The following is a 114544-nucleotide window of genomic DNA, read 5'->3' on the forward strand; positions in this document are numbered from 1 at the left end:
GTCGGCCTGATGCCGGACAGCATCCGGCTGATGCTGACCGAGGGGCCGGACCCGGCGGCCGAGCTGGAGCTGGCCCGCAGCGTCGGCTTCGACGCCGGCGATCTGGCGCGCAAGCCGAGCGAGCTGTCGATGGGCGACCTGCGCAAGCTGGAGCTGGCCCGTACGCTCGCCACGGCGCCGCAGATCATCCTGCTCGACGAGGTCTTCGCCGGCCTGACTGTCGGCGAGATCGGGCAGATTTCGGAACTGCTCGCCCGCAAGCGCGCGGAAGGCATGACCTTCATCATCGTCAGCCACGACCTGCGCTCGCTGGAACCCCTGATCGACCGCGCCGTCGTCATGACCTTCGGCCAGGTGATCGCGGCGGGCACGTTCCACGACGTGATGAGCGACGAGAAGGTGCGCGCGGCCTATCTCGGCCACTGACGCAATCGGGAGACCCGTTCGGCGATGGCACTTCTGGAGATCGAAAGCCTGAGCGCCTATTACGGAATGGCGCGGTCCCTGAACGACGTCTCGCTGTCGGTGAACGAGGGCGAGATCGTCGCCATCATCGGGCCGAACGGCGCCGGCAAGTCGACGCTGTTCGATTCGATCATGGGCATGACCAGGACGACCGGCTCGATCCGGCTGAACGGCGTCGAGCTGACGGCGATGCAGCCCGCCGACATCGTCCGGCTCGGCGTCGGCTACGCGCCCGAGCGCGCCCACCTGTTCCCGTACATGAGCGTGCGCGACAACCTGCTCGTCGGCGCCTACACCGCCCGCGGCGACATCGACGGCAATCTCGCGCTGGTGCACGGCCTGTTCCCGGTTCTGCTGGAGCGCCGCGACCAGGAAACCTCCACCCAGAGCGGCGGCGAGCGCCAGATGTGCTCTCTCGGCCGCGCCCTGATGACGAGCCCGAAGGTCCTGCTGGTCGACGAACCGACGATCGGCCTGGCGCCGAAGATCTGCAACGACATCGCCGCCGCTCTGCGCAAGCTCAACCGGGAGACCGGCCTGACCATCGTCATCACCGAGCAGAACGTGAACTTCGCGATGACCCTGGCCGGCTATCTGCACGTTCTGGAAACCGGCGAGATCCGCACCCGCGGCACCGTCGCCGAGCTTCAGTCGGACGAGGAGCTCAACAGGGCCTATTTCGGCCAATAGGGGCTGTGCCGGACGACGAGCTTCCATTTCCGCCCGGTTTGCGCGTGGGACTGCCGCCTGGAAACACGACTTGCCGCGCCCGCGTAACCCGGGATTTGATGCCCGAAGGGCGGTCTCCCGCACGACAAAAACAGCAATAGAAGCCGCGATCTACGGTAACCGGGAGCGTCGGCGGACTAAACGGCGCCAGGTCGACGAGGCCCGAATTGCACGTGATGCGGACGCCAATGTCCGCGATAGCGGGCGCTCTGGCGATTTCCTCTGGCCACGATTGACAGAGGCGAGGCCGGCTGTAATAGTCCTAACAATAGAACGTTATTACAATCGTGAGACGCGGGATTTGAACCCTCTCCAGCTCCCGAATTACGACTATATCATAGTCGGGGCCGGCTCCGCCGGTTGCGTGCTGGCAAACCGGTTGTCCGCAGACCCGGAAAACCGGGTATTGCTCCTGGAAGCAGGGGGAAGCGACCGCAATTTCTGGCTGAAGCTTCCTGTCGGCTACTTTCGGTCCATCAACGACAAGCGTTTTTCCCGTCATTTCAAGACCGAGGCGCAAGGCGGAACGGCCTGCCGGGAAATCAACTGGCCCAGAGGTCGTGTGATCGGCGGGTCGAGTTCCATCAACGGCCTGATTTTCATTCGCGGCCAACACCACGACTTCGACCGCTGGGAGGAAATGGGTGCCACGGGGTGGAGCTACCGCGAGGTCTTGCCGCATTTCCGCAGTCTCGAGACCTTCGGCGGCGAACCCAGCCAACTCCGCGGCGCCTACGGCGAAATGCCGGTTTCCGTCCTGCGCAACAATCATCCGTTTTGTTCGGCCTGGGTCGAGGCGGCCAATCAATACGGGATGCCGCGCAACAACGACTTCAACGGTGAAACCACCGAGGGAGCAGGGTCCTATCAGCTGTCGATCGGAAAACGCTGGCGCGCGAGTGCCGCACGCGCGTTTCTGCAGCCTGTCCTGGACCGCCCCAATCTCACTTTGATGAGCCGTGTGCTGGTTTCGAGGGTCCTGATCGAAGAAGGAAGCGGCGGGACGACGCCGCGGGCGGTCGGTGTCGAATGGCACGAGGATGGTCGCAAGGCAGAAGCGTTTGCCGCGCGCGAAGTCATCCTGTGCGCGGGCGCGATTCAGTCGCCGCAATTGCTGCAGCTGTCCGGAATCGGGCCGGATGACGTGCTGGAGAAAGCCGGCGTCCGGCAAATCGTTTCCAGTCCCGGCGTCGGTGGAAATCTCCAGGACCATTATCAGATGCGAACCATCGTTCGCATGAAGAAGCCGATCTCGTTGAACGACGACGTGCGCAATCCCTTCAGGCTGGCGCGGATGGGCATCGACTGGCTTCTGTACGGGCGCGGGCCTCTCACAATCGGCGCCGGCCAGGTCGGAGGTGCCACATCGACCAAATACGCCGATCCTGGCCGCCCGGATGTCCAGTTCAACGTAATGCCGCTCTCGGTGGACAAGCCGGGCGATCCGCTTCACCGCTATTCCGGGTTCACGGCCGCGGTCTGGCAATGTCATCCGGAATCGCGTGGTCGTGTGGATATCGTGTCCGACGATCCGGCAGCCGCCCCCCGCATCGTGACGAATTACCTGTCCACCGAACGCGACTGCGCGACGCTGGTCGAAGGCGTGAAGATCCTGCGGGAAATCTACCGCCAGCCGGCGTTCAGGGACCTGTGGGACGAGGAAATCGTCCCCGGCCCGTCGGCGAAAAGCGACGAGGAAATTCTCGACGCGGCCCGCAGGGGCGGCGGCACCGTCTACCATCCGGTGGGGACCTGTCGCATCGGTAGCGACGAGGCCGCCGTCGTCGATCCCGATCTGCGCGTCCGGGGCGTGGCGGGCCTTCGGGTCGTCGATGCCTCGGTCATGCCCCGCATCACATCCGCCAACACCAATGCGCCGACGCTCATGATCGCGGAGAAGGCCTCGTCGATCATCCGGGAGCAGGCAAAGCATCACGGGCAACAGGCCCGTGGCGGCCGACGGTCCCGCAACACCGGGAAATCGACATGACCGTCTAACTGAATTTCACCGCTGGTTCGAAAAACAAACGGGAGGACTGACAATGCTTAAAGTAATCCGAAACCTGCTCTGCGCGAGCGTCGCGAGCGCAAGCCTGGCATTCGGCGCATATGCGGCTGACGAACCCAATCCGATCGACTGGACGTCGGCGCCGGAAGTCGACGGCCAGCAGATCATGAAGCTGGGGCATTCCGTCAACATGGTCTGGTCGTCGCACACCGCGACGCTCAAGCGCTTTGCCGAACTCGTCCAGATCTACACCAACAACGAGATCAAGGCGGAGATCTTCCCGGGCGCGCAGCTTGGCGGCGAGCGCGAAATGATGCAGCAGGCGCGCCAGGGCGTCCTGCAGGTGACATTGCCGGCAACCAACAATGCCGCGGCACTGGCACCGACGCTGAACGTGTTCATCCTGCCGTATCTGGCGACGTCCACCGATGAGGTGAACTGCCTTCAGGACAAGATCACGCCGTTGATCGTCGACAAGGTTATCGAGGAGGCGGGAACGCGTATCGTCGGTTGGGAAAACTCCGGTTGGCGCGCCTTCTTCTACAAGTCCGACGACCCGATCGAGAAACCCTCCGATCTGGCGAACCTCAAGATGCGCGTCCCGCCGAACCCCATCATGATCGCCTCCTACGAGGCATGGGGCGGCAATCCGACTCCGCTCGCGTGGAACGAACTCTACAACGCCCTGCAGCAGGGTGTCGTGGAAGGCGGCGACAATCCGGTAACCGACGTGATCGGCATGAAGTTTCATGAGGTCATCAACCGGATGACCAAGTTCCACTACACCATCCTGACCCATCCCATCATGGTGTCGGAGCGCTGGTTCCAGTCGCTGTCGCCCGAACACCAGGAAGCCGTCCTGCGCGCCGGCAGGGAGGCCACCGACTACATTCGCTGGTGGCAGCCGATCGATGAGGCGAACTGGTGGCAGCAGGCCGAGGACGCCGGTGTGACCATCACCGAGATCGAGGACGAATCCGAGTGGATCGAAAAGGCCCGCGCCATCTGGCCGGACTACTACGACTCGCTCGGCGAGAACGGTGAGGAACTGGCACAGACGGCACTCAAGCTGGTCGAAGAGTGCAAGGCCGAAATGTAGTCTGAACCGGAATGGACCGGCATCTCCGCATGCCGGTCCATTCGACCCGGACCGAACACGGAAGACAGACCGTGCGCCACTTCGCCATCCGACTTATCTATGCCGCCGCGGCGTTGTTTCTGGCCCTCATGGTGAGCTCCCTGATGCTGCAGATCGTGGCACGGGAATTCAAGCTGCCAGTCGACTGGACAGAAGAGATGTCCCGCTTCGCGTTTATCTCAATGGTGTTTCTTGCAAGCGCCTACGCGACAATTAAGCGAAGGCATCTCAGGGTCAGCGTATTTTCGGACTTCATCGCGAGGCGGATCGGCAATCGAGCGGTCGCGGCCTTTCATCTGACCATCCTGTTCGGCTTCGATTCCGTCATGGTCTGGTACAGCGGCTACAATTTCGTCGATGGCCTTCAGTTCGCCAATATCTCTCCGGCGCTGGGCTTCAACCAGAACATCCTGTTCGCGGCCATGTGCCTCGGTTTCGGGGCGTCGGCGCTGGTCAATCTGACCGATCTGGTGGCGGTCCTGACTGGACGCGGCGACGGAACGCTCGACGGCGGCCGTCCGAAGGAGCGGCACGCATGAGCGACGTTACCCTTGCCCTTGCCGTTCTCTTCCCGGTCCTGCTTCTGCTGGGCGTGCCGATCTATGCCGCGCTCGGCATAACCGGACTGGTGGTCACGTGGCTGACCAACGTGCCGCTGGTTTTTGCCACACAGTCCATCCTCAACGGTCTCGACAATTTTCCGCTGCTGGCGATTCCGGCGTTCATCCTCGCCGGAAACCTGATGGAATCGGGCGGCATCACGAACGATATCATCCGCATCTTCCGCCGCTCCTTCGGTCACGTTCCCGGGTCGCTCGGTATCGTCACCATCCTGTCTTGCATGTTCTTTGCCGCGATCTCGGGATCGGGGCCGGGAACGGTGGCGGCAATCGGCGCGATCATGATTCCGGCGATGATCCGGCAGGGCTATCCGGCCCCGTACTCCGCAGCCGTCTCGGCCACGGGCGGAACGCTTGGCGTGCTCATCCCGCCGTCCAACCCGATGATCATCTACGCGATCATCGCGAACGTCTCGGTCACCGATCTTTTTGCCGCCGGCATGTTGCCGGGCCTGATCGTCGGGCTAACGCTTGCCGCAGTTGCCTATTTTGCCGCACGCCGGTCCGGTGCCGTCGTCACCCAAGTGCAGGGCGAACAGGAACAGGACTCCGTCGCCAGCCTGATGTGGCAGGGCAAGTGGGCCCTGGCGATGCCGCCCATCGTGCTCGGGGGCATCTACACCGGCCTGTTCACGCCGGTCGAGGCCTCGGTGGTCGCCGTTGCCTACGCGCTCGTGATCTCTTTGGTCGTCTATCGCACCATGACCTGGGAAGGCTTCAATCGCGCTTTCGAGGGCGCGGTGCTCATGGGCGGCGCACTGATGATCGTCGTCGCGTGCTCGACCCTGTTCGCGCGCACCATCACGCTTGAACGCATTCCGCAGGAACTGGTCGAGCTGTTTTCCCTGGTATCGTCTGAACCGCTGGTGATCCTGCTTCTGATCAACATCTTGTTGCTCATCATCGGAACGTTCATGGAGACGATATCGGCAATCATCATCCTGGCGCCGATCCTGGTTCCGCTGGTTCGCAATTTCGGTATCGACCCGGTCCACTTCGGGATCATCCTGATCATCAATATCGAGATCGCGTTCCTGACTCCGCCACTCGGCGTCAATCTCTTCGTCGGCTCCCAGATAGCCGGCGTGTCGATCGAAAAGGTCTTCCGCGCAATTCTCCCGTTCATCGTAGCTTTGATCGGCCTGCTGGCGCTCATCACCCTGGTGCCGGGACTTAGCCTGCTGATTCCTTCGCTTCTGCGGTGATGGCCCCCGAAAAGGAACAACTATGCCCTACGAAACTCTTGAACTGCTGATCGACGGCGAATGGACGTCGGGCACGTCCGGCAAATCGGAAACCGTGACGAACCCGGCAACCGAAGAAAGCCTCGGTGAACTGCCGCTGGCCTCGATTGCCGACCTGGACCGGGCGCTGGACGCCAGCGCGCGCGGGTTCGAGGTCTGGAGCAGGACGCCGGCGATCAAGCGTCAGCAGATCATGGAACAAGCCGCCCGATTGCTGGAAGAGCGGTCGGACGACATTGCCCGCAACCTGACGATGGATATGGGAAAACCGCTGGCCGAAGCGAAGCTCGAACTGACCTTCGCCATCGACGTGCTGCGCTGGTATGGCGAGGAGGGCAAGCGCATGTATGGCCGCCTGGTGCCGGCCCGCATGCCCGGCCTGCGCCAGATGGTAATGCGCGAGCCGGTTGGACCGACGCTGGCGTTCGTCGCGTGGAATTTCCCGGCCAATAATGTCATGCGCAAGGTCGCGGGCGCCCTGGGCGCCGGCTGCTCCATGATCATCAAGCCTTCTGAGGAGACCCCGTCGACCGCCATCGCGATCGGCCGGGCCCTGCAGGATGCGGGTCTGCCGGATGGCGTCCTGAACATCGTGTTCGGCGATCCCGCGGAAGTGTCCAGCCATCTCATCGCTTCACCCGTGGCGAAGAAGGTCTCCTTCACCGGGTCGGTCGAGGTCGGCAAGCACCTGCAGAAACTGGCCGCCGATACACTGAAGCGCTGCACGCTGGAACTTGGCGGCCATGCACCGGTTCTGGTGTTCGATGATGCCGATGTGCAGCGTGCCGCGAAGATGTGCGCCGCCGGCAAGTTCCGGAACGCCGGCCAGGTTTGCATCAGTCCGACGCGCTTCCTGGTTCAGGAGGATGCTGTCGAGGAATTCACCCAGGTCATGGTGCGGGAAGCCGAGGCGCTGAAGGTCGGCAACGGCCTCGATGAAGACACGACGATGGGGCCGCTGATCGGCGAGCGGCGGCTGCCGGTCATGGAAGGTTTTGTGGCGGACGCGGTAGAGCACGGCGCAAGCGTTCTGACCGGCGGCGCGCGCCTGGGCAATCAGGGGCATTTCTTCGCCCCCACGGTGCTTGGGAACGTCACCGACGAGGCGCGGATCATGAACGACGAGCCCTTCGGTCCGATCGCACCGATTTCGTCGTTCAAATCGCTGGACGAGGGCATCGAGCGCGCCAACCGTCTGCCCTTCGGGCTTGCGGCATATGCCTTCGCGGGAAGCGAGCGGACGATCTCGGCGTTGGGCGCGCGCATGGAAGCCGGCATGGTGGGTATCAACTCGCTGGTGGTGTCGACGCCCGAGACGCCGTTCGGCGGCATCGAGGATTCCGGCTACGGCTCGGAAGGTGGGATCGAGGGGCTCGAAGTCTTCACCCGCGTGCGGCTCGTAACCGAGACGACGGTTTGATGAACAAGGGGGAATTCAGGCGCGTCCTCGTCGTCGATGCGGCGGACAATGTCGGAACCGTGATCGATGACAGGACGGATCTGCTCGCCCATTCCGGCGGCCCGGTCGAAGCGGGCGTCCCCTATGGCCACAAGATCGCGCTGCAGGACATCGGGTGCGGCGGGGCGGTCATAAAGTACGGCGTCACGATCGGCACCGCCACAAAGCCGATCTCGGCCGGTGCGCATGTTCACGTCCACAATGTTTCGGAGCCGGATGAATGAGCACCCTCGAGGGTTATATGCGCCCCGACGGGCGTGTGGGTTTGCGCAACCACGCTCTGGTTCTGTCCACCGTCGCGCTTGCCAATCGCTGGGCGGAACTGACCGCGGCCGGTCACGAGGATGCCCTTCTCGTGACGGGCGAAACGATACGCGGCGGCCGTGGCGGGGACATGCCGGCGCAGCAGGAGCTTCTCGATGCTCTGGTGCGCCATCCCAATACGGGCTGCGCGCTCGTCCTGACCCAGGATCCGGTTTCCGCAGAAACACTGCGCAATTCGTTTGCCGGACTGGGCAAGCCCGTCGAAGTTCTCGCGCTGCTCGACCAGGACGGAATGGAGCGCGCCGTGCACCGCTCGCGTGAGGCGCTCGGCAAACTCATCTCCGCCGGCGGGGCCGAGCGGCAGCCGATCGGATTGGAGCATCTCAGCATAGCGCTGGAATGCGGGGGGTCGGATCCGACCAGCGCGCTTGCATCCAACGCCGCAATCGGCCGCTTCGTCGACCGTGTCATAGACGCGGGCGGAACAGCCGTCATCTCCGAAACCGTCGAATTCATCGGCGCTGAGGAAATCGTCGGCAAGCGAACGCCGGACCCCGAACTGCGCCGGCGTATTCTCGATTTCATCAGGACCCGGGAGGTCTGGCATTCCGAAGATGGACAGGACTATCGGGGCGTCAATCCGACAGCTGAGAACATTGCCGGCGGTCTGACCACGCTGGTGGAAAAATCGCTTGGCGCGGTCGCCAAGAGCGGGACACGGGACTTCATCGGTGCCCTGGGTTTCGGCGAGCAGCCGAACCGTTCCGGGCTTCACTTCATGGATACCCCGTTTTTCACACCGCTCTCGCTGACCGGAATGGTGCAGGGCGGATGCAACATGGTGCTTTTTGGGATCGGCCAGTTCAATCCGTCGGCCAATCCCCTGGTGCCGACGATCAAAGTCTGCGGCAACGAGAAAACCGTCGAGAAATGGCGGGATGCGATCGACATCGATGCATCGGCGCTGCTGACCGGCGCGCTGGATCTCGATGGCCTTGCCGACACGATCCAATCGACGATTGCCGATTGCTCGCGCGGGGCGCCATGCGCGGCGGAGCGCTGGGGGGAAGGGCAAATCTTCTTTCCTCGCGAAAGCGCACCGCTATAGTGACATGACCGGGCAGTTTTGTTGCGCCGCCAAAATCCCGCGGCGCTTAATACTTGAGCGCCGGAGTGGTTGGCCTATGGCTTACTTGCGGCGCCCGAGGACCGTGGGCCTTTTTCGTGGGCTGCCGCAACGTTGCGTCACGACTTTCCTAACCTGTTGATCCAGGGACAGCGTCAACCGGGTGAAAACCGAAACGAAAGAACTGAAGGACTTGCTGGTGCGTTCCGGAGCGGCGCCGCTCTACGTGCAGGTTGCCGACCTGCTGCGCGATCGCCTGGAAAAGGGAGAGTGGAAGGACGGCGACTATTTGCCGTCGCTCGAACGCCTGATGGACGAGTTCGCCGTCAGCCGCGTGACCATGCGCTATGCCATCAAGAAGCTGAGCGCCGACGGCCTGCTCTCCGCCGAACGCGGCCGCGGCACCGTCGTGACGGCTTTGGGCAAGCAGCGTCCGCTCCGGGTCGAAGGGAGCCTGGCCGATCTTATTCAGACATACCGCGGCGACCGCCCGGAGGTTTACAATCTGGAAGAGGGGTTCGCGCTGCCCCCCGTTTCGGGCGAAGAATGCCTGCTCGCGGACAGGTATTTCCACATCAGGCGCGTTCATTTGCGCGACGAGGTCCGCTACTGCATCATCTCCATTTACATTGAACAGCATGTATTCGAGCGCGAAGAACAGAAGTTCCGCGATGGCCTCGCCCTGCCGGTATTGGCGGAGATGGATGGGCTTGTCATCGCCACGGCCCGCCAGAGCGTAACGCTCGGCAAGTGCGGAGCGGTCGAGGCGGATCTGCTGGACTATCCCAGGGGCGATCCGGTGGCCAATGTCCGGCGCATACTCACCGGAGAGGACGGGTTGGCGATCTACGTCGCTGACGTGATCTATCGCGGCGACTGCATTCGCTTCGACATGGACCTGAAACCATGAGGCGTTTCTCCGTCTCGAGGATCGAGACGCATGCCTTCCGTGTTCCGCTTTCCGTTCCGGTCGAAACATCCTTCGGAATCATGCGCGACAGGCCCGCCGTCTTCCTGCGTATCGAGGATGACCAGGGCGTTTTCGGCTGGGGCGAGATCTTTGCCAACTGGCCGTCGGCGGGGGCGGAACACCGGGCCAGGCTGGCGTTGGAAGACATTGCACCGCTTTTGTTGGGAAAGGACGCACGAGATCCGCGGCATGTGTTCCGGGAACTGACGCGCAAAACGCGGATACGGGCCCTGCAGTGTGGCGAATTCGGCCCCTTCTCGCAGGCCATTGCAGGCATCGACACGGCGCTTTGGGATCTGAACGCCCGCGCGGACGGCCAGCCCCTGCGTAGATTGCTGAACCCCGGAGCGGCCGACATCATTCCCGTTTACGCCAGCGGCATCGACAGCCGCAAGGCACAGGCCGGCATTGCCGAAGCACGGCAGGCAGGACACAAGGCCTTCAAGCTCAAGGTCGGTTTCGACGAACGCGACGCCAGCCGTGTCGAACAGCAGGTTAAAGGGCTCGGGACGCAGGAGGCGCTCTTTCTTGATGCCAATCAGGCCTGGTCGCTGGACGAGGCCGCGGATTTTCTGTCGCAGATCGAGGGCAGCGCCATCGGATGGCTCGAGGAGCCGATCGCCGCGGATGCCGGGGAAGCGGTGTGGAGGCGCCTGTCGGAGGTTTCGACGATACCGCTCGCCGGCGGTGAGAATGTTGCGGGCGCGTCGAATTTCCAATCGCTCATCGAAAGTCGAATTCTAGGCTTTATCCAGCCAGACGTCGCCAAGTGGGGTGGTGTGAGCGGTTGTTTCGAGGTGGCGCGGCAGGTTGTCGATGCCGGGTTGACCTATTGCCCGCACTTTCTCGGCGGCGGGATCGGATTGCTGGCATCCGCCGAGCTCCTTGCCGCGTCCGGAGGACCGGGATTGCTGGAGGTCGACGTCAATCCGAACCCGCTGCGGGACGCTTTTGCCGTTCCGGCGATCGTGCAGGGGAGCATGACGCTTGCCGACGGACCCGGCCTTTCCGTGGATGCACTGCCGGAGAGTCTCGACCCGTACCGAACGTTTCATGGGGAAATCGCACAGTGCTCGTGACGGATTGACCGCGACACTCGGCGATATCCGCACCCGCGGCACCGTCGCCGAGCGTTCGTCGGACGAGGAGCTCTGCAGGGCCTATTCCGGCCAAAAGGTGCTGTGCCCGACGACGGGCTTCCATTTCCGCCCGGTTTGCGCGTAGAACGGCCTTCATCGAACCGAATGGCGGGCGCGCTGACGCTGGCGGCCGGCCGCATGACGACCATATTGGCAGCATGAACAGCGTGAGCCACAGGTTCTCCGTCGCGCCGATGATGGACTGGACGGACTTCGCGAAAAACATCACAAAATCGATCACTAAAGGGTTTGATATTCGCGAAGTTGTACTCTCGTTGTACCTTTGACGCTGGTATTGCCGAGTCCGATGGAACTGCGGGGCAGTGCTGGCGAATTACCATTGCGCGAGCGGGGATAGTGGTCATGCCGGGTTCAGGGAGCAACCAATGTCAAGCCGATGTTGTGGGATTATTTGGTGCGAAACGCGCGAGCCTCGGACAATGCGATCTCGCGTCGTTTGTCGAGGTACAAGGTTAGGTCCCGCAGGTGCACGCCCCTCGCGCTTTTCTGGCTTCTTTCAGCCCTGGTAAGCGGTAAGTCGATTTCTCCGGTGCTCACCTTGCGCAGAAACTTGGCGATCGTCAGATGAGAAAAGTAGTCCCTGTATACGATCTCAGCCGGGACGATTACTCGTCCTTCATACTGTGCCATGAGTAAGAATAATGTGTTCAACTTTGTGGCCCGCCTACGATCACCGGTGCGATGATCAACTTCGAAACGGGGAAGTTCAATTGGTGCAAACGGCACCATGAGGATATGGCGGGCGGTTATTGTGATTTGCGGCAAGGAATAGCGGGTGCGCTCGTAGCGCAAATAGGTGCTTCGTAGCTGCCGGAGGGCACCCCGGTTCAGAATATGTTAACCGAGGGGTTCGACGTCCTTTTTGCTCCCGTCACCCAATTTGATGCTTCTTCAAATCCAAATCGATTGTGGTGTTAGGCGCTCGCTCGAACGATCAATTCACAGGGTAAACTCTGGACGGTTCCTTCGGCATACCCGTTCTCGGCCTTCGTATCGATCATGCGCAGCGCCGCGTCGACCATAAAGTCGACCGGCTGTCGGATAGTGGTCAGCTGATATGAATTCCAGCGAGCCATGGGAATGTCATCGAACCCGCAAACCGCGATGTCCGTCGGAACTGATATCCGGTGTTCGCGGGCTGCATCGAGGGCTGCGAGGGCCATGATATCGTTACAGCAAAACAAAGCGTCAGGTCGCTTGCTATTGGCGAGCAACCGATGGACGGCGTCATAAGCGGCATGATAGCTGAAGGCTCCCGAGACCTCATAATGCACGGCGTGTCCCAACTCGTCGAGCGCGTCAAAAAATCCGCGCGTGCGCTCGCGATTTGTCGAGGTATCGGGCAGGCCGCTTACAAAACCAATTCTTTTGCTGCCGCGGTTGACCAATAGCCGGGCGGCCTCGCGCCCGCCCGCATAATTGTCGCAGGTGACAGCGTTCAGGCGCATATCTGGTTGCGTTCGATTGAAGAGAACTACGCGAATGCCGTGCCGGCGGCAGGCATCGGCCATGTTCGATGTGAGCAGCGCCGAGGTGACGATCACTGCCTTGGGACGTGCGGTCAGGATCTGCGGAGTGATGGTATCGATGTTAGCATCGTCCGGAGCGGCATAGACCAGCAATTGCCGCCCGCTCGATTGCAGTTTTCGGGCCAGCCGTTCGAGCACCATCGGATAAAATGGGTTGGAGAGATCTCCGGCAACCAGCGTAACCGTTCCAGCCGAGATCGCCTCTCCCGTCCGGCGCGCCGGGCTGGAATAACCCAGCCGATCCGCAATTGTCAGGATACGTTGTCGTTTCGCTTCATCGATCGAGCCATGCGGGCTGAACGCGCGGGAAACGGCAGAAATTGAGACGCCGGCAGCGTGCGCAACCTGTTTGGCGGTCGGCTTTGTCATGAAAAAATTTCAATCCATTGATGAAAACTTTCATATTCGTTTAGCATCCCTTGGAACCTGAGAAAAGGAAGCTTGAGATGGCCATCACCTATCTGAAATCGGGCAAGCCGGAAGCGGAACGCTCCGAAGACGATTTGAAAACCCGTCAGGTCGTTGTATCGACTCTTCAGGACATCGAGGCCCGCGGCGATGTTGCCGTGCGCGAACTCTCGGAAAAATTCGATAAGTTCGGTCCGCCCTCCTTCAAGCTCTCCGCGAGCGAGATCGAAGCGTTGATGAATCGCGTTTCGGCGCGTGACATGGAGGATATCAAGTTCGCCCAGGCCCAGGTGCGCAACTTCGCCCAGGCGCAGCGCGACTCGATGCTCGATATCGAAATTGAAACCATGCCCGGTGTCATACTGGGCCACAAGAACATCCCGGTTCAGTCGGTGGGCTGCTATGTGCCCGGCGGCAAGTTCCCGATGGTCGCCTCCGCGCATATGTCGGTTGCCACGGCCTCTGTGGCGAAAGTACCGCGCATCATCGCGGCGACCCCGCCGTTCAAGGGCGAACCGAACCCGGCCGTGATCGCCGCCATGCATCTTGGCGGCGCGCATGAGATCTATGTGATGGGTGGCATTCAGGCCATCGGTGCGATGGCGCTTGGCACCCAGACGATCGAACCGGTGCACATGCTTGTGGGACCGGGCAATGCCTTTGTGGCCGAAGCCAAGCGCCAGCTTTTCGGACGGGTCGGCATCGATTTGTTCGCCGGACCGACCGAAACCATGGTGATCGCCGACGAGACCGTCGACGCGGAAATCTGCGCCACCGATCTGCTTGGCCAGGCGGAGCATGGCTATAACTCGCCCGCCGTTTTGCTTACCAACTCGAAAAAGCTGGCCGAGGAAACCCTGGCTGAAATCGAGCGGATTTTGAAAATCCTGCCGACGGCGGACACCGCGTCCAAGAGCTGGGAAGATTATGGTGAGGTGATCGTGTGCGATACCTATGAGGAAATGCTTTCAGTGGCCGACGACGTTGCATCGGAACATGTGCAGGTAATGACCGACCGCGACGACTGGTTCCTTGAAAACATGACCTGCTATGGAGCCCTGTTTCTCGGTCCGCGCACCAATGTGGCCAATGGTGACAAGGTGATCGGCACCAATCACACCCTGCCCACCAAAAAAGCGGGGTGCTATACCGGCGGTCTGTGGGTGGGAAAATATCTCAAGACCCACAGTTATCAGAAGATCACCACGGATGAGGCCGCGGCAAAAATCGGCGCATATTGCTCGCGGCTTTGCATGCTCGAAGGCTTTGTCGGGCACGCCGAGCAGGCCAACGTCCGGGTGCGGCGGTATGGCGGCAATAACGTGCCTTTCGGAGCGGCCGCCGAATGAGCGCCTCCCCGTCGTTCAGGCTGGATGGTAAACGTGCACTCGTAACCGGAGCGGGCCGTGGCATCGGCAAGACTATAGCCGAGGCAATGGCCGAGGCCGGCGCCGAAGTGGTCTTGTGCGCCCGGACGGAAACCGAGATCGCGCAGGTTGCAGCCGCGCTGTCGGCCAACGGCCACAAGGCGCGCGCATTGCCATGCGACGTGACGAATGTGACGGGCTTTGCTGCGCTGATCGCTGAGCAAGCGCCGTTCGATGTGCTCGTCAACAATGCCGGCACCAACCGGCCAAAGCCGCAAAGCGAGGTCAGCGAAGACGATTATGATACGGTGATGGATCTCAATGTCCGCGCCGTTTATTTCGTCGCCAAAATAGTTGCCAACCAGATGATGGCGGCAGGCAATGGCGGCTCGATCATGACTATTTCCTCGCAAATGGGGCATGTGGGCGCGGCCAATCGCACCATCTATTGCGCATCGAAATGGGCGATCGAGGGCTTCACCAAGGCGCTTGCATGCGAGCTTGGTCCGCACAATATCCGCGTCAACACCATCTGTCCCACCTTTATCGAAACACCGATGACCAAGCCTTTCTTCGAGGACAAGGCATTCAAGGATTCGGTGCTGTCCAAGATCAAGTTGGGCCGTATCGGCCGAGTGTCCGATGTGACCGGCGCCGCAGTCTTCCTTGCCTCGGATGCCTCGGCCCTGATGACCGGCAGCGCGTTGATGCTGGACGGCGGATGGACTGCTGACTGATATCGAAACTACGTTCGGCGATAATTTGATCGAGACGTAGCTGTGTGCTGCGTGTTTTCGACGACCGCATCTGATCAGACCAGCTAAAGCGCTTCGGAAAACGCCACGTGAAAGACCGGAATGACGTCACGCAGCCAGTTCTCAAATGCTAACACCTGAGGTTTTCCACGAAAACCGGGCGCTTTGACCAGATAATAGGAGGTCACCTGAACCTCAATATCGTCGTTTTCGAATGGCTTGACCAACGCACCGCTGGCGAGTTCCTCAGCAACCAGCAGCTCGCTTTCCAGAACCACGCCCATGCCTTGCACGGCCGCGTCGATGGCTATGGTGGACCGGTCCAGCCAGATTTCGTTCGCCGGTCTCAGATCACCATGGCCGATCCGCCTGAAATAGTTTGACCAGCTTAGCGCGTTGACCGAATGAATGAGGGTTGCCTTTTCCAGATCGGCGATGGACCCAAGCCCGACGGATTGTACGAGATCGGGGCTGCAATAGGGCTGCAGTTTCTCGACGACGAGCGGCTCGACATAACGCTGTGCCCCGGCGGGTTGGCCATATGTGATTGCGATGTCGAAGCGTTCGCTTTCAAGGTCGTTGCAATCGGACAGCGTCGACAGGCGAACCTTCGCGCCGGGATTTGCCCCAAGAAATAAGGGCAGGCGCGGCTGCAGCCATTTCGCCGCAAAGCTGGGGCCTGACGCGATGACCAGATGCCCCGACTGTGACTGCGGCGCCACAAGTTCGGTGGCCACCCCAATCATCTCGAAGGCTTGTTCGAGCTCTTCGGCATACACGCGCCCGGCACTGGTCAAGGTTGCACGTCCCGCATGGCGCAAAAACAGTTTGACGCCCAGGAAGTCTTCCAACTGCTGGATTTGATGGCTAATGGCCGACGTCGTGACCCCAAGCTCCTTGGCGCCTCCACCAAAATTGCCGTTCCGGGAGGCCGCTTCAAATGCAAGAAGTGCTTTGAGCGGCGGCAGTCTTAATCGTGTGCGGCCGGCTGTTGAGTTCATCTAATCAGCTGTTGAACCTTTTCAACTGGCGTCTGTTTCAGCCCTTTTATACTACTATCTCCCAGAGCGAAGCAACGACGCCGAATGCCGGACGCGCTTCGTGCCAGACAAACCAATTTGCGACTTAGCGGACGCTCCGATGCCCAGAGGCTCGGCGCTGAAAGCGATGTCGCGCGCCTGAAGCAAGGGAGCGGTCAATGACGAATACGCGGGTCGAAGCCTATCAGGAATTTCTCGTGAGATATGGCGGCGACGTATTCCCCAACCTCTTCTCATCGGCCAGGGGCACTGTCGTTAAAGATGTTGAGGGTACGGAATATCTCGATTTCACTTCGGGGCAGATGTGCGCCACCATCGGGCACAATCATCCCGCCATAGTAGAGGCGGTACAGCGTGCTGGCGAAAAAGCTTACCATTTCTTCTCGGGCATGATCCCCGAAGTCGTGGCACAGCTGGCAAAAGTCGTCGGCGAAGAATGGATGCCTGGTGACCTTACCCGCTCGATCTTCATAAACACCGGGTCCGAGGCGACCGAAGTCGCCTTGCGCATGGCCAAGATGTATACCGATGGTTACGAGGTACTGACGCTCGGCGGATCGTGGCATGGCATCACGGGCGGGGCAGGTTCGGTGTCGATGGCCAGCGACCGGAAGGGCTATGGCGTACCGGCCCCGGGCGTCTTTGTCATCCCCGAGCCCAATGCGTATCGCCCCTATATTCCGGCGGAAACGGCCGAAGAGGCCGCGTTGGCCAATCTCGAGCTCGCGCTGAAGCTGTTCGATATGCAATCCGCTGGTCGTGGAGCCGCGATTATCGCCGAGCCCGTGATCAGCGCCGGCGGTGTTCTGGTTCCTCCCAAGGCCTTTATGGAAGCACTGCGCAAAGCGGCGGACGATCGCGGTATGCTGCTCATCTTCGACGAAGCGCAAACCGCCTTCGGTCGGATCGGTACGCGCACCGGCTCAGAGTATTTCGGCGTTACGCCGGATATTGTGACCATGTCCAAGACCTTGGGCGGCGGCTTGCCCCTGGCGGCGGTCGCAACGACGCCAGAGATCGAAGACAGAATTCATGCGCGCAAGTTCACCTACTACACCAGTCATGTGTCCGACCCGCTTCCTGCCGAAGTGGGGCTGGCCGTCTTGCGGGTGATCGAGCAGGAAAACCTCATTGCCCGCGCCAACGAGATGGGCGCATATCTGAAACAAGGACTTGAGAGCATTCAGCAGCGCTATGACGTAATCGGAGATGTCCGGGGGCTCGGCCTGCTTCTCGGCGTCGAACTTGTGACCGATCGCAATTCGCGCACGCCCGCTCACCAATTGGGTGCGCTGACGACCCAGAAATGTTTCGAGCGCGGCCTCAGCATGAACATCAGACGGCGACCGGAACGCGGATCCGTCTGGCGGATCGCACCTCCACTGACCGTGACGACCGAGGAGATCGACCGGGCGATCTCCATTCTCGAAGAGTCCTTGGCGGAGAGCCTCAAGGAGTTGCCTGCCAGCAAGGCGGCCTGATCGCCGCCGGCCGCAGCGTTCAGATTTTGAATTTCCATTAAGAGCAACAGGGAGCTCACCAATGAAGGCTATCGACAAGCAATATATACTTGCCGTTCTCACCGCTGCGGCCATTACAAGTCCCGCTGCGGCATTTGCCCAGAGTGCGACGCTGGATGAAATTCGGTCGTCCGGGGAAATCACCCTGGGATATCGCGAAACTTCGGTTCCGTTTGCCTATCTGGACGCCAATCAGACGCCGGTCGGGATTTCGATCGACCTGTGCAACATCGTGGTCGATAAGATCAAGGCCGAGTTGGACATGCCCGATCTGAACGTCAGCTACGCGCCGGCGAATGCCTCCAATCGTATTCCGCTGATTCAGAACGGCACGATTGACCTCGAGTGCGGTAGCACGACCAACACTGCCAGGCGTCAGGAGGAAGTCGCGTTCAGCGTGGCGACTTTTGTGGGAGAGACAAGCTGGCTGACTAAGAAAGACAGTGGCATCGACTCCGATCAGGATCTCGACGGCAAGGTCGTTGCGGTCACGCAAGGGTCACTTAACTTGCCGGTGGCGGAAAAAGCTAACGCAGAAAAGAATCTCGGTTTTACCGTTATCCAGGGCAAGGAGCAGGCGGAATCTCTGCTGTTATTGCGCACCGGCCGCGCCGACGCCTGGTTCGAGGACAACATCCTGCAAGCCGGTCTTGTCGCGTCCGCACCGGACTCGGACAGTTTCAAATTCGTCAAGGGTAACTATGGCGGCGCCCAATATTATGGGTTGATGCTTCGCAAGGGCGATGACGAATTCAAGGCTCTGGTCGACAGCGCCCTATCCGAGGCCATGACATCAGGAAGGTATGCGGAACTCTACGATAAATGGTTCACGCAGCCGATTCCGCCCAATGACGAAAATCTCAATTTGCCGATGAGCGACGGGCTCAAGGCGCGGGTTGAGAATCCCAGCGACTCTCTGGAATAGGCGTCCCAAGTGTCGTGCTTTCCCCGGGGGCATCCGCCTCCCGGGGGGTCTGTCGGTTCAAGTAGCCGTTGTCCTCTCTGTAAAAAAATGGGTCCAAATAGATGCCAGACGTCCTCTTTGAACAATCTCCAAGCGGCCAGTACTATTGGCAATGGCTGCTTTCCGGGCTTGGCTGGACGTTGGCGCTCGCTTTTCTGGGTTGGTGGATCGCATTTGCGGTTGGCTTGCTCGTCGGAGTCGGACGCACTGTGAATAATCGGCTGATCGCGGGTATTTGCCGGCTCTATGTCGAGCTGTTCAGAAATATTCCGCTGCTGGTGCAGCTGTTTCTGTGGTATTTCGTTTTGCCCGAACTGTTGCCGACTGCCGCCGGTACTTGGGTCAAGCGTATGGCACCCCCTTGGGGCGCTTTTGTTCCCGCGCTTATCTGTCTTGGCCTTTACACCGCCTCACGGGTCGCCGAGCAGGTGCGTACCGGCGTCGAGGCATTGCCCAAAGGGCAAAGCGAAGCCGCGACGGCGCTGGGGCTTTCCGGTTGGAAGACTTATCGATTTGTCATCGTGCCACAGGCGCTCAGGCTGATCATCCCGAGCCTGACCAGCGAGGTCATGGGCATTTACAAAAACACATCGGTGGCGCTCACCATCGGTTTGTTGGAACTCACCGCTCAGGCTCGGCAGATCAGCGAATACACCTTTCAGACCTTTGCCGCTTTCAGCGCGGCGACTGTGTTGTATTTGGTGCTGGCGCTATGCGCCTACCAACTCATGATGTTCATTGACGCGCGCCTACACATCCCCGGAAACGATCCGCGAGACCGCAACAAGACAGTGCCGCTCGTTCAGAAAATGGAGAAAGCACATGGGTGAGCTTGATTTCTCCGTAATCGGTCAATCCCTGCCGTATCTGCTATCGGGACTGCAGTTCTCTATCATTCTCACTGTGGTCGCTTTTTTGATCGGCATCGTCCTTGGTACGATCTTTGCGCTCATCCAACACCTAAACGTGCCGGTGCTCACGCAGGTCGTCCAGGTCTATATCACGGTTATGCGGTCGATCCCGCTGATCCTCGTTCTGTTCTGGTTCTTCTTTCTGGTCCCGATCGTGCTGGGAAGCGTATTTGCCGGTGGGCGCCCCATGCCGCTCGGCGCGACCTATACCGCGTTCATTACATTCGGCCTTTTCGAGGCCGCTTATTATTCCGAGATCATCAAAGTGGGCCTGCGTTCACTGAACAAGGGTCAATTCGAGGCGGCCGACGCCCTTGGCCTGTCGACATTCGATACCTATGCCTACGTCATACTTCCGCAGGTTTTCCGCGCCGTATCCCCAATAATCCTCACTCAGACCATCATCCTGTTTCAGGACACCTCTCTGGTCTATGTCTTGTCGATGACCGACTTTCTGGGGGCGGCGTCGAAGCTTTCGCAAATCAATGGCCGGATGGTCGAACTCTACCTGTTTGTCGCCGTAGTCTATCTCGCCATCTGCTGGATAGCGTCGCAATGCGTCGCGCTGCTCAAACATAGGTTCGACGTCCGGCAATCGCGCACGATCCGCAAATCGAACATGACCGTTTAAGCGGCAGACTGCCGGAGGAAACTGAATCCATATGTTGCACACTTCAATATCGCCACCGACGGCGACTGACACCGTCATCAGTCTTGAAAATGTGGGCAAGCGCTACGGCAATTTTGCTGCCCTTGAGAACATAGACCTGCAAGTTCGAGCGGGCGAGAAGATTGTCATTTGCGGGCCGTCCGGTTCGGGAAAGTCCACCTTGATCCGCTGCATCAACCGAATCGAGCATCACGACGCCGGGCGGATTGTCGTGGACGGGACGGAATTGACCGGGAGTATCAAAAACATCGGTGCCGTGCGCCGCGAAGTCGGAATGGTCTTTCAAAGCTTCAACCTGTTTCCGCATCTGACGATTTTGGAAAATTGTACCTTGGCACCCATCAAGGTCCGCAGCGTCGGTGCTAGTGCGGCGCGGGAGACCGCGATGAAATATCTGGAAAAAGTGCGCATTCCGGAACAAGCAAGCAAATATCCTGCTCAGCTTTCGGGCGGACAACAGCAACGCGTCGCCATCGCGCGCGCCCTCTGTATGGAACCAAAGGTCATGTTGTTCGACGAACCAACATCCGCGCTCGACCCGGAGATGATCAAGGAAGTTCTTGATACGATGGTCGGACTCGCGGGTGACGGAATGACGATGTTGTGTGTCACTCATGAGATGGGTTTTGCCCGGCAAGTAGCAGACAGGGTCGTCTTTATGGACCAAGGCAAGATCGTCGAGCAAAACAAGCCGGACGTCTTTTTCAACACCCCACAGACAGAGCGTGCTCAGAACTTTTTGCGGCAACTTGTCCACTGAACGCGGGGCTATCCATACATCAACTGATCGACATCGATCTGCTCGGTCTCGACCAAAGAACCGCGTCTCGTCACCCGGGTAATTTTGTGAATATCAATCCGGGCTTCGCGATGGCGGAGGCGCCGGACGCCCGAGACCGGTGACGCGATCGCTTAATGGTTTCGGCCTGCCGTCCGCTGGGAACGCCGTCTCCGGGGAAACTGCCCGTGTTGCACGAGCTTTAGGGCAGGGTCCTTCCTGGTCACTTCCGTGAGCCATTTCCAGCTATCGTACTTGTCTCCTGTCTGCCGCAGGTGCGTATAGCGCTTGAGCGACGTCCACGACCGGTGTCCGGAGTTGGATGCGACCTTGGGTATGTTCAAGCCAAGCTCGAACAGCCTCGAAACACCGTCGTGCCGCAGGTCATGAAAGCGGAGGTCGTTGATCCCGAGAAGCTTGCACGCTCGCGTGAAGGACGCACCGATCGCGTCGGTGGTGTAGGGGAAGATCTGATCGGCGACTTTGGGCATCGCCTCGACGATCGCAAGTGCTTCCTCCTGCAGGTCGCACCACACATCGTTACCGATTTTCTGGCCGGGATTCTTCATGTCGCGCACCAGTACGCGCTTGCCTTCCTTGTCCAGGTCTTTCCAGGTGATCCGGATGATCTCTTCCTGCCGGCGGGTTGAGAAAATGGCGAAGGCGATGATCCGATGCATTGGTATGGAGGACGGCCTAGCAGCCGACCGATCCTTGAAATGCTGCATGAGCCTATCGAGTTCATCGAGGGTTGGCCGACGATCGCGTTCACGGCTCTTCGTCGTTAGACCCAACCGATCCGCGACGATCCAGGCGTCCTGCATGGCTTGCCGGTCAAGAGGGTAGTCCCAGGCAGGGCGCGCGATGGCGAATACAGCGCCGAGGTGAGAGAGATAATTTGAGACGGTCTGCGGTTGAACCCCACTCTCGAGTTTCTCGCGCGCGAACGCGACAATATCGGCACTGGAGATCGACGCACATGTTTTGTCGGCGATATCGAAATTCTTGATGCTCTTGAGCACCTGCGCTTTTGTGCGTCCGATCTTCTCGTTGCTTTCGCGGATGTAGAGATCTATCGCGTCGGAGAGCGTCGGGTCTTGGTTCCCACTCGACCTGGATTTGAGCGCGACCTCAAGCGTGCCAGGTTGACCGAGCCGATATTCGCGTTGGCTGAGCCAGGCGTTGGCTGTTGACCGGAGCTCGAAGGTTTTGTTCTCACGCAGAACGATCTTGCCGCCGCGCTTTATGACAATCTGCGCGAGCCATGCTACAGATCCGTCCTTGCGTGAACGCTTTACGATCGTGCCCATATCGGTACAACATTGCCTTTAGCGGTACAACATTTGTTGTACTTTCCGGCTAAAAAGGTACAAAATCAGCCCAAATGAGGCAAGGGCAAAAATGAGAGATATGGACTAAGTAGTGGAAAAAGAAGGACAATCGCACATTAGCGTATCTCGGCGTTTTGCCGTCGCGCCCATGTTGGACTGGACGGACAGGCACTGCCGGTATTTCCACCGGCTGCTGACCCGTCACGCGCTACTCTATACCGAAATGGTGACGGCCGCCGCGATCCTGCACGGCGACCGCCGGCGTTTGCTGGGCTTCGACGCGGCCGAGCTTCCCGTCGCCGTCCAGCTCGGCGGCTCCGACCCCGAAGAGCTGGCCGAAGCCGCCGCCATTGCCGCGGGATTCGGCTACGTCGAGGTCAATCTCAATGTCGGCTGCCCGTCCGACCGGGTACAGTCCGGCCGCTTCGGCGCCTGCCTGATGGCCGAGCCCGAGCTGGTCGCCGACTGCGTGCGGGCGATGAAGGCCGCCGTCGCCGTCCCGGTTACAGTGAAGTGCCGGCTCGGCATCGACGATCAGGATACCGGCGCGCCGCTCGACCGCTTCGTCGCCGCCCAGATCGCCGCCGGCGCCGACGGGCTCGTCGTCCATGCCCGCAAGGCCTGGCTGAAGGGCCTGAGCCCGAAGGAGAACCGCGACGTCCCGCCGCTCGACTACGATCGCGTGCATAGGCTCAAGCGCGACTTTCCCGGCATTCCGATGTCGTTGAACGGCGGCCTCGGATCGGTGTCGGAGGCGGTCGCGCACCTGGAGACGCTAGACGGCATCATGTTCGGCCGTGCCGCCTATCAGCGGCCGGGGCTGCTGCGCGAGGTGGACCGGCTCGTCTTCGCCGATCCGGCGCCGCCGATCACGGACGAGGCGCTGATCGCGAAAATGCACGCCTATGCCGACCGCGAGACCGCGCAAGGCGTCCCGCTTCATCACGTGACGCGGCCGATGATCGGCCTGTTCCACGGCGAGGCCGGCGCGCGCGTGTGGCGGCGGATGCTGACCGTCGACGCGCAGCGCCCCGGCGCGCGTCCCGACCTCGTTCTCGATGCCTATCAAACCCTCGCGCGCGCCGCCCGGCGCGACGCTGCCTGACGTCACATCTCAACGAAAGGTCACGACTTTGGTCCTGGATTTCTCGGTCGCCGACATGGCGATGTTCGCGCTCGCGTTGGTCGCGACAGGCATCCTCACCGGCCTGCTGGCCGGTGCCTTCGGGGTCGGTGGCGGCGCCGTCATCGTGCCGGTGCTCTATCAGTTCCTGACCGCCCTCAAGGTCGATCCGGCGCTGTGCATGCATATCGCGGTCGGCACCTCGCTTGGCATCATCATCCCGACGTCGATCCGCTCGTTTCTGTCGCACCGCAAGCGCGGCATGGTGGACATGAAGCTCTTGCGCGGCTGGGCGGTGCCGGTGATTCTCGGCGTGATACTCGGCGCGCTGATCGCCGACATGATGTCGAGCACGGGCCTCAAGGCGACCTTCGCCGTCCTGGCGCTGCTCGTGGGCGTGCGCCTTGTGCTGGGGACGAGCGGGGCGCGTCTGGGCGCCGATCTGCCCGGCGAGCCGGCGCGGTCGTTGATCGGCGGCGCGATGGGAACCCTGTCGACGCTCATGGGCATCGGCGGTGGAACCTTCGGCAACACGATCATGACGCTCTATGGCCGGCCGATCCACCAGGCCGTGGCGACATCATCCGGGCTGGGCGTGCTGATCTCGATCCCCGGGGCGATCGGGTTCATCTGGTCGGGGTGGGGCGTGGAAGGCCTGCCGCCGCTGTCGCTCGGGTTCGTCAACCTGCTGGGCGTCGCCCTGGTGATCCCGGTGTCGACCCTGGTCGCGCCGCTCGGGGTGCGGCTCGCGCATGCGCTGAAGCGGCGACAGCTGGAAATGGCCTTCGGCATTTTCCTGCTGATCGTCGCGGCCCGCTTCGGGTACAGCCTGCTGTAAGGGGAGGGGAGAGCCCCCCGGCGGCCGCAATGCGCGGGGGGCTATTCCGGATCGGTGGCACCGGACCGACCGGCCCGGTTCAACCAGTGCGGATCAACCGGCGACGGCGGATGCCTTGTCGCTCAGCTTCTTGTTCAGCCCGTCGATCAGTTTCAGGGCTTCGCGGGTAAAGCTCTCGACCTGTGCCTTCTCCGCCTCGAGGGCATCGAGCCGCGCGGTCGCCTTCTCGAGAGCCACGCGGATCATCGGCGTGTCGTCATTCGCGGTGCCCGCCCGCAGGATCTCGTGGATGTCGTCGAGCGGCATCCCGATCTTCTTGCCGTTGGCGATGACCTCAAGGCGCTGCCGGTCCTCCACGGAATAGAGGCGACGGTTGCCATTGCGGCGCGGAGAAATAAGACCCTTCTCCTCGTAGAAGCGCAGGGCGCGCAGCGTAAAGCCGAACTCCCGCGCGATTTCGCCGATGGTGAACAGGTTGCGGTTCGCTGCCGCGCCCGCCTCTCGTTCGCCGTGCCCCTGGGGTAGGCCAAGGACCACACCAGATTCATGTGTCACTTCATCTGCCTCCAAAGTCGCCCACGGATAGTGCATGGCATGGGATCGTTCTGATCGAATGCCATGTCGTCGAAATCCGTTGACATATAAACATACGACGTGTTCCCGAGAGCTTTGGATCGCCACACGGGATCTGTGGGAACGCGACAACTGTACGATTCAATTCATCGGTTCCTGGTCGGACAGCGGACCGATACGTCCGCAGCAGCCATGTCGTTGCGCTAGCTTATGCCACGCGATGAAAACGACATTATTATCTATGGGCGCCATATAATTAACATTTCACCGCGCCGGGGGTGAGCGGTGGCGGCGGGGCCGTTACCGCCCGGTCGGCTCTCTCCGCAGTTCCCCGCGCACGACGCTCGGCTTCTTGCCGAACCAGCGGTAGGACGCGCGCGTGAACGCGCTGGGCGCTGAGAAGCCCAGTTGATAGGCGATCTCCGAGAAGCTGAGGCTCGGATCCTCGAGATAGCGCTCGGCCAGCGCCTTGCGTGTTTCGTCGAACAGCTGCTGGAACGAAGTGTTGTGTTCGGAAAGATAGCGCTGGAGGCTGCGTTCGCTGAGCCCGAGGCGGCGCGCCACGCGCTTCAGCTGGGCACCGTCTTCGCTCGGCAGCGCCTGGATGATCTCCTCGCGGACGCTGGTGATCAGATCGCGCGCGTGGTTGCGCTCCACCTGGATCCGATGGAGAAGCCTGCAGGCGATGCGAAAAAGCGCGGGATCGGCGTTCGCCGGGGTGGCGGAGAGCGCGTCGAGGGGAAAAGCGATCAGGTTCGTGCGCTGAGAGTACTCGATCACGCGGCCGAGGATGCGGCGATGGCAGTCGAGCGTACGCGGTGCGGGGCGAACCAGCTGCACCGCCATCGAGCGCCAGTTCCGGTCGATGATCGGCATCAACAGGCCCATGATCAGCACCGCCGCGAAATCGTTGAGCTGCCAGCGTTTCACCATCAGCGGCGAAAAGCCCCATTCGACGACGACGCGATTCGATTCCACCACGAGTTCGGCGTAGGCGACGTCGATCCGCGTGCTCAGGTAGCGGGTCAGTATTTCCAGCGCCGTCCGGCCGTCGGCGGCGTTCGCCATGGCAATGGCCAGCGGTCCGGCGGGAGCCGTGAGCTGCCATTCGCCGAGACGTATGCCGAAGCTGTCGTCGGCGGATAGAAACGCCGCGACTTCCAGGAACTTGGCGAAACTGTCGAGGTTGACGAATTGCTCGTCGTCCTTGGGATCGAAGTCCGCAAGGCCGACGGCTCCGGCAATGCTCTCGTAGCTCAGGCCGGAAGCGTTCGTGACCTCGGCGAGTCCGGTCAACAGCGCTGCCGAGACCTGGAGGCGGTCGGTGCTGACGCCGTGCATGTCTTTCCTAACGTTGCGGAACAACAATTTGGCGCGGGAGGATAAAAGTCGCAATGCCCTATCGGCAACTGAGCGAATAGCATGGCCACCTATTTTCCGTTTCACGTATTTCGAACGCGGTGGGGAGCTGTTCGGGACATGAATTTCAATGAGTGACGCCGTTGGGTCGCCCGCGCCCGAAAGCGCCGATCCCGCGCTTCACGATCTCTATCGCCGCTGGGTCGATCTCAGCGGAGACGGGCGTTTGCCGTCGGCGCAGGAGCTGGGGGTCGACGATCTTATGGAGCGGCAGCCCGGAGCGGTGCTGATCACCGTCGAGCCGCGCGCCGAGGGAAGCCGGCGCTATGTCTATTCGCGGGTCGGCGCCGGCCACCAGGCTGTGCTCGGTCGCGATATCCAGGGCTATTCCATCGATGAGCTGGCCGCTCCCCAGCAGGTGGACTACTTCGAGTCGGTCTACGACAGGGTCGTCGATGAGGCCCGGCCTCACTATTGGATGCGGGTGAACGCGCAGGTCTGCAGCAAGCTGCACACCTTCGAGCGGCTGATCGTTCCCGTCTCCGAGGACGGGGATACCGTCGACGGCTTCGTCGGCGTCTGGATCTGGCTCTAGACAGCGCGGCTCGGTCGCATAGCGGCTGCCGGCGCGAACAGTCGCGCCGGCGCGTCGCGGGAAATTCGATTCAGATCTTCTGGTTGTATTCGCCGACTTCGGGCTGGGCCGACAGGTAGTCGTCGATCTCGGCGAAGATCGCCCGCATGTTGGCCTCCGAGGTCGGGCTCTCGACGACGACGACGAGTTCCGGCTTGTTGGAGGAGGCGCGAACCAGGCCCCAGGTGCCGTCCTCCAGCACGAGGCGGATGCCGTTGACGGTGATGACGTCGCGGACCTTCTGCCCGGCCAGGCTGTCGCCGGCCTCCGCGCGCGTCTTGAAATGCGCGATGGCCCTGTCGACCACGTCGTATTTCACCTCGTCGGCGCAATGCGGCGACATGGTCGGCGACTGCCAGGTCTGCGGCAGCGCGGCGCGAAGCGCAGACAGCGGCGTGCCGGCATTGTGGTCCAGCATCTCGCAGACCGCGATCGCGGCGACCAGGCCGTCGTCATAGCCGCGGCCCACCGGCGCGTTGAAGAAGAAGTGGCCGGATTTCTCGAATCCCGCCCGTGCGTCGAGTTCGTTGACGCGCCGCTTGATGTAGGAATGGCCGGTCTTCCAGTAGTCGACCGAGACGCCGTTCTCCTTGAGCACGGGGTCGGTGGCGAACAGGCCGGTCGATTTCACGTCGACGACGAACCTGGAGCCCGGGTGCCGGGCGGACAGGTCGCGGGCGAGCAGCACGCCGACCTTGTCCGCGAAAATCTCCTCGCCGCTATCGTCGACGACGCCGCAGCGGTCGCCATCGCCGTCGAACGCAAGTCCGACGGCGGCGCCGCTCGCCTTCACCGCGTCGGCGACGGCGTGCAGCATCTTCATGTCTTCCGGGTTCGGATTGTATTTCGGGAAGTTGTAGTCGAGTTCGCAATCCAGCTCCACGACCTCGCAGCCGATCGCCCTGAGCACCCGCGCGGCGAACAGCCCGGCGGTGCCGTTTCCGCACGCCGCGACGACCTTCAGCGGCGTCTTGAGCGTCTTTCCCGCGACGAGGTCGGCGACATAGCGCTCGCCGAAATCCTCGACATACGTGTAGGAGCCGCCCTGACGCTGGACGCCCGCCCCCGACAGCACGATCTCCTTCAGCCGGCCGATCTCGTCGGGGCCGAAGGTCAGTGGCCGATCGGCGCCCATCTTCACGCCGGTCCAGCCGTTGTCGTTGTGGCTCGCCGTGACCATGGCGACCGCGGGAACGTCGAGCGCGAACTGGGCGAAATACGCCATCGGCGAAACTGCCAGGCCGATGTCGTGAACCCGGCAGCCGGCCGACATCAGCCCGGCGACCAGCGACAGCTTGATCGACTGCGAATAGGACCGGTAGTCGTGGCCAACGACGATATCGGGCCGCACGTCGCGCTCGTGCAGCAGCGTGCCGATGCCCAGGCCAAGTGCCTGTGCGCCCATCAGGTTCAGTTCGCTGCCGATCAGCCAGCGGGCGTCGTACTCGCGAAAACCGGTCGGTTTGACGAGCGGGGTGGTCTCGTAGGCCGCGGTGTTGGCCGCGACCGCTGCGGTCGGCTTTGGAAGCATCACCTGTCCATTCGATCGTTTCGACGATGGCGAGAGCAGTTACAGCACTCTCGTACGGGAAGGAACCGTCTCATTTGACGAGTTCGAGGGTATCTCCGGATAATTTGACGCTGGCAAGGCGGCCCAGGAAGCTCATGCCGAGCAGGCTGGAGGCGAGTGCGTCGTTTTCGGCGACCATCGCGCGCACGTCGCGCAGCACGATCCCTTCGACCTCGATGCGATCGAGCATGACGCTGGCCACGTTGACCTTGCCGTTGGCGGTCTGGACCGGGATGTTGAAATCGAGCGTGCGCGGGTCGAAGCCGGCGCGCCTGGCGTCGGCTTCCGTCAGCGCCACCGCCGATGCGCCGGTATCGGCGAGCATGTCGATCGTCCGGCCGTTCACCGTGGCCTGGACCAGGAAATGCCCGCGAGGGTCGGCGCGCAGCCGCACGGTGAGGGGCGCGGTGGCATAGGTGGACGAATTGGCGGACTCGTCGCGGCCGGCGTCCGGGTTCTCCGATTGGCTGACGTACTGCTCGAGCTTCGGGGCCGCGTAGACGGCGGCGCCGAGGACGAACAGGATTGCGAGACCGCGCATCATCGCGATGGCTCCGGGTTGCCCGTCCGGACAGGTCGCCTGTTTGGACTTGCGCGAACGGCCCTCGAGGCTAGGCGAAAAGGGTAAGTCGAGGGTGAAACCGTTCGCCGGCCTCCGGCCTCGGTAAACGAACGGTAAACGCATAATGGACGCCGGGTCAGCGCGGTCCCGTCAGAACCATCTCGTCGCCGCGCACCGAATAGGACGTCAGCCGGTCGAGCACGTTCACGCCGAGCAGGTTGTCGTTCAGTGCGCCCGGCGGCGCCACGTAGGCGCGCAGGTCATGGAAGGCGAGGGGACCGATCTCCAGCCGGCCGATCCTGGCCGGCGCCATGAAGGTGATGCCGTTGGCCGTCTCGACCGGCACCGAGTAAGAGAGCCCGCCCGGGTCGAGTCCCGCCGCGGCGGCGGTCGCTGGCGTCAGCGTCAGGACGCTCGCCCCGGTATCGACGATAAATCGCGCACCGGCGCCGTCGATGGTGCCGCGCGCGCCGAAATGGCCGCTCGCGTCGCGTCTGAGCGCGACGACGATGCGTCCGTCGGTATCCGTCGATGAGATTGGCGCGCCCGGCACCAGCTCTCCGAAGATGCGGGCGCCGAGGCCGGCGAACTCTGTGCGATAGCTGTACAGGGTCACGAGGATGAGTATCCCGCCGAGCCACACGGTGGCATGCCGCAGCGCGGTACCGGTGTTGAACCGGCGGCTGGCGAGCATCGAGCCGCCAATGACGATCAGCAGGGCGACCCCGCTGACCAGCGAGGCGAAGTCCGCGTTGGTGACGCCGCCGACCATCCCGTCGGAATGGCGCGACACCAGCACGATGGCCGCGAGCACAAGGATGCCGATGCCGATCCAGGCGAAGTTCATGCCGCGCACCTTGTCTGCTCTCCTGCCGGTTGAGGTTGCTTGCGCAGGGATATGTGGCGCACCGCGCGCATCCGCAACGGATCGTCGGATGCGGTCAGGCCGCCGAGCGCCGCCGCGGCCGCAGCACCGGTTTCTCGTCGTCCAGTGGCGGCAGCGCCTTCATCACCCGTTCGCGCGGGAAAATGACGATCGCCTCGGTGCCCTCGCGCAGTTTCGAGCGGAAATCGAAGCGCCCGCCGTGCAGTTCGATCAGTTTCATGACGATCGGCAGGCCGAGTCCGGTGCCTTCGTCAGCGTTCTTGATGGCCACGGAGCCGCGCCCGAAGGTCTGCAAAACCGTCGGGATCTCGTCCTCGTGTATCCCAGGGCCGCTGTCCTTGACGCTGAGATACTGCCCGCCGCCCGAGGTCCAGCCGACGGTCAGCGTCACCTTGCTGCCGTTCGGCGAGAACTTGACGGCGTTGGTCAGGAGGTTGAGGACGATCTGGCGCACCGCGCGCTCGTCCACCCAGATCTTCGGTAGGTCTACCTCGAAAACCTCCTCGATCGTGATGCCGCGCTGATCGGCGCGCAGCTTCGCCAGATGATGGCAGTCCTGCACCGTGCCCGGCAGCGAGACCGCTTCCTCCTGCAGGGCGTAGCGGCCGGCCTCGATGCGCGACAGGTCGAGGATTTCGTTTATCAGCTCGAGCAGGTGCTGGCCGCTGCGATGGATGTCGCCGGAATACTCCTTGTAGGCGGGCACGCTGTGCTTGCCGAGGATCTCGTCCTTGAGAACCTCGGAAAAGCCGAGGATGGCGTTGAGCGGGGTGCGCAGCTCGTGGCTCATGGTGGCCAGAAAGCGGGATTTGGCCAGATTGGCCTCCTCGGCCCGCCGCCGCGCCTCCTCCGACAGCGCGGTCGCCTGTTCCAGTTCGCCGATCAGTGCATCCTTCTCCTTGCGCAGACCGAACATCGCCAGCACCGTCGACTGAAACTGGCGGGCGATGATCATGAAGAAGACCTGTGCGCCTGCCGCCAGTCCGGCCATGGCGTAGTAGAGCGGCTCGCCCAGCATCGAGAACCGCAGCACGATCGCCGCGGTGATGGGCAGGGTGCCGGCCAACGAGGCCATCGGCAGGTTGCTGGCCGTCAGCGTGCGCATCGCCAGCACGACGATCAGGACGGCGAACATGAAGATGATCGGCTCGGTCTCGTGCGTGGGAACCGAGAGGAACGCCATCGTCGACCACATCACGCCGTTCAGGAATTCTGCGGCGAAGAACCGGCGCTCCCACAATTCGGCGCTCAGCTTATGCGTTCTTCCGAGCTCGAACCGCCGGCACAGATACGTCAGGATGCCGTTGCTGATCAGGACGCCGGCGAGCCACACCGAGGATTCCGACCATGGAACCCAGACCGTAATCATGCCTGCGATGATGATCGCCAGCAGCGGTACGACCAGTGCGATGCCGGTCTGGTTGCGCGCGTAGGCCAGGATCAGGTCCCGGTCGAAGGCAGGATTGGTTCCCGTGTGCGACGTCAGCCGCTCGCGGACCTGGCGGACCTTGCCGGAGACCGAGCGGCGACGTAGAGCCGCCTGTTGCTGGTCCGGGAGATTTGCGGTCCCACCTTGCTCGGTCATCGCGTTACTGCAAACTGTTACGCCGCCGCGACGCCGCCGCGACGAAGGAGAACTGCCCCCTTGTGCGGCAAATTCCTTAAGATCGTCGTAAGAATCGATTCATCTAGTTTCGAGGTTTTCCATTGCCCCGCCGGTCCCGCAGATACGTGGCCCGTTTCGATGAGGCGCTGACAGCGGTCCTGGCTGTCGCGCTGCTGTTGCTGGTCGCCGTGTATCTGCCATCCGACTGGCGGCGCAGCTATTACGGCCCTGCGCGGGTGATCGACGGCGACACGCTTGTGGTCGGCAGCGTGAAAACCAGGCTCAAGGGCATCGATGCGCCGGAGACGGGGCAGTTCTGCCGGCGCGCCGGCGAGCTCTGGCGCTGCGGCGAGGCATCGACGGCGGCGCTGCACGGCATGATCGCCGGCCGCAACGTGACGTGCGACGGCGCGGGCAGGGACGTCTACAACCGCGTGCTTGCGGTGTGCCGGGTCGGCGGGCTCGACCTGAACAGGGAAATGGTAAAGAAGGGCTGGGCCGTCGCCTACGGCGCCTACGAAGCGCAGGAAAGGGCCGCGAAATCGGCCGAAGCCGGCCTTTGGTCCAGCGAATTCGAGCGTCCCGCCCTCTGGCGCGAGATGTTCAAGGGCACATAAGGCGATCGGGCACTTGCCCGTGCCGCCGCCGCTATGATCCACTGAGACGGAACGACAGGGAACGCCTCACATGAAGCTCTACACGTCCACCCGGGCACCGAATCCGCGGCGCGTCGACATTTTTCTGGCCGAAAAGGGCATCGAGGTGCCCAGGGTCGAGATCGACATCATGAAGCAGGAACACAAGGCGCCCGATTTCATCGCGCGCAATCCTATGATGCGGGTGCCCGTTCTGGAGCTCGATGACGGTACCCATATCGCGGAATCGATCGCGATTTGCCGCTACTTCGAGGAACTGCAGCCCGAACCGCCGCTTTTCGGCGTCGATACGCTCGACAGGGCGCTTGTCGAGATGTGGCAGCGACGCATCGAACTCAATCTGATGTTCCCCGTGGCGATGGCCTTCCGGCACACCCATCCGGCGATGGCGGAGCTGGAAACGCCGCAGGTGGCCGAATGGGGCGAGGTCAACAAACCGCGCATCTTCACCATGCTCGAATGGCTGGACGGGGAACTGGCCGCCCGCCCGTTCATCGCCGGGGAGCGCTACACGGTGGCGGATATCACGGCGCTGGTGGCTATCGATTTCATGCGGCCGGTCCGGCTTGGCGTTCCCGAAAGCTGCGCCAACGTGCTGCGCTGGTACGCGGACGTGTCCCGCCGGCCGAGCGCCGGGGCATGAGCCTGAAACTCACCATAGTCGGCTGCGGCGACGCCTTCGGCAGCGGCGGGCGTCGCAATACGTGCTTCCATCTGGAGACGGAAGACGCGCGCTATTTCGTCGATTTCGGCGCCAGCGCGATGGTCGGCGTCAATGCCCTCGGCATCGATACCAACGCGGTCGATGCCGTCATCCTGTCGCATCTGCACGGCGATCATTTCGGCGGGCTTCCCTTTCTCATCCTGCACGCGCATTTCGTAACGAACCGGACACGGCCGCTGACGATCGCCGGCCCCCCGGGTGTCGAAAAACGCATTCGTGCCGCCCAGGAGGTTCTTTTCCCGGATTCCTCCAACATCGAACTCGGTTTCGAGCTTCGGTTCGTGGAACTGGTCCCCGGCAAGAATACCCATGTCAGCGGTGCCGAAATCGAGGCCTTCGAGGTGAGCCATCCCTCCGGCGCCCCGCCGCTGGCCCTGCGCATCAGGACCGGGGAGCGGCTGTTCGCGTTCTCGGGAGACACGCTGTGGCTCGACGTGCTTGTCGACGTCGCCCGCGACGCCGACCTGTTCATGTGCGAGTGCTACGCTTTCGAGGAACCGATCCCCTATCACGTGCGCTATCGCGACCTCGAGGCGAACCTGCCCCGACTTTCCGCCAGGCGCATCATGCTCAATCACCTCGGCCCCGAGTCGCGCGGGCGCGCCGGCGAGATCGACAAGTCCATCGAGCGCGCCGAGGACGGCCTGGTCGTCGAGGTGTGAGCGCCGACGCCGGATCCGTGACGCAGATCGACCGGCTCGCCGGCGAAATTGCCGCCTGCCGGGTGTGCGTGGACACTCCGCGCGGCAGGCCGCTGCCGCACGAGCCCCGGCCGGTCGCCTGGCTGTCGGGCAGCGCGCGGCTGGCGATCTGCGGACAGGCGCCGGGCACGCGCGTCCACGCCACCGGAATTCCCTTCAACGATCCGTCCGGCGACCGCCTGCGCGACTGGATGGGCATCGGCCGCGAAACCTTCTACGACCGCGCGCGGATCGCGATCGTTCCGATGGGCTTTTGTTTTCCCGGCCTCGACGCGAAGGGCGGCGATCTTCCGCCGCGCCGCGAATGCGCCGCGACCTGGCACGACCGTGTCTTCGCGGCCATGCCGCAGATCGAGCTGATCGTGGCGATCGGCCAGTATGCGCAGGCCTATCATCTGGGGGCGGCCCGCCGTCGCTCGCTGGCCGAGACGGTCGCCGCCTGGCGGGAGATCTGGGACGGGCAGGCGTCGCCCCGCGTCCTGGCGCTGCCGCACCCCTCGTGGCGCAATACCGCCTGGCTCAAGCGCAATCCGTGGTTCGAGACCGATGTCGTGCCGGTGCTGCGCGCCGAAGTGGCGCGCCTGACAAGCGCCTGATCAGTGGCGCCTGATCAATGGCTCGGTTCCTCGATCGGATCGGGAAACCGCATCGCCGCCAGGAACGCAAGCAACGCGGCACTCGCACAGGCGCCGATGACGATGGCAAGCGGGATCGCCGTACCGTTGTGCGTTGCGCCCACCAGGATGGTCGCCACCGTGGCGGCGCCCATCTGCAGGAACCCGCCCAGCCCCGCGGCGGCGCCGGCGAGATCCGGCCGGACGCTGACGGAACTGGACACCGCGCTCGCCATCACCAGGCCGTTCGAGAAGGTGACCAGCATCATCGGCCCGAACAGGGCGATCGGGATGTTCGGCCCGGCGAGCGCCATGACGATGAGCGCCGTCGCACCGATCACACCCAGGATCACGCCGAAACTGATCATGCGCCGCGTGCCCACTCTCTGGGCGTAGCGTCCGGTGACAAAGTTGCCGAGCATGTAGCCCGCCGCCAGCATCATCGCCCACAGGCCGAACTCGCCGGGGCTGCGGTGCATCAGTTCGATGACGATATAGGGCGCGCCGCCGATGAAGCCGAAGAACGTCGCCGAGGTGAACGACATCACCGCCGCGAAGCACAGGAAAAGGCGATTGTGGGCAAGGATCCAGAAGGATCGGATCAGCGGCCCGAACCCGGAGGATTCGCCCCGGTTGTAGTGGGTCTCCGGCAGGCGCAGCGCCACCAGCACGGTGACGCCGACGCCGACCACGACGAGGAGCAGGATGCCGGCGCGCCAGCCCAGCGTTTCCTCGAACAGGCCGCCGAGCGCCGGGCCGAGCATCGGCGCCAGCACCATCGACATGGTGACGTAACCCAGCAGGCTCGCCGCCTGGTCCCGCGTGAACAGATCGCGCAGGATCGCCCGGCCGAGAACCAGCGCCGCGCACCCGCCCGCACCCTGGATGAAGCGGCCGACAAGCAGCATTTCCAGGTTCCAGGCCAAGGCGGACATCAGGCTTCCGACGAGGAAAATGACGAGACCCGCGATGATCACCGGACGGCGTCCGAAGCGGTCGGAGACGCCGCCGTAGATCAGCTGGGCGAAGGACAGCGCGATCAGGAACACCGTCAGCACGTACTGGGCGGCGTTGTAGCTGGCGTCGAACTCCCGCGCCATCGACGGCAGCGACGGCAGCACCATGTTCATGGACATGACGCCGAGCCCGGTCGCGACGATCAGGATGGCCAGAAGCTGGCCGCGCTTTATGCCGTCGGCGACGGTCTCTGCCACGGTATCGGTCATGACTCCGCACCCTGCTTGAGTGCCGGGTCGGTCGCGGCCCGGCTGGTCCGGTGGACGCGGCTTTCGCGGTAGAAGACATAGAGGCCGCTGCCGACCACCAGCACCATGCCGGCGCCCGCCAGCGGATCGGGTAGCTGTCCCCAGACCAGATAGCCGAGCAGGATCGCCCACACGATGATCGAATACCGGAACGGCGCCACCAGCGAAACCTCGCCGTGCCGCATCGCCTCGGTGATGAAATAGAAGGCGCCCGACAGCAGCGCGGCGGCGCAGGCCAGGTAGATCAGCACCTCGCCGGGCACCGGTTTCCAGGGCTCGGCAAGCGACCACGCCCCGCCGACGACGGTGACCGAGATCATCGAGACGAGCGCGACGAAGGGCGTGGGGAGTTCGGCCGGCAGGTAGCGGCTCGCCAGGTCGCGCAGCGCGGCGAACGCGAGGCTGGCGACGGCGAACAGCGCGTAGGCATTGAAATCCGCGCCGCCGGGCTGGACCACCAGGAGCATCCCGACGAACCCGGCGACGACCGCGGCCCACCGGCGCCAGCGCACGATCTCGCCCAGCAGCATCGCCGAAAGCACCGTCATGACCAGCGGCATGCCCTGCAGGATCGCCGTGACGTTGGCGATCGGCATCTGGAACAGGGCCGTTAGAAACAGTAGTGTCGAGCCGATCTCGCCGATCACGCGCAGGCCCATCACCTTCCAGCCGCGCCGCGGCCAGGTGCTGAGCGCGCCCATGTACCACGCCAGGATCGCGATCAGCACGCAGGCGATCCCGCCGCGAATGAACAGGATCTGCGGCAAATCGAGTGACGCGCTGGACAGCTTCACGAAGGTGTCGTTGGTCACGAAGAAGAACATCGCCGCCAGCATCGCCAGCATGCCGTGCAGGTTCTCGCGCGCCGCCGTTTCCGGGGCGGTGGCGACGGACGTGGATGTTGATCGGGCAGAGGCGTCGCTCCGGCCACCGGGCTTGGACAGAAACACGGGAATTATCCGAATGCGATTTCTCGTTGCACCGCGGCGGAAATACGCCAAATGAAAGTATTCCTTATCACGCCGGGGCAGGCCCCACTACTGGCGCTACCGTTCAGCCGATATGCCGAAAAAGCAGAGCTTGCTATTCGTACCGGCGGCTTCAGCCGCCGGTGACGTTCATGTGGCGGGCGACGGCAGGGCGGGCATTGCGCCGGTCGATGACGAAATCGTGGCCCTTGGGCTTGCGCGCGATGGCCTCGTCGATCGTTGCCTGCAGCAGGTCGTCGCTTTCCGAGGCCCGCACCGCCGCGCGCAGGTCGGCGGCGTCGTCCTGGCCGAGGCACATGTAGAGCGTACCGGTGCAGGTCAGCCGCACGCGATTGCAGGACTCGCAGAAATTGTGGGTCATCGGCGTGATGAAGCCGATCCGCCCGCCGGTTTCCGCGGCCTCCACGTACCGTGCGGGCCCGCCGGTCTTGTAGGGAATGTCCGTCAGCGTCCAGTGCTGTTCCAGCCGACGGCGCACCTCGCTCAGCGGCAGGTAGTTGTCGGTGCGGTCGAACTCGATCTCGCCCATCGGCATGGTCTCGATGAAGGTGATGTCCATGCCCCGGCCGTGCGACCAGCGGATCAGCCCGTCGATCTCGTCCTCGTTGACGCCCTTCAGCGCCACCGCGTTGATCTTGACCCGCAGGCCGGCGTCTTGCGCCGCGTCGAGGCCGGCCATCACCTTGGCCAGGTCGCCCCAGCGCGTGATGGCGCGGAACTTGTCGGGATCGAGCGTGTCGAGCGAGACGTTGATGCGTTTCACCCCGCAATCGGCGAGCTCCCCGGCGAAGCGGGCAAGTTGCGATCCGTTGGTGGTGATCGTCAGCTCGTCCATCGCGCCGCTGTCGAGATGGCGGGACAGGGTGCGGATCAACGACATGATGTTGCGGCGCACCAGCGGCTCGCCGCCGGTCAGGCGCAGCTTGCGCACGCCGCGTTCGACGAAGGCCGAAGCGACGCGGTCGATCTCCTCGAGCGTCAGCAACTCCGCCTTCGGCAGGAACGTCATGTTCTCCGCCATGCAGTAGTGGCAGCGGAAGTCGCAGCGGTCGGTGACCGAGATGCGCAGATAGGTGATGTGTCGGGCGAAGGGATCGACAAGCGGCGCGCGTGCGGCCGTGCGCGGCAGTTCGATGGTCATCTTGATCTTCCTGTCCCGGTCGGGCCTTGCGTACCGCCGGGGGTTCCTGAGCGTTTCTGGTTGCCGGTTCTTGGTTGATCTGGGGCGCCGGCGCAATGCGACAAGTCAATCCGAAACCAGGTCCACGCGCAACAGAACAATAAAACAATTTCCGCTGGGGCAAGATCGCGACCACAATCCCGCCAGAAATCGCCATTCTTGACGCCAGCGCGATAGTCGGATCGATTAGTTCCCGAAACAGAAAGATTGAATGCTTGCATCGAGTCGATGCTCGCGACACAGTTGACGTAGGAGGAACAGCGGTCAATGGCCGCATTGATACAAACAAAAGAACAGATAACGACGGCAGTCGCTCAGGAGGACGAGGTTCGCGCGCAGCTCTACAGGCTGCTGGCGCGGCTTCTCGCTCGCCCGGCGGCGCGATCCGATATCGAGCTTGTCGCCGCGATAGGGGGAGACGAGAGCGACCTCGGCCGTGCCCTCGCCGAGCTTTCCCGTGTCGCCGGCACAGTCGAGCCCGCACAGGTGGAGCGCGAGTACCACGATCTGTTCATCGGCCTTGGCCGTGGCGAACTGCTTCCGTTCGGCTCGTATTATCTCACCGGCTTCCTGCACGAGAAGCCGCTGGCGCGGCTGCGCGACGACATGGCCGGCCTGGGCATCGAGCGCGATCCCGCTGTGAAGGAGCCCGAGGACCACATCGCCGCCGAACTCGACATGATGGCGGGGCTGATCCTCGGCGACTACGGCGAACCGGCGGCCCTGTCGCGGCAGAAGCGCTTCTTCGCCGATCACGTCGGTCCCTGGGCCGGACATTTCTTCAAGGATCTCGAGAAAGCCAAGGCGGCGGTCTTCTATGGCGCCGTCGGTGGCGTCGGTCGCGTGTTCATGGACGTGGAGGAGGCCGCCTTCTCTATGGAGTGACGTCGAGGGGCGGCTTTTTGCCCCCTTCGATGCAGGAAAGCCGGACGATAGAGATTTCGGCAGTTGGCAAGTGGGAATTTCGGATGCGGTCGGCGGGCGCCTTGAACGCCAGCGGGTCGTGCAAAGGGGAGAAAAGGAATGCCTGAAGGGAAAGATCGCAAGGCGACGGGTCGCCGCGAGTTCCTGAAGCTCGCGAGCTTGGGGACCGTTGTCGGCGGCGCCAGCCTGCTTATGCAGGACGCGCCGGCGCAGGCCGCCGCAGCCGAGACCGCCAAAGACGGCAAGGGCTATCAGGAAACGCCGCACGTTAAGGCCTTCTACGAGTCGACCCGGTTCTGACACCGGGGCCGTTGGCGAAGGCAACGACCAAGGGCTGGTGGTGCCCCCGCGCCACTGAAAGCCCCAGGAGGAGAAGAAGATGCTCAGGAAGAAATCGGACGGCGTGGCGAAAAGCACCCGTTTGGCGCACATCCTCTCGGATGTGGCCGGCGCGACGATCGACCGCCGCACGTTTCTGCGCCGTTCGGGCCTGACCGCCGGTGGCCTTGCAGCCGCCGCGACGGTCGGCAGCGGCATGGTCCGCAAGGCCGAGGCGCAGACGGCCACCCCCGCCAATGTCGAGATCAAGAAGTCGGTCTGCACCCACTGCTCGGTGGGCTGCACCGTGCTCGCCGAAGTCAAGGGCGGCGTCTGGGTCGGCCAGGAGCCCGGCTTCGACTCGCCGTTCAATCTCGGCGCGCATTGCGCCAAGGGCGCCTCGGTGCGCGAGCATGCCCACGGCGACCGCCGGCTCAAATATCCCACCAAGCTCGTCGACGGAAAGTGGACCCGCATCTCCTGGGACCAGGCGATCGACGAGATCGGCGACAAGATGCTCGAGATCCGCGAGCAGTCCGGCCCTGACTCGGTCTACTGGCTCGGTTCGGCCAAGCACTCCAACGAGCAGGCTTACCTGGTGCGCAAGTTCGCGGCCTTCTGGGGCACGAACAATGTCGACCATCAGGCGCGTATCTGCCATTCGACGACGGTTGCCGGCGTAGCCAATACCTGGGGCTACGGCGCGATGACCAACTCGTACAACGACATCCACAATTCGCGCGCGATCTTCCTGATTGGCGGCAATCCGGCGGAAGCCCATCCGGTCTCGGTGCTTCACCTGTTGAAGGCGAAGGAAGAGAATTCCGCGCCGCTGATCGTCTGCGACCCGCGTTTCACCCGCACGGCCGCGCACGCCAGCGAGTATGTCCGCTTCCGTCCGGGCACCGACGTCGCCCTGATTTGGGGCATTCTCTGGCACGTGTTCGAGAACGGGTGGGAGGACAAGGAGTTCATCCGCACTCGCGTCTACGGCATGGAGGAGGTCAAGGCCGAGGTCGCCAGGTGGACGCCCGAGGAGGTCGAGCGCGTCACCGGCGTGCCCGGCTCGCAGATGCGCCGCGTCGCCCGTACGCTCGCCAACAACCGGCCGTTCACCATCATCTGGTGCATGGGCGGCACGCAGCACACCAACGGCAACAATAATACCCGTGCCTATTGCGCGCTGGGCCTGGCGCTCGGCTCGATCGGCACCGCCGGCGGTGGCGCCAACATCTTCCGCGGCCACGACAACGTCCAGGGCGCGACCGATCTCGGCGTGCTGATGGATACCCTGCCGGGCTACTACGGCCTGGCGGAAGGCTCCTGGAAGCACTGGGCGCGCGTCTGGGACGTGGACCATGAATATCTGGTCGGCCGTTTCCACGACCCGGAAATAATGACCAAGGCCGGCATTCCGGTCAGCCGCTGGTTCGACGGCGTGCTCGAGTCGAAGGAGAACGTCGACCAGCCCGACAATGTCCGCGCCATGGTCTTCTGGGGCCACGCGCCGAACTCGCAGACCCGTCTGCCGGATATGAAGAAGGCGATGGAGAAGCTGGACATCCTCGTCGTCATCGATCCCTATCCGACGATGAGCGCCGTGATGCAGGACCGTACCGACGGCGTCTACCTGCTGCCGGCCGCGACGCAGTTCGAGACCTACGGCTCGGTCACGGCGTCCAATCGGTCGCTGCAATGGCGCGAGAAGGTGTTCGATCCGCTCTTCGAAAGCCTTCCCGACCACGTCATCATGCACAAGTTCGCGACCAAGTTCGGTTTCGCCGACGAGATGTTCAAGAACATCGAGGTCGTCGACGGCGAGCCCTCCATCGAGGACACGCTGCGCGAGCTGAACCGTGGCATGTGGACGATCGGCTACACCGGCCAGTCGCCGGAGCGGCTGAAGAAGCACATGGCCAACCAGCACACCTTCGACAAGACCACGCTCAGGGCCAATGGCGGCCCGTGCGACGGCGACTACTATGGTCTGCCGTGGCCGTCGTGGGGGACCGCCGAGATCAATCATCCCGGCTCGCCCAACCTGTACGACCTCACCAAACCGGTGGCCGAGGGCGGCATGGGCTTCCGTGCCCGCTTCGGTGTCGAGCGCGAGGTCGACGGCGTCACGCACAACCTGCTCGCCGAGGGTGTCTATCCGGTCGGCTCCGAGATCGAGGACGGCTATCCCGAGTTCACCTACGGGATGCTGAAGAAGCTCGGCTGGGACAGCGACCTGACCGACGACGAGCGGGCGACGATCGAGCAGATCGGCGGCGACAACCCGGACGGGGTCAACTGGAAGATCGACCTCTCGGGTGGCATTCAGCGGGTCGCCATCGCGCACGGCTGCGCACCCTACGGCAACGCCAAGGCGCGCGTCGTGGTCTGGCAGTTCCCGGACCCGGTGCCGCTGCATCGCGAGCCGCTCTACACGCCGCGGCGTGACCTCGTGGCCGATTACCCGACCTACGAAGATGGTCGCCGGCACCGCGTGCCGGTCCTGTACAAGTCCATCCAGGACAAGGACTTTTCGCAGGACTTCCCGATCATTCTGACCTCGGGCCGTCTGGTCGAATACGAGGGCGGCGGCGACGAGACACGGTCCAACCCGTGGCTCGCCGAACTGCAGCAGGACATGTTCGTCGAGATCAATCCCTTCAATGCCAACGAACTCGGCATCAGGGACGGCGACATGGTCTGGCTGCACGGGCCGGAAGGCGCCAAGGTCAACGTCAAGGCGCTGGTCACCGAACGGGTAGGCAGGAACGTCGCGTTCATGCCGTTCCACTTCGGCGGCTGGTGGCAGGGCGAGGACCGAAGGTCCAAGTACCCGGATGGGGCCGACCCCTATGTGCTCGGCGAAGCCTCGAACACTGCGCAGACCTACGGCTATGACGTGGTCACGCAGATGCAGGAAACCAAGACCACGCTCTGCCGTATCGAGCCGGCTTGAGGGAGGAGTTTAACCAATGGCACGTATGAAATTCCTCTGCGACGCCGAACGCTGCATCGAATGCAACGCCTGCGTCACGGCCTGTAAGAACGAGAACGAGATCCCGTGGGGCATCAACCGGCGCCGCGTCGTCACCATCAATGACGGCAAGCCCGGCGAGCGCTCCATCTCGGTGGCCTGCATGCACTGCTCGGACGCGCCCTGCATGGCCGTCTGCCCGGTCGACTGCTTCTACCAGACCGACGAGGGCGTGGTCCTGCATTCCAAGGACCTGTGCATCGGCTGCGGCTATTGCTTCTACGCGTGCCCCTTCGGCGCGCCGCAATATCCGCAGGTCGGCAACTTCGGCTCGCGCGGCAAGATGGACAAGTGCACCTTCTGCGCCGGCGGTCCCGAAGAGGACATGTCCGACGCGGAGTTCCAGAAGTACGGCCGCAACCGCCTGGCCGAGGGCAAGCTGCCGCTCTGCGCCGAGATGTGCTCCACCAAGGCTCTGCTCGCCGGCGACGGCGACATAGTGTCGGGCATCTATCGCGAGCGCATCGTCGCCCGCGGCTTCGGCTCCGGCGCCTGGGGCTGGGGCACGGCCTACGAGCAGAAAACCGGCGGCTGACCGGTCACGCGCAAGGAGGGCGGCCTTTCGGGGCCGCCCCATTGTACGGTTTCGACGCCGTCGCGGTGCCTTGTTCCAGCGAACCGGGCACGCGCGGCGTCGAGTCGTCTCGGGCTCGTGCCTTCGCCACCGGTGCCTCCGCCACGGGTAGCTTCGCCAAAACGAGGGATCGGCGATACACAATGGGCAACATCAAAACCGTTCTGATCGCATCGCTTGCTGTCGGTCTCGCGGCCGGGCTCGGGGGCTGCCGCGAGGAGGAGCAGAACCGTCCGCTCCATCTCGACAAGGGCGTCTATTCGGGAAAGGCGGATACCGCCCTGACCGACGAGCAGCGCCGCGCGCTGGACCAGCGCAATCAGCAGCAGAAATTCTGATGGGGAGAGATCCGATGCGTCTCCTGAACACCGTTTCCCGTCGCCACTGCCGCGTGGCTCTCGCGGCGGTGATGGCACTCTTTCTGGCGGCGACGCTATCCGTCACGGTCAATGCCCCGGCTCTCGCACAGGAGAGCCCGCAGCAGCTGCGCGAAAGCCCGACCGGCGGTCAGGTTCCCGGCAATACGCTGGGCGGGACCTCGGACACCGAATTCTGGCGCGCCATTCGCAGCGGTGCGCAGGGCACCGTGTCCATTCCCGACAAGAACGCGGGGACGCTGGTCCAGTCGGAAGGCGAGACCTGGCGGGCGCTGCGCAACGGGCCGCTGTCGACCTGGGGCGCCTGGGGCCTGCTCGGCATGATCGTGCTGCTCGCGCTGTTCTTCCTCGTTCGCGGCCGCATCCGCATCGAGCACGGCTGGGCCGGGCGGACGATCGTGCGGTTCGGCGAGTTCGAGCGCATGGGCCACTGGCTACTCGCCGTGTCCTTCATCATTCTGGGCCTGACCGGGCTGAATGTCCTCTACGGCCGGTATGTCCTGCTGCCGGTCATCGGCGCGGACGCCTTCGCTGCGCTCTCGCTCTGGGGCAAACTGGCGCACAACTACGTCGCGTTCGCCTTCATGCTCGGCCTCGCCTACATCTTCGTCATGTGGGTCGCCAACAACATCCCCAACCGCCACGACGTCATCTGGCTGCTGAAGGGCGGTGGTCTGTTTTCCAAGCACTCGCATCCGCCGGCGAGAAAGTTCAATGCCGGCCAGAAGATCCTGTTCTGGCTGGTGATCCTGGGCGGCGTTTCGATCAGCCTGTCGGGCATCGCGCTGATGTTCCCGTTCCAGACCAGCCTGTTCGCCAAGACGTTCGCCATCTTGAACGTCTTCGGCGCGGGCCTGCCGACCGATCTGACGGCGCTGCAGGAAATGCAGCTCGCCCAGCTCTGGCACGCCATCATGGCCCTGATCCTGATCATCGCGATCCTCGGGCACATCTATATCGGCACAATCGGCATGGAAGGCGCCTTCGATGCGATGGGCTCCGGCGAGGTCGATCTCAACTGGGCCAAGGAGCACCATTCGATCTGGGTCGAGGAGATGGAGGCCGCCGAGCGGTCCCGGACCGGCGGTGCCGCAGCGGAACCCGCGGAATAGCGCGCTCGAACCGGTGCGGCGCGCCAACTCCAGCCTCGGGGTGCGGGAAGCCGTCGCAGCGGCGCTGTTGCTGTGCCTGGCCGGCAGTCCGGCAGCGGCGTGGCCGGACAGGCTCGAAGGGCACGGCGGGCCGGTACGCGGCCTTGCGATATCGCCCGAGCGGAGCGAGGTGCTGTCCGCCTCGTTCGACTACGCGATCCTCCACCGGGCACTGGCGGACGGGGATTCGCCGATCCTCGAACGCCTGATCGGCCACGAGGCCGCCGTCAACGATGTCGCCTTCGTACCGGGCCATCCGCTCGCCGTTTCCGCCAGCGACGACGGCAGCGTCGGGGTGTGGAGTCTCGACAGCGGCGAACTCGTCACCCGCTTCATGGGCACCGGCGACAAGGTTCTCGACGTGACCGTCAGCGGTGATGGCCGTATCGCCGCCGCCGCCATCTGGGATCGCACCGCCCGCGTCTACGATCTCGACACCATGACCGAGCGCGCCGTCATGCGCGGCCACTCCGGCAACGTCAACGCCGTCGCCCTGGCCGGCGAGGGCAACATCCTCTACACCGGTTCCTATGACGGGACCGTGCGCCAATGGAACGCCCGGTCCGGCGCGCAGCTTCGCACGATCCTGAAGCACGGCTGGGGCGTGAACGTCGTCCGCGTGCTCCCCGACGAGACCCATCTTCTGTACGGCGCCCAGGACGGTGCCTACGGCATCGTCGACATCGCCGAGGGCAAGGTGGTCGCGGACTTCCCCCCCTTCGGCGGCCCCGTGCTGGCCGCGGCGATCGACGCGGAGCACGGGATCGCGGCGATCGGCAGTGCCAACGGGCAAATGCGCATCTACCGCATGGACGACTGGACGCAGATCAACGAATACTCGACGGCCTTCGGGCCGATCTGGGCCATCGATTTCACCCCGGATGGAACCGCGGTCTACCGCGCCGGCCTCGACGACTTCGTGTCGCTCGTGCATCTGGAGCCCGGCGCGCCCCTGGACGTGGCGCGGACCGACTATCCGCGCCGTTTCCAGCTCAAGAAGGACCTGGACGTCGGCGAGCGTCAGTTCGCCCGCAAGTGCAGCGTCTGTCATACACTGACGCCCGACGACGCCAACCGGGCCGGGCCGACGCTTCACGGCGTCTTCGGCCGCAAGGTCGGCGCGCTGCCGGACTACCCCTATTCGGAAGCGCTCAGGAACTCGGATATCATCTGGACCGAGGAGACCATCAGCGAGCTCTTCGATGCCGGCCCGGACGTGGTGTTGCCCGGAACCAAGATGCCGGTGCAGCGCCTCCGCAACGACGAGGAGCGCGCGGCACTGGTTGCGTTCCTGAAGCGTGCCACCGGGGGCGAGCAGGGGAACGATTGAGGCGTGACGTCTGAACGGAGAACGGACAATGAAGGCATTCTGGGGCGGGGTTGTTCTCATGCTGGTGATCGCGGTCGGCGCCTGGGTGGTGCTCGACGCCGTCGGCATGTCGGCCCGCGACATCTACACATCGCAGCAGTCCGTGCGGCTCTGATCGCCGCGAGCCTTGCCGCCATGGGCCTTGCCGCCACGGCCGGCGATGCCGGGGCATTCGAGTCCCGCGTCCTCGAACGGGCGATGACATCGGTCGTGAGCGTGCTGCCGCTGCTGCCGGCCAGGGAGGTGCGCAGCGAGGAGCCAGAGGGCAGCGGCGTCGTGATCGGCGATGGCCGCCACGTGCTGACGGCCCGGCACGTCGTCGACGGCGCCACCGCGATCCATGTGCGCACGGCCGCCGGCGACATCGTCGCGGCAACGCTGGTGGGCGGCGATCCGCTCACCGATCTCGCGGTGCTGGCGGTCGACGATGCGTTGCCGGCGCTCGCCTTCGGTGGCGACGCGGCCCTAGGCGAAGACGTCTGTGCGATCGGAAACGCCTTCGGCCTCGGCCTCACGGTTGCCTGCGGTGTCGTTTCGGGTGTCCACATGGCAGGCGTCGGCTTCAACCCGATCGAGGATTTCGTGCAGACCGACGCCGCGATCAATCCGGGCGTCTCCGGCGGTGCCCTGGTCGATGAGGAGGGCCGTCTGGTCGGCCTGGTCTCGGCGATCTTCACCAAGACCTCGGATGCCAATATCGGCGTGAATTTCGCGGTCGCCGCGCCGCTGGCCGGCCATGTCGCCGAGGCGATCCTGGAAACGGGCGCCTTCCATCCGCCGCGAACCGGCGTCCGGCTCGCGCCCTGGCCGGCGCCCGGCGAGACGGGACGGATGGCGGCGCGGGTCATTGCGCTTGAGCCCGGATCGCCGGCAGATAGGGCCGGGTTGCGGGAAGGCGACCATATCGTGCGCGTCGGCGATCGTCGCATTCGCGGCCCGGCGGACTATATCAGCGCGGTAGCGCGGATCGATGCACCGGGAGAGCTTGCGGTGGAGGCCGTAAGGGACGGAGAACCGATCAGTGTCGTCCTCCGCCTGATGGCGAAATCGGATATCAAGAACTAGGAGCCGAAAAATGGACGAAGAACGTTTCAACATGTCACTCAGGAAGTTCCTCAAGCAGGTCGGCGTGACCTCGCAGCGCGAGATCGAGACCATCGTGCGCGACGGCAAGGCAGGCGGCGGCAAGCTGAAGGTCCGCGTCGTTCTCACCGCCGAGGGCACGGATCTCAATCATGTCGTCGACGGCGAGATCGACCTGTCCTGATCGCGCCGCGATGAGCCTGCCAGACCCGGTATTCCCGCCGCTTTTGACCGGCCACGCCGTTACCGCACCCGACCGCGCCTTCGAGACCGCGGTCGCGGGCGCGGCGCGCGGCAGCCTGGGCGCCGCCGACCTCGTGTGGGCGCGCGATACCTCCCGGCTCGACTGTGCCCTGGTGCTGGAGCCGGACGTCGACCGCGCCCGCGCCGCCGAGATGGTGTTCGTCGCCATGGTCGCCTTCGGCGACAGCTTCGGCGCCATCGCGCCGCCGGAAATCGGACTGACCTATCGCTGGCCGATGGCGCTTTGCGTCAACGGCGCGCGCGCCGGACATGTGCGCGCGGCGATGTCGGCGCAGGACGATGCGGACGGGCACCCGCGCTGGATGGTGGTCGGCCTCACCCTGGACATCCGCCGCAACCGGCGCGACGGCGAGCCCGGCGACGCGCCGGACCAGACCGATCTCGTCGAGGAAGGATGCGCCGAACTGACCCGCACCGATCTGCTGGAATCCTACGCCCGACATCTTCTGACCTGGATCCATACTTGGCAGACCGACGGCTTCCGTCCGGTCCACGACCTTCTCCTGTTCCGCGCCGAGGGGTATCGTGAGCCGGTCAGGCTGGAGCACGCCGGCGAAATCCATGATGGCCGGTTCATTGGCCTCGACGATCGCGGCAACCTGCTCCTGGAGACGGGGGAGGGGACGCGCATGCTCGATGCGCTGGCGGCGATCGAGGCCGTTGCATCGGCTGGACAGGGCATATGACGACGAAACCGGATTTTTGGCGCTCCTCGGGCTTTCACCTGTTGCAGCCCGACGCTCGCGGCTGGCTGCGCGTCACGCCGGATTTTCTGCGCGCCTATCTCGCCCGTCCCGAGATGCGCCCGGTCGAGGCCTCCTGCCCGGCCGAGCACGCCCTCTACGACTCGCTGCTGGACAATCCCGTGCGGCCGGTCGGCGACGCCGACGTTTCCGCGCTCGCCGATGAGGACGTGCAGCACAACTACCGCGTCGTCCTGCGCTTTCGCGACCTCCTGATCGAACATGGCACGCTGGAGGCGGCGTATCTGGCGATCGTCACGTCCGGCCGGGGCGACGTCCCGGTGCTGTTCGTGGAGCAGCTCGTCCACGCCATCCTGCGCAACGTCCTGTCGGGCTGCGCCGACCCGATACGTCTGCGCGCCGCCGAGCTGTTCTTCCGCCAGCAGAACGTCAGTCTAGACAACGGCCGCGTCATGCTCGCCGATGAGGAAGTGGTCGAGATGTACGCCCAGACCGGCGGCATGGGCGGGCTCGGCCAGCTTCTCGTGGACTCGATGACCCCGCTGCGTCAAGTCGAGCTCGACGTGCTCGATGACGACAACAAGTCCGTCTACTGGGACCGTAGCGATCGCTTCGACACGGTGATCGACTTCCGCTTCACCCAGCCCGGTGTCGACGCCTTCGCCCGCGTGATGGAAGCCTGGATCGCCCATTTCCTCGACGTCCGCACCCGCATCCAGCCGATGCAGGCGATCCACGACGAACACTGGTCCTGGCATATCGGCCTCGACGCCGGGGCGACGGAGATCCTCAACGCGCTCTACGAGGGCGAAGATGTGGGGCCGGACGATATGCAGCGCATCCTCGGGCTGTTCCGGATGGAAATCCGCGACGATCGCGCAGTCGTCGCCTCCATGCGCGGCAAGCCGGTCTATCTCGGCCTTGCCATGACGCCCGACAGGAAGCTGCGGATGAAGCCGCAGAACCTGCTGACCAACCTGCCGTTCAGCGAAGGGGCGTGAGGTGGCGCCGGCCGGCGGCTCCTTCCTCGACACGATCTGGGCGCGGCTGCTCGCCGGGCTCGTCGCGCTGGTCTTCGCCGGCATCCTCGCCTGGATCAATCGTGACGCCCTGAGCGGACCGGAAGCGGCATCCGGCCCGCTGGCCGAGTGCCTCGCCGAACGGCTCGGCGACGTCGACGCGATGGTCGCCGACGGGGTGATCTCGGACGGCCAGGCCGCGCAATTCAGGATCCGCGCCCGCCAGCTCTGCGAGCAGACGGTTCCGTCCCCAACTAGCCAGCTGGTCAACTCGCCGGCTAGTCGTCCAGGAAATCGTCGACCGTCAGGTCCTTGCCCGCCTCGCGCGCCTCCAGATAGTCGTCGGTGGTCCGCACTTTCGGGCGCTCGCCCATCTTGAACGGATTGTCGCCCATCTCTGACTGGGCGATCACGCGGCAGTCGTCGCACATGCGGATCAGGTCGGCGGTCGCGGACGACTGGAACATCCAGTGCTTGCCCTGCAGCCGCTCGACGATGCGGTCGACCGTCTTCTTGGTGCCGAACGGCTTGCCGCAGCGCAGGCAGGCGTACGGCTCCTCCTCGTGGATCACCGTCTGCGACAGGGCGTTCGGCGTGAAGTCGAACCGCGCCTCCAGCGTAATCGCGTCTTCCGGACAGGTGTTGCGGCAGATGCCGCATTGCACGCAGGCGTTCTCCTGGAACCGCAATTGCGGCTTGTCGGGATTGTCGAGGATCGCCCCCATCGGACAGGCGCCGACACAGGCCAGGCACAGCGTGCAGCTGTCCTGATCGACGACGATGCGCCCGTACGGCGCGCCGTCGGGCAGGGCGATCACGTCGGGCTGCTGCGGCGCGGTTTCCCGCAGCCGGCCGATCGCCGCCCGGCCGATATCGCGCTTGCCGCCGACCGCCGAGATGCCGGCGGCGGGCAGGGGCTTGCGCTCGGCAAGTCCATACAGCGCGGTCTCGACGGCGTCGGGATCGGCCTCGACCAGGAGGGTCACGCGGTCCGCGTCGTGGCCGAGCCCCTGCAGGACCGACCTGACCAGTGTCGCTTGCGTCTCCAGCGGCAGAACCTCGTCGGCGCGCTCCGGATCGACGAGCGCGACGATCTGCTCGACGCCGGTGACGAAGGCGGCGGCGAGGATGTCGTGGCCGAGCTCGGTGACCGCGTGCAGCGGCACGGGCAGCACGTTGACCGGCAGGCCGCGCCCGAACCGGGCCATCGCCGCGATCAGCTCAGCGCCGCGCCGTGCGTCGTGGAACAGCAGGACCGGCCGGGTGCCGCCGGCCGCCAGATAGGTGGAGACGAGCACCTGGATACGGGCGATCAGGTCTTCGCGGCGCGGATAGCGGTAGTTCACCGCCCCGGTCGGGCAGGAGGCGCTGCACGAGCCGCAGCCGCCGCAGATGCCCGGGTCGACGGCGATCGTGTCGCCCATGTCGGAAATGGCGCCCGCCGGACAGGCGTCGAGGCAGTTGGTGCAGCCGACGATCCGGTTGCGCGAATGGACGCAGATGTCCGCATCGTAGTCGACATAGACGGGCTTCTCGAACTCGCCGACATAGTCGGTGATCTCGAACATCGCCTTCGCCACGGCCGCGGGATGGTTCGGGTCGACGCGGAAATAGCCGTCGCGATGGTCCGGCGCCGGGAACAGGGCGGTGTCGCCGCTCAAATCGAGGATCACGTCGCATTGCGACTGGGCGCCGTCGCGCGGCATGACGAAGGCCGCCGCATCGCGCGACGAGGGAACGAGCGGCGCGTAGCCGTCCACCGTGATCTCGAAGGCGCCGAACGAGCCCGCCGCCTTGACGATCCGTCCGCGATAGACGGGCACCTCGGCGACCGACGGCGGCACCAGTCCGTCCGCATCGGTCAGCAGCAGGCTGACGGCAAGGCGCCCGTTCAGCGACTGCGCGACCTCCAGCGCCTGCTGGCCGCGTCCGTAGACGAGGCACATGCCCTCCGATCGGGTCGTGTGGATCGCGGCGGGGGTGGGCGCCACCGTCGCCTCCGCCAGCAGCGCCGCCATTTTCGGGCCTGCGGCGGCCTTGTCGGCGCACCAGCCCGCCTTCTCGCGGATGTTGACGAAGGAAACCCGGTCGTCCGCGCCCGCCTCCTCGGCGAGTTCGCGGAACAGCGGCGCTTCCTGGGTGCAGGCGACCACCACCTCGCCACCGGCGCGCAACGCCAACAGATAGGCATCGGTATCGTTGCGACACAGCGTCGTGCGGACCGGGCCGATCTCGGCGCCGGGCAGAGCCGCACGAACGCGGTCCACGTCGATCGACATGCTGCGCGCGCAATCGCACAACAGGACCGTGCGTCGGCCCGATGTCATGTCCTGAGCACTCCTACGAACCGCCCCTCCGGTGATCACCGTCCTCCCGGGGAGGCGGCCCTTCTTGGTTGGATTGAGTCTAGGGTGGTGGAGCCGGCGAGGCAAATGTCTATATTCCTTGAGGGAACCGGCTTCCGGAGGAGCACCTTGGAAAAAACGGCAACAATTCAGGTCGGCATCGTGGTCGAGCGACGGGAGTCGGACAGCCGCTGGATCGATGCGGCCTGGAAACCGGTTTCGATTTTCGTCGGGGCATCGCCGGTCAAGGGCTGGCGCGAGCTCGCCTCGGGCGAAAGATGGCGCCGCTATCATGCCGCGACCGTGCCGCTCGAACTGCACCGCACCGATGCTGAATCCTACAAGTACAACCTGTCGACCAGATCGCCGTCGGTGTTCGTCGTCATGACGCCGGACGACGGCGAAATGCCGTGGCGGGTGCTGCTGGCGACCGCATCGGCCTACGAGGGCGAATCCTACCTCACCTCTGACGAGGTCATGGTCGAGGCCGTGCCGATGCCTCCCGAGGTCGCCGCCTGGGTGCGCGACTTCGCCGAGGCGCATTTCGATCCGGAGCCCTTCAGGAAGCGCAAGCGCGACAGGCCGCCGGCGCTGGAGGAGGCCAAGTTCGGCAAGGAGCCGATCTTCGCCCGCCAGTCGGTCGCCACGCCGTCCCGGAGCAATACGGAGTCCCGGTCGGGTACGGGGACGGATAAGGATACGGACACGGGGAAGGAAGCGGATGGCTGACGACAGCGGTTTCCTGTCGCGCTGGTCGCGGCGCAAGCTCGCGGAGAAGGAGCCGGCCGGTCCGCCCGAAGCCGAGGCGACCGCGGATCTGGTCGACGATGCAGGGCAGGCGCTGGCCGCGGTGCCGGACGCGCCATCTGACACGCCATGTGACGCGCCGCCGGACGAGCGCACGGAGGACCCGGCGGGCGAAACGGCCGAACAGGACCGCCACCCGGCCGAGGACATCGACATCGAGAGCCTGACCAAGGAGTCCGACTTCACGATCTTCATGCAGAAGGGCGTCACGGCCGCCACCCGCCGGAAGGCCTTGCGGAAGCTCTGGACCAGCGACCCCGTCCTCGCCAATCTCGACGGCCTCAACGATTACGAGGACATGGAATACACATACGGCATCGGCACGGCTGCGACGTCCGACTGGAAGCTCGGCCGGGGGTTCCTGTCCGACAAGGATCTCGGCCTGGAGCCGGAACCCGAAGAGACCGAAGAACCACTGGTCGGAGCCGAAGACGCCGGGACGGCAGACGGGACCGTCATCGCCGAGGCCGATCCCGATGCGAGGGCGGAAGATGACGCGCAGGTCGGGGATGCGCCCGGAGAGCCGGACCAGGAGCCGGACGAGGACCCGAAGCCGGCGTGATCGCGCCGGACGCGTCGGTCCGGCGTGCGCTCAGCCCGCCGGGCTGGCGAGCGTGTCGTCGGCCAGATGCTGGCGCAGCATCTCGGAATATTGCGCGACCATGTGCTCGACGAACTCCTCGTGTTTCTCGACGTCGAGGATCGCCTTGGCCACATAGGCGTTGTAGCGGGCCGCCGCATAGAGGAAGGCCATGTGCAGATCGGTCGCCTTGACCGCCTGGTTCTCGCGATTGGCCAGTTCTATGAACTTGTTGGCGACCTTCAGGAAGGCCTCGGTGTCGAGCTCGCCCGTCTTGCCCGCCGCGCGCCGTTCCTTCCTGTTCATCGATCACTCTCCTGTCTGATTTTCCTCGACCGATCCGCCTTGCCGCTTCGCGCTGCGCGACCTACCTTGCCGGGCGCACAAAGGATCGAGGCGACATGACGAACGATACCAAGGTCTGGCCCACGGAAATCCGCTTGTCAAAGGACAAGCGGACTCTGACCGTCACCTTCGAGGACGGAGAGAGTTTCGCGCTGTCCGCGGAAATGCTGCGGGTGCTGAGCCCCAGCGCCGAGGTGCAGGGCCACAGCCCCGACCAGCGCCAGACCGTGCCGGGCAAGAAGAACGTCGGCGTCATGCAGATCCATCCGATCGGCAACTACGCCGTCCGGCTGGAATTCGACGATCTCCATTCCACTGGCATCTACTCCTGGACGTATCTCTACGAGCTCGGGAAGAACCACGACGCCCTCTGGGCGGCCTATCTCGACGAGCTCGCCGAGAAGGGGCTCGACCGTGAGCCGAAGCTACGGCACTGAGCCTCACTTCTTGCGTAGTGATTCGGCGAAGGCGCGAATGGCGGCGATGTCGTCGAGCTCGATCTCGACCGGCGCCGCGTTCGGCGGGAACACGTCGGGGTCGGGATAGGGATAGCCGGCGACCCGCACGAACGAGGGGTGCGGTCGCCGCGCCTGGAAGGTCTCGAACCGTTCCGCCCAGTCGTCGAAGGCATCGACCAGAAGCTGGAACGATGGCGTCGAGCCGATGCCGCCGAACTTGTTGAAGTCGCCGACCACGTGGCAGCGTGAGCAGTGCTCCTCGGCCAACGTCTTTCCGTCGGCGACCTGATCCGCCGCCTGATCCGCCTCGGCCGGGACCGAGCCGAGGCAAAGGCCGAACATCGTCGCGGCGGCGATGGCGTTTCGCATGTCCTTTCGTCCGTCAGGGCGTCCGTCAGGCTTTCGCGGGAAGCTTAGCACAGCCGTGCCGGATTGTTTCGGTGACGGATGGCGATGGTTCCGAAATCCTCGGGATCGCCTGCGCCCCCGGAAAAGAAAAGGCCGGAGCTTTTGGCTCCGGCCCGTCTGTCCTCGCGTTGCCTCGAGGCTCGACTATTGCAGCACGACGATACGCGCGCCGATATTCACACGGTTGTAGAGGTCGATGACGTCCTCGTTGAGCATCCGGATGCAGCCCGACGAGAAATCGCGGCCGATGCTCCAGTTCTGATTGGTGCCGTGGATCCGGTAGAGCGTGGAGCCGACATACAGGGCGCGCGCACCGAGCGGATTGCTGGGGCCGCCCGGCATGAACGTCGGCAGGTAGGGCTGGCGGGCGCGCATGTCCGCCGGCGGCCGCCAATCCGGCCACTCTGCCTTGCGGCTGAGGTTGTAGGTGCCGGAGAACTGGAAGCCCTCGCGACCGACGCCGATGCCGTAGCGGATCGCCTTGCCGTCGTCGAGAACGAGGTAGAGGCGCCGTTCCGGCGTATCCACGACGATGGTTCCGGGGGAATATTTCTTGTCGTAGCTCACGACCTTGCGCGGGATGGGCGTATAGGCCCACACGCCGCCGCTTTGCAGACGCTTGCCGGTAAGCGGATCGATCTCAGCCTGGGCACCGCCGACCGGACCGATAACCAAAGACGCCACGATACCAAGCAGAGAGAGAAACCGCCATTTCATCGTTCATAACCCTTGGAAAACGACCAAATTCACAAATCTCAGAACCGATTCTGCATACTCGAAATATCTATCTTTTTGTCCGCCAGCCTCCTGTAAAAATCAAGCGGATGGCGGCGCCATAACGCAGAGTTGATGCAAGAATGCGCCACCTGTGGCGGATTTATCACGTCGGTTTACCATTACCGCGAGATTGATGCGATGCCGTTGCGGCATTCCGTAGCGGCATTCCGCAGCCGACAGCGCCATGCGGCTTAACGGATACGCACGGGGCGTGTAATGGAAGTCTGGTGATGACGCCCTATTTTCCCGCGCCCCGGACGGATTGGTGCCTCTTCCTCGATTTTGACGGAACCCTCGTCGAAATCGCCGAGTCGCCGGATGCCGTCCGTGCCGAACGTCACCTTGCCGCCACACTGACTGCGATCTCGGCCCGGCTCGGGGGCGCCGTCGCGATCGTGAGCGGCCGGCCGATCGCCGAGGTCGAGCGCCACCTCGACCACGAGGGGTTTCCCGCCGCCGGTCTGCACGGGCTCGAGATGCGGATGCGCGCCGGCCAGCCGATATCGCGCGCCGACGCGAGCGCCCCCGACGCAGGCGTCCGCGACGCGCTGGCTTCCTTCGCGGCCAGCCGGCCCGGCCTGTTGCTCGAGGACAAGGGGATCGCGCTGGCGCTGCACTATCGCGCGCGGCCCGATCTCGCCGATGCCTGCCGTGACGCGGTGAAGGGCGCCGTGGCGGGTCGCGGCAATCTGCATGTGCTCGAAGGCAAGATGGTCTTCGAGGTAAAGCCGTCGGCCGCGGACAAGGGCAGAGCGGTGCGCCGCTTCATGGACGAGGCCCCCTTCGCCGGCCGCGTGCCGGTCTTCGCCGGAGACGACGTCACCGACGAGGACGGCTTCATTGCGGCGGCCGCGTTCGGCGGCTTCGGCATCAAGATCGGCGCGGGCGAGACGGCGGCGCGCTGGCGAATCGGTACAGTGGCCGAGTTCGTGCGCTGGCTGGTGGCGATGCCCGGCCGGCTGGATCGGTCGGCAAGGGAGACGGCATCACAGTGAGCGGACTGGATCTCGGCGTCATCGGAAACTGCGCGATTGGCGCATTGGTCGACAGCAACGCACGGATCGTGTGGTCGTGCCTGCCGCGTTTCGACGGGGACCCGGTGTTTCACGCCCTTCTGGGCGGTCCGGACGGAAACGATACCGACACCGGCGCATTCACGATCGAGCTGGAAGGCTTCACCCGCGCCGAGCAGGCCTACGAGCCCAATACCGCGATCCTGCGGACGCGGCTCTACGGCAACAACGGCGACGCGCTGGAAGTCACCGACTTCGTGCCGCGGTTTCGCGCCCGCGGTCGCATGTTCCGCCCCACCATGATCGTCCGCCGGCTGCGTCCGCTCGCCGGTCGGCCCCGGGTGACGTTCCGCATCAGGCCGCGGTTCGACTGGGGGGCGAGCGCGCCGGCCGTGACGCACGGCTCCAACCACATCCGCTATGTCGGCTCGGGCCTCGTCATCCGGCTGACCACCAACGCTCCGGTCGCCTATGTGCTGGCCGAGACCTCCTTTGTCGTCGACGAGCCGATCAGCTTCCTTCTGGGCCCCGACGAGACGGCAAGCGACAGTGTCGATACGCTGGCCCGCAGCTTCGAGGAACAGACCGCGGACTACTGGCGTGAATGGTCGCGCCGCCTCGCTGTGCCGCTGGAGTGGCAGGACGCCGTGATCCGCGCGGCGATCACCCTGAAGCTGTGCACGTTCGAGGAGACCGGCGCCATCGTCGCGGCGATGACGACCAGCGTGCCGGAGGCCGCCGACAGCGGGCGCAACTGGGACTACCGCTATTGCTGGCTGCGCGACGCCTTCTTCGTGGTCCGCGCGCTCAACAGTCTCGCCGAGGTCGAGACGATGGAGACCTATCTGCGCTATCTCTCCAACATCGTCCGCGAGATGGACGGCGGGCACATGCAGCCGGTCTACGGAATCGGCCGCGAGGCGCATCTGGTCGAACGCACCGTCGACCATCTGCCGGGCTATCGCGGCATGGGGCCGGTGCGCGTCGGCAACCAGGCCTACGAGCACTTCCAGCATGACGTTTACGGAAACGTCATCCTGGGCGCCGCGCAGGCCTTTTTCGACGAGCGTCTGTTCCGGCCGGCCACACTGGACGACTTCCGGCTGCTCGAGCGCGTCGGCGAGCGCGCCTTCGCGCTCCACGCCGAGCCGGACGCCGGCATGTGGGAATTGCGAACCCGCGCCCGCGTTCACACCTCCTCGGCGCTGATGTGCTGGGCGGCCTGCGACCGGCTCGCCAAGATCGCCCGCCGCTTCGGCGAGGACGACCGGGCGGAGACCTGGAGCGAGCGTGCCGGCGAGATCCACGCGACGATACTGGAGCGGGCCTGGAACCCGGAGCTCGGTTCGTTCGTCGAGAGCTTCGAAGGCTCCAACATAGACGCGAGCCTGTTGCTCATGGCCGAGGTCGGATTCGTCGCCCCCGACGATCAGAGGTTCGTCGCGACCGTCGATCGCATCGGCCGGGAACTCAGGCGCGGCAACCACCTCCACCGCTATTCGGCGCCCGACGACTTCGGACGGCCGCATACCGCGTTCAACATCTGCACCTTCTGGTACATTGACGCCCTGGCACGGATCGGGCGCACCGAGGAGGCTCGCGAGATATTCGAGACGATGCTGGCCGCGCGCAATCACCTGGGCCTCCTTTCGGAGGACATCGACCCGCAAACGCGGGAACTGTGGGGCAACTACCCGCAGACCTATTCGATGGTCGGCATCATCAACGGCGCCATGCGCCTCAGCCGGAGGTGGGACACGACGATATGAGCCGCCTCGTCGTCGTCTCCAATCGTGTCGGGCCGGTGCGCGAGTCCGCCAAGGCCGGCGGGTTGGCGGTGGCGATCGTCGATGCGCTGCGCGCGCAGGGCGGCGTCTGGTACGGCTGGTCGGGCGACGTCACCCCGGAAGGCACCCACGGCATGCTGAAGACCGAGCAGGCCGGACGCATCTCGCTGGTGACGCTCGATATCGACGAGGCCGACTACGAAGGCTACTACGCCGGGTTCTCCAACCGGACGCTCTGGCCGATCTTCCACTACAGGCTCGATCTCGCCCAGTTCGACCGCGAACTCGAGAAGTCGTACTGGACGGTCAACGAGCGCTTCGCCACCCGGCTGTTCCCGATGCTCCAGGATGACGACGTCGTCTGGGTGCACGATTATCATTTCCTGGCGCTCGGATCGAACCTGCGGGCGATGGGCGCGCGCCAGCCGATCGGTTTCTTCCTGCACATCCCCTTTCCGGTGCCCGAGGTCATCGCCGCGCTGCCGGGGCACGCCGCGCTGGTGCGCGCCATGCTTGCCTATGACGTCATCGGCTTCCAAACGAAGCGCGATGCCAGGGCCTTCATCCGGTATTTCGAGGAGGAGTTCGGCGGGATCGCGTCCGAGGACGGATATCTCACCGTCCAGGGGCGTACGGTCCGGGTCGGCGCCTTTCCCATCGGGATCGATGCCGAAACCTTCCGCAAGTTCGCGATGTCTCCGGAAGCCCATCGCCAGGGCCGGCGGCTCAAGTTGTCCTCCGAGCATCGCTGCCATGTCATCGGCGTCGACCGGATCGACTACACGAAAGGTCTGGTGGAGCGGTTCCGCTCGTTTTCGCGGCTGTTGGAGCACTATCCGGAGAACCGCGGCCATGTGTCCCTGCTGCAGGTCGCGCCCGCTTCGCGCGAAGACGTCGACGCCTATGTCGACATTCGCGAGGAGCTGGAACGCATAACCGGCAACGTCAACGGGCGTTTCTCCGATCTCCACTGGACGCCGATCCGGCTGATCACCCGGCCGCTGCAACGGCGCAGCCTTGCCGGGCTCTACCGGGCCTGCCAGGTCGGCCTCGTGACGCCGTTGCGCGACGGCATGAACCTGGTCGCCAAGGAATATGTCGCCGCCCAGGCCGAGGACGATCCCGGCGTGCTGGTGCTGTCGCGCTTTGCCGGCGCCGCCGAAGCACTCAGCGCCGCCCTGATCGTCAATCCCTACGATATCGAGGAGACGGCCGAGGCGATCCAGCGCGCCGTCATCATGCCGCTCGACGAGCGCCAGGATCGCTGGCGGCAGCTGTTCGACAAGGTCCAGACCGAGGACATCCGGGCCTGGTACGCGACCTTCCTGTCCGCGCTCAGGGCGGCCGGCCGCGATTCCCGCGACCCGATACCGGAATTCTGAATTTGTGCGCCGAACAAGGCCGCAAATCGCATTTATCGTACAATTCCCATTGACCAGCGCACGCTATCGTCCTTACTTCGGAGCGATTTTTCGCTCGGGGGAAAACAGGACGACAGGGAGACGACGATGGCGGAGCGGCACGACAATCTAATCGACGGCGAATGGGTGAAGGGCAGCGAATATGCGCCCAACCTCAACCCGTCCGACGTCTCCGACGTCGTCGGCGACTATGCGCGCGCCACGGCGGCCGAAGCGCAGGCCGCCATCGCCGCGGCCCGGGAGGCTTTCCATGGCTGGTCGCGCTCGACGCCGCAGCAGCGTTTCGAAATCCTCGACGCCGCCGGCACCCGCATCCTCGCCGAGAAGGAGCGGCTCGGCACGCTTCTGTCGCGCGAGGAAGGCAAGACCCTGCCCGAAGGCATCGGCGAAGCGGCCCGCGCCGGACAGATCTTCAAGTTCTTCGCCGGCGAGGCGCTCAGGCTCGGCGGCGAGGTGATCCCTTCGGTTCGCCCCGGCGTCGGCGTCGAGATCACGCGTGAGGGCGTCGGCGTCGTCGGCCTGATCACGCCGTGGAACTTCCCGATCGCGATCCCGGCCTGGAAGATCGCGCCCGCGCTCGCCTACGGCAACACCGTGGTCTTCAAGCCCGCCGACCTGGTGCCCGGATGCGCCCATGCGATCGCCGAGATCCTCGACGATGCCGGCATTCCCGCGGGTGTCTTCAACCTTGTCATGGGCCGCGGCTCCGTCGTCGGCGAGGCGATTGTCGGCTCGCCAGATATCAATGCCATCTCCTTCACCGGGTCGGTCCCCACGGGAAGGCGCATTGCGCTCGCGTGCGCGGAATCCGGCAAGAAGGTGCAGATGGAGATGGGCGGCAAGAACCCGCTCGTGATCCTCGACGACGCCGATCTCGACACCGCCGTCTCCTGTGCCCTCAACGGCGCATTCTTCTCCACCGGACAGCGCTGCACCGCGTCCTCGCGACTGATCGTGACCGAGAAGATCCACGATCGTTTCGTCGAGGCGATGACCGACAAGGTGAAGACCCTGAAGGTCGACAACGCGCTCAAGCCGCACACCGAGATGGGCCCGGTCGTCGACCAGTCGCAGCTCGATCAGGACCTGCGCTACATCGCGCTGGCCAGGGAAGAGGGCTGCGAGGTGATCGGCGGTGAACGGCTCAATCGCGACACCGAGGGCTTCTACCTGTCGCCCGCACTTCTTGTCGGCGCCAACAACGCGATGCGCACCAGCCGTGAGGAAATCTTCGGTCCCGTCGCCAGCGTCATCAGGGTCGCCGGCTACGACGAGGCGCTGGGCGTCGCCAACGACACCGAGTTCGGCCTGTCGTCGGGCATCTGCACGACCTCGCTGAAGCACGCTTCCGACTTCAAGCGCAATTCGGAGGCCGGCATGGTGATGGTAAACCTGCCGACGGCGGGTGTGGACTATCACGTGCCCTTCGGCGGCCGTAAGGGGTCCTCGCACGGCCCGCGTGAGCAGGGCGCCTATGCGCGCGAGTTCTACACCACAGTCAAGACCGCCTACACGCTGGCCTGAGCCAGGATACGGGCGGACGCCGCCGTCGCGCGCGGCGACACGGTAACGTGCGCGCGGCAGGCCAGGGGCGGGCCTGTGGAGCCCTGTCGACATGACCAAACGGACCCGAAACTGGATCCTCATCGTTGTCGCGACCGCGATTATCCTCGCGGTCGGCTACTCCTCGCGCTGGGACGAGGAGGCGGCGGTGCTCGACGAGGCTGGATCCCCGCAAACGACCCGTTAGGCGCGCCCGCGCCCTCGGGCGGCTTTGGCCATTCGATGTATGGCTATGTCCTTTCGGCGCGGTTGCGCTGATTGTCCCGGATTCATTTGATTTGATCGATCCGCTCCGACGGGAGAGTCCGCGGCCCTGAGCTGGCGGGGCCCAGAGCCGGCGGGACCGGCCCGTAACGGGCGAAAAAACATTCTCGGGCTGCCTGAATATCGAAGAACGGAGCAATTTCGTGTCGAACGCATCGCTCGCGAAGCCAGGACGTGTCGATTGGGTCGATATCGGCAAGGGATTCTGCATCATCATGGTGGTGATGCTGCATTCGACCGGCGGCGTCGAGGAAGCGGTCGGCGCCCAGGGCTGGCTACGCCCCGTCATCGAGTTCGCCCGGCCGTTCCGCATGCCCGACTTCTTCCTGATCGCCGGGCTTTTCCTGAGCCGCCGGATCGACAGGCCGTGGCCCGAATATACCGACAAGAAGGTGCTGCACTTCGCGTATTTCTACGTGATCTGGATGGCGATCCAGGTCGCGCTGAAGACTGGGGTCAAGACCGGCATCGCCGACATACCCGGCGATTTCCTCTACGCGATGGTGCAGCCCGTCGGCGCGCTGTGGTTCATCTATCTCCTACCGATCTTCTTCGTCGTCACGAAGTTGCTGCGGCCGGTTCACCCGGCCATCGTGCTCGTCGCCGCGGCGATCATGCAGTCCACGGCCGTCGGCACCGGATGGATCATCCTCGACGAATTCGCCATCCGCTTCGTCTTCTTCTACGCCGGTTACGCGCTCGCTCCGGCCGTTTTCGCCTTTGCGACGCGCGTCGGCGAATATCCCTGGATCGCGGCGGCGGGACTGACCGTATGGGCGCTCGTGAACGGCGCTCTCGTCCATATGGGGCTGGCCGCGAAGCCGGGCTTCAGCCTGGTGCTCGGCGCGGTCGGCGGCCTTGCGGTGGTGTCCATGGCGGTCATGCTGACGCGGACGCGGATTTCCGAACCGTTGCGCTATTGCGGCGAGAACTCGATCGTCATCTTCCTCGCCTTCTTCCTGCCCATGGCGACCACGCGCATCGTGCTGCTGAAGACCGGGATCATCACCGACGTGGGCACGATGTCGCTGATCGTCACCTGCGCCGCCATCTTCGGTTCGCTGATACTGTTCTGGATCACGCGCGGCACCCGGCTCGGGTTCCTGTTCACGCGGCCGGCCTGGGCGCGGTACGAGCCGACCCGTCGGCTGGCGGCCGCCGAATAGCGCGCCGCCCGCCAAGGCCGCAATTCCGGGTCTTCGAATACGATCAGCCGCTTGGGGGTCGGCCTCAGCGGCATTCCCAGCCGTTGACGATCGGATTGCTGGAATCGATGTTCTGCTGTGTTTCCAGGACGATATTGCCGAGACGCTGCCATCCGTCCGTCGGTGCGCCGCGCGGAAACCAGACCCCCCAGTTGCCGACGCAGGAATAGCGTGCGTTGGAGAACTTGTTGTTCAGGAAACGGATGTCCGTCACCGAGTAGCCGCCTTGCGGATTGGCTTCGGACGGGCTGTAGTCCTGCGCGTAGACCGTGAAGCCGCCGCCGGTCATCAGGTTGTTCTCGACCAGAATGTCGCTGCTGTCGCGTCGGCCGTTCCAGATCGCCACGGCCGATGTCTGGTCCTGCGCGACGTCGAAGACGTTGTGCCGGATAATGCCGTGCGACGCCCCCTCGGTCTGGAAACCATCGACATGCCCGTTGCCGGCTTCGGTCGTGAAATCGTGCAGATAGTTGTCTTCGATGACGAAGTTGTCCGCGTCCCAGACGAATATCCCGTCGTTGACGCCGTGGATGTTGTTGCCGCGGGCCACCAGGCTTGCGCCTTCGTACCAGATGCCTGTGTGGGTGGCGTTGCTGCCGTCCAGGGTCGTGCGCACGATGGTGGCGCTGGCACCGGGTGCTATCCTGATGACGCCGCTGCCGTTGGCCCCGCCGGCGCTCTCGAGGATCCAGCTGTTCCTGACCGTCACGTTCTTGGCGGCGATGACAAGGCCGCCGGTGATCTTCTCCCCGTCGATGACCGTGCCGTCGGCGGTGACCGTTCGGCTTGGCGTGTCTCGCAGCCGCAGGCCGGCGGGATGGCCGGCATTGGCAGGTCCTGGCCAGCCGCATGCTTCGAGGTCGTCCCAGACCCGGCCGACGCAATCGACGCTATCGGTCGCGAGGCGAAGCCTGCCCACTTGCGAACGGCGCTTGTTGACGAACCAGATGTCGCCCTCCGGTCCGACCGTAAGGCCCTGAACGGGGAATCTGTCCGTTCCGGCCACTCCCGGAATCGGAAACTCCGAAATCTTGCCGGAAACCGAGATGCGGCCGATGCTGCCCTCCTTCTCTCCGAAATACATGTGATTGTCGGGGCCGGTCACGATGCTGACGGGGGTGCCCGTCAAACCAGCCTTGAAGAACCTGAGATCGCGGCCGTCGATCGTCATCCGGCCGATCCGTTTCTTCGCCGGATCGCAGAACCAGATGCGCCCGTCCGGGCCGGTGGTGATTCCGTAACTGCCGCGCAATATCGAGCGCGATCGGAATTCGGCGATCCGTCCCGATGGCGTTATCCGCGCGATGTTCCGCGCTTTGCGCCGCTTTCTCTCCGGGGCCGCTTCGGTTTTGCCGATCCGTGCCGGATCTCCGGCAACGGGGTCGAAGCGCGCCTTGGGTGAGTTTTTCTTCTTTCTTTTCTTCCTTGTTTTCCTGGACTGCTCGACGAACCAGATATTGCCGTCACTGCCCACCGTGAGGGCTGACGGCATCTTCGTCCTGCTTTTGATGGGAAACAGCGTCGTCGAACCACCCGGTGTCGTCCGGCCGATCCGTCGGGCATTCGTCGCGAACCACAGATTGCCATCCGGACCGAGCGTCATGTCGGATGACCGCGGTCTGGATAGGCCGACCGGAAACATCTGGATCTGGCCGCTCGCCGTGATGCGGCCGACGACTCCCCTGTTGTAGCCGGTGAACCATACGTCGTCGGCGGGACCCGCCGCCACCGACTCGACGCGGATCTTTCTGCGCGGAATCGTGAATACGTCCGCGATTCCGGTCGGTCTGAACCGGACGATCGTCCCCTTGTTCCGTTCGGCGAACCACAGGGTCCCGTTCGCGGCCGCGATCCGCGCGGCGCCGCCCCGTTTTCCGGATTTCGTCCAGACGGTCATCTGCAGGCCGTTCACGGTCGAGACCGCGCTGCTGTAGGTGACGGCTTCGATCGGGGCTACGGTATCGGCAGTCGCCGCCGGAGGCAGCTGGCTCCAGCACGCAGCGGCGCCGAAGATCGTCGCAGCGAGAAGTCTTGCCTGTCCGATTCCGCGTCCACGCACGTAGGGACGCGAGGGCTCCTGCACCATAGGGTCCTCCCGGGCGGCCGTCGCCGTTTTCACTCAAGAACCCGGAACCGTGCCCCTTTTGTGGCGGCCGGCGTTTCGGGCCCGCGTTCAGTCCCGGCACCTGGAGAAGAAGGGGCGCCGGTTGAAAGTCCTTCCGGTGGATTGCCGCGATGATCCGGTTTTCATCGATATCAATTCGACGGCTAAACGGTCGATTGCCTCCATGGAAGCAAAGCAGAGGTGAAGAAAAGGTGATGATTGGGCCGAAAATTAACCATGTTTTTAGAAACATGGCGCGCGGCTGTCGGATGGCGCGAGCCTGCGTAGGTCCCGGTTTTGTCGCTTCGATTTACGATCGATCCGCGAAATCGCGTGCGCCTGCGATTCATATCGGTTTTTCGGTCCATTTAGACGTAGCGATGCCGCCTGCGACTACCACTTTTTAATTAACCTAATGTCCCAAATGGCAACTTTTAGACGGAATCAGCATGCGTCAGATGCCATTCGAAGTAGTTCATTGATGGTGTGCACAAGTCGCGAGATAAGCCAATTGCGTAGGCAAAGATATGGCGAATCACGTGTTTAATGAAACCACGAGAATTTCCTTCAGGTGGGGAGAAATTGATGTCTGAGAAGCGCTCTAACAGAGCTTTGAAAAGCCCGGCGAGGCGTCATTTCTTGGCGGTGACGTCCGCCGCAGGGGCCCGGATCGCCGCGGTCGCGGCTTTGGCGGGAATTTCCACCACGACATCGGCAACCGCGCGTGCTCGCGGCGGCATGACGCGCAGCTATCGCGGCAACGGCGGAGCCCCGGGTGACGGCGGCGGCGGCGGTGGCGGCGCTGGAGCCGGCGGGGGCGGTGGAGACACCCAGTGCTTCCTGCGCGCCACGCGCATCATGACCGATCGCGGCGAGGTTGCCGTCGAGGCGCTCAAGGCCGGCGATCTCGTTCAGACTCTCGATGGCGGCTTTGCGCCGATCCGGTGGGTTGGTCGCAGCGTCTATCGCAAGACCGGCCGCGACTGGCCGGCGGACGTCAAGCCGATCCGGATCGCGCGCTCGGCGATCAGCGAAGGTGTTCCCCATCGCGACCTCTACCTGTCGCCCTGGCACTTCCTGTATCTCGACGGCCACCTGATGCCGGCCAAGGATCTCGTCAACGACATGACGATCACGGCCGCGACGCCGACGAACACCGACACGATCGAGTACTTCCACGTGCTGCTCGAGAACCATGACGTGCTCCTCGCGGAAGGCGTCGCGGCCGAGAGCCTGCTCCTGAAGGCCGGCGAGCACGAGAACTTCTCGAACTTCGCCGAGTACGAACGTCGTCTGGGTGGTGACGTACCGGCCGAGATGACGCCCTACGCGCCGCGTGTTTGGTACTCGGGTGGACGCTCGCATCTGGCCGCGATGATGCGGCTCGGCGCCTCGCACATCGTCGACGTGCGCGACCCGATCCAGCGCGTCAATGAGCGGCTCATCGCCCGGGCGGAAGCCCTCGCGCCGGCTCTGGCGGCGTGAACGATTTGGCCCGACCTGGATATAGGGTCGGGCCACACCCCTGACCTGAAGAAATCAAGGCCTGAAGACCTGAAGAAACGCCCGCGATAGAAATATCGCGGGCGTTTTCTATTCGTGCCGTGACGTCGAGCAGGGATGGTCAGGCGGTCGAAACGGTGTCGTGGGCGCCCGCGTTCGTCTTCGGGGCGCGCCGCACCGCGGGGCCGGACTGCTTCTCAAGGGACCGCCGCAGCGACGTGATGACCGTGTCCTGCTCCGCGTCGGTCATCTGGGCGAAGAGGGGCAGCAGGATGCAACGGTCCTGGGCCGCCTCGGAGTCCGTCAGGGGCCACGGGCAGGGGTGATCGGCATAGGCCGGTTCGCGGTGAATGCACATGATGCCGCGCCGGGTCGCCACGCCGTCGGTCAGCATGTCGTTCATCAGCGTCTTCTGGTCGATCCACGCGGGCAGGCGCGCGCAATAGGACTGCCAGTTGCTGCGCGCCCAATCCGGTTCGAACGGCGGGACGACGCCGCCAATGTCGACGAGGGCTCGTTCGTAGCGCGCGCCGAGCGCACGTCTCCGGGCGACGATATCGGGCAGCCGGGTGAGCTGGTGGCGCCCTATCGCGGCTTGCATGTCCGTCAGGCGGTAGTTGAAGCCCGGCACCTCGTAGCTTTCGAACAGCACCGTCTTGGCGCTGTGCCGGACCGTATCGGGAATGCTCATGCCGTGTTGGCGCAGCAGCCGGAACTTGCTGTCCAGCTCCGGATCGTTGGTGGTCAGCATGCCGCCGTCGCCCACCGTCAGGACCTTGCGCGGATGGAACGAGAAGCATGCGATCGTGCCGTGCGGTCGTCCGATCTTCTGCCATTCGCCGCCGACATTGATTTCGGAGCCGACGGCACAGGCCGCGTCCTCGATCAGCGGCAGGCGGTGCACGTCCGCGATCTCCAGGACGGCGGCCATGTCGAAGGGCATTCCCATCTGATGGACGGCGAGGATCGCCTTCGTGCGCGGAGTGATCGCCGTGGCCATCGCGGCCGGATCGATGCAGAACGTCGTCGGGTCGATGTCGACGAAGACCGGCGTGGCGCCGCACTGCCGGATCGCGTTGGCGCAGGCGATGAACGTGTGGCTGACCGTGATCACTTCGTCGCCGGGCCCGACGCCCACCGATAGCAAGGCGAGGTGGAGCGCCACGGTGCAGTTCGATACGGCGCAGGCATGCGCGGCGCCGACGGTTGCGGCGAATTCGCTCTCGAAAGCCGCCACCTGCGGCCCCTGCGTGAGCCAGCCGGACAGAACCACGTCGGCGGCGGCGCGCGCCTCTTCTTCTCCCAGGAGCGGTTTGGCGATCGGGATCATTCGGCCGCGACCCCGATCTGCCCCCGTTCCTTGGCCCACCAGGCAACGAGATCGGCCATGCCGTCGTTGAGGCCGATCGAGGAGCGGAACCCGATGAGGCGCGCGGCTTCCTCGACGTCGGCGAGGCGGCGCGGCACCGGGTTGACCGCCCGCTCGGCTTCGTGGATCGGGCGCAGATCCGGCCGGTCGAGGATCTCGGTCAGGATGTTGGCGAGGTCGAGCAGCGACGTCTCCGTGCCCGAGCCGACGTTCAGCACGACGTCGCTGGCGGGCGCGGCGGCGGACAGCACGTTGGCCCGCGCGACGTCGCGAACATGGATCATGTCCATCGTCTGCAGGCCGTCGCCGAAGATGATCGGCGCGTCGCCGGCGGCGATCCGGTCCATCCAGCGGATCAGCACCTCCGTGTACTTGCCGTGCAGGTCCATGCGTGGGCCGTAGACGTTGAAGTAGCGCAGCGCGACATAGTCGAGCCCGAACATGTCGTTGTAGGAGCGCAGCAGCCCCTCGCCGAACGTCTTGCACGCGCCGTAGAGCGTCCGGTTCGCGTAGGGATGATGGCTTTCCCCTGTCGGGAATTCCTCGGCCATGCCGTAGATCGAGGCCGACGACGCCATCACCACCTTTTCGATCTTGTGGGTGACGCACGTCTGCAGGAGATCGAACGTGGCCGTCGCCATGACCTCGAAGGCGGTCTGCGGCTCGGCGGCGCAATGGGTGATGCGCAGGGCGGCCTGATGGAACACGATATCGCTGCCGGCGACCAGGGTGTCCATCAGCGCGCCGTCGCGGATGTCGCCCTGGACGATGTGGACGTTTCCGGACCGGGCCGCCTTCGAGACGTTCTCGATGCGGCCGCGCACCATGTTGTCCAGAAGGACGATCTTCGAGCAGCCGGCCTCGACCAGCAGGTCTGCGATATGCGACCCCACGAAGCCGCAGCCACCGGTGATCAGGATGCGCTTGCCCTTCAGGCGCTGCAGATCGTCGTCGGCGTTCAGTGAAGAGAGGTCAGGCTGCATCGGCATGGTCTTTCTCGCGGATAGAGGCCAGCGTGGTGGCAACGGTCTGGATCTGCTCGGCCGTGATCTCGGGGAAGATCGGAAGCGACAGCGTCGTCGACGCGAACGCCTCGGTCACCGGAAGCGAGCCTGCGGGATACCGGCAGTCGGCGTAGGCCTTCTGCAGATGAACCGGTCTGGGATAGTGAATGCCGGTGGCGATGCCCGCCGCGGTCAGGTCGGCCTGCAGCCGGTCGCGGTTCGCCGCCGTGACGGCATAGACGTGATAGACGTGATCGCGTCCCGCCGGCGCCGGGCGCCCGACGTCGATATTCGCCAGCAGCCGGTCGTACAGCGCGCCGGCTTCCTGGCGCTTCTCGGTCCAGGCCGGCAGATGGCGCAGCTTGACCTTCAGGATGGCGGCCTGCAGCGCATCCATGCGGTAGTTGAAGCCCTGAACCACGTGATTGTATTTCCCGGCCTGTCCCCAGTCGCGCAGGATGCGCATGCGTTCGGCCAGGTCCGGTCGGCTGGTGACGACCGCGCCGCCTTCGCCGGCCGCGCCCAGGTTCTTGCCGGGATAGAAGGAAAAGCATCCCATGTCCGCGAAGGCGCCGGCGCACGTCCCGTCGCGTTCGGCGCCATGCGCCTGCGCCGCGTCCTCGATCACCACGATCTCGCGGTCGCGCGCGATATCGACGATCGCCGACATGTCGGCGATGCGGCCGTGCAGGTGCACCGGGACGATCGCCTTGGTGCGCGGGGTGATGGCCGTCTTCAGGGCGGCCGGGTCCATCGTCCAGGTATCCGGGTCGATGTCGACGTACACCGGCGTCGCGCCGCAATACAAGATCGCCGCGACCGTCGCGACGAACGTCATCGATACCGTGATCACTTCGTCGCCCGGTCCTACGCCCGCCGCCAGCAGGGCGAGGTGGAGGGCCGACGTCCCAGAATTGACGGTGACGGCATCACGCGTCCCGCAGAACGCGGCGAAATCGGTCTCGAATTTCTCTACCGGCTCCCCGAGCACGAATCGCCCGCTATCGAGGATGGCGGTGATCTCGGGAAGCAGTTCGTCGCGCAGCGCGCGGTGCTGCGCGCCAAGGTCTTGAAACGGGATCATGATGCGGCCTTCAAACGGGCGAACTCGACGGGGTGGCCACCGGAACTCAGCGACTGGGCGGCCGCCTCCAGCATGCGCACGACGCGCAGGCCGCTGACGCCGCTCGAGGTCGGCTGTCCGTGGCCGTTAATGCTCGCGGCGAAGTCCTCTATGACGCCAAGCAGAGCTTCCCTGGTGGAGAGCTGCGGGGCCCACATGTCGCCGGTGCGATAGGAGATGCGGACGTCGTTGGCGCTCTGCGGATCGGCAGAGAGATGGACGCCGCGGTCGTAGACCTTGATCTTCTCGCTTGGCTCCAGGTCGTCGTAGACGATCATCCGCCGGCTGCCGCCGATCAGGGTCTGGCGGACCTTCACCGGCGCCAGCCAGTTCACGTTGATGTGGGCCAGCGTGCCGTTGTCGAAATGGACGCTGAGGTGGGCGAGGCTTTCCTGGTTGCGATGGATGTGCCCGGCCCCCACCGCGGTGATCGATACCGGCTCGGCGCTGAGGATGAATTCGAGGATCGCGAAATCGTGGACCGCCAGGTCCCATATGACGTTCACGTCGCCCTGGAACAGGCCGAGATTGATGCGGGTCGATTCGTAATAGTAGATGTCGCCGACCGTGCCGTCCGCGATCAGGTCGCGGATCTTCCGCACCGCGCCCGTATAGACGAAGGTGTGATCGACCATCAGCGTCAGGCCGCCGCGGTTGGCCATGTCGATGAGGCGCTGCGCCTGCTCGGAGGTCTCCGTGATCGGCTTCTCCACGAGGACATGCTTGCCGGCCGCCAGTGCCGCCGCCGCGATCTCGTAGTGGGTGCACACGGGCGTGGCGATCAGGACGGCGTCGACGCCCGGATCTTTCAGCATCTCTTCCCAGCTGGCATGGAGCTGCGCCGAGGGGTGTCGCTGGCTGGCTCGTTCGCGGGATTTCTCCGACGCGTCGGCGATCGCGGCCAGACGGCAGCCGTCCGACTCCGATACGCAACGCGCCAGGTTCGGGCCCCAATAGCCATAACCGACAAGGCCGATACCGATCATCACCGTTGCTCCGCCGATTTCGAGTTGAGGAATGCGACTTTCGGGTCTTGCCCTTCGGCTCCCTCGTCGAGGAACCGGAGCACCCGCGCCGGCACGCCGGCGACGATCGCGTTTTCGGGTACGTCTTGGGTCACAACCGCGCCGGCGCCGACGATGGCGCGCGCGCCGACCGTCACGCCGGCGAGGATCGTGGCGTTCGAGCCGATCGATGCGCCGCGGCAAACGCGCGTCGGCACCACCTCCCAATCGGCATCGTTCTGCATCGAGCCGTCTTCGTTGGTGGCGCGGGGAAAGAGATCGTTGGTGAAAACGACGCCATGGGCGACCATGACGTTGTCCTCGATCGTCACGCCTTCGCAAACGAAGGTGTGGGAAGAAATCTTGCAGTTCTTCCCGACAGAACTGTTTTTCTGGATTTCGACGAACGGTCCGACTTTACTTCTGCTGCCTATCTGGCAACCGTAAAGATTGACCAGGTCGGGATGCGTGATGGAAACATCTTCGCCGAGGACAACATTTTTGAGCGGCATGTATGGAATAGCCCCTAGCCATCGTTGACGCGGAGGCTATCGCGTACGCCGTTCCGTAAAACCGCCCAAAATGGTCAGGCGGTTGCAAGCGGACGATCGCCGCCTAGACCAAACGGATGATTTTCCGGATCCTATGGCGGAGGAATGCGGGCGACAGGATGGGGTGACAGGGGCCGGGCCCGCGTCGCAGCGGGCGGTTTTGGCCCGACTGGCGCGTGTTGCCGCGCGCAATGGTCCGGCATCGGACACGAGTGCGTTGGCGCAGGCGTCCGCGCCGTAGCGGGACGTCTATCGGTGCCGAGTGCGAATCGCCCTCGCGAAATTACGTGAAACAGGGCTGTTTGCGACGTCCGTTCGGCGATTGGTCGTTTGCGGGCGGCCTGGAAAACGATCGCGGCACGGTCGTTAGCCCGCGTCACCGCCCGCACGCCCCGTTTCGTCCGCCGGTTTTCGTGCCGAAATTTTCTTCCGGCCGATCACGGCCTTCGAAGCGGTCGAGCCCGTCCCGGGCAATGTCCCAGGCGCTGCGGCCGGAATTCGACCCGGAATCATACGCCTTTCGGTCCCGTCTGGACGCCGAATCTCGTCAAATTGCACCGGTCCTGACCAAACGGCACTCGAGAGTACCGTCACTTCGGCTGGTCGATAAGCCAAAGCAATATCTTCATAACTGCTTGGTGCGGTGGGCCAATACAGGTTCTATCCAAAAAACTAGTTTAGTTGCCGTGAGAAATACTTGATCGGGCGATGGCGACCCGTGAGTCTTGCGCAGACGAGAGGGTGTCCGAGTAGCCTGCATGCAATCATTCACGACCAAGCAGAGTATCCCAGTGCGCGAAGTTTCGCGGCGTAGCCGCATTGAGCTTGCCGGGGCGGCGTCTCCGGAGATTCGTGCTCGCATCGAGCAATTCATCGAACTGGCGGAAGAGGGGCTCCCCAAGCTTAGGAGCCGCGAGGGATTCGCCCATACCGGCCGACGGATCCCGGGGGTGATTCCCGAGGTTCGGGCCGAGGGCGACAGCCTCCGCTATGCGTTGATCGTGGCCCTTGGCCTCGGCCAGCGCGACCGCGCGACGCAGACGCGTGTGCTGGAAGGCTTCAGTGCCGCCGACCTGGCGATACACAGCGCCAAACGGGCGGAGACGTCCGAGGATCTGGGAAGCGTCGCGCTGGGTGCCTGGGCCGTTGCCGAGGTCGCCGGCCGTGCCGACGCAATTCTCTTCGAGCGGCTGGAACGCGCCATCGGCTCGGATGTCCCGGTCGACACGGTGGTGTGTGCCTGGGCCCTGACGGCGGCGGTCGCGGGTCTTGCCTACCGCGACACGGCGGAGCTTGCGAAGGCCGCGGCCAAGCGCTTGCGGGCGGGGCAGTCGCTGGCCGGCCTGTTTCCGCACAAGCTGCCGGACACGGCCATCGGTCGCCTCAGGCGACACGTCGGGTGTTTCGCCGATCAGATCTATCCGATCCAGGCGCTCGCCCGCTACTCAGCGGCGTTCGGCGACGAGCGGGCCCTGGCCGCGGCGAATGCCTGCGCCGCCCGTATCGTCGCCTGCCAGGGCCGCGAGGGTCAGTGGATCTGGCACTACGATGTACGCAACGGCGACGTCGTCGAGCGCTATCCCGTCTACAGCGTCCATCAGCATGGGATGGCGCCGATGGGGCTTCTGGACTTGATGGAAGCCGGCGGAACGGACTATCTCGACGCGATCATCAAGGGGGTCGAGTGGCTCGACCGGCATCCCGAAACCTCCGCGCAACTGGTCAGCGAAGATGCCCAGATGATCTGGCGGAAGGTCGCGCGCCGGGAGCCGAAGAAGGCCGTGCGGAGCATTGCCTCCGTCACCACGGCCACCGCGCCCGGCCTGCGCATTCCCGCCGTGGATGCCCTGTTTCCGGCCAATCGGATCGACTACGAGTGCCGCCCGTATGAGCTCGGCTGGCTGCTCTATGCCTGGTGCGCCGACGACGTGATGGCCGGCCTGGGCCGGCCGGTCGAACATGCCGCTGTCGGGTCCGCGCCGCTTCCCGAGGCGCCCGACAACGTGTCTACCCTGTTCGGCCTGCGCGTCCACGCCCTGCGCATCGACGATGTCGTCGATCAATGCCGGCAGGCCGTGAGAACGCGGCAACCGCTGTTGCTGGGCGTCGTCAACGCCTCCAAGGTCGTCAACGTCCGCAAGGATGCGGCCCTGCACGGTGCGCTCCAGAAATGCGACGTCCTGCTCGCCGACGGCCAGTCGGTCGTCTGGGCGAGCCGCCTTCTGCGTGCGCCGGTTCCCGAGCGGGTGACCGGGATCGACATCTTCGAGCGCCTGCTGCACGTCGCACACAAAGGCAATCATTCCGTCTTCCTGCTCGGAGCCAAGGCCGACGTCCTGCGGGATCTCGAAGCGCAGTTGGGCCGCCGTTTCCCGGGTTTGCGGATCGTGGGCCGCCGGCACGGTTATTTCGAGGATCACGAGGCCGACACGATCGCCGCGGAGATCCGGGATTGCCAACCCGACATGCTGTTTCTCGGCATGCCGTCTCCCAAGAAGGAGACATTCCTCGCCACCTACAGGGACGCATTGGCCGTACCGGTCATGCATGGCGTCGGCGGTTCGTTCGACGTGCTCGCCGGGAAGACCAGGCGCGCGCCGGCGAGCTGGCAGAAAATGGGAATGGAGTGGGCATTCCGCCTCGCGCAGGAGCCGCGGCGGATGTGGCGCCGGTATCTCCATACCAACTCGGCGTTCATCCTGTTGACGGCGAAGGAAATGGCCGGTCGCCGCACCGCGCCACCTCCGAGCACCCACTATCCGCCGCGGATCCTGTCTTCCGCTGCGAAATCCGAGACGCGCACCTCTCGACCGGAACTTCATCATGGGTAAAGAGTTCAACGGCCGCGTAGCCGTTCTGGGGTTGGGCTATGTGGGACTTCCCACCGCCGTCGCCCTCGCCACACGAGGCGTCGACGTCATTGGCGTCGACGTGAATCCGAAGACCATCGAAGCGGTGTCGCAGGGACGGGTTCCATTCGTGGAACCGGACCTGGCGGTGGGCGTCAGCGGCGCCGTGGCCTTGGGCCGGCTGACCGCAACCACAGAGACGCCGGAGGCCGAGGCCTACATCATCGCCGTTCCCACGCCCTTCAATCCCGACCGCTCCGCCGACCTGAGCTACGTGAAGGCTGCGGCCGAACAGATCGCCCCGAAAATCAAGCCGGGCGCGATCGTGATCCTCGAATCGACGTCGCCGCCCGGGACGACCGAAAAGGTCAGCCGCTGGATTGGTGCGCTGCGTCCGGACCTCAAGATGCCGCACAACCACGACGGCATGACCGAGGTCCACGTCGCGCATTGCCCGGAGCGCGTGCTGCCGGGCCGGATCATGATCGAGATCGTCACCAACGATCGCGTGATCGGCGGCATGACCAGCCGCTGTTCGGAACGCGCGGCCGAGCTCTACCGGGTATTCGCGCAGGGCGAGATCCTGCTGGCCGACGCCGCGACGGCGGAAATGTCGAAGCTGATCGAGAACGCGTATCGCGACGTGAACATCGCTTTCGCGAACGAACTGTCGATGATCTGCGAGGAACTGCACCTGGACGTGTGGGAGGTGATCCGCCTCGCCAACAGGCATCCGCGCGTCAACATCCTGAGCCCCGGGCCGGGCGTGGGGGGACACTGCATCCCCGTCGACCCGTGGTTCATCATCGGCGCGGCGCCCGGCGTCACCAAGCTTCTGCGAGCCGCGCGCGAAGTGAACGACCACAAGCCGCACCACGTCGCCAATGCCGTCATTGCGAGTTCGGAACGGTTCCGCGAACCGGTCATCTCGTGCCTGGGGCTGAGCTTCAAGGCCGACGTCGACGACTTCCGGGAGAGCCCGGCGATCGAGGTCGTGGAACTGATCGCGTCGGCCCGGCCGGAGGTCACGGTGCTGATCTCCGACCCCTTCATCAACGGCACAATACCGGGCCGGTTGGGGGAGTTGCCGAACGTTCGTCTGGAGCCGGCCGCCGATGCCGTCGATCGGGCCGACATCGTCGTGCTGCTCGTCGAGCACGAGAAGTTCAGGTCACTGCGCCATACGCGATTCGGCGGGAAGGTCGTCTACGACACGCGTGGTGTCTGGAACTGACGGCCTTGGAGGCGGGCTGAGCCTCGAACTGGGACCTGAGTCCCCGGGCCGTCCGCAAAACCCCGGAACGCTCGATCGCCGCGGCGCCGCATCATGTCAGGCGATTGGGGGATTTTCCGAATGTCCTGACGGGAGCCGCCCGCCGCCGTCGTGCCGCCGGCCTCGTCGTGCTCCTTGTCGAGCACCACACCTCAGGTCACTGCGCCATACGCGCTGCGGCGGGAATGTCGTCCACGACACGCGTGGTGTTTGGAACCGGCGGCTTGGAGGCGGGGCGAGGATCGATATGGGACGCGAAGTCCCTGGGCCGTCCGCCAAATCCGAAGAAGTGCTCGATCGCCGCGACGCAGCGTCGTGCCGCTCGGCCGTCTCCATACGGATTGACCGCCCTGGCCATGGCACCGTGGGCGCCCCCGTCCATCAATAGCTCGGAAACGCCGTCGACGATGGCCATTTCGTTGGTACCGACCAGCCGGACCGTTCCGGCGGTCACGGCTTCCGGCCGTTCCGTCGTGTCGCGCATCACCAGGACGGGCTTGCCCAGGCTCGGCGCTTCCTCCTGCACGCCGCCGCTGTCGGTCAGAACCACCGAGGCGTTGTTCAGCGCCATCGCGAAGTCGCTGTAGCCGAGCGGCGAGGTCACCACCACGTTCTTGAGCCCCTTAAGCGGTGGCAGCAGCGCGTCGCGCACGACCGGATTGAGATGGGCGGGAAGCAGGAAGACGGTGTCCGGGAACTTCCCGGCCAGCCGCCGGACCGATCGGGCGATCCGCGCCATCGGCTCGCCCCAGGATTCGCGCCGATGCGCCGTGACCAGAACGCTGCGCTGCCCGATGACCGGGGTCAGGTCCGGGTTCTCGATCGGCAGCTTTCGCGAAACCACGTCGAGCAAAGCGTCGATCACGGTGTTGCCGGTGATGTAGATGCTTTCGGCGGGTACGCCGTCGGCGATGAGGTTCGCCTTGGCGGTGGCCGTCGGGGCGAGGTGGACGTTCGCCAGGTTCGTCGTCAGCCGCCGGTTGATCTCTTCCGGGAACGGATTGTAGGCGTCGCCGGTCCGCAAGCCGGCTTCCAGATGGAAGACCGGCACCTTGTTGTAGAACGCGGCCAGCGCCGCGGCGAAACACGTGGTCGTATCGCCTTGCACCAGCACCGCATCGGGCAGCTCGGCGGCGATCGCGTCGGAAATGCCGTTCAGCACGCGGCTCGTGATGTCCTCGAGCCGCTGCCGCTCCATGATGATGTCGAGGTCGATGGCCGGCTTGATGCCGAACAGATCGTTGATCTGATCGAGCATCGCGCGATGCTGGCCGGTGACGGCGATGCAGGCGGAGAGGTTTCCGGAAGACTGCACGGCCTTGACGAGCGGTGCCATCTTAATGGCCTCGGGCCGCGTCCCGTAGACGAGCATGACCTTGCGGACATCTCCGCGGCGGGGCCGCAGCGTGGGCGTATTCTTGCCCAGGGCCTGCAGGGCGCTCGGCGGCAACGCCACCGCGCGCTTGTGGTCCGGGGGGCTAGAAGGCCGGTTCATCGTGACGGCGGTCCGATTTCTTCATATCGAACAGCCTAGCGGGCCCCATATCGGGCACCAGTTGCCAAGATGACCGTGGGGCAAGCAGTTTGCGACTACCCGCGGCACCGGAATTGATGAACCGCTACGCTTTTTGGCTGACTGGAAGCCGGCGACGGCGGCACGAATTATCGGCGTATGATCAAATAATCGGCGGAGAAGTCCGATCCAACCGTTTCCCGCGGTCAGCGTCATCATTCCGCATCTAAACGAGCCGGAAAAGCTGGCGGAATGCCTGCGCGCGCTCGATTCGCAGCGAGTCGACGGGATTTCGTTCGAGGTGATCGTCGTCGACAACGGGTCGCGAATCAGCCCCAAGCCCGTCTGTGCGGCGTTCGAGGGGGTACGGCTGGCGCGCGAGGACACGCCCGGTCCCGGCCCGGCGCGAAATCACGGGGTCGACCTGAGTCGCGGGGCGATAATCGCGTTCATAGACGCCGATTGCATGGCCGCCGAAGGCTGGATCGCAGGAATCGTCGGGTTTTTCGACAGCCATCCGGACATCGACGTGATCGGCGGCGACATAAAGGTCGCCTGGTCGGATCCGCGCCGGCCCAACGCCGTCGAGGCCTACGAGTCCGCCTATTGCTACCGCAACCGGCTTTATGTCGAGCGGCACGGATATGCCGCCACCGGCAACATGGCGGTGCGTGACGACGTTTTCCGGGCGGTCGGGCCGTTCGGCGGCATCGGCACCATGGAAGACACCGAATGGGGACAGCGCGCGACCACTCAGGGCTACCGCATAGCCTACGCGCCCGACGTGCGCGTGGTCACGCCGTCGTGCCGTTCCTTTGCCGAGCTCGTGCGCCGGTACGACCGGCATATCGCGCACGAATTCGGCGAATGGCCTTCGGGCCCGACGGCCATGGCGAAATGGGTCGCGCGTGCCGGCGTGGTTGCGGTGTCCCCGCTTTTCGAGCTTTTGCGGCTGGCCCGCCTCGCCGGATTGCCGGACTGGCGCGCGCGCGGTCTTGCGTGGGGCGTTGTCGCGCGCCTGCGTCTCTATCGCGCCGGCAGGATGCTCTCGATCGCTCTGCGCAACGATGCGAATGACGTGGTCGGCCGGTGGAACCGTGGCGATGCTCCCACCGGCAGCAATCCGGTCGAGATGTCCCGGAGGACGTGACGATGCACGCGAACCTGGGTTGCCGTCGGCTGGCGGTCGTCACCGTATCCTACAACAGCAGCGATGTGCTGACCGGATACCTCGACTCCCTGTCCGACGGGCTGGCGGGGGTCGATAATTGCGAAATCGTGGTCGCCGACAATGCATCCTCCGACGACAGCGCGGAGGTCGCAGAGGCACATCCCCTTCGCCCGCGGGTGGTGCGGACCGGCCGCAATGGAGGTTATTCGGCCGGGATCAATGCGGCGGTCGCCACGACAGGCCCGGACAGCGACATCCTGATCCTGAACCCCGATATCCGCCTGCTGCCCGGCACGGTCGCGCGTCTTCTCGACGAACTGGCCGATTCCTCCGTGGGCGTGGCGGTTCCAAAGATCTTCAACGAAGACGGGAGTGTCGCCCGGTCCGTGCGGCGCGAGCCTTCGCTCTCGACGATTTGGTCGGATTCCCTGCTCGGGACGAAGATCTCATCGTCGCTCGGCCTCGGCGAGCTCGTCGCGACGCCCGACCTGTACCGTATTGGCGGTGCGATAGACTGGGCGACGGGTGCCGCACTCCTGGTGGGCGCGCGTGCCCGCGCCGCGGTGGGCGCGTGGGACGAGTCGTTCTTTCTCTACAGCGAAGAGGTCGATTACCTGAGGCGCGTACGCGACCACGGGTTCTCGGTCCGCCTCGTTCCGGACGCCCAATGCGTCCATATCGGCGGTGCCTACCACGAGAACGTGGAGCTCTCCGCGCTGATGACCAGGAATCGCATCCGCTACTTCCGTCGTTACCACGGCCGCGTTGCCACGGCCCTGTATCGATCCGGGCTCCTGGTTGAGGGCGGGCTGCGATACGTGCTTGGCCCGGGGCATCGCGCCGCCTTTCACGCGGCGCTGACGACGGTGGCGACGTCGTCTGAGCGCCCGGCCGGCACCGGCGCTTTCGCGCGCCTCGCCGACGAAGGCTCAGGATCCTGAAGCCGCGATTTCCTCGAAGAGTTCGCCCATCCGGTCCAGTTTGGCCGGCCACAGCGCCGTCCGTTTGACGTGGCCATAGGCCGCCGCTCCCATGCGGCGGCGACGGGCGGGATCGGTGGCGAGTGTTCGAACGGCCTCGGCGACGTCGCGGGTAAGCGCCTCCGGCGTCGTGACCGAGAGCCTGATCGCGCAGTCGTCCGTGGTCGCCGCACCCGGTCCGCCACGGTCCACCACGATCAGAGGAAGGGAATAGCCCATAGCCTCCGGTGCGACATTGCCGCCGGGTTCGCGATAGCTCGGAAACACGAAGACATCCGCCTCGCTGTAGAACCGCGCGACCTCGGGCCTTGATTGCCAGCCATGCATCGTGACCCGGTTGCCCAGCTTCAGGTCGGCGATCATGGCTTCGCAGACGCCACGATCCGGCCCGTCTCCGACGACATCAAGCCGGACCGGAAGGTCGGTCGTGTCGGCCATTGCACGGATCGCCTCGCGAACGCCCTTGGTCCTGACGAGCCGTCCGACGAACAGGAGCCGGACCGGCCCGGACCGGTCCGAACGGTCGATCGGCTCCGGGATAGACCGTAGGCCCGTCTCGCTCATCGTCTCGAAACGGCGCAGGGAATACTCGGCCAGCAGATCCCGCACATAGGGCGCGATCCCGAGAACGCAGGCCGCCTCCTCGTAGGTGCGACGCAACATCGGGTCCCACCGCCGGCGCGTCGCGTCGAGCCCGCGCAGGCCCATGTACCAGGGCGCCGACGTGTCGGCGGATTCGAACCCCGCGGGATTGGGCAGGCCGCCGCCGACCGGGCCGATCACGTAGGGAATGCCGAGACCGGCGCAGGGGCAGGGATAGCGCATCGCCACCGGCACCGGCTGATGGGCGACGTCGAAATGGGTCTGCTCCGCCAGGGCGCGGCGGATCCACGCCCGCGCGCGCATGTAGAACGGTATGTAGCCGGGCTTCAGGATGCTGTTCAGGCGCTCGGCCCGGCCCAGACCCGGCGGCTCGCGCCACTCCACGATCTTGAGGCTGTCGAGCTGTTCCGATGCCGGTCTGGCGCCGCGCTTGTGGTAGGTCAGCAGCGTCACGTCGTGGCGCTGCGCCAACCCGTGTGCCCACTGGTAGGCCACCCAGGCTTCGCCGACGTCTTCGCCATCGCAAGTCGGGGCAATGAGCAGGACTTTCATGGGTCTCCGTCGCCGACGTGACGATTACTGCGCCGAGCGATCATGCCCGCGGAACGGGATCGGTGTGAAGCTGTGCATTCGCGTCGCCTCGTTCGACCTGGTTTCCCTGTTCGAAGCTTGGGACTGCTTGTAGTCCAGCACCCAGATACCGCTACCGATAAGGAAGATGAACAAGGCATAGGACGCATTCCAGAAGTGCACCGTCCAGCCGACCAGGAAGTAGCCCGTCATGCAGATCAGATAGGCCGTTCGATACGCCAGTACCTTGTCGGGAAGATTGGCCTTCAGCGCGACGGAGACGAAGCTCGAGAAGAACAGCAAGCCCATCAGCAAGGCCGCCGGGAGGCCGTAGAACACCGCATGGGTGAGCCAGAACATATCGATGCTCGGCGGCATCCAGTCGGGCCGCAGCCACTCTCCCAGCCCCGTGCCGAACCACGGGTGGTGGGCCACCGAGTTGGTGCCGAACTCCCAGATCAGGATCCGGAAATAGGCCGAAGCCGGATCGAACGAGAAATGCGTGATGTAGAAGGCGGGCACCGACTGGTTCGAAACGGCCGAAATCAGCAGCCACATCGCCACCACGCCAAGCAGCAGCAGACGCCACCGGTAGGGATTGCTTTTCAGCACGGTATCCCAGCCGACGAGCCCGAGTTGCGCGAACGCGGCGGTAATCGGACCGGCGGACAGGGACAGGAACGCGGCGAAGGCCACGAGTCCGGCTTTGAAGGCACGCTTCATCAGTGGCTGGCCGTAGCCGAGGACGAGAAAGGTCATCGCGACGGCGCTCGATGCGCATACCCCGTACAGAATCGGGTGTTCGAATACGCTCTGGACGCGCCGCAACCCCCAACGGGCCTCCGCCTCGCTCACCGGATAGCTCGGCATCACCGCGGAGAACAGCTTCATCGCGATGTTCACGTGCGTGAACGCCTCGATGAGTGCGAAGGGAATCAAGGCGATCACGATCCAGAACAGGACCCTGGCCATCTTGTAGAAGTCGTCCGGCGTGCGGATCAGGCATCGCGCCAGCAGATAGGTGCCGGCCGTTTCGATGAACAATATGCCCGACGGTTGCCAGGCGGCGGAGAAGCCGTGAAGCACGATCAGGCTGATCGCTCCCCATGCGCAGTAGAGCAGGACCGCGATGTCGGGCAGCCTAATGGAGCCGGCGCGCCCGCTGATCCACATCATCAGGCAGGGCAGGGTGGTAATGATCAGTACCAGCCGGTAGCCCGACAGGCGCATCGGCCCGATGTAGATTTCCCAGGGGACGAGCAGGCCAATGAGAAACAACACGACGAATATCGAAAGCGGCTTGCTGGCGGTGTGCGTCAGGTCGACCGGCCGTGCCCCACGCGACCACAGGCCGCCCGCGTCTGTCCCCTGCGTGTCGTCGAGGGGCTGCGTGCCATCGAGAGACGAAACGCGCGGGAGCCTTCGCTTGGTGAGGGCGGTTGAGGGCGTCATCGATCCGGTCTTATGTTCGAACTCCGCGACTATAGCTGGCGACGTCGATACGTGCTGGTCGCTTTAGGGAGGAACCGGACGCACGTTTGACGTAGCCCGGAGCGGGACAACCCGTCGTTTGTACGACCGGCGCCCCTCTGCGAGAGTGTCCTGCGCGGTGCCGGCGCGCCTCTGCTGCCGCAACGGAGGCCTGCCCGAAAAATGCCATTCCCTCCGCAAAATTTAAACACGCGGTCCGTCTAGCGTTAACCGTGAAGAGGCAGTCAGTAAGTAATACTGGAACCGGGGACCTTTGCGGGCGGGGAGCAGAGGAAGATCACAGACATGTATGCGGTAACGTGCTCGACCGGCAGGTTGGGAAAGCTGTGCGCCGGGCTATCTCCGGCTGTTTTGTTCACAGCGCTATCCTTCGGAGCGCCCCAAACAGCGGTGGCAGCCGAAGTGAAACTTGATTGTGCGCCGAAACCGGCCAGTTGCGGCTATCCCGGCAACAGAAACACCGGTCTGAAAAAGAAAATCGTAAGAAAAAGAAGGGACGGCCGGCGGATCGTAAGACGGGTGCGCTTCAAGACGATCCCGGATCAGGTCCGAAGCGGCCCGGGCTGGCACTGGGATTCGCGCGGCTTCGTTCAGATCAATGGGGACAAGACGGTTTTCCGGAATTTTATCGTAAAGGGAACCGTCGATGTGCTTGGCGACAACGTGCTCATCCAGAACGTTCGCGTGCTTGTCGGTGGAGAATCGTTCGGAATTGCGATCAGAAGGGCAGACAATACCAGGATCAAGCGGTGTCAAATTGGCCCGGCGAAAGATGCGCGCAGGCTGATGGTCGGCATCAAGGATATCTACGGCGACGCGCAGAATACGACGATCAGCCGCTGCAATATCTACGGAACGTCGACAGGCATTCAGATGGGGCGCGGCCGGATTATCAGGAACTTCATCCACGACCTGAGATATGAATCCGGCGATCATTTGAATGGCATCACGTCCAATGGATCGTCCGGCCATCTGCTCGTGAAGCGCAACACGATCTTCAATCCCCATGATCAGACCGATGCGATCGGGTTGTTCCAGGACTTCGGGATCGAGGCCAACAGAACGATCGTTGGCAATCTTGTCGCCGGCGGTGGCTATACGGTCTACGGCGGAGAAGGATCCGGCGACCGGTCCTCGTACAACATCAAGATCACGAACAACCGGTTCTCGAATATCTTCTACAGCAGGTCAGGCTATTACGGCCATGGAACCGCCTTCAATCGGCGCGGTAGCGGGAACGTCTGGTCGGGCAATTTCTGGGATCATACCGGCGGCACCGTTCCGGTGCCCTGAGGAGCGGCCCTGAGGAGCGGCCCTGAGGAGTGGCCCTGAGGAGTGGCCCCGAACGGCTTACCCGAACCGGTACCCCGCGCGCGAGCGGGGAGGGGGCAACGGACGATCGCAACGGTTTGGACGGTATCGAGCCTGGTGGCGTCCGGCCCCTCGCTTCTGACCCTGTTCGGCGGGTTGTCGTTGGGCAACGGTGGTCCGGCTAATCCATTCGCCGTCGGTCTTTCGACTTAAGGCGGAAATCAAATTTCCTTGATAGCCTAATTGCAGTGCCGGAACGCCGGGAGAAACGTTGCTTGCGGCTTGTTTCTTGCCCTAACGTCACAGTTGTGACTGAGAAATCCGTGTCAAAAAGCGGTTTGGTCGCAGAGTTCAAGCCCCTGGGACCTTCGGAGGGCGAGGCCGCCGGGAAGCGGGATCGTCGGAAAAGGCGTAGGTGTAGCTCTCGGTTTTACGAAGCACACGGCGATGGAGCGTGGTCAGGCTTCAGCGAGGTTAAAGAAAACGGTGACAGGCGCGCCTATGCTCGGAGCTGGGGGCGGATGCGATCTTCCGCTGCCCCTTGGTGAAGTCCCGGTTCTTAAGGGACGGTTCCTAGGAACCGGCGGTCGTTTGGGAACGCATCGTGGCTCGTCCGCCGATCGGATCAGGCGGGACACTGGGCGTTGATTGATGATGGCAAGTGCCGCGGTGCGTCGTGATCTCCCGCTGATAGTGGTTTGCGCAGGAACGTCCTGGGGCGGTATCCGCGGCTCGGATCACCATGTCGCCACCGAGCTGACCCGCTACGCCACCGTGCTGTGGGTGGATCCGCCGGTGACGTTTCTCACCCCCGTCCGTCGCAGGCAGGAGGTCGGCGCGGTGCCATGGCCAAGGCTCCGGCCCGGCATCCCCGGTCTGGTTCGGCTCACGCCCACGGCGATCCCCGGTTACACGCGCCCCGGCATCAATGCCACGACCGGCTTCCTGGTCAGGACGCAGATCCGGTGGGCGCTGGACAAGCTCGGCGCCACGCCGGCCGCCGTCATGGCGTGCTCTCTCGACGATGTGCTGACCGGCTGGGGCTCCGATGTCGTCCGCGTCCTCTACGGCACCGACGACTATGCCGCCGGCGCGGATCTGATGGGCCTGAGCCGCCGCGCGCTCCTGCGCAGCGAAAAGCGGCAGTTGGACAATGCCGACGTCGTCGTGGCGATATCGCGGGTCCTGTTCGACCGCTGGTCGGAGATGGGCGCGAATGTCCACCTCATTCCGAATGGCGTGCAAGTGGATGCCTATCGGAAGCTGGAGACCGTATCTCCGGCGCCGGATGTCGCCCTTCCGTCGCCCGTGGCCGGCCTGGTCGGCCATTTGTCGGCGCGGATCGATATCGATGTGCTCGAGGCCATCTCGGAGTCGGACTGTTCCCTGCTGCTCGTGGGCCCCTACAGTCCGACCTGGGAGCCGGAGCGCTTCGCCGCGCTGATCGCCAAGGACCGCGTGAAATGGGTGGGGCGGCGCCCGTTCGAGGAGCTTCCGGGCTATTTGCGGCTGATGGACGTCGGCCTGACGCCCTATGCCGACATTCCCTTCAACCGTGCCTCGTTTCCGCTCAAGACCCTGGAATATCTCGCCGCCGGACTTCCGGTGGTATCCTCGGATCTTCCGGCGACGCAGTGGTTGGATTCTGATCTTGTCCGCGTGGCAAACGGACCTGGCGAATTCGTTCGCGCCATAAGGGAAGCCGCCGGAGAGGCGTCGAGCGAGGACATGACGCGCCGCCGCCGCGCCTTTGCCGAAAAACACTCCTGGAAACGGCGTGCCGAGGAGATTGTCGCCGCGATCGGTCTGTCCCCCGCGGTGCAGACGCTGAGGGAAACGCATTGAAGGTTCTGGTTTTTCCTCATTCGATGGAGATCGGCGGGTCGCAGCTCAATGCGATCGAGCTGGCCGCGGCCGTGCGCGACAGGGGGCACGATGTCGCCGTTGTCAGCGGATCGGGCCCACTTGTGGATAAAGTCCGCGAGTTCGGCGTGGATCACATCCCGCTCCCCGATGAGTGGGGACATATGTCGCTTCGCACGCATCGTTTCCTGAAGAAGGTTATCCGCGACCGGGGGATCGACGTCGTTCACGGCTATGAGTGGCCGCCCGCGATGGCGCTGTATTTCGGTCCGCACCTTTTCCAGCAGGTGCCTCTCGTCTGTACGGTCATGTCGATGGCCGTGGCGCATTTCCTGCCCAGAACCATGCCGTTGGTCGTGGGGACCGACGATATCAGGAAGACGGCCGTCGCCGCGGGCCATACCGCCGTGACGTTGCTTGAGCCGCCGGTGGACACCGGCGCGAATGCTCCGTCGGTCGACGGAGCGGCGTTCCGGTCCGCGTACGGACTGGATCCGGACAAGGTTCTGCTCGTTGTGGTCGGACGCCTATCGAGCGAACTGAAACGAGAAGGTTTGCTTGCCGCTTGCGACGCGGCCGGCTCCCTGGCCGGGCGGGGGCTCCCCGTAGAGCTGGCCATCATCGGGGATGGCCCGGTCAGGGAGGAACTTGCCGAGCGGGCGCGGATGGCCAATGCGCGCGCCGGGAGACGCGCCGTAGTCCTGACCGGCTCTCTCATGGATCCCCGCGCGGCCTATGCCGCCGCCGACATCGTGCTCGGGATGGGCGGATCGGCCCTGCGCGGCATGGCGTTCGGAAAGCCGCTGATCGTGCAGGGGGAGCTCGGGTTCTGGCGGCTGTGCACGCCGCAGACTGTCGACGAATTCCTTGCCGGCGGCTGGTATGGATTGGGCGATCTTGCGTTTCCCGTCGGTGACGACGGGATCGCGGTGGGAGCCGACCGGCTATGTTCCGAGCTCGGGCCTCTGCTCGCCGACCCGGACCGAAGGCGCGCGCTCGGCGCGTTCGGCCGCGATCTGGTGGTCGATCGCTTCAGCCTCGCGCGGGCCGCGGACGTTCAGGAAAAGGTCTATGCCTCGGCGATCGCCATGCGGGATCGTGCGTGGTCGGCGGAGACGGCGCGGTCGGCCCACGGCCTGCTTGGCCATTATCTGCGGCGAAAGTCGCGATATTGGCTCGGTGCCGCGCTGAGCGAGGATTTCAACGCGATCGCCGCCCAGAAGAGATCCACCGGCGCCGCATAAGACGCCGCCCGGCAACGGCGGTGCCGTGACGCGCAGCGGACCAGGCATAGCGAACCGCACTGGGAGTCAGAGTGCCGACTTCAGGAACCGCGGCAGTTTGCGCACCAGGGCATGGTCCGGCCCCAGTATCGACAGCAGCGAGCGCAGGCAATAGACGCCGCATCCGATTGTGGTCACCGATCCTATCGCCATCGCCGGGACCGTCGGCAGCATCTCCGTGGAGGCGAACACGACGGCGGTCAGCGCCAGCATCGCCACGCCCAGACGGACGTTTTCGCCCGACCAGCGGAAGCCGGCGATCCTCCGCACGATGACGTAGATCAGAACGCTGTGCCAGACGTAGAGGCCGAAGAACGCCATGCCGGCGCCGTCCAGCCCGATCGCGCGGACGAGAACATAGGCCAGGCCGACATTGACGGTCGTCGCCGCGACCTCGGTCCAGAAGAAGATCTTCTGGGCACCGCGCGCCAGCACGATGAAGCCCATCGGCCAGGCGATGATACGCAGCATCATGCCCAGGCAGATCCAGCGCAGCAGGTCCGAGGCGGGCTGGAAAGCGGCCGAGTAGAAGACGATCATGACCAGCGGCGCGAATGTCAGGGTCGCGAGGACGCCCGGGGCCGCAAGCAGAAGGCTCACGCGCGCCTGCTCGTTGACCAGCCGGCCGCAGTCCTCGTCGGAATCGGCCACCGCCGTTAGCCTCGGATAGAAATCGACCCCCATCGACTGCAGGATGAAGCTGGCATAGATGCCGCCGAGCACCCACGCCGCCTGATAGAACCCAGCCTCGTCCACCCCCGAATTATGAAGAACGATAAGCCGGACCAGGTAGGCGGCGCCGGCGGTCAGCAGGCCGCTTGCCATGAAGGCGAAGCCGAGCTTGAGCAGCGGCGATGCCTCTTCCGCGATCTCCCAGATGCGCAGGCGCCGGGTCTGTATGCCGACCTTGCGTGCGTACCACCAGGATGTCAGCAGCGTCGCCGCCGCCATTCCGACCAGCGAGGGAACGATCCCGTCTTCGCCGAGCCAGTAAACGAGGGGGATCGCGATGACCGCGCTGAAGAACGCCGACAGCACGCCCAGTTTTGCCAGGTCGGCGACCCGTCGCATGCCCTGCAGCAGCGCGATCTGTCCGCCCGTCGCGATGCGCAGGCCCACCGCAATTCCCAGCATCGCGATGGCGCCGCTGCGCCACGGTTCGCCGAAGGTCAGGTCGGCCAGCGGTTGCGAGACCAGGACCAGCAGCACCGCGCCGGCGAGTCCCAGGACGAGCGAAAGCCTGCGCACGACGGAAACGGTTCGGGCAATCCCGGTGTCGTCACCCGATGATCGCACGCTTGCGATCTGCCGCACGCCGCTCTCCTGAACGCCCATTCCAGCGGCCGTGAAGCAGAGGTCCGAGAGCGAATTGAAGATGCCGATCAAGCCGACGCCGGCCGGGCCCAGCAGGACCGCCATGGCCTTCGCCCTGATGATGCCGAAACCGACATTGATCAGGGAGGATGCGCCGATCAGGGCCGTCGACCGGAGGATCTGGCCGTAGCTTTCGGCCGCGCTCCCAGTCGGTGCCCTTGATTCGGGTGCGCCTGATTCCGGTGCACGTGATTCGGTGACGGCCATCTACGCGCGCGCCGCCCGAATCGCGGTGGTGCGGGCGTGTTTGCCCGTGCTGACGGAGACGTGCATCGGCTGTCGGATTTCGTCCACGACCACCCTCAAGTCACAAACGGCCACGCCGAATCCCTCCCGGGAAAGGTCTTGGCCAACCCGGCGCAGATTGCCCCGCCGGCCCCGCGCGCGCGACTTGATCATCCGGCCAAAAAGCCGGGTTTCCGCTACCCCCTTCGAAATCACGCCGTCCCGGCCTCGCCGCAAACGAAAGCTCGCTCGGCGCCGGAGCGGGACCTGGGCCGGGGCGGCGGAACGGTCATTCCTCCAATTGGGTAAGGGGCAGCGTAAATTGGATAATTCACAGGTCAATTGCGTAGGTCCGGCAAAGGTTGCGTAATCAATTCTATTAGATGCAGTGACAAAAACCGCCTTGATATGCTCAAGAGCAGGCGGCGTGTTGAATAAAGTCGGCATAATTCATCGTTGTTGGATATTTGAAGCCGACAAATAAACGAATAGAAGTGAGTTGTTATACGGGGCATTGGTGTTTTGTAGAGTGGACCATAGGGGCGATCGGTGAGCACATCGATGAATACGGGGCCGGACACAATTGCGTTCGGCGCGAATCGATCTGGGCGTATTCTTCGAAGGTCCCGACGAAAGCGGTCCTACTCGCTGGCGAAACGCGCGCTGGATATCGGCGCCGTGCTTCTGTCCGCCCCGATTTCCATACCGGTTGTCTTGTCGCTGGCCCTGCTGGTCCGGCGCGACGGAGGGAAGGCGTTCTATTGCCAGGACAGGCTCGGCAAGAACGGCAGAACGTTCAAGCTCTGGAAGTTGCGGACCATGGTGCCGGACGCCGAGCGCTTCCTGGTGGACTATCTCGAACAGAATCCTGAAGCCGCGCGGGAGTGGCACGAGACACAGAAGCTGCGCCGGGATCCGCGCGTCACGCGGCTCGGCGAGTTCATGCGCAAGCATTCCATCGACGAGCTGCCGCAGCTTTGGAACGTGCTGATCGGCGACATGAGCCTAGTCGGGCCGCGCCCCATGCTGCCGGACCAGGAAGCCCTTTATCCCGGCCACGCCTATTTTCTGATGCGGCCCGGCCTCACCGGGCTCTGGCAGATCAGCGCGCGCAACGATGGCACGTTCGCCTCGCGCGCGGCCTATGACGACGCGTACGAGGAGATCAAGTCGCTGCGCGTCGATCTGGCGATCATGGTCTCGACGGTTGGCGTGGTCGTCCGCGGGACCGGCTTCTGACCCCTCTATCCGGCCGCGACCGGTCGCGGCCCGCCCCTCAGTGGGGCCGAATTCCCCTCCTCTAGGGCCGCCTCGCCGGGCCTCTCTAGCGCCGTTTCTCCAGCGCCGACTCGCTTGGCGCCGCTTCGCTGGCGCCCGTCTCATCGGCGCCCGCCTCTCCAAGCCCACGCGAGCTCCTGGAACGACCGCAGCCCCGTGTTGCGCGGGACGGGCGCGCTGAGCGGTCCGTTGTGGAGTTGCTTGCCTGTGAATGAGATTGGAGCTCTCAGCGGCGCGCGACCGGTCGCGACCGATGCCGCGACGTGGCAGTCGAACCGCGATATGTGACCCGTTAGACGGAGGCGGTCACGACGTGCCGGCCGGGCGGGGCTTGGGAAGCGGGACGGGGCCGCCGGAGGTCTGGCCCGACCGCGTTCCGGTCGACGGCGCGCCGGAAAGGAGCGAGCCGGGCTCGGTCTCGGAGGGGCGGCCCGCAGGCTCGACCTTCACGACGTCGCCAGGTTCCAGGTACGTCGATTCGCTCGCTTGCCGGGCGACCGGCTCGCCGGCCTCGTGCCGGACGATCGCGTACACGAGTTCGGCCTCCGCGCTGGTCTCCACCGGTGCCGCGCCGCCGCTGACTTCCATCAGCAGGCTCTCGACCGTGAACTGCCGCGATTTCACCCGGTCCAGCTCCGCGCGCGCGTCCCGCAGTTCGAGCGAAAGGTTGGTCTTCCTCTGGTCCTGAACGTTCAGCTCCTGGCGCCGGTTCTCGCTCTTGTTCTGCCTGACCTTCATCATCTCGGTGTCGTCGACCAGCCTCTCGACCTGCAATCCGGCGACAACCCGTTCGAGATCCGCCTGCCGCGAGAGCGTGGACACGCCTTTGCGGTAAAGCTCGGTCACGCCATCCAGCTGCTTCTGGGCGAGCGCGACCGAGCGGTCGCCAGCCTCGGCCCGCGCCTGGAGGGTGCTCAGCTCCTGATCATACAGGTCGTTCAGTTCGGATAGCGTGGCAAGCTGTCTGTCGGTCTCGTTCTCGCGCGCCGAGAAAATCAGCGTCTCGATATTGACGATCTGTTCGACCAGCGACCGGTTCGGATTCGCCGTTAGTTGGGGCGGAAACGTGATCTCGGCGGTTTCGGCCAGTTCCGCGTCCAGCCGGGCGATACGCCCGATCAGACGGAGTTCGTCGGCGCGCAGGATGTCGAGTTCGCCGGCGAGCGACAGGACGTCCTTGCCCCCGGGCTCGGCGGTCCGATACCGCCCGCCGCTGAGGGCGAGGGCCTGCAGCACGGTGAGGCCGGGGCGATAGGCGTATTCGCCGGGTTGGTTGACCGCCCCGACGACGTAGATCGGCGGGTATTCCACGACTTCGACCGTGACTTCCGGCGCGCTGAGAAGCCCGACCTTCTCCTTGAGCGCCAGCGCGATATGCCCCGCGATATCGGCACCGCTCCGGTCGGTCACGTCGACCGAGCCGAGGATGGGAAGCGCGAGCGTCATGTCCGGCGAAACGACGAAGGTGCCGCCGAGGGCGTCCCAGCGCTGATACTCGGCCTTGCTCGGGTTCCACTGGACGATCGTGACCTGCACCTTGGTGTTGGGCGCAAGCTTGAACGACGCCGCCACGCCCGGCGAAACGTTCGCGGCGAGGAGAACGCCGAAAAGCGCGGCGATGACGGCCTGGCGGATGCGAAACGGGAACCTCATCACCGACCTCGATGGTGGAACGCTGGGATGGTGGAATACCGGACCGGAATAAAAGCATTTTCCACGCGCGGGAGCGGCGTCTCAATTCGTCCGACGGCGCAGACGCAATGGGCTTGCGGTCCCGCCACATGGCTAGCCCCCTCCCCAAAAGGCGGATGACCGGGATGGCGGCTCGAACCTATGTCGTGGTTTTCTTCACACTGGCCCTCGGCGAATATCCAATTACCCAATCCGGCCAGCGACCCAATCCGGCCAGCGTCGGTTTTGGTTGGGCACGGCGGGTGTCCGCGGTCGCGGAATCTGCCGGCGCAGGAGCAGCGGCTTTTTTCCGCAAGTAGATCGGATCCATGGGCCAGATCGACCTTCAGTTCTACACCTGGATGTTCTTCCGACGACTGCCGTTCTTCATCGCGATGACGGTTATCGGCGGGGTGATCGGCGTGATCGTGGCCCTGTCCTTGACGCCGACCTACATGGCGGTCGCCAAGATCCTGATTGAATCGCCGCGGCTTTCCTCGGACGTGGCCCGTTCGGTCGTGCCGACGGACACCATCGAACAGCTGCAGGTGATGGAGCAGCGGCTGACCACGCGCGAAAGCCTTCTCTCGATGGCGCGATCGCTCGACATCTATCCCGATGTCATGGCCTTGAATGAATCCTCCATCGCCGCGGACATGCGAAGCCGCACTAGTCTGCAGCCGCTCTATTCCAATTCGCAGTGGGGGCGCAGCGGCGCCCTGATCTTCGCCGTATCCTTCGAGGCCAGCAATCCGGTTCTCGCCGCGCGCGTGGCCAATGCCTATGCCGCGAAGATCCTCGAAGGCGATGCGAAGCTGCGCAAGGAGCGCGCGACCGACGCGCTGGAGTTCATTCGCCAGGACGTCGACCGCCTCGCCACCGGATTGTCCTCGGCCGAGGCCCAGATCTCGACCTTCACCAACGATCACAGGGACGCACTGCCGGACAGTCTGGAGTTCCGCCGCGCCCAACTGGCAAACCAGCAGGAACGACTGTTGCAGATCCAGCGGGAAGAGGAGTCCCTGCGAAACCGGCGGCTCACCCTGAAGCAGATCTACGCGCATTCGAGCGGCTCGGGGGTCGACGGGCTGACCACGCCGGAAGACCAGATGATCGCGGACCTGCGGCGGGCGCTGACCGAGCAACGCGCCATCTTCGCCGAGACGAGTCCTAATATCATCGCGCTGCGCCAGCGAATCGAATCGCTTGAGGCCGAGGCGCAGGCCAATCGCGCCGCGGCGGCACGGGACGCCGATCCGGTCGGCATGCCCGCGGAGCTGCAGCTCCAGCTGGTCGATATCGACAACCAGCTCAAGTTTCTCGCCACCGAGAAGGACTCGATCAAGCAGAGCCTGGCCGATCTCGACCGGACGATCGGCGCGACGGTCGAGAACGAGGCGGAACTCAAGCGGCTGCAGCGTGACTACGAGACCATCCAGTCCCAGTACAACGACGCCCAGACGCGACTGGCCGACGCCACGGTCGGCGCACGGATCGCCCAGCAGTCCATCGGCGAGAAACTGACCCTCATCGAACCCGCCGTGGCGCCGGACAGGCCCTACGGACCGCGGCGACGCTACGTCGCCGCCGGCGGCGCGGCCGGCGGATTCTTCCTCGGCCTTGCCGTGGTCCTGCTCCTGGAATTCTGGCGGGCGGCGATCTATCGTCCGACCGATATCGGTCGTGTCTTCAAGGGCGAGCCGCTCGTCGCGGTGCCCTACATTCGCAGCCCGACGGAGCCGCCGCGCAGGAAGTTGGCGGCCGGTCTGCTGCCCGCCGTCGCGGTGCTGATTGGTCTGCAGGGTCTACCGTCGGCTGATAGGGGCGACATGCCCGGACAGGCGGTCCCGGTGTCGCAGCAGAGCTCCGTTGAAACAGCGGTCGAATAGAACAGGGGGCCGGAAAGCCGACATGGAACACGTTCGCGCCATTGCACCGTTGCAGATTGCGGAACCGGGCGACCTCGGTACGGTGCACGGTCGTTCTGGCCCCGTGAAATGGCCCGGCCTGAAGCGGTTCAAGCCCGATTTCTCCGCGCTGCGGGACAATCGGATAGTGACTGGATCGCGTTTCGAGCCTGCGAACGCGGCATTCGAGGTTCTGCGCACCAAGGTCTTGCGGCTGATGCGCGAATACGGCTGGCGGTCGATTATCGTCACGTCGCCGACGGCGGGGTGCGGCAAATCGGTGGTGACGATCAATCTCGCCTTCAGCATGGCGAGAATGGCGGATCGGCACGTCGCCTTGCTCGACCTCGATCTGCGTCGCCCCAGCATGGCGAAGTATCTCAAGCTCGAGGCGCCGGTTCCCATGGAGAAATTCCTCTCCGGCGCCGCGACCGTGGAGGACATATTCGTGTCCTGGCAGGATGCCTTGGCGATCGCCGCAACCGAGAGCATGGTCGCCGACCCGACCGGATTGCTGCAAAGCCCGTCCGCGCGCGCCGCAATCGCCAGGGTTCACGAGGAACTGCAGCCCGACGTGATCGTGTGCGACATGCCGCCGGTGTTCGACAGCGGCGACGTTCTCGCCTTCGCGTCGAATGTCGATTGCGTACTTCTGGTCGCCGCGGCAGGGAAGACCAAGGTCTCCGAGATCGAGGCCTGCGAGCGGGAACTGGCGGCCTTCACCAACGTTCTCGGCGTTGTCCTCAACAAGTGCGAATACATGGCGCACAAGGGCGGCTACTAGCCCGCGGGCCTCGCTAGTCCGGGACGTCGCCGACGATACGCGCCGGGCACCCCCAGGCCGACTTGCGCGCGGGGATGTCGCCGTTGACGAACGACATCGCTCCGATAATGGCGCAATCGCCGATCGTCACGCCCATCGCGATGACGGTGTTCGGCCCGATATAGACCCCGTCTCCTATGACGGTCGGTGCGTAGTCGACCGGCTCGTTGCCCAGGCTTACAGAACGCCGGACCGTGTTGTGGGTGTAGATCTGGACGCCCGCGGAAATCGAACAGTGGCTGCCTATCGTCAGCCCCATGCCCGACCCGTCAAGAATGACGTTCGGGCCGATCCAGGTATGCGCGCCGACCCGGACGTCTCCCAGGATCAGCACGTTGTCGTAGCAGGAGCTTCCCTCACCGAAACCGTATTCGCGGGCGTTTTCCCAGCGGTCGGTTACGAGGTCGCCAAAAGACACGCGCCTCTTGTAGTCGTTCAGCTTTTCCGTCTGGAGGTATTTCTGGGTGGAGCTTAACAGACGAGCGGTTTGTTTGGTGTTGTCCGGGTCGTCATGGTCTGACATCGCGAATAGTCCACTCGGATACAAGTCCGGTTTCAGGCTGATTGGCCCGCCTGAATATAACAAAAATATGCGTGCGTCGCCCGTTCGCGCGGGGCACCGTATGCCGGCTGAAGGCATGTCGGCGCCAGAGCGGAAGTGGTGAAGGGCGGCGCCGACCGGCGGATCCGCCGAGGCGGACGGCCACCGGCGCACCAGGCCCCGGATTCAGTGAACGGTGCGCCTCGACGTGACGGCGGGCTCGCCATTGGCCGGACCGGGCAGCGCGCCCGCGAACGGGACCGTCAGTATCTCGTTCCCGTCGGCGTCGGCGACGGTGATGGTCCGCACGACAAATCCCTCGCTGTGCCATCCATCCTCGGAGGCGACGGCGAGGATCAAATCCCGGCAGAAGTCGGCGACGTGTTCGTCGTCGGGCAGAACAACGCCGTCATTGTCGCGGATCTCTGTATAGTCGTCGGAAACGTGGAAGTAGTACCGTTTCAATTTTCCTTATCTCCACTATTGCCCCCAACGGGAGATTTACAGTCACATTGATAGACGAAAGCGCTGTTCTTGCAATGGCTTAATCAGTGCTCTCGGGCCTCACAGCGAGTAAGCCAGCATAGCCAGGATTGCTGGATAGGGTATTAAATAACGTATTAATAAAGCCGAAATGAGGTATGAGCCTCCAAATGGAGGCCAAGTTTCGAGCCCCCAATTTACCGCTGGGGCGGTATGGAGCTATCCGCGCACGACCGCCGGCCTGCAGATGGCGCGCGAGTCTGGCGCGATCCGGGGCAGGGGGCGGCTGGGCTGTCCGCAGTGTTGGGCTGTCCGCAGTGTTGGGCTGTCCGCAGTGCTGGGCCGTCTGCAGCGTTGCCGCATCGCGCCCGGCGGGGGCAAACTCGGGAACTGGACTGCCTGGATGCCGCGCCCGGCATCCGCCGCGATACGGTTCCGGTGCGCCGGGCAAGAAAATGGCCGGACGCTCGATGAGCGTCCGGCCTTCTATGGCTCTCTGGCTAGGCCAGGTTGGATCCTAGCGGTTTATCCACCGATGCAGGTTCCGGTAAACCGCGCGGGTGATGCGGGTGCCGTGGTTGTTTGAGCTGTAGGGCGGGCCGTTATAGGTGCCGTAGGCGTGGATCGCCATGGAGCATGGGCCGCAGCCCCTCTTTCCGTGATAGACGGGCGATCCGCTCATGCCGCCGGTGGTGTCGTTCTTGTAGAACACGCGGCGTTTCTGCACGACCGTGACACGGCCCTTGCTGAACCACATCGTCATCGGCTTGTCGCCGGGGAACCCGGTGACTTTCACCCGCCGCTTCAGCGAGCTGCTGTTCGTGGTCCAGTAGAACCCGAATTTGCCCACCGTCTTGCCGATATCGCAGTCGAGCTTGATCGCGCCGTAGTCGTAATCGTCCCGGCCGCCTCTGGCCCAGCCCCTGACCGTGTACAGGTTCGTGGCATTGCAGCTGCCATAGGGCGCCGAGGATCCGGTATACCCGGGCGTGATCTCGTAGCTCGACGTCGAGTAGAAGGAGCCGCCGTTCCCCTCGTGGACGCAATGTCCCGCCGTGGCCACGGTGTCGTCGCCGACCATCCAGCCCGTGCAACGTGCGCCGCCGTCCGGCGTCGAGAATGTGATCAGCACGACCGCGCGGAAGGGGAATCTCGTTGTGTTGGCGACCGGCCGGCGCGTGTCGCGGCCGATGATCGATTCCGTTCCGATCGGAGCGCCCATCGGCGTGAGCGTCGCCAGCCACTCGAGTTTCTCGGAAGACAGTTCGCCGCCCTTCATGCTTGCCAGGGCGTCGTCGATGGCCTTCTCGGAAGGAGTCTGGCTCGTGCCCTCATAGGCGCTTGTTACGCGGCTTCGGCCGATATTGACCGGCGCGGCCTCCTCGCCGTTGCTCGCGACGGGGGCGTTCGGTCCCGCTGCTTCCGCCGCCAGCGGAAAGCTGGCGAGCATCGCTCCCAGGATCAATCCGTACTTCTTGAAAACCATATTCCTCGACCTCGCTTCGGTTTCGGCTAGAAAGTTTGTCCGCGGACATCCCGGCTTGCCCGGGTTCGATCCGTTCGTCCAGCCCCTGTGGCTCCCAGCCCCCGTGTTTCCGGCGATCCTTACGGCGCCATATTCAAGGCTATGAAGCCGGCAGGGCGGCCGAAGGCCAATATGCCATTGGGGATCATGCCCCTATTCTTATTCGCTGGCGACACTCCCCATTTGACCAAAGCGGTTCAAAGGTCGTGCCGGGTGCCCCGCCTTGCCGAACCGTCTCTCGTCGCCGGAGGTCCCGCCTGGGGGCGCCGCACTGGTTTGAATGGACGCTTCGGAACGGCTGTGCCCACAATTTCGGCAGTCGAATTGGCGGCATTGACGCCGTGCCGCATTGCCGAAAAGGGAGCATCCACGTGGCCACTCGGACGGCGGAATGGCGGCCCCCGGCCGGCCCCTCGAGCCGCGCCGGGACCCAGGCGGCGTTCGCTAAAAAGCTGTGGAAAACCAGTGGGAAACAGGTGGAAAACAAGCTGTGTATCGCCGATGCGCGCCTGGTCACGTCCATGAAGTCGGGGTTTCCGTCCCCCTCAGCGCGCGGGGACTGCCCGGCGGATCGACCGGCCTATCCCCCGCTCTGGGTGCATCCCGGAATCTGGGTGTATCTCGGAATTCCTGCGCGAACCGTGATGGGGCCTGGTCGCCGGGGCGGCCTTTTCCCTCTGGGCCTCCCGGTGCCTCGGGGGGACTTCGATCGTCGTCCCCTAACGTCCGCGCCCGGCGGCCGTGACCGCTCGTTCGGACGGGCACGCGCTCCCGTCAGGCGCCGATTTTCGAACCACGCGACGTGTGATTTCCGGACCCGCCCGCGTTCTCCTCGAGCATCGTCTGGTAGAGATAGGCCACCTGCGTGCGATTGGTCGCGCGCAGCTTCCGCATGATGTTGCGGATGTGAACCTTGACCGTGCTCTCGCGCATGTTCAGTTCGTAGGCGATTATCTTGTTCGCCTTGCCTTCGCGCAGCTTCTCGATGACGGCGAACTGCCGATCGGTGAACATCGCATGCGGCGAATGCTCGGATGCGTCCGCGCCGCTTTTCGCCATGTTCCGCGACGCAATGAGAGCGCTTGCCGGCACATAGGTTCCACCGGCCAGCACCAGGTGCAGCGCCTCGATCGCCACTTCAAGCGAAACGCTCGAGGGCACGTAGCCTTTGACGCCGGCATCGAGGGCGTCGAGAACGTGCGCGGGATCTTCCTCGTCCGCCACGACGATGACCGGAGGGACCGCGTCGCAGTCGGAAAACACGGCCTTCGTGTTCTCCATCTCGGCCCGGACTTCGGTCGCTAGCGGGAGATACAGGAATATGGCCGAAGGTATCGGCCGGTTCCCGGCGATCCGGGTCCATTCGGCGATGTTCGGGATGGCCAAAATCCGTTCCCGCACGGAAGAAAGACGAAAACATTCTTCAAAACACTGACGAACGAGCTTTCTGGGTTCCACAAAGAGGACAGGCCCCTCTGTCAACACGTCCGTTTCTGCTTGGTTGCCGTAATGAGTTTCCTTCAGGAGTCTTTCGTCCCTGAGTTCCATATCCACTGGATTCCCCTCATATGCCCACCGGTCTATCTCTTCAGTCCGCCATCCGGCACACGCAAAAGCTGTCGTTTGCAAGCCAGCACTATTACCAGTACTCGTGAGAGGCCTCTTAGGAACAATAGCACTAAAGGTGCTTAGGCAGCATATGAAATTTCTTAAAAAGCCGTTAAATTATCGGCTATAATTTCCGTCAAAAGGGTTAGGTAGCGGGGTACCTCGAATGTGGATCCCGGCTAATCCGAATGCGCGCAAGGCTTCAAACGCGTGAAGCGGGCGGCAGTGCTCTCGGCCCGTGTTTTCACAGGCGGCGAAGTAACGAGCCGCGACGCCTCCCGAATAGCCAAACCTGCCCAAATTGAGGTCACGGCCGATCGTATTTCAGCCAATCGGCGGATGCCGTCCCGTCAGGGCAGGAACTGCAGATTTCGAAACGGGACGATTAGGATCGTCCGTCCTTCCTCGTTGACGATTTCGAACGACCGCCCGTCCGTGAGCTCCGCTTTCCATTCGTCTTCGGCGAGAACCTCCCTGGCCACCCTGAGCAACCGTTCCTCAAGGTCCGGTATGTCCGGCAGCTCGACACCTTCCACGTCCGTGACAAGCAGGCCGTCGTCGCGAATGTGAAAGAAGTAACGGGGCATCCGATAGCGCTCCGTCGAGCCTGATTGGCCAAGTATTGAATTGCACGTTCAATACTTTGATTCCCTCATCCGGCAAATCTCCGGCAACTCGACGCGAAAGCGGGGCGCGGCGACCGCGCAGCGAACGGTGTAGCGCGGTACGACGATTGGGTGATTGGACTCCGCGCCGGGATGTGGGCGTCTTTTCGTTCGATTCGCGGGCGGTTAGGGGGCGGCTGGGGGGCGGTTGGGTCGGTCGCGGCGGCGCGGACGACGGGTTCCCGGCCACGGCGTTTGGCCCGGGCTCGGCGCGGCCCGGAATTCCATTCCGACAAGTCCGATAAAATTTCTCTGAAGCAATTAACCTTTACAGAAGGTAATCGCGCATCGGAAGGCCGAACAACTGTTCAATGGATAGTGGGTAAGCTATTTAAATGGTGCGGAACGAGGCAGCATACAGTTCCTGATCAAAATAGATGCGGTTAAACGACCATTTCGGAAGAATTGTCGTGCCGGAACTATTTGACTTGCTGAAAGTTCAGGCGCATATGCGCAAAGTGCTTGGTCAGTTGCGTGATCCGGGCAAGCAGAAAAAAAGCGCGGCCAAGTCTATGCCCGCCGGGAGGACAGACCCCTCCCGGAAGAAAGGCAAGCCGACGAGCCGCCGGAAGCCGCGGTGAACCGGCGTGTCAGAAACCGAGCCTAAGGCCCGCAACCGAGTTGATTTTTACCGTAAGGCTTAGTGCGGCTGCGAAGAACTGCCCAATAGGTCTATGGCAGACTGCGAAAAGCACTGAACTCCTCCGAATTCCCAAGACGCAAATTCGCCGGGCCGGTCGTATTGACTAGGAAGCAGTCCCTCGCGTGGGCTGCGTTACTGGTTTGGAGTGACTATGGAGCCGGCTTTCACCGTTCTGCCAGACGAGACGTCTAGCGCCGCCGATGCCGGCGAGGAATTCATGACCAGCGGAGCGGTGCGGTGTGATTCAAGCGTACCCGGCTCGGCGTTTCCCGAGATCCGGCTTTTCCGCATCCTTCAGCGTCACGACTGGCGGGGCCAGCTCCGAGAGACCTGGCGCCGCCAATTGCTCGCCGAAGCCGGATTGGATGTGGACCTCGTCGAGGAGAGCAGGTCGGTATCGGCCCGGCCCGGCACGATCCACGGTCTCCATTTCCAGAAGGCGCCGCGCGCTCAGGACAAATTCGTTCGCGTCGTGCGTGGCTCGATATTCGACGTCGCGGTCGACATACGGCCCGGCTCGCCGACATTCGGTCGCCATGTCTCGACGGTCCTGACTGCCCAGGGCGGCGAGGCGCTGTTCATTCCGGCCGGTTTCGCCCACGGATACTGCACGCTCGAAACCGATACGGAAGTCGTGTACGCGACCTCCGACTACTATTCGGCCGATCACGCGGCAGGGATCGCCTTCGACGACCCGGAGCTCGCGATCGACTGGCCGTTGGGCGGGCGTGAGCCGATTGTCTCGGACAGGGATCGCGCGTTGCCCGCGCTGCGTCATGTTCGGTTGACCGATACGCGAACGTTCGGCGAGGCGCGAACTGCGCAGCCGCCGCTGCGGGTGCTGGTAACCGGCGGCGCCGGTTTCATCGGCAGCGCCGTCGTGCGCCATCTGATCACGCGCAGCCGGCATTCGGTTCTCAATCTCGACAGGTTGAGTTCGGCGGCCTCGGCCTCGACGCTGGAATCGGTGTTGGACGATCCGCGGTACGAGTTGCGGATCGGCGACGTGTGCGACACGCGTCTGCTCGAGTCGGTATTCCAGGAGTTCAGGCCGCACTGCGTCATCCATCTCGCCGCGGAGACCAGGACCGACCGGCCCTTCGCGGAATCCGAGGCGTTCCTCAGAACGAACACCATCGGCACGATGCGTCTGTTGCAGGCCGCGACCGCCTACTTCGAGACGCTCGATCCGGCGGCCCGGGCTCGCTTCCGCTTCCTGCACGTTTCGACCGACGAAGTGTTCGGCGCCCGCGATCCGGCGTTTTCGGGTGTGGCGCACTACGCCCCCCTCTCGCCCTATTCGGCAAGCCGGGCCGCTGGCGATCATGTCGTCCGCGCCTGGGGGCACACCTACGGCCTTCCGGTCCTGGTGACCACGTGCAGCAATGTTTTCGGCCCCTATCAATCGCTTGACGAGCTGATCCCCCGGGCGATCGTCGGTGCGGCGACCGGCCAGCATCTGCCGGACCTCGTGGGAAACGACAGCGTTCGCGACTGGCTGTTCGTCGAGGACCTCGCCGAGGCCCTTGTGACGGTTGTTGAGCGCGGGCAGGTCGGCAGCCCCTATCTCATCGGCGGAAGCGTTCACCGCAGCAATCGCCAGGTCGCCGCCGCGATTGCCGATCTGGTCGACGACCACGTGGGTCCGTTGTCGGACGGCCGCCGCCGCCGCGATCTGATCGCGGGGACGGATGAGGCGCCTTCGGAGGACTATCGCTATTGCCTTGTGGACCAGTCGGGGGGCGAGAAGGAGCTGGGCTGGCATCCCGCTCACAGCTTCGAGGCCGGCCTGAGCGAGACGGTCACCTGGTATCTCGAGCACGAAGGCTGGTGGCGTTCACTGCTCCGGCCCGTCGGAACGAACGGATTCAAGAACCATCCCGTTGCTTCCGAGGTCGCGCGGTTGTGAGCGCGGTCGCGGTGGATCGAATCCCGGGGCCATGCGGTCTGCCGTGCGATCTGGGCGGCTCGGGCGGATCACGGCGCGGTCGGAGCCAAGAGTCATCCTGATGGACTTTCCCAAGACGATGCTCCTCGCGGCCGCCGTCGCGCTCGCCATCGCCGCGTCTGGCGCGATCCCGCAGGCTTTCGCGCAGGCCGCACCGGCAGGTTATCCGGACGAAACGAATACCGGCGTGCCGCCCGGAACCGCGCTGTCGAAACAGTCCGGGACGATCGAGATCACGACCGACGGCACTGTGCTGGAGGCAATCGATATCGTCGGCAACATCGTCGTGAAGGCAAACGACGTCACGATCCGAAACAGCCGTATCGAATCCGCGACGCCCTATCACCTCATCTATGTGATCGACGGCAATACCGGTTTCCGTCTGGAGGACAGCGAGCTGATCGGGAACGGTACGACGGTGAACGGCGTGCTGGGCTACGGCACCTTCGTGCGAAACAACATCCACGGCTTCGAGAACGGATTGAACATCTGGGGGCCGGCCCGCGTGGAGGGCAACTTCATCCACGAACTGGCCGGCGGCCCCCAGGCCCACTTCGATGCGATCGAGTGCAACGGCGGGTCCGATGTCGAGATCCTGAACAACACGCTGACGAACGAGAACCCCGATACATCGGCGCTGATGCTGAACAACGAGTTCGGCGCGCTGGAAAACTGGGTGATCGACGGCAATCTCATGACCGGCGGCGGCTACACGATGTACATAGATCCCCGCAAGACCGACAAACCGGTCGGCAACATCCGGATCACGAACAATCGCTGGGGCAAGGGCTTCTACGGCTACAACGCGTTTTACGGCTACATGCCCGACGAGTGGTCTGGAAACGTCGACGACGTCACCGGCGCGCCGGTCGCGCCCTGAGCGATCGCGCGGGGCGCATCCCCCCAAGAAACGCCCGGTCGCAATCCCTTCCACTGACACGGAACTTCCACTGACACGGAAAATGGCGCCTCGCGGTGCCCGGACCGGTTGTGCCCCGGGCTAGCCGATGAGGATGCTTGCCAGCTGGCGCGCCTTGCGAATGGCGCGCCTGGGATCGGAAATCGCATGGCGGAGCTTGGCGGTCTTGTCGCGCCAGTTTCCGTACCGGTTGATGGGGACGCTCGCCACGTCGGGCCACGCCTCCTCGATGCAGCGCAGGATCATCCCGTTCCTGAGCCGGACGTCCGGCGGCAGCGAAAGCATCGCGGTGAACAGTCTGCGCGAGATCAGGGGATTGATCTCGACGTGGCCGGGCTTCGTGTAGGACTGAACGAAGACCCAGCAATGGATGCTGAGCTCCATGTAGGCGAGGTCGAGTTTCAACAGGCTGCCGAGATGATCGATCGGAGCCAGCCAGTTTTCGATCGTGCCGATCACCTCGGGATGCATCGGCAGCTTGAGACGCGATGCCATCTGTCGTGCGTCTATCGGGGTGGCGTCGGTTGCGCCGAACCAGATGCAGCCGCGGCCGATTTCACCGCACGCGCCGCCGACGAAGATGCAATCCTTCAGAGGCGCGACGGCGGCATACAAGTCCATGTTCGGACCGCAAACCGCGTGGCCCGCGCGCTTCTGCCACCGTTCGGCTTCCTCGCTGTCTGTCCTGACGAAGGGCAGTACGCGATGGCGCAGATTGAATTTCTCGGACAGCTCCCCGGCGAGCTGAATGTCGATCCCGTCTCCCGGCACCTGCAACGTGACGAACGTGATCTGGTCGACGAAATCGCGGCAGCACGCCAGGACCAGCCGGGTATCGTGTCCCGCAGTCAGCGCGACGTGGACGTCTCCCTCCTTGATCAGCGCCTCGATCGTGTTCTTCACCTCGGTCACGATCGTCCTGCAGGTCGCGGCGACGTCCGCCGTCTGCGCGATTCCGGCCTTGGGCCAATGGCGCGTCGCGTCCCAGCTGTCGAGATCGAGATAGTGGTTGCACAGCAGCCGGAATATGCCGCGATGCGCCGTCAGTCCGCCGGGAAGAGTGCCGCCTCTGCGAACCCCGAGCGCGTCGAGAAGGTCGTGCCGCAAGCGGCTGTCGTATTCCGGCGCGTCGAGCAGGACGGTCGCCGTCGCCCCGGCCAGCTTCGACGAGGGGTCGTAGACGAGGGACTTGGTTCCGTTCGCGTCCAGGTAGACCCGTCTCCTGCCGCCGTGGTCGAGCACGAAGAGAAAGCTTCCGGCAAGGCGGTAGACGTGATTCTCGACGAACTGGTCGACGTCGCCGCCCGTTTCCAGGCTCTCGTCCAGGCGCAGGGCATCGTGGAGCACGGCCTTGCGGTCCGTGTCGACGACCGTTCCGATCAGCAGTCCGATCTGCCGATCGGAACGGTCGAAGACCGGCAGTGTGTCGAGGTTGCCGATCGTGTCGACCGCAACCGATGCTAGCAGGTGCCTCGTGGTCCCGTCGGGCACGGCGGAATCGCGGTTTGTCCGGATGACGAATTGACCGTCCTGATCGGCCAGCTCCACCGCTGTGCTCCTTTGACCGTGGCCCCTTTGGAATGCCCTATTTTGAACGGCCTTGCAGGCCGTTTTATGTCCGCCAGAACCGGCGTGTTGACCCACCGTATGCCGCTTGCGGGGCGTCCAGCAATACCGCTTTTGGTTCGCGCGGGAGGTAGCAAAACGCAGGTGTACAGTCGGTCGTCGCGGTCTGTTTCCCGCTTATGGTGTCATGGACACCCGCGGGGCTGGCAGGTTCCGCTCGAAACCCGACTCTGCGGCCATTTTCCGTTGCTGGGGAGTTCTCTCACCGGCGCGCGCCGCGTTAACCGCGCACGACGGTTGACCGGGCCGTACGGAAGAGCGGACCGGCCGGCGTCGCGGCAGGGGACATCAGGACAGGTCCTGATTCCCGGGCAGTGGATGAGGTCGGAAAGGAAATGGTGGGCGATGCGTGACTCGAACACGCGACCCCAGCGATGTGAACACTGTGCTCTACCAACTGAGCTAATCGCCCGACGCGCCGGGATATAAGGACCGGCATGGCGCCAAGTCAAGCGGTCCGGCGCCACATGCTGTCTAGACCCGGGACAATCCGAGCAGCGGCGCGGCCAACTCGTAGAGCGCGGTGTAGTGCGAGATCACGTGATCGGGCCCCAGTTGCCGCACCGGCGTGTCGGTGTATCCGAAATCGACGGCGATGACCGGCACCTGCGCCGCCTTGGCCGCGTCGATGTCGGCGCGGCTGTCGCCGACCATCACCGCGCGCGCCCTGTCGCCGCCGGCCCGTTCTATGGTGCCGAGCAGATGCGCCGGGTCCGGCTTGCGCACACCCAGCGTATCGGCGCCGACGATCGCCGCGAATCGCCTGGACAGACCGAGCGCGTCGAGCAGCTTGACCGACAGGTCCTCGTATTTGTTGGTGCACACGGCGAGCACCGCGCCCTCCGCCGCCAGCCGGTCGAGGGCCTCGGTCACGCCCTCGAAGGGGCGCGAGCCGACCACGATGTTCTCCGCGTAATGGGCGAGGAAATGCTCGAACATCGGCTTCACGAGCGATTCCGTCGGCTCGACGTTCTGCAGATCGAGCGCATGCTCGATCATCACCTTCGAGCCGTGGCCGATCGTGCCGAAGGCCTTTTCCTCGGGCAGCGGCTCGTAGCCGGCCGCCACAAGAACGACGTCGAGGGTGGCGAGCAGGTCCGGGGCGGTATCGACGAGAGTGCCGTCGAGGTCGAAGACGGCGACAGGAGCCGGCATGCATATCTCCGTTCTTGATGTCAGCGAATGGGCGGGCAGGACATTGCGCCCAAGTTCTGTTGTGTCGAGCGCCTATAGCATATGGAGCCGACGGGCGAAGCTGTGCTAACCGTCCCGTGGGGGGCGGATTCGTGGAGATCGAGTCGATGAAGGGCGTCGTGCTCGGATACGAAATCGAGACCGAGACCATCGTTTTGCGCGCCGACAGCGGCCGGCGCTACCGTTTCCAGGTCACCGATTGGCGCGATCGCGGATCGCCGCGTAAGGGCGATTCCGTTGATTTCGAGCCGGATGGCGACCGCGCGCGCGACGTCTATCGCGTTGCGCCGTCGCGATTGGTGGAAACCGACGCCCTGGCGGCGCCGGTATCCGTGGTTGCCGACTGGGCGCCCGCCCGGTTTTTCATGGCGCGGCCGGTCTTTTCCTTTGCGCTGCTGATCTTGCTGGCGTGTCTGGTCGGGGCCTATGCCGTTGGCGACCTGCGGATATCGCTGTTCCAGGTTCCAGAGCTGATCGGCCACATGTCCGAATCACTCGATTCGCTGATCGCGATTTCCGGAGCCGATCCTTTGCCGCGTCTTGCGGCCGGTTTCGCGCGCGTGCTCCTGATCCTTCTGCTGGGGCTCTATGCGGTTCCGGTGCTCGCCGCGTTTACCGCCTGGCGTGAATTCGTCGGCCGGCCGGACCGGCGGCTTGCCCGTTACGCCGGCATCGCCGCGATGGTCCTGCCGGTCGGGCTGCCTTTGCTGGTCGCCTTCGTCGTGCAGGTCTGGGTCTTGCCCGGAATTCCCGATGCAGGCGCCCGCCTCGGCCGATCGGGGGTGACGACGCCGCAGCAGGTGTTCGAGGTCCTGAAGCTCTACGCGACCGGATCGGTGCTGCTTTTCTTCACCGGGCTCGGCCTGTGGGCTTCGGCCGCGGGACGGTTCTCCGTGCCGATCGGGCAGCGCACGATCGACGAGCCCGTGCTGGAAACCCGCCGGCCGAAGGAATCCTCGGGCGCTTTCGCGTTCATTCCGTTCCGAAAGCGCGGTGCGTCGCCGAAGGCCGCCACACCGAAGCAGGCCCCGCCAAAGCAGGCCCCGCCAAAGCAGGCTCCACCGAAGCTGGCTCGACCTGCGCAGGCCGCCCCGGCCCAGACTCCCCCAAAACCATCGCCCCCAATGCCATCGCCGCCAATGCCATCGCCGCCGGCGCAAACACCGCGCGTCCAGACACCACCGGCGCAAACACCGCGTGCGCAGACCCAACCGGCAGCGATTCCGCCGGCACCACCAGCACCACCGGCACCACAGGTGCAGACGCCGTCCGCGCCTGATCCGCAGGCGTCGCCTGCGGTGTCGCTCTTGCGTGCCGGCCTGCGGGCGCGGGCCGGCAAAACCGAGACAGGCGTGCCCGGGACAGTCGTGCCCGAGATAAGCACGCCGGAAGACGATGCACGGACGGCGGCGCTCGGGGACGATATCAAGTCCGCGCTCGAGGCCGATATTCCCCAGGCGAAACGCCCGTCGCCTCCCAGGCCGGCGCCCGAGCTGCCGCCGCGTGGCGGATCGGTGTGGCCCGAGCCCGCCGCAGCCCAGTTCCGGCAATCGCCGCAGGAGGCGGGCGACGAGGCGGACACAGCGCCGAATGCCGCGTCGGACCAGGACGGGACCACCGGCCACAAGCCGTAGGGCGGTCGGCCACGGTCCGCGCCGGCGCCGTTGGCGCCGGCCGTACTGTCGTTTCCTGGTGCACGGCAATCGGGATCGGGCGTTGCTTTAAGGCGGATGCTGACGGATCGTCGGAAGGCGTTCCGCCGTGAATTCGACATTGCCCGCTTAAGGTTTTCTACACTTTGCTGATTTCGAGTTCGTACAGCGGAATTACGATCGTGCCGTTCCGCGAGTATTACTTTCCGATTTCATGAATTCTGCGCGGGGATCGGGTTGTTTTGTAGTCAGCTAAGTTTATGGCTTGATTAATCGTGTTCGCTGGAACCGCCGGAATACTCCCGTGAATCAAGTTTTAATCGATACGAGAGGCGAATGTTTACGTCGCCCCGATACAGGTGTGGAGCAAGAGGCGGATGACGGTTCCGCGCGAATTTGGTGGCAGAGTCGTACGATGATTGAAGATCTGGTGGCCCTTTCCCAGGATCCGGCTCCCGAGAAGCGCAGGCAGCTTCTGCGCGAGGTCGCCGATTTGTTCCTGAACGATGTCGAGACCTATAGCGACCGCTCCCTGGTACTGTTTACCGACGTCCTGACCGGTCTGCTGAAGCAGGTCGACGAGTCCACCCGGGCCGAGATCGCGGAGCGTCTGTCGGACGCGCCGAACGCCGGCGAGGCGCTGCACATGTTCCTCGCCTACGACGAAGTCGAGGTCGCGGGCCCCGTCCTTCGCAACTCCAGGCATCTGAGCGACGAGGTCCTCGTCGACATCGCCGAGCACAAGGGGCAGGCGCACCGGCTCGCCATCGCCATGCGCGAGACCCTGACGGAATCGGTGACCGACATCCTCATCGCCAAGGGCGAATCCCCGGTCCTGAGGGCGGTGACCGGCAACTTCGGGGCATCGATCTCGACCTCGTCCTTCGCCACGCTGGCCGATCACGCCAGGACCGACGACACGCTGCTGGACGCGATGTCCTATCGCGCCGACATGCCGCGCCAGGTCGCCGACACGGTGCTGAATCTCCTGCCGGAGGACGCGCGCATCCGGCTCGCCGCCCTTCTGGCGGCCGACCGCGAAGCGGTGAGGCCGTTGATGGAGAAGGCGGCGGCGCTCACCAAGCAGAAGAAAATGAGCCGTGCGCTGGAGCGCCTCGAGACCAAGGGGCTCATCCGCCAGGTTCGCCAAAAGGAAATGACGCTCGAGCAGGTCATCGTATGGCTCTCCGAGCGCGATCGCATTCTCGATCTTTCGCTCGTCCTGAGCGATTTCTCGCGTATCGACGAGGCCGTGGCGACCGGCGCGATTCTGAAGGTCAACGCGGCGCCGGCGGTGATATTGCTGCGGTCGCTCGAGGTTGACGAGGACGCGGTGCGGGCCGTGGCGATCATGCGGTGCCGCCGCCTGAATCTGCCCCAGTCCATGGCCGATCACCTGGTTGATCGCTGGCGCGAACTCGACGAGCCGACGGCGCAACGCGCCTTGCGGTTTACGCTGGCGCGCAGGTCGGTCCAGCAAGACGCCGCCTGAGGGTGTGTTGCCGGGCCGGCATCGGCCGACCGAACCGGTTTACTCAGCGTTAAGCAAGATTGCGCTCTTCTCTGCGTCCGATGTGGATGGTTGGAGCGCCTCGCATGATGGCCTCGCTTCTCGTATTGGCCAGGGAATCGTCGGGCGACAAGCGGCGCGAGCTGCTGCGCTCGATGGCGAGCCTGTTTATAGACAAGGAACAGGACTACTCCGACCGTGAGCTGGTCCTGTTCGGCGAGGTCATCGGTGATCTGCTCGATCAGGTCGACCTCGAAGGTCGCATCGAGCTGTCCCGCAAGATCGCGACGACGGACCGCGCCACCGGCGATCTGCACCTGCGGCTTGCCGAAGACGAGATCGCGGTCGCCGCGACGGTGTTGCGAGACTGCATCCTGTTCGACGACGAGACGCTCGCCGACATCGCCAGCCGCCAGTCCCAGGACCACCTTGATGCGATCGCGAAGCGCGCGGCTCTGAGCGCCCGGGTGACGGACGTGCTGGTCGACCGCGGCGAGCCGCGTGTCGTGTGCTCGGTGACGCGCAATCTCGGCGCGGAACTCTCGAAGGGAACCTTCGACAGGATCATCGACAAGGCCGCTGACGATGCGGAATTGCAGTCGGCCGTGTCGTACCGGGCCGACATGCCGCTCGCGAGCGCGGCGCGGGCGCTGAAGATGCTGCCGCCCAGGCACCGCGACAGGCTGGCCGCGCTCATGGCCGAAGACTCCGGCGCCGAAGACTCCGGGGCCGAAACCGGGCCGGTCGGCAAGGCCGACGCGGCGGCCAGGACCCTCAAGGTCGCCCAGTCGAAGCACCGGCTGCAGACCGAGGCCATTGTCGCGCAGATCCGCGACGGGCATCTCGACCTGGATTCGGTGATCATGCGGCTGGCGCGCGAGAACCGATACCAGAACCTCGCCCGCGTCCTCGGCGAGGTTGCCCGGCTCAAGCCGCGCGCCGTCCTCAATGCGCTTTTCCAGGTCGACCATGCGGCCATCGTCGCGCTGCTCAAATCGCTCGGCGCGACCGAGCCGGCGGTCAGCGCGATCGCCCAGGCGCGGGCAAGGCGTCTCAAATTGCCGGCCAGCATGGCCGACAGAATGGTGGAGGCCTGGCGCGAGACCGACGACGCGAAGGGCACCACGACGCCGACGCCGACCCGGCTGCGGGCGGCCGGCTGACCTGAAGCGCACCCCATGGTTTCTCGCTGGGGTTTGTCGCCGGGCGGCTCGCTGACGGCCGGGCCGCGGCCGGTGGATTGGAGGAGGAAATGCGGATCGAACGATCGGGCAGTGAATTCAAGGATTTCAAGGTCGCGCTGGTCGACGGCGAAGAGTTCGGCGTCTCGATCTTCAAGAGCATCGCGGCATCGACCGGCATCCACAATGTCGTGGCCTACGCGAGCCCGAAGGCGGCGATCGGGAACATCGGTATCGCCGGCGCGCCCGATATCCTGTTCGTCAAGTTCTCGGGTGCGAACAAGAACGCCCTGCAGCTCTGCCGCCTGATCCGTGACCGCGAGACGTTCTCTCATCCCTTCATGCCGGTTGTCGCGATTATGGAAGAGGCGACCGTCGCCTCCGTCACCGCGGTCCGCGACGCCGGCGTCGACGAGTTTCTCGCGTGCCCGTTCTCGCCGAAGGCGCTGGGCGAGCGCGTCCGTTCGATCGTTCACGACCGCCGCGGCTTCCTCGACCTTTCGGGCTATTTCGGTCCCGACCGCCGACGCGGCGCCATGGCCAAATGGCTGGGTGTCGATCGCCGGTCGGAACCCGGTCCGCTGATCGATCCCGTCACAGAACAGCCCTATATCGGCTAGGCCCGCGGGCGCGTCGTCGCCCCGGACCTGTTTCCGCCCGTCCGGTTCCCGCCCGTCCGGCTGGCCGCGTCGAAACGGCATGGTAGGGCAGCCATGGCCGTGCTAGGTAGCGCTCCGAACCGTTTTAGCCCACAAGACCGCGGTCTGCAGGTTGGCCCGCGGGTCGGCCCCCAGGTCGGATTATCCGGAGGATTTTCATGCAGCTCAAGGATCCCTCGCTTCTCAGGAGCCAGTGCTACGTCAACGGCGAATGGGTCGGCTCCGGCGTGACGCCGGTGACGAATCCGGCGACCGGCGAGGAGATCACGAAGGTGCCGCAATTCGGCACTGAGGAGACCCGCCAGGCGATCGCCCACGCCAGCGCCGCCTTCAAGCCCTGGGCCGCCAGGACCGGCAAGGAGCGGGCGAAGATCCTGCGCCGCTGGTTCGATCTGATGATCGAGAACAAGGACGACATCGCGCTCATCATGACGAGCGAGCAGGGCAAGCCGTTGGCCGAGGCCGCCGGCGAGGTGGAATACGCCGCCTCCTTCGTCGAGTTCTTCGCCGAGGAAGCCAAGCGCATCTATGGCGACGTGATTCCGAGCCATCGCGCCGACGGCCGCATCGTCGTGGTCAAGCAGCCGGTCGGCGTCGTCGCCGCGATCACGCCGTGGAACTTCCCCGCCGCCATGATCACCCGCAAGCTCGGCCCCGCGCTCGCCGCCGGCTGCACCGCCGTGTGCAAGCCCGCTGGCGAGACCCCGCTGACGGCGCTGGCCCTGACCGAGCTCGCCGCCCGGGCCGGCGTTCCCGCCGGTGTCATCAACATGCTGACCGGCAAGGCGTCGGCGATCGGCGGCGAGATGACCTCGAACCCGGCCGTCCGCGTCGTCACCTTCACCGGCTCCACCGAGATCGGCAAGTTGCTGATGCAGCAGTGCGCCTCGACCGTGAAGCGCGTCGGCATGGAGCTCGGCGGCAATGCGCCGTTCATCGTTTTCGACGATGCCCATCTCGACAAGGCGGTGGAAGGGGCGATCGCCTCGAAATACCGCAACGCCGGCCAGACCTGCGTCTGCGCCAACCGTCTCTATGTCCAGTCGGGCGTGTATGACGCGTTTGCCGAAAAGCTCGCCGAGGCGGTGTCCAAAATGAAGGTCGGCCCGGGCGTGGAGCAGGGCGTCACCCAGGGCCCGCTCATCAACGAGGCCGCCGTCGCCAAGGTCGAGGAGCATATCAAGGACGCCGTCGACAAGGGTGCCGAGGTCGTTCTCGGCGGCAAGCGTCATGCGCTTGGCGGCACCTTCTTCGAGCCGACGATCCTGAAGAACGTGACCTCCGATATGGTCGTCACGCGCGAGGAAACCTTCGGTCCGCTTGCGCCGCTCTACAGGTTCGAGACGGAAGAAGACGTGGTCCGCATGGCCAACGACACCGAATTCGGTCTGGCCGCCTATTTCTACAGCCGCGACATCGGCCGCGTCTGGCGGGTCGCCGAGGCGCTCGAATACGGCATCGTCGGCATCAACGAGGGCCTGATCTCCACCGAGGTGGCCCCGTTCGGCGGCGTCAAGGAATCCGGCATCGGCCGCGAGGGCTCGCACTACGGCATCGACGAGTTCATCGACATCAAATACATGCTGATGGGCGGCGTCGACCGCTGACGAAGACGGCGCGCCCTTGAAAGGCGCGCCGAAAGCAGCGCGACGGGCAGAATTCGAAGGCGGGCGCCGGGGTCATCCCGGCGCCCGTTTCGTCTGTTATTTCTTGCCCATGCAGTTGGCGTAGTAGGTCGTCGTCGCCGGCCAGTCCGAGAACAGGCCGATCAGGCCGACATCGCGCGCCAGCACGTCGATCGTGGTCATGATGTCGCCGTCGTTCGACAGCCCGTCCAGCGTGGTCCGGTAGTAGCCGCCGCTCCCCGGCAGGACATCCTCGACGATGCGGCCCGACCGCTCGGTGGTCCAGGCGATGAGCTTCAGGCCCGCCGCCTTGGCGTTCTTGGCGTAGTCGGAGGGGACGATGTTGTTGTTGGCGTCCAGCGTGACGAAATTCTGCATCGCCACGGCGATGACCCGCAGTCCCTGGTCGTACAACGCCTCGAAATCGGCGACCGACGGCGGGGTGTTGCCGGACAGGGCGTCGGCGGGGCTGTCGAGGAAGACGGCCTGCCGGCCATAGGCCGGGTACTCGTCGAGCCAGTACTCGATGGCCTCGTAGCCGAAGGACTGCGGCCAGACCTTCTTCGGGGAGACGCCGGCGTCGATGTAGTCCTGGATCATCTTGGCGGCATAGGTCTCCAGGGTCAGACCGGAGTCGCCGAAGCCGACGGCGCTGTCGACGCCCTTCAGTTCCGGGGTCATCTCGACGCCGAGCTGCTTGAACAGCGCGATGCTCTCCTTGTGCGACATCAGCGTGGCGCCCGTCGAATAGAGGTCGGTGCGCCAGTTCGACGTGCCGGCCATGTACTCCTCGACCGTGGTGGCGCTGGTGTTGCGGCCGTCCATCTTGCCCTTCAGCGACTTGAACTCGGCGAGCGTCAGGCCGCTGGTGCAGCACTTGGCCGTCGCGGACTTGATCCGGTTGCCGTTGGCGTCGAACTCGGCCGGCCGGAAGCCGACCTCGCAGGTCGAGGCCAGCGGCGTCTCCAGGATGTTGGTCGTCTGGTGCAGGTCGCACTGCGAGTGGCGGCAGACGAGCTCGGCATCCTTGGTGAAGCTCACGTCGCATTCGATGATGCCGGCGCCCATCCGCGCGGCGGCGCGATACCCTTCCTCGGTGTGCTCGGGAAACTGCAGCGGCGCGCCGCGATGGGCGATCGAGAACTTGCGCTTGGTGAACTGGCGGTTGGCGCACTGCTGCAGCTTCCGCTTCAGCCGCCCTTCCGTCATCTGGTCGACGAGGTAGTAGGGACGCGGGCCGAGCTGCACCTTGTCCTTGTTCCGGCTCCATTTGCCGCCGGCGCGAGGGGCCCCGGCATCGGCGTTGCCGCGGCCGTCGTACTTGCCGGCGGCATCGGCGGCCGGTGTCATCGTCACGGTGCCGACGAGCGCGCCGGCTATGACGATGGATCTGAGGAACATGTTCATTGAGAGTGTCCTTGCGTGGCTGGACGTCTTCGGTTCAGGGACAACGAGCCGGCAATAGGTGCTTCGCCCCCGGCTTGGCCCGGATCGGTCGGTGCCGATCGGGACTTCGACTAAGCCGCTTCCATGAGAGAGCGATGATGCTTTTGTGGCCGTTCGGTCACGGCGCGATGACGGTTGCGAGTCCTGGGCGGGCGGGCGCGCCCGTTTCCGCCGCGCGCCGTGACCTTTCGGTCCGGGGAGGTAGATTTCCCGGCCGAAATGCTCCAGATGAAGGGACGCGCCGTGTCCGGCGCCGCGGACGGCCACCGTCCGGGCACCGGTGGCGCATTGCAGTCTGCAACCCGGACAACTGACCAGGCGGATCATGTCGGCAGATAACCAGAAGCGCCTCGCCGCAGAGCGGGCCCTGACCTTCGTTACCTCGGGCATGAAGCTCGGGCTCGGCACCGGATCGACGGCGGCGCATTTTGTCGCCGGGCTCGGCGAGCGTGTGCGCAAGGGCCATCTCGACGTGGTCGGCGTGCCGACGTCGGAGGCGACCCACAAGCTCGCGATCCAGCATGGCGTGCCGCTGACGACGCTCGAGGAGACGCCGGAGCTCGATCTGACCGTCGATGGCGCCGACGAGCTCGACGGGTCCCTGCGCCTCGTCAAGGGCGGCGGCGGTGCGCTTCTGCGCGAGAAGATCGTCGCGGCGGCGTCCGCGCGCATGGTCGTTATCGCCGACGAGAGCAAGCTGGTGTCGCGGCTCGGCGCGTTCCCGCTGCCCATCGAGGTGATCCCCTTCGGCCAGCGCGCCACCGCGATCGCCATCGACAAGGCGACGCGGAAGCTCGGGCTCGATCCGGTGCTGCACCTGCGCATGGGCGCGGCCGATGCCCCGTTCCGCACCGACAGCGGCAACTTGATCTACGATTGCGACCTTGCGGCCATCCCCGATCCCGAAGCCCTGGCGGACGCCCTGTCCGGCATTCCCGGCGTCGTCGAGCACGGCCTGTTCATCGGCCTGTGTTCGGCCGCGGTGATCGCCGGGGCCGACGAGATCCGGGTTATGGGCAAAGACTGAAACCGTCGGAGGCAAGCGCGCAATGACCGAATTCGAATACGATCTCTTTGTCATAGGTGCCGGCTCCGGCGGCGTGCGCGCGGCGCGCATCGCGGCCGGCTACGGCGCGAAGGTGGCGGTCGCCGAGGAATACCGCGTCGGCGGCACCTGCGTGATCCGAGGCTGCGTCCCCAAGAAGCTGTTCGTCTACGCCAGCCGCTTTCCCGACGAGTTCGAGGAATCCGCCGGCTTCGGCTGGAGCGTTGCCGGGACCGCCTTCGACTGGAAGACTCTGGTTGCCAACAAGGACCGGGAGATCGCCCGGCTCGAGGGCATCTACCGGCGCAACCTCGAGGCCGCGAACGTCGAGATCATCGACACCCGCGCCGAGCTGCGCGGCCCCAACACCGTGCATCTGGCCAATCTCGGCCGCGACGTCACGGCCCGCTACATCCTGATCGCCACCGGCGGCCATCCCAACTACGACCGCACGCTTCCCGGCATCGAGCACGTGATTTCCTCCAACGAGGCCTTCCACCTGGAGGAGCTGCCGAAGCGCATCGTGATCGCCGGCGGCGGCTATATCGCTGTCGAATTCGCAGGTATTTTCAATGGCTTGGGTGTCGAGACGACGCTGCTGTACCGCGGCGAGGAGATCCTTCGCGGCTTCGACGACGACCTGCGCGCGGGTCTGCACGCCGAAATGGTCAAGCGCGGCATCGACGTCGTCTGTGGCGACGTCTTCACGACGATCGAGAAGACCGCCGACGGCCTGATCGGCCACACCGCGTCCGGACGCGGTCTCGAGGCCGATCAGATCATGTTCGCCATCGGCCGGTCGCCGAACATCGAGGGGCTGGGACTGGCCGAGGCGGGCGTCGAGCAGGGCTGGAACGGCCATGTCGTGGTCGATGCCTATGGCAAGACGTCCCTCGACTCAATCTACGCCGTCGGCGACGTCACCGACCGCGTCCAGCTGACCCCCGTGGCGATCCGCGAGGGCCATGCCTTCGCCGAGACCGTGTTCAACGCCAATCCCGTTTCCATCGACCACGAGGCGATCCCCACCGCGGTGTTCTCGACGCCTGAGATCGGCACCGTCGGGCTCACCGAGGCGGAGGCGCGCGAGCGCTGCCGCGCGGTCGATATCTACAAGACCAGCTTCCGTCCCATGAAGCTCACATTGACCGACCGCGACGAGAAGATGCTGATCAAGCTGGTCGTCGATGCCGATTCCGGCGTCGTCGTCGGCTGTCATCTGATGGGTCCGGATTCCGGCGAACTGATCCAGGTTCTCGGAATTCTGGTGAAGATGGGCGCGACGAAAGCCCAGTTCGACGCCACCGTGGCCGTCCACCCCAGCGCGGCCGAGGAACTCGTCACCATGCGCACGCCGACGAGCCGCTGGGCCGCCGAATACGCGGCGGAGTAGCATTTCGCGCCTGCTTACGTGGAGTCCGGACCCGTGCGGCCGTCCGGCAGGGCATGACAGGGCGGGCCATGACAAGGCAGGACAGGGCAGAGCGCTAGCGCGAGGTTTCCCGTCTTTTCAGCGCCAGCGCGCACACGGTCGCGATAGCCCCGCCGATCCCGAGCATGATGAAGGCCGGCCCCCACACGGTCGGCGTTCCACCCGGCGCGTTGGTCGCGTCGATCACGGCGCCGAAGGCGATCGGCGCGATGGCGCCGGCGCCGAAGCCGAGCAGCGAGCGCCAGGCGAGCACAGCGCCGAGATAGCCCGGCCGGACCGCCTCGGCCACCGCCGTCGACAGCACCGGTGAATCGCCGAGGCAGACGAAGGCGTAAGCGAGCGCGACGGGGATCAGAAGGACCGGCGGCGCGCTCACCATCCAGCCGATGACGAAGGACAGGACGGCGCCGGCGAACGCCAGGCCGACCAGCACCGGCTTGCGGCCGGCCCGGTCCGACAGCCGCCCCATGGTGAAG

At 64.5% G+C, this 114544-nt stretch carries 106 protein-coding genes and 1 tRNA gene (2 of these 107 only partly in view); 68 read left to right on the plus strand and 39 right to left on the minus strand.

Annotated elements, in window-relative coordinates; translation table 11 throughout:
* The 12 genes from ACSF9G_RS07745 to ACSF9G_RS07800 form a co-directional block, all read left to right on the plus strand.
* Positions 1–426: the 3' portion of an ABC transporter ATP-binding protein gene (locus tag ACSF9G_RS07745; protein WP_436640166.1), read on the plus strand. It extends 303 nt beyond the left edge of the window; 426 of the gene's 729 nt are visible here — the last part of the coding sequence; the start codon falls outside the window, past its left edge; the stop codon is at positions 424–426.
* 24 nt (positions 427–450) lie between these two features.
* Positions 451–1155: an ABC transporter ATP-binding protein gene (locus ACSF9G_RS07750; protein WP_436640167.1), complete on the plus strand. Its 705-nt coding sequence runs from the start codon at positions 451–453 to the stop codon at positions 1153–1155.
* Between the two features lie 340 nt (positions 1156–1495).
* Positions 1496–3184, plus strand: coding sequence for a GMC family oxidoreductase (locus tag ACSF9G_RS07755; protein ID WP_436640168.1), 1689 nt, complete (start codon positions 1496–1498; stop codon positions 3182–3184).
* 52 nt (positions 3185–3236) lie between these two features.
* Positions 3237–4301, plus strand: a complete 1065-nt coding sequence (locus ACSF9G_RS07760; protein WP_436640169.1) for a TRAP transporter substrate-binding protein — start codon at positions 3237–3239, stop codon at positions 4299–4301.
* Between the two features lie 71 nt (positions 4302–4372).
* Positions 4373–4879, plus strand: coding sequence for a TRAP transporter small permease (locus tag ACSF9G_RS07765; RefSeq protein ID WP_436640171.1), 507 nt, complete (start codon positions 4373–4375; stop codon positions 4877–4879).
* Complete coding sequence (locus tag ACSF9G_RS07770) at positions 4876–6165, plus strand: TRAP transporter large permease (protein ID WP_436640172.1); 1290 nt, start codon at positions 4876–4878, stop codon at positions 6163–6165. The genes ACSF9G_RS07765 and ACSF9G_RS07770 overlap by 4 nt, the downstream gene beginning before the upstream one ends.
* A gap of 22 nt (positions 6166–6187) precedes the next feature.
* A complete protein-coding gene (locus tag ACSF9G_RS07775; RefSeq protein ID WP_436640174.1) occupies positions 6188–7624 on the plus strand; it encodes an NAD-dependent succinate-semialdehyde dehydrogenase in 1437 nt (478 codons plus the stop codon).
* Positions 7624–7887 (plus strand): UxaA family hydrolase, encoded by a 264-nt coding sequence (locus ACSF9G_RS07780; protein ID WP_436640176.1) that lies wholly within the window; start codon positions 7624–7626, stop codon positions 7885–7887. Before ACSF9G_RS07775 ends, ACSF9G_RS07780 begins: the two co-directional genes overlap by 1 nt.
* On the plus strand, positions 7884–9035 hold the full coding sequence (locus ACSF9G_RS07785; RefSeq protein WP_436640178.1) for a UxaA family hydrolase: 1152 nt from the start codon (positions 7884–7886) through the stop codon (positions 9033–9035). Before ACSF9G_RS07780 ends, ACSF9G_RS07785 begins: the two co-directional genes overlap by 4 nt.
* Before the next feature lie 181 nt (positions 9036–9216).
* Positions 9217–9963 (plus strand): GntR family transcriptional regulator, encoded by a 747-nt coding sequence (locus tag ACSF9G_RS07790; protein ID WP_436640180.1) that lies wholly within the window; start codon positions 9217–9219, stop codon positions 9961–9963.
* The gene (locus ACSF9G_RS07795; protein ID WP_436640181.1) at positions 9960–11102 is read left to right on the plus strand and encodes a mandelate racemase/muconate lactonizing enzyme family protein; all 1143 of its coding nucleotides are present in this window, start codon (positions 9960–9962) and stop codon (positions 11100–11102) included. The genes ACSF9G_RS07790 and ACSF9G_RS07795 overlap by 4 nt, the downstream gene beginning before the upstream one ends.
* A 4-nt stretch (positions 11103–11106) precedes the next feature.
* The gene (locus ACSF9G_RS07800; RefSeq protein WP_436640183.1) at positions 11107–11247 is read left to right on the plus strand and encodes a hypothetical protein; all 141 of its coding nucleotides are present in this window, start codon (positions 11107–11109) and stop codon (positions 11245–11247) included.
* Between the two features lie 323 nt (positions 11248–11570).
* Here ACSF9G_RS07800 and ACSF9G_RS07805 read toward each other — a convergent pair whose 3' ends face one another.
* Positions 11571–11912, minus strand: coding sequence for a pyocin activator PrtN family protein (locus ACSF9G_RS07805; RefSeq protein ID WP_436642078.1), 342 nt, complete (start codon positions 11910–11912; stop codon positions 11571–11573).
* A gap of 185 nt (positions 11913–12097) precedes the next feature.
* Complete coding sequence (locus ACSF9G_RS07810; protein ID WP_436640184.1) at positions 12098–13081, minus strand: LacI family DNA-binding transcriptional regulator; 984 nt, start codon at positions 13079–13081, stop codon at positions 12098–12100.
* A 77-nt stretch (positions 13082–13158) separates the two neighbouring features.
* Here ACSF9G_RS07810 and hisD point away from each other — a divergent pair, with 77 nt between their 5' ends.
* Both hisD and ACSF9G_RS07820 read left to right on the plus strand, forming a co-directional pair.
* Positions 13159–14469 carry a histidinol dehydrogenase gene (gene hisD, locus ACSF9G_RS07815; RefSeq protein ID WP_436640186.1) on the plus strand — a complete coding sequence of 437 codons (1311 nt, stop codon included), beginning with the start codon at positions 13159–13161 and terminating at the stop codon, positions 14467–14469.
* Positions 14466–15224, plus strand: coding sequence for an SDR family NAD(P)-dependent oxidoreductase (locus tag ACSF9G_RS07820; RefSeq protein ID WP_436640188.1), 759 nt, complete (start codon positions 14466–14468; stop codon positions 15222–15224). The genes hisD and ACSF9G_RS07820 overlap by 4 nt, the downstream gene beginning before the upstream one ends.
* 83 nt (positions 15225–15307) lie before the next feature.
* Here ACSF9G_RS07820 and ACSF9G_RS07825 read toward each other — a convergent pair whose 3' ends face one another.
* Positions 15308–16243 carry a LysR substrate-binding domain-containing protein gene (locus tag ACSF9G_RS07825; protein WP_436640190.1) on the minus strand — a complete coding sequence of 312 codons (936 nt, stop codon included), beginning with the start codon at positions 16241–16243 and terminating at the stop codon, positions 15308–15310.
* A gap of 197 nt (positions 16244–16440) precedes the next feature.
* Here ACSF9G_RS07825 and ACSF9G_RS07830 point away from each other — a divergent pair, with 197 nt between their 5' ends.
* From ACSF9G_RS07830 to ACSF9G_RS07850, 5 genes are all read left to right on the plus strand, one after another.
* Positions 16441–17763, plus strand: coding sequence for an aspartate aminotransferase family protein (locus tag ACSF9G_RS07830; protein WP_436640192.1), 1323 nt, complete (start codon positions 16441–16443; stop codon positions 17761–17763).
* Between the two features lie 61 nt (positions 17764–17824).
* Positions 17825–18727 (plus strand): amino acid ABC transporter substrate-binding protein, encoded by a 903-nt coding sequence (locus tag ACSF9G_RS07835; protein ID WP_436640194.1) that lies wholly within the window; start codon positions 17825–17827, stop codon positions 18725–18727.
* Positions 18728–18828: 101 nt separating this feature from the next.
* On the plus strand, positions 18829–19596 hold the full coding sequence (locus tag ACSF9G_RS07840; protein ID WP_436640196.1) for an amino acid ABC transporter permease: 768 nt from the start codon (positions 18829–18831) through the stop codon (positions 19594–19596).
* Entirely contained in the window at positions 19589–20308 is a 720-nt protein-coding gene (locus tag ACSF9G_RS07845; protein WP_436640198.1) for an amino acid ABC transporter permease, read from the plus strand. Before ACSF9G_RS07840 ends, ACSF9G_RS07845 begins: the two co-directional genes overlap by 8 nt.
* Before the next feature lie 31 nt (positions 20309–20339).
* Positions 20340–21107 carry an amino acid ABC transporter ATP-binding protein gene (locus tag ACSF9G_RS07850; RefSeq protein WP_436640209.1) on the plus strand — a complete coding sequence of 256 codons (768 nt, stop codon included), beginning with the start codon at positions 20340–20342 and terminating at the stop codon, positions 21105–21107.
* A gap of 152 nt (positions 21108–21259) precedes the next feature.
* Here ACSF9G_RS07850 and ACSF9G_RS07855 read toward each other — a convergent pair whose 3' ends face one another.
* On the minus strand, positions 21260–22435 hold the full coding sequence (locus ACSF9G_RS07855; protein WP_436640219.1) for a site-specific integrase: 1176 nt from the start codon (positions 22433–22435) through the stop codon (positions 21260–21262).
* A gap of 112 nt (positions 22436–22547) precedes the next feature.
* Between ACSF9G_RS07855 and dusA the strand changes: the two genes are divergently transcribed.
* Together dusA and ACSF9G_RS07865 are read left to right on the plus strand one after the other, a co-directional pair.
* On the plus strand, positions 22548–23561 hold the full coding sequence (gene dusA / locus ACSF9G_RS07860; protein WP_436640229.1) for a tRNA dihydrouridine(20/20a) synthase DusA: 1014 nt from the start codon (positions 22548–22550) through the stop codon (positions 23559–23561).
* A 55-nt stretch (positions 23562–23616) separates the two neighbouring features.
* On the plus strand, positions 23617–24417 hold the full coding sequence (locus ACSF9G_RS07865) for a sulfite exporter TauE/SafE family protein (protein WP_436642080.1): 801 nt from the start codon (positions 23617–23619) through the stop codon (positions 24415–24417).
* 93 nt (positions 24418–24510) lie between these two features.
* On the opposite strand, the gene ACSF9G_RS07870 is transcribed toward ACSF9G_RS07865, so the two are convergent.
* Both ACSF9G_RS07870 and ACSF9G_RS07875 read right to left on the minus strand, forming a co-directional pair.
* Positions 24511–24972, minus strand: a complete 462-nt coding sequence (locus ACSF9G_RS07870; RefSeq protein ID WP_436640231.1) for a MerR family transcriptional regulator — start codon at positions 24970–24972, stop codon at positions 24511–24513.
* 318 nt (positions 24973–25290) lie between these two features.
* Positions 25291–26331 (minus strand): AraC family transcriptional regulator, encoded by a 1041-nt coding sequence (locus tag ACSF9G_RS07875; RefSeq protein ID WP_436640233.1) that lies wholly within the window; start codon positions 26329–26331, stop codon positions 25291–25293.
* Between the two features lie 148 nt (positions 26332–26479).
* Between ACSF9G_RS07875 and ACSF9G_RS07880 the strand changes: the two genes are divergently transcribed.
* Positions 26480–26944, plus strand: coding sequence for a hypothetical protein (locus ACSF9G_RS07880; RefSeq protein ID WP_436640235.1), 465 nt, complete (start codon positions 26480–26482; stop codon positions 26942–26944).
* A 70-nt stretch (positions 26945–27014) separates the two neighbouring features.
* Here ACSF9G_RS07880 and ACSF9G_RS07885 read toward each other — a convergent pair whose 3' ends face one another.
* The 4 genes from ACSF9G_RS07885 to ACSF9G_RS07900 all read right to left on the minus strand — a co-directional run bounded on the left by ACSF9G_RS07885 (position 27015) and on the right by ACSF9G_RS07900 (position 31586).
* A complete protein-coding gene (locus ACSF9G_RS07885; RefSeq protein ID WP_436640237.1) occupies positions 27015–28514 on the minus strand; it encodes a phosphomannomutase/phosphoglucomutase in 1500 nt (499 codons plus the stop codon).
* A gap of 70 nt (positions 28515–28584) precedes the next feature.
* Positions 28585–29094: a retropepsin-like aspartic protease family protein gene (locus ACSF9G_RS07890; RefSeq protein ID WP_436640239.1), complete on the minus strand. Its 510-nt coding sequence runs from the start codon at positions 29092–29094 to the stop codon at positions 28585–28587.
* Between the two features lie 157 nt (positions 29095–29251).
* Positions 29252–29962: a retropepsin-like aspartic protease family protein gene (locus ACSF9G_RS07895; protein WP_436642082.1), complete on the minus strand. Its 711-nt coding sequence runs from the start codon at positions 29960–29962 to the stop codon at positions 29252–29254.
* 94 nt (positions 29963–30056) lie between these two features.
* A complete protein-coding gene (locus tag ACSF9G_RS07900; RefSeq protein ID WP_436640241.1) occupies positions 30057–31586 on the minus strand; it encodes a sensor histidine kinase in 1530 nt (509 codons plus the stop codon).
* Positions 31587–31732: 146 nt separating this feature from the next.
* On the opposite strand from ACSF9G_RS07900, the gene ACSF9G_RS07905 reads away from it, so the two are divergent.
* The 4 genes from ACSF9G_RS07905 (at position 31733) to ACSF9G_RS07920 (ending at position 34284) form a co-directional block, all read left to right on the plus strand.
* Positions 31733–32224 carry a thermonuclease family protein gene (locus tag ACSF9G_RS07905; RefSeq protein WP_436640243.1) on the plus strand — a complete coding sequence of 164 codons (492 nt, stop codon included), beginning with the start codon at positions 31733–31735 and terminating at the stop codon, positions 32222–32224.
* A 70-nt stretch (positions 32225–32294) separates the two neighbouring features.
* On the plus strand, positions 32295–32906 hold the full coding sequence (locus ACSF9G_RS07910) for a glutathione S-transferase family protein (RefSeq protein ID WP_436640246.1): 612 nt from the start codon (positions 32295–32297) through the stop codon (positions 32904–32906).
* Positions 32903–33649 carry an MBL fold metallo-hydrolase gene (locus tag ACSF9G_RS07915; RefSeq protein ID WP_436640248.1) on the plus strand — a complete coding sequence of 249 codons (747 nt, stop codon included), beginning with the start codon at positions 32903–32905 and terminating at the stop codon, positions 33647–33649. The genes ACSF9G_RS07910 and ACSF9G_RS07915 overlap by 4 nt, the downstream gene beginning before the upstream one ends.
* 17 nt (positions 33650–33666) lie before the next feature.
* Positions 33667–34284, plus strand: a complete 618-nt coding sequence (locus tag ACSF9G_RS07920; protein ID WP_436640250.1) for a uracil-DNA glycosylase family protein — start codon at positions 33667–33669, stop codon at positions 34282–34284.
* A 14-nt stretch (positions 34285–34298) separates the two neighbouring features.
* Here the strand turns inward: ACSF9G_RS07920 and ACSF9G_RS07925 are convergent, their stop codons facing one another.
* The 3 genes from ACSF9G_RS07925 to moaA all read right to left on the minus strand — a co-directional run bounded on the left by ACSF9G_RS07925 (position 34299) and on the right by moaA (position 37697).
* Positions 34299–35528 (minus strand): multidrug effflux MFS transporter, encoded by a 1230-nt coding sequence (locus ACSF9G_RS07925; protein WP_436640252.1) that lies wholly within the window; start codon positions 35526–35528, stop codon positions 34299–34301.
* Positions 35525–36517 (minus strand): DMT family transporter, encoded by a 993-nt coding sequence (locus tag ACSF9G_RS07930; RefSeq protein ID WP_436640254.1) that lies wholly within the window; start codon positions 36515–36517, stop codon positions 35525–35527. Before ACSF9G_RS07930 ends, ACSF9G_RS07925 begins: the two co-directional genes overlap by 4 nt.
* Before the next feature lie 151 nt (positions 36518–36668).
* Positions 36669–37697: a GTP 3',8-cyclase MoaA gene (gene moaA, locus ACSF9G_RS07935; protein ID WP_436640256.1), complete on the minus strand. Its 1029-nt coding sequence runs from the start codon at positions 37695–37697 to the stop codon at positions 36669–36671.
* Positions 37698–38003: 306 nt separating this feature from the next.
* On the opposite strand from moaA, the gene ACSF9G_RS07940 reads away from it, so the two are divergent.
* The 12 genes from ACSF9G_RS07940 to ACSF9G_RS07995 all read left to right on the plus strand — a co-directional run bounded on the left by ACSF9G_RS07940 (position 38004) and on the right by ACSF9G_RS07995 (position 48532).
* A complete protein-coding gene (locus ACSF9G_RS07940; RefSeq protein ID WP_436640258.1) occupies positions 38004–38621 on the plus strand; it encodes a TorD/DmsD family molecular chaperone in 618 nt (205 codons plus the stop codon).
* 138 nt (positions 38622–38759) lie between these two features.
* Positions 38760–38960, plus strand: a complete 201-nt coding sequence (locus tag ACSF9G_RS07945) for a twin-arginine translocation signal domain-containing protein (protein WP_436640260.1) — start codon at positions 38760–38762, stop codon at positions 38958–38960.
* A 79-nt stretch (positions 38961–39039) separates the two neighbouring features.
* The gene (locus ACSF9G_RS07950) at positions 39040–41931 is read left to right on the plus strand and encodes a formate dehydrogenase subunit alpha (RefSeq protein ID WP_436640262.1); all 2892 of its coding nucleotides are present in this window, start codon (positions 39040–39042) and stop codon (positions 41929–41931) included.
* 16 nt (positions 41932–41947) lie between these two features.
* Complete coding sequence (fdh3B, locus tag ACSF9G_RS07955) at positions 41948–42544, plus strand: formate dehydrogenase FDH3 subunit beta (protein WP_436640264.1); 597 nt, start codon at positions 41948–41950, stop codon at positions 42542–42544.
* A 182-nt stretch (positions 42545–42726) separates the two neighbouring features.
* A complete protein-coding gene (locus ACSF9G_RS07960; protein WP_436640266.1) occupies positions 42727–42921 on the plus strand; it encodes a hypothetical protein in 195 nt (64 codons plus the stop codon).
* A 14-nt stretch (positions 42922–42935) separates the two neighbouring features.
* Positions 42936–44072, plus strand: coding sequence for a formate dehydrogenase subunit gamma (locus tag ACSF9G_RS07965; RefSeq protein ID WP_436640268.1), 1137 nt, complete (start codon positions 42936–42938; stop codon positions 44070–44072).
* Positions 44047–45441 carry a c-type cytochrome gene (locus ACSF9G_RS07970; protein WP_436640270.1) on the plus strand — a complete coding sequence of 465 codons (1395 nt, stop codon included), beginning with the start codon at positions 44047–44049 and terminating at the stop codon, positions 45439–45441. The genes ACSF9G_RS07965 and ACSF9G_RS07970 overlap by 26 nt, the downstream gene beginning before the upstream one ends.
* Before the next feature lie 28 nt (positions 45442–45469).
* Positions 45470–45595: a hypothetical protein gene (locus ACSF9G_RS07975; protein WP_261614664.1), complete on the plus strand. Its 126-nt coding sequence runs from the start codon at positions 45470–45472 to the stop codon at positions 45593–45595.
* Positions 45596–45615: 20 nt separating this feature from the next.
* On the plus strand, positions 45616–46545 hold the full coding sequence (locus tag ACSF9G_RS07980; protein WP_436640273.1) for a S1C family serine protease: 930 nt from the start codon (positions 45616–45618) through the stop codon (positions 46543–46545).
* A 10-nt stretch (positions 46546–46555) separates the two neighbouring features.
* On the plus strand, positions 46556–46747 hold the full coding sequence (locus ACSF9G_RS07985) for a DUF6494 family protein (protein WP_436640275.1): 192 nt from the start codon (positions 46556–46558) through the stop codon (positions 46745–46747).
* A gap of 10 nt (positions 46748–46757) precedes the next feature.
* On the plus strand, positions 46758–47513 hold the full coding sequence (locus ACSF9G_RS07990; protein WP_436640277.1) for a biotin/lipoate--protein ligase family protein: 756 nt from the start codon (positions 46758–46760) through the stop codon (positions 47511–47513).
* Positions 47510–48532 (plus strand): DUF6352 family protein, encoded by a 1023-nt coding sequence (locus tag ACSF9G_RS07995; RefSeq protein WP_436640279.1) that lies wholly within the window; start codon positions 47510–47512, stop codon positions 48530–48532. The genes ACSF9G_RS07990 and ACSF9G_RS07995 overlap by 4 nt, the downstream gene beginning before the upstream one ends.
* Here the strand turns inward: ACSF9G_RS07995 and ACSF9G_RS08000 are convergent.
* Complete coding sequence (locus ACSF9G_RS08000) at positions 48516–48755, minus strand: hypothetical protein (RefSeq protein WP_436640281.1); 240 nt, start codon at positions 48753–48755, stop codon at positions 48516–48518. The two genes, ACSF9G_RS07995 and ACSF9G_RS08000, sit on opposite strands and share 17 nt — an antisense overlap.
* A 73-nt stretch (positions 48756–48828) precedes the next feature.
* Positions 48829–50877, minus strand: coding sequence for a 4Fe-4S binding protein (locus ACSF9G_RS08005; protein ID WP_436640283.1), 2049 nt, complete (start codon positions 50875–50877; stop codon positions 48829–48831).
* A 147-nt stretch (positions 50878–51024) separates the two neighbouring features.
* Between ACSF9G_RS08005 and ACSF9G_RS08010 the strand changes: the two genes are divergently transcribed.
* Together ACSF9G_RS08010 and ACSF9G_RS08015 are read left to right on the plus strand one after the other, a co-directional pair.
* Positions 51025–51624, plus strand: a complete 600-nt coding sequence (locus ACSF9G_RS08010; protein WP_436640285.1) for a DUF3305 domain-containing protein — start codon at positions 51025–51027, stop codon at positions 51622–51624.
* On the plus strand, positions 51617–52264 hold the full coding sequence (locus tag ACSF9G_RS08015) for a DUF3306 domain-containing protein (protein ID WP_436640287.1): 648 nt from the start codon (positions 51617–51619) through the stop codon (positions 52262–52264). Before ACSF9G_RS08010 ends, ACSF9G_RS08015 begins: the two co-directional genes overlap by 8 nt.
* Positions 52265–52294: 30 nt before the next feature.
* Here the strand turns inward: ACSF9G_RS08015 and ACSF9G_RS08020 are convergent, their stop codons facing one another.
* Positions 52295–52588 carry a DUF3144 domain-containing protein gene (locus ACSF9G_RS08020; protein ID WP_436640289.1) on the minus strand — a complete coding sequence of 98 codons (294 nt, stop codon included), beginning with the start codon at positions 52586–52588 and terminating at the stop codon, positions 52295–52297.
* A gap of 95 nt (positions 52589–52683) precedes the next feature.
* On the opposite strand from ACSF9G_RS08020, the gene ACSF9G_RS08025 reads away from it, so the two are divergent.
* Entirely contained in the window at positions 52684–53064 is a 381-nt protein-coding gene (locus ACSF9G_RS08025) for a gamma-butyrobetaine hydroxylase family protein (protein WP_436640291.1), read from the plus strand.
* A 3-nt stretch (positions 53065–53067) separates the two neighbouring features.
* Here ACSF9G_RS08025 and ACSF9G_RS08030 read toward each other — a convergent pair whose 3' ends face one another.
* Both ACSF9G_RS08030 and ACSF9G_RS08035 read right to left on the minus strand, forming a co-directional pair.
* Positions 53068–53454 (minus strand): hypothetical protein, encoded by a 387-nt coding sequence (locus tag ACSF9G_RS08030; RefSeq protein ID WP_436640293.1) that lies wholly within the window; start codon positions 53452–53454, stop codon positions 53068–53070.
* Between the two features lie 183 nt (positions 53455–53637).
* Entirely contained in the window at positions 53638–54210 is a 573-nt protein-coding gene (locus ACSF9G_RS08035) for a L,D-transpeptidase (RefSeq protein WP_436640295.1), read from the minus strand.
* 290 nt (positions 54211–54500) lie between these two features.
* On the opposite strand from ACSF9G_RS08035, the gene otsB reads away from it, so the two are divergent.
* From otsB to ACSF9G_RS08065, 6 genes are all read left to right on the plus strand, one after another.
* Positions 54501–55265, plus strand: coding sequence for a trehalose-phosphatase (gene otsB, locus ACSF9G_RS08040; RefSeq protein ID WP_436640297.1), 765 nt, complete (start codon positions 54501–54503; stop codon positions 55263–55265).
* Positions 55262–57052, plus strand: coding sequence for a glycoside hydrolase family 15 protein (locus ACSF9G_RS08045; protein ID WP_436640299.1), 1791 nt, complete (start codon positions 55262–55264; stop codon positions 57050–57052). Before otsB ends, ACSF9G_RS08045 begins: the two co-directional genes overlap by 4 nt.
* On the plus strand, positions 57049–58452 hold the full coding sequence (gene otsA, locus ACSF9G_RS08050) for an alpha,alpha-trehalose-phosphate synthase (UDP-forming) (protein WP_436640301.1): 1404 nt from the start codon (positions 57049–57051) through the stop codon (positions 58450–58452). Before ACSF9G_RS08045 ends, otsA begins: the two co-directional genes overlap by 4 nt.
* A gap of 126 nt (positions 58453–58578) precedes the next feature.
* Complete coding sequence (locus ACSF9G_RS08055; protein WP_436640303.1) at positions 58579–60015, plus strand: aldehyde dehydrogenase family protein; 1437 nt, start codon at positions 58579–58581, stop codon at positions 60013–60015.
* A gap of 91 nt (positions 60016–60106) precedes the next feature.
* Positions 60107–60241 carry a hypothetical protein gene (locus ACSF9G_RS08060; RefSeq protein WP_436640305.1) on the plus strand — a complete coding sequence of 45 codons (135 nt, stop codon included), beginning with the start codon at positions 60107–60109 and terminating at the stop codon, positions 60239–60241.
* A gap of 220 nt (positions 60242–60461) precedes the next feature.
* Positions 60462–61484: an acyltransferase family protein gene (locus ACSF9G_RS08065; protein ID WP_436640307.1), complete on the plus strand. Its 1023-nt coding sequence runs from the start codon at positions 60462–60464 to the stop codon at positions 61482–61484.
* A 64-nt stretch (positions 61485–61548) separates the two neighbouring features.
* Here ACSF9G_RS08065 and ACSF9G_RS08070 read toward each other — a convergent pair whose 3' ends face one another.
* Positions 61549–63609 carry a virginiamycin B lyase family protein gene (locus tag ACSF9G_RS08070; RefSeq protein WP_436640309.1) on the minus strand — a complete coding sequence of 687 codons (2061 nt, stop codon included), beginning with the start codon at positions 63607–63609 and terminating at the stop codon, positions 61549–61551.
* A gap of 663 nt (positions 63610–64272) precedes the next feature.
* Between ACSF9G_RS08070 and ACSF9G_RS08075 the strand changes: the two genes are divergently transcribed.
* The gene (locus tag ACSF9G_RS08075; protein ID WP_436642084.1) at positions 64273–65112 is read left to right on the plus strand and encodes a Hint domain-containing protein; all 840 of its coding nucleotides are present in this window, start codon (positions 64273–64275) and stop codon (positions 65110–65112) included.
* Positions 65113–65251: 139 nt separating this feature from the next.
* Here ACSF9G_RS08075 and ACSF9G_RS08080 read toward each other — a convergent pair whose 3' ends face one another.
* The 5 genes from ACSF9G_RS08080 to ACSF9G_RS08100 are packed head-to-tail and all read right to left on the minus strand — an operon-like array spanning position 65252 to position 70142.
* Positions 65252–66460 carry a DegT/DnrJ/EryC1/StrS family aminotransferase gene (locus ACSF9G_RS08080; RefSeq protein ID WP_436640311.1) on the minus strand — a complete coding sequence of 403 codons (1209 nt, stop codon included), beginning with the start codon at positions 66458–66460 and terminating at the stop codon, positions 65252–65254.
* Positions 66457–67482: an SDR family NAD(P)-dependent oxidoreductase gene (locus tag ACSF9G_RS08085; RefSeq protein WP_436642086.1), complete on the minus strand. Its 1026-nt coding sequence runs from the start codon at positions 67480–67482 to the stop codon at positions 66457–66459. Before ACSF9G_RS08085 ends, ACSF9G_RS08080 begins: the two co-directional genes overlap by 4 nt.
* Positions 67472–68587, minus strand: coding sequence for a DegT/DnrJ/EryC1/StrS family aminotransferase (locus ACSF9G_RS08090; RefSeq protein ID WP_436640313.1), 1116 nt, complete (start codon positions 68585–68587; stop codon positions 67472–67474). The genes ACSF9G_RS08085 and ACSF9G_RS08090 overlap by 11 nt, the downstream gene beginning before the upstream one ends.
* Complete coding sequence (locus ACSF9G_RS08095) at positions 68584–69612, minus strand: Gfo/Idh/MocA family protein (protein WP_436640315.1); 1029 nt, start codon at positions 69610–69612, stop codon at positions 68584–68586. The genes ACSF9G_RS08090 and ACSF9G_RS08095 overlap by 4 nt, the downstream gene beginning before the upstream one ends.
* The gene (locus ACSF9G_RS08100) at positions 69612–70142 is read right to left on the minus strand and encodes an acyltransferase (RefSeq protein WP_436640317.1); all 531 of its coding nucleotides are present in this window, start codon (positions 70140–70142) and stop codon (positions 69612–69614) included. Before ACSF9G_RS08100 ends, ACSF9G_RS08095 begins: the two co-directional genes overlap by 1 nt.
* An 830-nt stretch (positions 70143–70972) precedes the next feature.
* Between ACSF9G_RS08100 and ACSF9G_RS08105 the strand changes: the two genes are divergently transcribed.
* Both ACSF9G_RS08105 and wecC read left to right on the plus strand, forming a co-directional pair.
* On the plus strand, positions 70973–73012 hold the full coding sequence (locus tag ACSF9G_RS08105) for a WecB/TagA/CpsF family glycosyltransferase (RefSeq protein WP_436640319.1): 2040 nt from the start codon (positions 70973–70975) through the stop codon (positions 73010–73012).
* A complete protein-coding gene (gene wecC, locus ACSF9G_RS08110; RefSeq protein ID WP_436640321.1) occupies positions 73005–74264 on the plus strand; it encodes a UDP-N-acetyl-D-mannosamine dehydrogenase in 1260 nt (419 codons plus the stop codon). The genes ACSF9G_RS08105 and wecC overlap by 8 nt, the downstream gene beginning before the upstream one ends.
* Before the next feature lie 196 nt (positions 74265–74460).
* Here wecC and wecB read toward each other — a convergent pair whose 3' ends face one another.
* Positions 74461–75798: a non-hydrolyzing UDP-N-acetylglucosamine 2-epimerase gene (gene wecB, locus ACSF9G_RS08115; protein ID WP_436640323.1), complete on the minus strand. Its 1338-nt coding sequence runs from the start codon at positions 75796–75798 to the stop codon at positions 74461–74463.
* A gap of 205 nt (positions 75799–76003) precedes the next feature.
* Here wecB and ACSF9G_RS08120 point away from each other — a divergent pair, with 205 nt between their 5' ends.
* Both ACSF9G_RS08120 and ACSF9G_RS08125 read left to right on the plus strand, forming a co-directional pair.
* Positions 76004–76966 (plus strand): glycosyltransferase family 2 protein, encoded by a 963-nt coding sequence (locus ACSF9G_RS08120; protein WP_436642088.1) that lies wholly within the window; start codon positions 76004–76006, stop codon positions 76964–76966.
* Between the two features lie 2 nt (positions 76967–76968).
* Positions 76969–77928, plus strand: coding sequence for a glycosyltransferase family 2 protein (locus ACSF9G_RS08125; protein WP_436640325.1), 960 nt, complete (start codon positions 76969–76971; stop codon positions 77926–77928).
* On the opposite strand, the gene ACSF9G_RS08130 is transcribed toward ACSF9G_RS08125, so the two are convergent.
* Both ACSF9G_RS08130 and ACSF9G_RS08135 read right to left on the minus strand, forming a co-directional pair.
* Positions 77917–79122 (minus strand): glycosyltransferase family 4 protein, encoded by a 1206-nt coding sequence (locus ACSF9G_RS08130; protein WP_436640327.1) that lies wholly within the window; start codon positions 79120–79122, stop codon positions 77917–77919. The two genes, ACSF9G_RS08125 and ACSF9G_RS08130, sit on opposite strands and share 12 nt — an antisense overlap.
* Positions 79123–79146: 24 nt before the next feature.
* Positions 79147–80592: an O-antigen ligase family protein gene (locus tag ACSF9G_RS08135; RefSeq protein ID WP_436640329.1), complete on the minus strand. Its 1446-nt coding sequence runs from the start codon at positions 80590–80592 to the stop codon at positions 79147–79149.
* A gap of 324 nt (positions 80593–80916) precedes the next feature.
* On the opposite strand from ACSF9G_RS08135, the gene ACSF9G_RS08140 reads away from it, so the two are divergent.
* The 3 genes from ACSF9G_RS08140 to ACSF9G_RS08150 all read left to right on the plus strand — a co-directional run bounded on the left by ACSF9G_RS08140 (position 80917) and on the right by ACSF9G_RS08150 (position 85049).
* Positions 80917–81924 (plus strand): right-handed parallel beta-helix repeat-containing protein, encoded by a 1008-nt coding sequence (locus tag ACSF9G_RS08140; protein WP_436640331.1) that lies wholly within the window; start codon positions 80917–80919, stop codon positions 81922–81924.
* Between the two features lie 669 nt (positions 81925–82593).
* Positions 82594–83787: a glycosyltransferase gene (locus ACSF9G_RS08145; RefSeq protein WP_436640333.1), complete on the plus strand. Its 1194-nt coding sequence runs from the start codon at positions 82594–82596 to the stop codon at positions 83785–83787.
* A complete protein-coding gene (locus ACSF9G_RS08150; RefSeq protein WP_436640335.1) occupies positions 83784–85049 on the plus strand; it encodes a glycosyltransferase family 4 protein in 1266 nt (421 codons plus the stop codon). The genes ACSF9G_RS08145 and ACSF9G_RS08150 overlap by 4 nt, the downstream gene beginning before the upstream one ends.
* A 66-nt stretch (positions 85050–85115) precedes the next feature.
* Here ACSF9G_RS08150 and ACSF9G_RS08155 read toward each other — a convergent pair whose 3' ends face one another.
* The gene (locus tag ACSF9G_RS08155; protein WP_436640336.1) at positions 85116–86669 is read right to left on the minus strand and encodes an O-antigen translocase; all 1554 of its coding nucleotides are present in this window, start codon (positions 86667–86669) and stop codon (positions 85116–85118) included.
* A 579-nt stretch (positions 86670–87248) separates the two neighbouring features.
* On the opposite strand from ACSF9G_RS08155, the gene ACSF9G_RS08160 reads away from it, so the two are divergent.
* The gene (locus ACSF9G_RS08160; RefSeq protein WP_436642090.1) at positions 87249–87926 is read left to right on the plus strand and encodes a sugar transferase; all 678 of its coding nucleotides are present in this window, start codon (positions 87249–87251) and stop codon (positions 87924–87926) included.
* 345 nt (positions 87927–88271) lie between these two features.
* Here the strand turns inward: ACSF9G_RS08160 and ACSF9G_RS08165 are convergent, their stop codons facing one another.
* Positions 88272–89618: a polysaccharide biosynthesis/export family protein gene (locus tag ACSF9G_RS08165; protein ID WP_436640337.1), complete on the minus strand. Its 1347-nt coding sequence runs from the start codon at positions 89616–89618 to the stop codon at positions 88272–88274.
* A gap of 164 nt (positions 89619–89782) precedes the next feature.
* Between ACSF9G_RS08165 and ACSF9G_RS08170 the strand changes: the two genes are divergently transcribed.
* From ACSF9G_RS08170 to ACSF9G_RS08180, 3 genes are read left to right on the plus strand one after another with little or no spacing between them, the layout of a single operon-like run.
* Positions 89783–89956 carry a hypothetical protein gene (locus ACSF9G_RS08170; protein WP_436640338.1) on the plus strand — a complete coding sequence of 58 codons (174 nt, stop codon included), beginning with the start codon at positions 89783–89785 and terminating at the stop codon, positions 89954–89956.
* A gap of 9 nt (positions 89957–89965) precedes the next feature.
* A complete protein-coding gene (locus ACSF9G_RS08175; protein WP_436640339.1) occupies positions 89966–91525 on the plus strand; it encodes a GumC family protein in 1560 nt (519 codons plus the stop codon).
* Between the two features lie 22 nt (positions 91526–91547).
* Positions 91548–92327 (plus strand): CpsD/CapB family tyrosine-protein kinase, encoded by a 780-nt coding sequence (locus ACSF9G_RS08180; protein ID WP_436640340.1) that lies wholly within the window; start codon positions 91548–91550, stop codon positions 92325–92327.
* Positions 92328–92340: 13 nt separating this feature from the next.
* On the opposite strand, the gene ACSF9G_RS08185 is transcribed toward ACSF9G_RS08180, so the two are convergent.
* The 5 genes from ACSF9G_RS08185 to ACSF9G_RS08205 form a co-directional block, all read right to left on the minus strand.
* Entirely contained in the window at positions 92341–92889 is a 549-nt protein-coding gene (locus ACSF9G_RS08185) for an acyltransferase (protein ID WP_436640342.1), read from the minus strand.
* Between the two features lie 204 nt (positions 92890–93093).
* A complete protein-coding gene (locus ACSF9G_RS08190) occupies positions 93094–93372 on the minus strand; it encodes a DUF6894 family protein (RefSeq protein ID WP_436640344.1) in 279 nt (92 codons plus the stop codon).
* A gap of 535 nt (positions 93373–93907) precedes the next feature.
* Positions 93908–94876, minus strand: a complete 969-nt coding sequence (locus ACSF9G_RS08195; protein ID WP_436640346.1) for a trypsin-like serine peptidase — start codon at positions 94874–94876, stop codon at positions 93908–93910.
* Positions 94877–95689: 813 nt separating this feature from the next.
* On the minus strand, positions 95690–96463 hold the full coding sequence (locus tag ACSF9G_RS08200; RefSeq protein ID WP_436640348.1) for a LuxR C-terminal-related transcriptional regulator: 774 nt from the start codon (positions 96461–96463) through the stop codon (positions 95690–95692).
* A gap of 410 nt (positions 96464–96873) precedes the next feature.
* Positions 96874–97110 (minus strand): DUF6894 family protein, encoded by a 237-nt coding sequence (locus ACSF9G_RS08205; RefSeq protein ID WP_436640350.1) that lies wholly within the window; start codon positions 97108–97110, stop codon positions 96874–96876.
* An 872-nt stretch (positions 97111–97982) separates the two neighbouring features.
* On the opposite strand from ACSF9G_RS08205, the gene rfbC reads away from it, so the two are divergent.
* Positions 97983–99740, plus strand: a complete 1758-nt coding sequence (gene rfbC, locus ACSF9G_RS08210; RefSeq protein ID WP_436640352.1) for a dTDP-4-dehydrorhamnose 3,5-epimerase — start codon at positions 97983–97985, stop codon at positions 99738–99740.
* A gap of 100 nt (positions 99741–99840) precedes the next feature.
* Positions 99841–100659, plus strand: coding sequence for a hypothetical protein (locus tag ACSF9G_RS08215; RefSeq protein ID WP_436640354.1), 819 nt, complete (start codon positions 99841–99843; stop codon positions 100657–100659).
* 120 nt (positions 100660–100779) lie between these two features.
* Here the strand turns inward: ACSF9G_RS08215 and ACSF9G_RS08220 are convergent, their stop codons facing one another.
* The 3 genes from ACSF9G_RS08220 to gph all read right to left on the minus strand — a co-directional run bounded on the left by ACSF9G_RS08220 (position 100780) and on the right by gph (position 103479).
* Positions 100780–102246, minus strand: coding sequence for a hypothetical protein (locus ACSF9G_RS08220; protein WP_436640356.1), 1467 nt, complete (start codon positions 102244–102246; stop codon positions 100780–100782).
* 414 nt (positions 102247–102660) lie between these two features.
* Positions 102661–102736, minus strand: a tRNA-Val gene (locus ACSF9G_RS08225).
* A 62-nt stretch (positions 102737–102798) separates the two neighbouring features.
* Positions 102799–103479 (minus strand): phosphoglycolate phosphatase, encoded by a 681-nt coding sequence (gene gph / locus ACSF9G_RS08230; protein ID WP_436640358.1) that lies wholly within the window; start codon positions 103477–103479, stop codon positions 102799–102801.
* 131 nt (positions 103480–103610) lie between these two features.
* Between gph and ACSF9G_RS08235 the strand changes: the two genes are divergently transcribed.
* From ACSF9G_RS08235 to ACSF9G_RS08255, 5 genes are all read left to right on the plus strand, one after another.
* Entirely contained in the window at positions 103611–105152 is a 1542-nt protein-coding gene (locus ACSF9G_RS08235) for a hypothetical protein (RefSeq protein WP_436640373.1), read from the plus strand.
* 433 nt (positions 105153–105585) lie between these two features.
* On the plus strand, positions 105586–106662 hold the full coding sequence (locus tag ACSF9G_RS08240; RefSeq protein ID WP_436640390.1) for a DUF2336 domain-containing protein: 1077 nt from the start codon (positions 105586–105588) through the stop codon (positions 106660–106662).
* Positions 106663–106766: 104 nt separating this feature from the next.
* The gene (locus ACSF9G_RS08245; RefSeq protein WP_436640392.1) at positions 106767–107843 is read left to right on the plus strand and encodes a DUF2336 domain-containing protein; all 1077 of its coding nucleotides are present in this window, start codon (positions 106767–106769) and stop codon (positions 107841–107843) included.
* Between the two features lie 89 nt (positions 107844–107932).
* Positions 107933–108481, plus strand: coding sequence for a response regulator (locus ACSF9G_RS08250; protein ID WP_436640394.1), 549 nt, complete (start codon positions 107933–107935; stop codon positions 108479–108481).
* A gap of 197 nt (positions 108482–108678) precedes the next feature.
* Complete coding sequence (locus ACSF9G_RS08255) at positions 108679–110127, plus strand: NAD-dependent succinate-semialdehyde dehydrogenase (protein WP_436640396.1); 1449 nt, start codon at positions 108679–108681, stop codon at positions 110125–110127.
* Positions 110128–110223: 96 nt separating this feature from the next.
* On the opposite strand, the gene ACSF9G_RS08260 is transcribed toward ACSF9G_RS08255, so the two are convergent.
* On the minus strand, positions 110224–111552 hold the full coding sequence (locus ACSF9G_RS08260; protein ID WP_436640398.1) for a glycerophosphodiester phosphodiesterase family protein: 1329 nt from the start codon (positions 111550–111552) through the stop codon (positions 110224–110226).
* A gap of 364 nt (positions 111553–111916) precedes the next feature.
* On the opposite strand from ACSF9G_RS08260, the gene rpiA reads away from it, so the two are divergent.
* Positions 111917–112618 carry a ribose-5-phosphate isomerase RpiA gene (rpiA, locus tag ACSF9G_RS08265; protein WP_436640400.1) on the plus strand — a complete coding sequence of 234 codons (702 nt, stop codon included), beginning with the start codon at positions 111917–111919 and terminating at the stop codon, positions 112616–112618.
* Between the two features lie 22 nt (positions 112619–112640).
* Positions 112641–114029, plus strand: a complete 1389-nt coding sequence (gor, locus tag ACSF9G_RS08270) for a glutathione-disulfide reductase (protein ID WP_436640402.1) — start codon at positions 112641–112643, stop codon at positions 114027–114029.
* 94 nt (positions 114030–114123) lie between these two features.
* On the opposite strand, the gene ACSF9G_RS08275 is transcribed toward gor, so the two are convergent.
* Positions 114124–114544, minus strand: the 3' portion of a protein-coding gene (locus ACSF9G_RS08275; RefSeq protein ID WP_436640404.1) for an MFS transporter. It continues 824 nt past the right edge of the window; only the last 421 of its 1245 coding nucleotides appear in the window; the start codon falls outside the window, past its right edge — the gene reads right to left on this strand; its stop codon occupies positions 114124–114126.

This window comes from Microbaculum mangrovi (assembly GCF_051390635.1).
Classification (GTDB): Bacteria; Pseudomonadota; Alphaproteobacteria; order Rhizobiales; family Tepidamorphaceae; genus Microbaculum.

Coding starts and splice junctions, on each gene's coding strand:
- ACSF9G_RS08240 (WP_436640390.1), top strand. CDS start 105,586: ATGATTGAAGATCTGGTGGCCCTTTCCCAGGATCCGGCTCCCGAGAAG.
- ACSF9G_RS07985 (WP_436640275.1), top strand. CDS start 46,556: ATGGACGAAGAACGTTTCAACATGTCACTCAGGAAGTTCCTCAAGCAG.
- ACSF9G_RS07945 (WP_436640260.1), top strand. CDS start 38,760: ATGCCTGAAGGGAAAGATCGCAAGGCGACGGGTCGCCGCGAGTTCCTG.
- ACSF9G_RS07820 (WP_436640188.1), top strand. CDS start 14,466: ATGAGCGCCTCCCCGTCGTTCAGGCTGGATGGTAAACGTGCACTCGTA.
- ACSF9G_RS07825 (WP_436640190.1), bottom strand. CDS start 16,243: ATGAACTCAACAGCCGGCCGCACACGATTAAGACTGCCGCCGCTCAAA.
- ACSF9G_RS07960 (WP_436640266.1), top strand. CDS start 42,727: ATGGGCAACATCAAAACCGTTCTGATCGCATCGCTTGCTGTCGGTCTC.
- wecC (WP_436640321.1), top strand. CDS start 73,005: ATGGGTAAAGAGTTCAACGGCCGCGTAGCCGTTCTGGGGTTGGGCTAT.
- ACSF9G_RS08180 (WP_436640340.1), top strand. CDS start 91,548: ATGGAACACGTTCGCGCCATTGCACCGTTGCAGATTGCGGAACCGGGC.
- ACSF9G_RS07950 (WP_436640262.1), top strand. CDS start 39,040: ATGCTCAGGAAGAAATCGGACGGCGTGGCGAAAAGCACCCGTTTGGCG.
- gor (WP_436640402.1), top strand. CDS start 112,641: ATGACCGAATTCGAATACGATCTCTTTGTCATAGGTGCCGGCTCCGGC.
- ACSF9G_RS07855 (WP_436640219.1), bottom strand. CDS start 22,435: ATGGGCACGATCGTAAAGCGTTCACGCAAGGACGGATCTGTAGCATGG.
- ACSF9G_RS08030 (WP_436640293.1), bottom strand. CDS start 53,454: ATGCGAAACGCCATCGCCGCCGCGACGATGTTCGGCCTTTGCCTCGGC.
- ACSF9G_RS08085 (WP_436642086.1), bottom strand. CDS start 67,482: ATGCAGCCTGACCTCTCTTCACTGAACGCCGACGACGATCTGCAGCGC.
- ACSF9G_RS07895 (WP_436642082.1), bottom strand. CDS start 29,962: ATGAACTTCGCCTGGATCGGCATCGGCATCCTTGTGCTCGCGGCCATC.
- ACSF9G_RS08135 (WP_436640329.1), bottom strand. CDS start 80,592: ATGACGCCCTCAACCGCCCTCACCAAGCGAAGGCTCCCGCGCGTTTCG.
- otsA (WP_436640301.1), top strand. CDS start 57,049: ATGAGCCGCCTCGTCGTCGTCTCCAATCGTGTCGGGCCGGTGCGCGAG.
- ACSF9G_RS08155 (WP_436640336.1), bottom strand. CDS start 86,669: ATGGCCGTCACCGAATCACGTGCACCGGAATCAGGCGCACCCGAATCA.
- ACSF9G_RS08185 (WP_436640342.1), bottom strand. CDS start 92,889: ATGTCAGACCATGACGACCCGGACAACACCAAACAAACCGCTCGTCTG.
- ACSF9G_RS07890 (WP_436640239.1), bottom strand. CDS start 29,094: ATGCGCGGTCTCGCAATCCTGTTCGTCCTCGGCGCCGCCGTCTACGCG.
- ACSF9G_RS07770 (WP_436640172.1), top strand. CDS start 4,876: ATGAGCGACGTTACCCTTGCCCTTGCCGTTCTCTTCCCGGTCCTGCTT.
- ACSF9G_RS08140 (WP_436640331.1), top strand. CDS start 80,917: ATGTATGCGGTAACGTGCTCGACCGGCAGGTTGGGAAAGCTGTGCGCC.
- ACSF9G_RS08205 (WP_436640350.1), bottom strand. CDS start 97,110: ATGCCCCGTTACTTCTTTCACATTCGCGACGACGGCCTGCTTGTCACG.
- ACSF9G_RS07850 (WP_436640209.1), top strand. CDS start 20,340: ATGTTGCACACTTCAATATCGCCACCGACGGCGACTGACACCGTCATC.
- wecB (WP_436640323.1), bottom strand. CDS start 75,798: ATGAACCGGCCTTCTAGCCCCCCGGACCACAAGCGCGCGGTGGCGTTG.
- ACSF9G_RS08170 (WP_436640338.1), top strand. CDS start 89,783: ATGGCGGCTCGAACCTATGTCGTGGTTTTCTTCACACTGGCCCTCGGC.
- ACSF9G_RS07915 (WP_436640248.1), top strand. CDS start 32,903: ATGAGCCTGAAACTCACCATAGTCGGCTGCGGCGACGCCTTCGGCAGC.
- ACSF9G_RS08095 (WP_436640315.1), bottom strand. CDS start 69,612: ATGATCGGTATCGGCCTTGTCGGTTATGGCTATTGGGGCCCGAACCTG.
- ACSF9G_RS08145 (WP_436640333.1), top strand. CDS start 82,594: ATGATGGCAAGTGCCGCGGTGCGTCGTGATCTCCCGCTGATAGTGGTT.
- ACSF9G_RS08255 (WP_436640396.1), top strand. CDS start 108,679: ATGCAGCTCAAGGATCCCTCGCTTCTCAGGAGCCAGTGCTACGTCAAC.
- ACSF9G_RS08025 (WP_436640291.1), top strand. CDS start 52,684: ATGACGAACGATACCAAGGTCTGGCCCACGGAAATCCGCTTGTCAAAG.
- ACSF9G_RS07975 (WP_261614664.1), top strand. CDS start 45,470: ATGAAGGCATTCTGGGGCGGGGTTGTTCTCATGCTGGTGATCGCGGTC.
- ACSF9G_RS08080 (WP_436640311.1), bottom strand. CDS start 66,460: ATGATCCCGATCGCCAAACCGCTCCTGGGAGAAGAAGAGGCGCGCGCC.
- ACSF9G_RS08125 (WP_436640325.1), top strand. CDS start 76,969: ATGCACGCGAACCTGGGTTGCCGTCGGCTGGCGGTCGTCACCGTATCC.
- ACSF9G_RS08160 (WP_436642090.1), top strand. CDS start 87,249: ATGAATACGGGGCCGGACACAATTGCGTTCGGCGCGAATCGATCTGGG.
- ACSF9G_RS07845 (WP_436640198.1), top strand. CDS start 19,589: ATGGGTGAGCTTGATTTCTCCGTAATCGGTCAATCCCTGCCGTATCTG.
- ACSF9G_RS08015 (WP_436640287.1), top strand. CDS start 51,617: ATGGCTGACGACAGCGGTTTCCTGTCGCGCTGGTCGCGGCGCAAGCTC.
- fdh3B (WP_436640264.1), top strand. CDS start 41,948: ATGGCACGTATGAAATTCCTCTGCGACGCCGAACGCTGCATCGAATGC.
- ACSF9G_RS07785 (WP_436640178.1), top strand. CDS start 7,884: ATGAGCACCCTCGAGGGTTATATGCGCCCCGACGGGCGTGTGGGTTTG.
- ACSF9G_RS08090 (WP_436640313.1), bottom strand. CDS start 68,587: ATGATCCCGTTTCAAGACCTTGGCGCGCAGCACCGCGCGCTGCGCGAC.
- ACSF9G_RS07830 (WP_436640192.1), top strand. CDS start 16,441: ATGACGAATACGCGGGTCGAAGCCTATCAGGAATTTCTCGTGAGATAT.
- ACSF9G_RS08055 (WP_436640303.1), top strand. CDS start 58,579: ATGGCGGAGCGGCACGACAATCTAATCGACGGCGAATGGGTGAAGGGC.
- ACSF9G_RS07940 (WP_436640258.1), top strand. CDS start 38,004: ATGGCCGCATTGATACAAACAAAAGAACAGATAACGACGGCAGTCGCT.
- ACSF9G_RS08245 (WP_436640392.1), top strand. CDS start 106,767: ATGATGGCCTCGCTTCTCGTATTGGCCAGGGAATCGTCGGGCGACAAG.
- ACSF9G_RS07760 (WP_436640169.1), top strand. CDS start 3,237: ATGCTTAAAGTAATCCGAAACCTGCTCTGCGCGAGCGTCGCGAGCGCA.
- ACSF9G_RS07925 (WP_436640252.1), bottom strand. CDS start 35,528: ATGACCGATACCGTGGCAGAGACCGTCGCCGACGGCATAAAGCGCGGC.
- ACSF9G_RS08195 (WP_436640346.1), bottom strand. CDS start 94,876: ATGGTTTTCAAGAAGTACGGATTGATCCTGGGAGCGATGCTCGCCAGC.
- moaA (WP_436640256.1), bottom strand. CDS start 37,697: ATGACCATCGAACTGCCGCGCACGGCCGCACGCGCGCCGCTTGTCGAT.
- ACSF9G_RS07910 (WP_436640246.1), top strand. CDS start 32,295: ATGAAGCTCTACACGTCCACCCGGGCACCGAATCCGCGGCGCGTCGAC.
- ACSF9G_RS08020 (WP_436640289.1), bottom strand. CDS start 52,588: ATGAACAGGAAGGAACGGCGCGCGGCGGGCAAGACGGGCGAGCTCGAC.
- ACSF9G_RS07835 (WP_436640194.1), top strand. CDS start 17,825: ATGAAGGCTATCGACAAGCAATATATACTTGCCGTTCTCACCGCTGCG.
- ACSF9G_RS08250 (WP_436640394.1), top strand. CDS start 107,933: ATGCGGATCGAACGATCGGGCAGTGAATTCAAGGATTTCAAGGTCGCG.
- ACSF9G_RS08215 (WP_436640354.1), top strand. CDS start 99,841: ATGGACTTTCCCAAGACGATGCTCCTCGCGGCCGCCGTCGCGCTCGCC.
- ACSF9G_RS07795 (WP_436640181.1), top strand. CDS start 9,960: ATGAGGCGTTTCTCCGTCTCGAGGATCGAGACGCATGCCTTCCGTGTT.
- ACSF9G_RS08070 (WP_436640309.1), bottom strand. CDS start 63,609: ATGGTGCAGGAGCCCTCGCGTCCCTACGTGCGTGGACGCGGAATCGGA.
- ACSF9G_RS08260 (WP_436640398.1), bottom strand. CDS start 111,552: ATGAACATGTTCCTCAGATCCATCGTCATAGCCGGCGCGCTCGTCGGC.
- ACSF9G_RS07980 (WP_436640273.1), top strand. CDS start 45,616: ATGGGCCTTGCCGCCACGGCCGGCGATGCCGGGGCATTCGAGTCCCGC.
- ACSF9G_RS07965 (WP_436640268.1), top strand. CDS start 42,936: ATGCGTCTCCTGAACACCGTTTCCCGTCGCCACTGCCGCGTGGCTCTC.
- ACSF9G_RS07880 (WP_436640235.1), top strand. CDS start 26,480: ATGAGTGACGCCGTTGGGTCGCCCGCGCCCGAAAGCGCCGATCCCGCG.
- ACSF9G_RS08005 (WP_436640283.1), bottom strand. CDS start 50,877: ATGACATCGGGCCGACGCACGGTCCTGTTGTGCGATTGCGCGCGCAGC.
- ACSF9G_RS07810 (WP_436640184.1), bottom strand. CDS start 13,081: ATGACAAAGCCGACCGCCAAACAGGTTGCGCACGCTGCCGGCGTCTCA.
- ACSF9G_RS08200 (WP_436640348.1), bottom strand. CDS start 96,463: ATGGAACTCAGGGACGAAAGACTCCTGAAGGAAACTCATTACGGCAAC.
- ACSF9G_RS07865 (WP_436642080.1), top strand. CDS start 23,617: ATGGCGATGTTCGCGCTCGCGTTGGTCGCGACAGGCATCCTCACCGGC.
- gph (WP_436640358.1), bottom strand. CDS start 103,479: ATGCCGGCTCCTGTCGCCGTCTTCGACCTCGACGGCACTCTCGTCGAT.
- ACSF9G_RS08165 (WP_436640337.1), bottom strand. CDS start 89,618: ATGAGGTTCCCGTTTCGCATCCGCCAGGCCGTCATCGCCGCGCTTTTC.
- rpiA (WP_436640400.1), top strand. CDS start 111,917: ATGTCGGCAGATAACCAGAAGCGCCTCGCCGCAGAGCGGGCCCTGACC.
- ACSF9G_RS07780 (WP_436640176.1), top strand. CDS start 7,624: ATGAACAAGGGGGAATTCAGGCGCGTCCTCGTCGTCGATGCGGCGGAC.
- ACSF9G_RS07805 (WP_436642078.1), bottom strand. CDS start 11,912: ATGGTGCCGTTTGCACCAATTGAACTTCCCCGTTTCGAAGTTGATCAT.
- ACSF9G_RS07775 (WP_436640174.1), top strand. CDS start 6,188: ATGCCCTACGAAACTCTTGAACTGCTGATCGACGGCGAATGGACGTCG.
- ACSF9G_RS08100 (WP_436640317.1), bottom strand. CDS start 70,142: ATGCCGCTCAAAAATGTTGTCCTCGGCGAAGATGTTTCCATCACGCAT.
- ACSF9G_RS08130 (WP_436640327.1), bottom strand. CDS start 79,122: ATGAAAGTCCTGCTCATTGCCCCGACTTGCGATGGCGAAGACGTCGGC.
- rfbC (WP_436640352.1), top strand. CDS start 97,983: ATGGAGCCGGCTTTCACCGTTCTGCCAGACGAGACGTCTAGCGCCGCC.
- ACSF9G_RS07750 (WP_436640167.1), top strand. CDS start 451: ATGGCACTTCTGGAGATCGAAAGCCTGAGCGCCTATTACGGAATGGCG.
- ACSF9G_RS07875 (WP_436640233.1), bottom strand. CDS start 26,331: ATGCACGGCGTCAGCACCGACCGCCTCCAGGTCTCGGCAGCGCTGTTG.
- otsB (WP_436640297.1), top strand. CDS start 54,501: ATGACGCCCTATTTTCCCGCGCCCCGGACGGATTGGTGCCTCTTCCTC.
- ACSF9G_RS07990 (WP_436640277.1), top strand. CDS start 46,758: ATGAGCCTGCCAGACCCGGTATTCCCGCCGCTTTTGACCGGCCACGCC.
- ACSF9G_RS08035 (WP_436640295.1), bottom strand. CDS start 54,210: ATGAAATGGCGGTTTCTCTCTCTGCTTGGTATCGTGGCGTCTTTGGTT.
- ACSF9G_RS07900 (WP_436640241.1), bottom strand. CDS start 31,586: ATGACCGAGCAAGGTGGGACCGCAAATCTCCCGGACCAGCAACAGGCG.
- ACSF9G_RS08175 (WP_436640339.1), top strand. CDS start 89,966: ATGGGCCAGATCGACCTTCAGTTCTACACCTGGATGTTCTTCCGACGA.
- ACSF9G_RS08060 (WP_436640305.1), top strand. CDS start 60,107: ATGACCAAACGGACCCGAAACTGGATCCTCATCGTTGTCGCGACCGCG.
- ACSF9G_RS07995 (WP_436640279.1), top strand. CDS start 47,510: ATGACGACGAAACCGGATTTTTGGCGCTCCTCGGGCTTTCACCTGTTG.
- hisD (WP_436640186.1), top strand. CDS start 13,159: ATGGCCATCACCTATCTGAAATCGGGCAAGCCGGAAGCGGAACGCTCC.
- ACSF9G_RS07885 (WP_436640237.1), bottom strand. CDS start 28,514: ATGCTTCCAAAGCCGACCGCAGCGGTCGCGGCCAACACCGCGGCCTAC.
- ACSF9G_RS07840 (WP_436640196.1), top strand. CDS start 18,829: ATGCCAGACGTCCTCTTTGAACAATCTCCAAGCGGCCAGTACTATTGG.